Source organism: Azospirillum sp. RU38E (assembly GCF_900188385.1).
In the GTDB taxonomy this organism is placed as follows: domain Bacteria; phylum Pseudomonadota; class Alphaproteobacteria; order Azospirillales; family Azospirillaceae; genus Niveispirillum.
In genome coordinates this window covers 111,976-206,185 of record NZ_FZOI01000008.1, presented here as the reverse complement: position 1 = coordinate 206,185, position 94,210 = coordinate 111,976, and the positions used below count along the sequence as shown (strand labels likewise).

Annotated in this window: 87 protein-coding genes and 3 tRNA genes (1 of these 90 cut by a window edge); 40 read left to right on the top strand and 50 right to left on the bottom strand. The window is 65.1% G+C overall.

The genetic code is table 11. The features are described from left to right. Positions 1 to 516: 516 nt before the first annotated feature. Both CHB97_RS15360 and CHB97_RS15355 read right to left on the bottom strand, forming a co-directional pair. Positions 517 to 1,341, bottom strand: coding sequence for a class I SAM-dependent methyltransferase (locus tag CHB97_RS15360; RefSeq protein ID WP_089288854.1), 825 nt, complete (start codon positions 1,339 to 1,341; stop codon positions 517 to 519). A 128-nt stretch (positions 1,342 to 1,469) separates the two neighbouring features. Next, a tRNA-Leu gene (locus tag CHB97_RS15355) sits at positions 1,470 to 1,555 on the bottom strand. Between the two features lie 153 nt (positions 1,556 to 1,708). On the opposite strand from CHB97_RS15355, the gene CHB97_RS15350 reads away from it, so the two are divergent. From CHB97_RS15350 to CHB97_RS15340, 3 genes are all read left to right on the top strand, one after another. Next, complete coding sequence (locus CHB97_RS15350) at positions 1,709 to 2,230, top strand: disulfide bond formation protein B (RefSeq protein WP_200819960.1); 522 nt, start codon at positions 1,709 to 1,711, stop codon at positions 2,228 to 2,230. Continuing rightward, positions 2,227 to 2,862, top strand: a complete 636-nt coding sequence (locus CHB97_RS15345) for a demethoxyubiquinone hydroxylase family protein (protein ID WP_371333077.1) — start codon at positions 2,227 to 2,229, stop codon at positions 2,860 to 2,862. The genes CHB97_RS15350 and CHB97_RS15345 overlap by 4 nt, the downstream gene beginning before the upstream one ends. Before the next feature lie 340 nt (positions 2,863 to 3,202). After that, complete coding sequence (locus CHB97_RS15340) at positions 3,203 to 5,014, top strand: potassium/proton antiporter (protein WP_089288852.1); 1,812 nt, start codon at positions 3,203 to 3,205, stop codon at positions 5,012 to 5,014. Positions 5,015 to 5,110: 96 nt separating this feature from the next. On the opposite strand, the gene CHB97_RS15335 is transcribed toward CHB97_RS15340, so the two are convergent. Both CHB97_RS15335 and CHB97_RS15330 read right to left on the bottom strand, forming a co-directional pair. Continuing rightward, on the bottom strand, positions 5,111 to 5,908 hold the full coding sequence (locus CHB97_RS15335) for an arylamine N-acetyltransferase (protein ID WP_089288851.1): 798 nt from the start codon (positions 5,906 to 5,908) through the stop codon (positions 5,111 to 5,113). 26 nt (positions 5,909 to 5,934) lie between these two features. Further along, on the bottom strand, positions 5,935 to 6,378 hold the full coding sequence (locus CHB97_RS15330) for a VOC family protein (protein WP_089288850.1): 444 nt from the start codon (positions 6,376 to 6,378) through the stop codon (positions 5,935 to 5,937). Between the two features lie 180 nt (positions 6,379 to 6,558). Between CHB97_RS15330 and CHB97_RS15325 the strand changes: the two genes are divergently transcribed. From CHB97_RS15325 to CHB97_RS15310, 4 genes are all read left to right on the top strand, one after another. Next, complete coding sequence (locus CHB97_RS15325; protein WP_089288849.1) at positions 6,559 to 7,956, top strand: nitronate monooxygenase family protein; 1,398 nt, start codon at positions 6,559 to 6,561, stop codon at positions 7,954 to 7,956. 528 nt (positions 7,957 to 8,484) lie between these two features. Then, entirely contained in the window at positions 8,485 to 9,090 is a 606-nt protein-coding gene (locus CHB97_RS15320) for an RNA polymerase sigma factor (RefSeq protein ID WP_089288848.1), read from the top strand. Between the two features lie 14 nt (positions 9,091 to 9,104). Further along, positions 9,105 to 9,662, top strand: coding sequence for a hypothetical protein (locus CHB97_RS15315; RefSeq protein WP_089288847.1), 558 nt, complete (start codon positions 9,105 to 9,107; stop codon positions 9,660 to 9,662). Then, the gene (locus CHB97_RS15310) at positions 9,659 to 10,246 is read left to right on the top strand and encodes a periplasmic heavy metal sensor (protein ID WP_089288846.1); all 588 of its coding nucleotides are present in this window, start codon (positions 9,659 to 9,661) and stop codon (positions 10,244 to 10,246) included. Before CHB97_RS15315 ends, CHB97_RS15310 begins: the two co-directional genes overlap by 4 nt. A 60-nt stretch (positions 10,247 to 10,306) precedes the next feature. Here the strand turns inward: CHB97_RS15310 and CHB97_RS15305 are convergent, their stop codons facing one another. Genes CHB97_RS15305 through CHB97_RS26620 form a run of 3 tightly spaced genes read right to left on the bottom strand, consistent with a single transcriptional unit; the run spans position 10,307 to position 13,265 of the window. Then, complete coding sequence (locus CHB97_RS15305; RefSeq protein ID WP_089288845.1) at positions 10,307 to 11,317, bottom strand: site-specific tyrosine recombinase XerD; 1,011 nt, start codon at positions 11,315 to 11,317, stop codon at positions 10,307 to 10,309. Between the two features lie 3 nt (positions 11,318 to 11,320). Next, entirely contained in the window at positions 11,321 to 13,144 is a 1,824-nt protein-coding gene (locus CHB97_RS15300; RefSeq protein WP_089288844.1) for a hypothetical protein, read from the bottom strand. Continuing rightward, a complete protein-coding gene (locus CHB97_RS26620; protein WP_200819959.1) occupies positions 13,128 to 13,265 on the bottom strand; it encodes a hypothetical protein in 138 nt (45 codons plus the stop codon). The genes CHB97_RS15300 and CHB97_RS26620 overlap by 17 nt, the downstream gene beginning before the upstream one ends. Positions 13,266 to 13,524: 259 nt before the next feature. Between CHB97_RS26620 and CHB97_RS15295 the strand changes: the two genes are divergently transcribed. From CHB97_RS15295 to ugpQ, 3 genes are all read left to right on the top strand, one after another. Further along, complete coding sequence (locus CHB97_RS15295) at positions 13,525 to 14,121, top strand: shikimate kinase (protein ID WP_089288843.1); 597 nt, start codon at positions 13,525 to 13,527, stop codon at positions 14,119 to 14,121. A gap of 277 nt (positions 14,122 to 14,398) precedes the next feature. Continuing rightward, positions 14,399 to 15,529, top strand: coding sequence for a 3-dehydroquinate synthase (aroB, locus tag CHB97_RS15290; RefSeq protein ID WP_089288842.1), 1,131 nt, complete (start codon positions 14,399 to 14,401; stop codon positions 15,527 to 15,529). A gap of 7 nt (positions 15,530 to 15,536) precedes the next feature. Further along, complete coding sequence (gene ugpQ / locus CHB97_RS15285; RefSeq protein ID WP_089288841.1) at positions 15,537 to 16,292, top strand: glycerophosphodiester phosphodiesterase; 756 nt, start codon at positions 15,537 to 15,539, stop codon at positions 16,290 to 16,292. Between the two features lie 56 nt (positions 16,293 to 16,348). On the opposite strand, the gene purB is transcribed toward ugpQ, so the two are convergent. Together purB and CHB97_RS15275 are read right to left on the bottom strand one after the other, a co-directional pair. Further along, entirely contained in the window at positions 16,349 to 17,644 is a 1,296-nt protein-coding gene (gene purB / locus CHB97_RS15280; protein WP_089288840.1) for an adenylosuccinate lyase, read from the bottom strand. Between the two features lie 159 nt (positions 17,645 to 17,803). Next, positions 17,804 to 18,361, bottom strand: coding sequence for a DUF2244 domain-containing protein (locus CHB97_RS15275; RefSeq protein WP_089288839.1), 558 nt, complete (start codon positions 18,359 to 18,361; stop codon positions 17,804 to 17,806). Positions 18,362 to 18,430: 69 nt separating this feature from the next. Between CHB97_RS15275 and nth the strand changes: the two genes are divergently transcribed. Next, entirely contained in the window at positions 18,431 to 19,114 is a 684-nt protein-coding gene (gene nth / locus CHB97_RS15270; RefSeq protein WP_244559558.1) for an endonuclease III, read from the top strand. Positions 19,115 to 19,360: 246 nt separating this feature from the next. On the opposite strand, the gene CHB97_RS15265 is transcribed toward nth, so the two are convergent. Beyond that, a complete protein-coding gene (locus CHB97_RS15265; protein ID WP_160105899.1) occupies positions 19,361 to 20,053 on the bottom strand; it encodes a TorF family putative porin in 693 nt (230 codons plus the stop codon). Positions 20,054 to 20,334: 281 nt separating this feature from the next. Continuing rightward, positions 20,335 to 21,462 (bottom strand): type III PLP-dependent enzyme, encoded by a 1,128-nt coding sequence (locus tag CHB97_RS15260; RefSeq protein ID WP_089288836.1) that lies wholly within the window; start codon positions 21,460 to 21,462, stop codon positions 20,335 to 20,337. 768 nt (positions 21,463 to 22,230) lie between these two features. On the opposite strand from CHB97_RS15260, the gene ccmA reads away from it, so the two are divergent. The 4 genes from ccmA (at position 22,231) to CHB97_RS15240 (ending at position 25,899) form a co-directional block, all read left to right on the top strand. Then, positions 22,231 to 22,950, top strand: a complete 720-nt coding sequence (gene ccmA, locus CHB97_RS15255; protein WP_244559557.1) for a heme ABC exporter ATP-binding protein CcmA — start codon at positions 22,231 to 22,233, stop codon at positions 22,948 to 22,950. Beyond that, positions 22,947 to 23,612: a heme exporter protein CcmB gene (gene ccmB, locus CHB97_RS15250; protein WP_089288834.1), complete on the top strand. Its 666-nt coding sequence runs from the start codon at positions 22,947 to 22,949 to the stop codon at positions 23,610 to 23,612. The genes ccmA and ccmB overlap by 4 nt, the downstream gene beginning before the upstream one ends. A 204-nt stretch (positions 23,613 to 23,816) precedes the next feature. Further along, positions 23,817 to 25,265, top strand: coding sequence for a M23 family metallopeptidase (locus CHB97_RS15245; RefSeq protein ID WP_143270936.1), 1,449 nt, complete (start codon positions 23,817 to 23,819; stop codon positions 25,263 to 25,265). Beyond that, a complete protein-coding gene (locus tag CHB97_RS15240; protein ID WP_089288832.1) occupies positions 25,249 to 25,899 on the top strand; it encodes a polymer-forming cytoskeletal protein in 651 nt (216 codons plus the stop codon). Before CHB97_RS15245 ends, CHB97_RS15240 begins: the two co-directional genes overlap by 17 nt. Before the next feature lie 67 nt (positions 25,900 to 25,966). Here CHB97_RS15240 and CHB97_RS15235 read toward each other — a convergent pair whose 3' ends face one another. From CHB97_RS15235 to CHB97_RS15225, 3 genes are all read right to left on the bottom strand, one after another. After that, on the bottom strand, positions 25,967 to 26,752 hold the full coding sequence (locus CHB97_RS15235; protein ID WP_089288831.1) for a class III extradiol ring-cleavage dioxygenase: 786 nt from the start codon (positions 26,750 to 26,752) through the stop codon (positions 25,967 to 25,969). Positions 26,753 to 26,880: 128 nt separating this feature from the next. Next, a tRNA-Ile gene (locus CHB97_RS15230) sits at positions 26,881 to 26,956 on the bottom strand. 86 nt (positions 26,957 to 27,042) lie between these two features. After that, a tRNA-Ile gene (locus CHB97_RS15225) sits at positions 27,043 to 27,118 on the bottom strand. A 219-nt stretch (positions 27,119 to 27,337) separates the two neighbouring features. On the opposite strand from CHB97_RS15225, the gene CHB97_RS15220 reads away from it, so the two are divergent. Further along, positions 27,338 to 29,332: an ATP-binding protein gene (locus tag CHB97_RS15220; RefSeq protein WP_160105897.1), complete on the top strand. Its 1,995-nt coding sequence runs from the start codon at positions 27,338 to 27,340 to the stop codon at positions 29,330 to 29,332. A 129-nt stretch (positions 29,333 to 29,461) separates the two neighbouring features. Here the strand turns inward: CHB97_RS15220 and CHB97_RS15215 are convergent, their stop codons facing one another. Further along, positions 29,462 to 30,679, bottom strand: coding sequence for an argininosuccinate synthase (locus CHB97_RS15215; RefSeq protein ID WP_089288829.1), 1,218 nt, complete (start codon positions 30,677 to 30,679; stop codon positions 29,462 to 29,464). Between the two features lie 196 nt (positions 30,680 to 30,875). On the opposite strand from CHB97_RS15215, the gene CHB97_RS15210 reads away from it, so the two are divergent. Both CHB97_RS15210 and CHB97_RS15205 read left to right on the top strand, forming a co-directional pair. After that, a complete protein-coding gene (locus tag CHB97_RS15210; protein ID WP_200819958.1) occupies positions 30,876 to 31,163 on the top strand; it encodes a hypothetical protein in 288 nt (95 codons plus the stop codon). Positions 31,164 to 31,260: 97 nt separating this feature from the next. Continuing rightward, positions 31,261 to 32,286, top strand: a complete 1,026-nt coding sequence (locus tag CHB97_RS15205) for a sensor histidine kinase (RefSeq protein ID WP_089288828.1) — start codon at positions 31,261 to 31,263, stop codon at positions 32,284 to 32,286. Positions 32,287 to 32,438: 152 nt separating this feature from the next. Here CHB97_RS15205 and CHB97_RS15200 read toward each other — a convergent pair whose 3' ends face one another. From CHB97_RS15200 to CHB97_RS15155, 10 genes are all read right to left on the bottom strand, one after another. Continuing rightward, positions 32,439 to 33,212 carry a glycerophosphodiester phosphodiesterase gene (locus CHB97_RS15200; protein WP_200819957.1) on the bottom strand — a complete coding sequence of 258 codons (774 nt, stop codon included), beginning with the start codon at positions 33,210 to 33,212 and terminating at the stop codon, positions 32,439 to 32,441. Beyond that, positions 33,212 to 33,454, bottom strand: a complete 243-nt coding sequence (locus CHB97_RS15195; protein ID WP_089288827.1) for a hypothetical protein — start codon at positions 33,452 to 33,454, stop codon at positions 33,212 to 33,214. Before CHB97_RS15195 ends, CHB97_RS15200 begins: the two co-directional genes overlap by 1 nt. Positions 33,455 to 33,457: 3 nt before the next feature. Next, positions 33,458 to 33,742 (bottom strand): hypothetical protein, encoded by a 285-nt coding sequence (locus CHB97_RS15190; RefSeq protein WP_089288826.1) that lies wholly within the window; start codon positions 33,740 to 33,742, stop codon positions 33,458 to 33,460. 140 nt (positions 33,743 to 33,882) lie between these two features. Further along, on the bottom strand, positions 33,883 to 35,184 hold the full coding sequence (locus tag CHB97_RS15185) for a hypothetical protein (RefSeq protein WP_089288825.1): 1,302 nt from the start codon (positions 35,182 to 35,184) through the stop codon (positions 33,883 to 33,885). 352 nt (positions 35,185 to 35,536) lie between these two features. Further along, on the bottom strand, positions 35,537 to 36,418 hold the full coding sequence (gene phhA, locus CHB97_RS15180; protein ID WP_089288824.1) for a phenylalanine 4-monooxygenase: 882 nt from the start codon (positions 36,416 to 36,418) through the stop codon (positions 35,537 to 35,539). A gap of 195 nt (positions 36,419 to 36,613) precedes the next feature. After that, the gene (locus tag CHB97_RS15175) at positions 36,614 to 38,467 is read right to left on the bottom strand and encodes a DUF885 family protein (RefSeq protein ID WP_160105895.1); all 1,854 of its coding nucleotides are present in this window, start codon (positions 38,465 to 38,467) and stop codon (positions 36,614 to 36,616) included. 193 nt (positions 38,468 to 38,660) lie between these two features. Continuing rightward, positions 38,661 to 39,965, bottom strand: a complete 1,305-nt coding sequence (locus CHB97_RS15170; RefSeq protein WP_089288822.1) for a glutathionylspermidine synthase family protein — start codon at positions 39,963 to 39,965, stop codon at positions 38,661 to 38,663. A 33-nt stretch (positions 39,966 to 39,998) separates the two neighbouring features. Beyond that, complete coding sequence (locus CHB97_RS15165; RefSeq protein ID WP_089288821.1) at positions 39,999 to 40,670, bottom strand: DUF1190 domain-containing protein; 672 nt, start codon at positions 40,668 to 40,670, stop codon at positions 39,999 to 40,001. Positions 40,671 to 40,708: 38 nt separating this feature from the next. After that, entirely contained in the window at positions 40,709 to 41,575 is an 867-nt protein-coding gene (locus CHB97_RS15160; protein WP_089288820.1) for a hypothetical protein, read from the bottom strand. A gap of 121 nt (positions 41,576 to 41,696) precedes the next feature. Then, on the bottom strand, positions 41,697 to 42,089 hold the full coding sequence (locus CHB97_RS15155) for a DUF350 domain-containing protein (RefSeq protein ID WP_089288819.1): 393 nt from the start codon (positions 42,087 to 42,089) through the stop codon (positions 41,697 to 41,699). Between the two features lie 214 nt (positions 42,090 to 42,303). On the opposite strand from CHB97_RS15155, the gene CHB97_RS15150 reads away from it, so the two are divergent. Then, the gene (locus tag CHB97_RS15150; protein WP_089288818.1) at positions 42,304 to 43,869 is read left to right on the top strand and encodes a S8 family serine peptidase; all 1,566 of its coding nucleotides are present in this window, start codon (positions 42,304 to 42,306) and stop codon (positions 43,867 to 43,869) included. Positions 43,870 to 43,912: 43 nt separating this feature from the next. Next, positions 43,913 to 44,272, top strand: a complete 360-nt coding sequence (locus CHB97_RS15145) for a hypothetical protein (protein WP_089288817.1) — start codon at positions 43,913 to 43,915, stop codon at positions 44,270 to 44,272. 383 nt (positions 44,273 to 44,655) lie between these two features. On the opposite strand, the gene CHB97_RS15140 is transcribed toward CHB97_RS15145, so the two are convergent. From CHB97_RS15140 to CHB97_RS15120, 6 genes are all read right to left on the bottom strand, one after another. After that, on the bottom strand, positions 44,656 to 45,732 hold the full coding sequence (locus tag CHB97_RS15140; protein ID WP_089288816.1) for a serine hydrolase: 1,077 nt from the start codon (positions 45,730 to 45,732) through the stop codon (positions 44,656 to 44,658). A gap of 63 nt (positions 45,733 to 45,795) precedes the next feature. Continuing rightward, the gene (gene hslU / locus CHB97_RS15135; protein WP_089288815.1) at positions 45,796 to 47,118 is read right to left on the bottom strand and encodes an ATP-dependent protease ATPase subunit HslU; all 1,323 of its coding nucleotides are present in this window, start codon (positions 47,116 to 47,118) and stop codon (positions 45,796 to 45,798) included. 4 nt (positions 47,119 to 47,122) lie between these two features. Further along, positions 47,123 to 47,680: an ATP-dependent protease subunit HslV gene (gene hslV / locus CHB97_RS15130; RefSeq protein ID WP_089288814.1), complete on the bottom strand. Its 558-nt coding sequence runs from the start codon at positions 47,678 to 47,680 to the stop codon at positions 47,123 to 47,125. A 239-nt stretch (positions 47,681 to 47,919) separates the two neighbouring features. Further along, positions 47,920 to 48,078 carry a hypothetical protein gene (locus tag CHB97_RS26430; protein WP_153202703.1) on the bottom strand — a complete coding sequence of 53 codons (159 nt, stop codon included), beginning with the start codon at positions 48,076 to 48,078 and terminating at the stop codon, positions 47,920 to 47,922. A 125-nt stretch (positions 48,079 to 48,203) separates the two neighbouring features. Then, positions 48,204 to 48,626, bottom strand: coding sequence for a hypothetical protein (locus CHB97_RS15125; RefSeq protein WP_143270933.1), 423 nt, complete (start codon positions 48,624 to 48,626; stop codon positions 48,204 to 48,206). Between the two features lie 74 nt (positions 48,627 to 48,700). After that, the gene (locus tag CHB97_RS15120) at positions 48,701 to 49,081 is read right to left on the bottom strand and encodes a group III truncated hemoglobin (protein ID WP_089288812.1); all 381 of its coding nucleotides are present in this window, start codon (positions 49,079 to 49,081) and stop codon (positions 48,701 to 48,703) included. 246 nt (positions 49,082 to 49,327) lie between these two features. On the opposite strand from CHB97_RS15120, the gene CHB97_RS15115 reads away from it, so the two are divergent. Next, complete coding sequence (locus tag CHB97_RS15115) at positions 49,328 to 49,696, top strand: hypothetical protein (protein WP_089288811.1); 369 nt, start codon at positions 49,328 to 49,330, stop codon at positions 49,694 to 49,696. Positions 49,697 to 50,462: 766 nt separating this feature from the next. Then, positions 50,463 to 52,493 (top strand): TonB-dependent siderophore receptor, encoded by a 2,031-nt coding sequence (locus CHB97_RS15110; RefSeq protein ID WP_160105893.1) that lies wholly within the window; start codon positions 50,463 to 50,465, stop codon positions 52,491 to 52,493. 163 nt (positions 52,494 to 52,656) lie between these two features. Here CHB97_RS15110 and CHB97_RS15105 read toward each other — a convergent pair whose 3' ends face one another. The 3 genes from CHB97_RS15105 to CHB97_RS15095 all read right to left on the bottom strand — a co-directional run bounded on the left by CHB97_RS15105 (position 52,657) and on the right by CHB97_RS15095 (position 55,760). Next, positions 52,657 to 53,253 (bottom strand): hypothetical protein, encoded by a 597-nt coding sequence (locus CHB97_RS15105; protein WP_089288809.1) that lies wholly within the window; start codon positions 53,251 to 53,253, stop codon positions 52,657 to 52,659. Positions 53,254 to 53,350: 97 nt separating this feature from the next. Beyond that, positions 53,351 to 54,469 (bottom strand): M48 family metallopeptidase, encoded by a 1,119-nt coding sequence (locus tag CHB97_RS15100; RefSeq protein ID WP_089288808.1) that lies wholly within the window; start codon positions 54,467 to 54,469, stop codon positions 53,351 to 53,353. A gap of 13 nt (positions 54,470 to 54,482) precedes the next feature. Beyond that, positions 54,483 to 55,760, bottom strand: a complete 1,278-nt coding sequence (locus CHB97_RS15095) for a DUF898 family protein (protein ID WP_089288807.1) — start codon at positions 55,758 to 55,760, stop codon at positions 54,483 to 54,485. 340 nt (positions 55,761 to 56,100) lie between these two features. Here CHB97_RS15095 and CHB97_RS15090 point away from each other — a divergent pair, with 340 nt between their 5' ends. Next, positions 56,101 to 57,156 (top strand): Fe(3+) ABC transporter substrate-binding protein, encoded by a 1,056-nt coding sequence (locus CHB97_RS15090; protein ID WP_244559556.1) that lies wholly within the window; start codon positions 56,101 to 56,103, stop codon positions 57,154 to 57,156. Positions 57,157 to 57,306: 150 nt separating this feature from the next. Continuing rightward, the gene (locus CHB97_RS15085; protein WP_244559555.1) at positions 57,307 to 58,239 is read left to right on the top strand and encodes an alpha/beta fold hydrolase; all 933 of its coding nucleotides are present in this window, start codon (positions 57,307 to 57,309) and stop codon (positions 58,237 to 58,239) included. 159 nt (positions 58,240 to 58,398) lie between these two features. Here CHB97_RS15085 and CHB97_RS15080 read toward each other — a convergent pair whose 3' ends face one another. After that, positions 58,399 to 59,814, bottom strand: a complete 1,416-nt coding sequence (locus CHB97_RS15080) for a DegQ family serine endoprotease (protein WP_089288806.1) — start codon at positions 59,812 to 59,814, stop codon at positions 58,399 to 58,401. A gap of 68 nt (positions 59,815 to 59,882) precedes the next feature. Further along, complete coding sequence (locus tag CHB97_RS15075; RefSeq protein ID WP_089288805.1) at positions 59,883 to 60,125, bottom strand: hypothetical protein; 243 nt, start codon at positions 60,123 to 60,125, stop codon at positions 59,883 to 59,885. A 353-nt stretch (positions 60,126 to 60,478) separates the two neighbouring features. Here CHB97_RS15075 and CHB97_RS15070 point away from each other — a divergent pair, with 353 nt between their 5' ends. The 3 genes from CHB97_RS15070 (at position 60,479) to CHB97_RS15060 (ending at position 65,264) form a co-directional block, all read left to right on the top strand. Beyond that, positions 60,479 to 63,193, top strand: a complete 2,715-nt coding sequence (locus tag CHB97_RS15070; protein WP_089288804.1) for a bifunctional acetate--CoA ligase family protein/GNAT family N-acetyltransferase — start codon at positions 60,479 to 60,481, stop codon at positions 63,191 to 63,193. Positions 63,194 to 63,548: 355 nt separating this feature from the next. Continuing rightward, the gene (gene ogt / locus CHB97_RS15065) at positions 63,549 to 64,103 is read left to right on the top strand and encodes a methylated-DNA--[protein]-cysteine S-methyltransferase (RefSeq protein ID WP_089288803.1); all 555 of its coding nucleotides are present in this window, start codon (positions 63,549 to 63,551) and stop codon (positions 64,101 to 64,103) included. A 96-nt stretch (positions 64,104 to 64,199) separates the two neighbouring features. Continuing rightward, the gene (locus CHB97_RS15060; protein ID WP_089288802.1) at positions 64,200 to 65,264 is read left to right on the top strand and encodes a lysine-2,3-aminomutase-like protein; all 1,065 of its coding nucleotides are present in this window, start codon (positions 64,200 to 64,202) and stop codon (positions 65,262 to 65,264) included. A 6-nt stretch (positions 65,265 to 65,270) separates the two neighbouring features. Here the strand turns inward: CHB97_RS15060 and truA are convergent, their stop codons facing one another. The 4 genes from truA to CHB97_RS15040 all read right to left on the bottom strand — a co-directional run bounded on the left by truA (position 65,271) and on the right by CHB97_RS15040 (position 69,926). Then, entirely contained in the window at positions 65,271 to 66,029 is a 759-nt protein-coding gene (gene truA, locus CHB97_RS15055; protein ID WP_089288801.1) for a tRNA pseudouridine(38-40) synthase TruA, read from the bottom strand. Positions 66,030 to 66,037: 8 nt separating this feature from the next. Next, positions 66,038 to 66,868 carry a carbon-nitrogen hydrolase family protein gene (locus tag CHB97_RS15050; RefSeq protein ID WP_089288800.1) on the bottom strand — a complete coding sequence of 277 codons (831 nt, stop codon included), beginning with the start codon at positions 66,866 to 66,868 and terminating at the stop codon, positions 66,038 to 66,040. 14 nt (positions 66,869 to 66,882) lie between these two features. Further along, entirely contained in the window at positions 66,883 to 67,146 is a 264-nt protein-coding gene (grxC, locus tag CHB97_RS15045) for a glutaredoxin 3 (protein ID WP_089288869.1), read from the bottom strand. Between the two features lie 116 nt (positions 67,147 to 67,262). After that, entirely contained in the window at positions 67,263 to 69,926 is a 2,664-nt protein-coding gene (locus tag CHB97_RS15040) for an EAL domain-containing protein (RefSeq protein ID WP_160105891.1), read from the bottom strand. Between the two features lie 389 nt (positions 69,927 to 70,315). Here CHB97_RS15040 and CHB97_RS25980 point away from each other — a divergent pair, with 389 nt between their 5' ends. The 3 genes from CHB97_RS25980 to CHB97_RS15030 all read left to right on the top strand — a co-directional run bounded on the left by CHB97_RS25980 (position 70,316) and on the right by CHB97_RS15030 (position 72,947). After that, positions 70,316 to 70,498 (top strand): hypothetical protein, encoded by a 183-nt coding sequence (locus CHB97_RS25980; protein ID WP_143270930.1) that lies wholly within the window; start codon positions 70,316 to 70,318, stop codon positions 70,496 to 70,498. A 155-nt stretch (positions 70,499 to 70,653) separates the two neighbouring features. Beyond that, positions 70,654 to 71,541: a hypothetical protein gene (locus CHB97_RS15035; RefSeq protein ID WP_143270928.1), complete on the top strand. Its 888-nt coding sequence runs from the start codon at positions 70,654 to 70,656 to the stop codon at positions 71,539 to 71,541. Further along, positions 71,538 to 72,947, top strand: coding sequence for a hypothetical protein (locus CHB97_RS15030; protein WP_089288797.1), 1,410 nt, complete (start codon positions 71,538 to 71,540; stop codon positions 72,945 to 72,947). Before CHB97_RS15035 ends, CHB97_RS15030 begins: the two co-directional genes overlap by 4 nt. Positions 72,948 to 73,014: 67 nt before the next feature. Here the strand turns inward: CHB97_RS15030 and CHB97_RS15025 are convergent, their stop codons facing one another. After that, entirely contained in the window at positions 73,015 to 73,536 is a 522-nt protein-coding gene (locus CHB97_RS15025) for an FxsA family protein (protein WP_089288796.1), read from the bottom strand. A gap of 221 nt (positions 73,537 to 73,757) precedes the next feature. On the opposite strand from CHB97_RS15025, the gene CHB97_RS15020 reads away from it, so the two are divergent. From CHB97_RS15020 to nadC, 5 genes are all read left to right on the top strand, one after another. Beyond that, positions 73,758 to 74,447, top strand: a complete 690-nt coding sequence (locus CHB97_RS15020) for a Tim44/TimA family putative adaptor protein (RefSeq protein ID WP_371333074.1) — start codon at positions 73,758 to 73,760, stop codon at positions 74,445 to 74,447. Between the two features lie 53 nt (positions 74,448 to 74,500). Beyond that, complete coding sequence (locus CHB97_RS15015) at positions 74,501 to 75,739, top strand: murein transglycosylase A (RefSeq protein WP_089288795.1); 1,239 nt, start codon at positions 74,501 to 74,503, stop codon at positions 75,737 to 75,739. Between the two features lie 402 nt (positions 75,740 to 76,141). After that, positions 76,142 to 77,155: a quinolinate synthase NadA gene (gene nadA, locus CHB97_RS15010; RefSeq protein ID WP_089288794.1), complete on the top strand. Its 1,014-nt coding sequence runs from the start codon at positions 76,142 to 76,144 to the stop codon at positions 77,153 to 77,155. A gap of 249 nt (positions 77,156 to 77,404) precedes the next feature. After that, entirely contained in the window at positions 77,405 to 79,030 is a 1,626-nt protein-coding gene (locus CHB97_RS15005) for an L-aspartate oxidase (RefSeq protein WP_089288793.1), read from the top strand. A 24-nt stretch (positions 79,031 to 79,054) separates the two neighbouring features. Then, complete coding sequence (nadC, locus tag CHB97_RS15000; RefSeq protein ID WP_089288792.1) at positions 79,055 to 79,906, top strand: carboxylating nicotinate-nucleotide diphosphorylase; 852 nt, start codon at positions 79,055 to 79,057, stop codon at positions 79,904 to 79,906. 6 nt (positions 79,907 to 79,912) lie between these two features. Here nadC and CHB97_RS14995 read toward each other — a convergent pair whose 3' ends face one another. Then, positions 79,913 to 80,347 (bottom strand): septal ring lytic transglycosylase RlpA family protein, encoded by a 435-nt coding sequence (locus CHB97_RS14995; RefSeq protein ID WP_089288791.1) that lies wholly within the window; start codon positions 80,345 to 80,347, stop codon positions 79,913 to 79,915. 322 nt (positions 80,348 to 80,669) lie between these two features. After that, a complete protein-coding gene (locus tag CHB97_RS14990) occupies positions 80,670 to 81,395 on the bottom strand; it encodes a dihydrofolate reductase family protein (RefSeq protein ID WP_160105888.1) in 726 nt (241 codons plus the stop codon). Positions 81,396 to 81,605: 210 nt separating this feature from the next. On the opposite strand from CHB97_RS14990, the gene CHB97_RS14985 reads away from it, so the two are divergent. Both CHB97_RS14985 and CHB97_RS14980 read left to right on the top strand, forming a co-directional pair. Then, positions 81,606 to 82,283, top strand: a complete 678-nt coding sequence (locus CHB97_RS14985) for a hypothetical protein (protein ID WP_089288789.1) — start codon at positions 81,606 to 81,608, stop codon at positions 82,281 to 82,283. A gap of 116 nt (positions 82,284 to 82,399) precedes the next feature. Beyond that, the gene (locus CHB97_RS14980) at positions 82,400 to 83,209 is read left to right on the top strand and encodes an ABC transporter substrate-binding protein (RefSeq protein ID WP_089288788.1); all 810 of its coding nucleotides are present in this window, start codon (positions 82,400 to 82,402) and stop codon (positions 83,207 to 83,209) included. 47 nt (positions 83,210 to 83,256) lie between these two features. Here the strand turns inward: CHB97_RS14980 and CHB97_RS14975 are convergent, their stop codons facing one another. After that, complete coding sequence (locus CHB97_RS14975; RefSeq protein ID WP_089288787.1) at positions 83,257 to 83,919, bottom strand: sulfite oxidase-like oxidoreductase; 663 nt, start codon at positions 83,917 to 83,919, stop codon at positions 83,257 to 83,259. A gap of 284 nt (positions 83,920 to 84,203) precedes the next feature. On the opposite strand from CHB97_RS14975, the gene CHB97_RS14970 reads away from it, so the two are divergent. Together CHB97_RS14970 and CHB97_RS14965 are read left to right on the top strand one after the other, a co-directional pair. Next, on the top strand, positions 84,204 to 86,549 hold the full coding sequence (locus CHB97_RS14970) for a mechanosensitive ion channel domain-containing protein (protein ID WP_089288786.1): 2,346 nt from the start codon (positions 84,204 to 84,206) through the stop codon (positions 86,547 to 86,549). An 87-nt stretch (positions 86,550 to 86,636) separates the two neighbouring features. Further along, positions 86,637 to 89,039 (top strand): penicillin acylase family protein, encoded by a 2,403-nt coding sequence (locus CHB97_RS14965; RefSeq protein ID WP_160105886.1) that lies wholly within the window; start codon positions 86,637 to 86,639, stop codon positions 89,037 to 89,039. Between the two features lie 70 nt (positions 89,040 to 89,109). On the opposite strand, the gene CHB97_RS26425 is transcribed toward CHB97_RS14965, so the two are convergent. From CHB97_RS26425 to CHB97_RS14935, 6 genes are all read right to left on the bottom strand, one after another. Next, entirely contained in the window at positions 89,110 to 89,442 is a 333-nt protein-coding gene (locus CHB97_RS26425) for a hypothetical protein (RefSeq protein ID WP_089288784.1), read from the bottom strand. Positions 89,443 to 89,482: 40 nt separating this feature from the next. After that, complete coding sequence (locus CHB97_RS14955) at positions 89,483 to 89,968, bottom strand: hypothetical protein (RefSeq protein ID WP_143270926.1); 486 nt, start codon at positions 89,966 to 89,968, stop codon at positions 89,483 to 89,485. A gap of 204 nt (positions 89,969 to 90,172) precedes the next feature. Beyond that, on the bottom strand, positions 90,173 to 90,400 hold the full coding sequence (locus CHB97_RS14950; RefSeq protein ID WP_089288782.1) for a hypothetical protein: 228 nt from the start codon (positions 90,398 to 90,400) through the stop codon (positions 90,173 to 90,175). A 12-nt stretch (positions 90,401 to 90,412) separates the two neighbouring features. Then, positions 90,413 to 91,675, bottom strand: coding sequence for a DUF2807 domain-containing protein (locus tag CHB97_RS14945; protein ID WP_089288781.1), 1,263 nt, complete (start codon positions 91,673 to 91,675; stop codon positions 90,413 to 90,415). Positions 91,676 to 91,814: 139 nt separating this feature from the next. Next, a complete protein-coding gene (locus CHB97_RS14940; RefSeq protein WP_089288780.1) occupies positions 91,815 to 92,648 on the bottom strand; it encodes an ABC transporter permease in 834 nt (277 codons plus the stop codon). Positions 92,649 to 92,688: 40 nt separating this feature from the next. Then, positions 92,689 to 93,492, bottom strand: a complete 804-nt coding sequence (locus CHB97_RS14935) for an ABC transporter permease (protein WP_089288779.1) — start codon at positions 93,490 to 93,492, stop codon at positions 92,689 to 92,691. Between the two features lie 146 nt (positions 93,493 to 93,638). Between CHB97_RS14935 and CHB97_RS14930 the strand changes: the two genes are divergently transcribed. Further along, a protein-coding gene (locus CHB97_RS14930; RefSeq protein ID WP_244559554.1) for a regulatory protein RecX crosses the window boundary here: on the top strand, positions 93,639 to 94,210 show its 5' portion. 22 nt of this gene lie beyond the right edge of the window; 572 of the gene's 594 nt are visible here — the first part of the coding sequence; it begins with the start codon at positions 93,639 to 93,641; its stop codon lies off the right edge, out of view.

Genomic DNA, 94,210 nt, shown 5'->3' with positions numbered 1-94,210 from the left:
TGCCGCGCAGTCAACCAGCGCATCCGCCAGAGACTGCAAATCCATCGTCGGCAGCGGCGCCGCCGTCGTTGGTGGAGCGCTTTCTAAACACCTCCAACCAACCCGTCAACCGTTTTTTTCACCGCTCTGAACTTTTTTCTCCGCAGCGCCAAAGCGCTACAAAAAGCATAGAACCAATCCGGTCAACGGACCATCAAGCAATCAATCCACCAGAACCAAGTCCAGCAGACACAATGCCCAACAGCACGATAGATCATTCCACTTGTCCGAAGGCCTAAACCTTCAAAGAACCGTCGGTGATACTGGCCAAAACCACCACCACCCCGCCCCACAACTTGACAAACCAACCGGCCCGTCGTCGTGGGAGGCGCTGTATAGGCGTATGATAAAACCGATGCAACAAGTTTTTTGAAGAAAAATGAACGACCCGTTGCATCCCTGTGACCAACCCAATGTAAGCCCGAAAATCGGGCTTGGGCAGGGGGAGATGACCGCTCCCCCTGCATGGCTGACCGATCAGGCCCCCGGCTTGACGAAGCGAAGGGTCATACGGTCGCTTTCCCCGATCGCCAGATACTTATCCTTGTCCTTATCCTTCAGGGCCAGGGTCGGCGGCAGGGTCCAGACGCCCTGCGGATGATCCTTGCTGTCGCGCGGGTTGGAATTGACCTCCGACAGCGCGACCAGTTTGAAGCCGGCATCGGTGGCCAGCTTGATCACGTAATCTTGACGGACATAGCCGGCGGGGGCCTTCGGGTCTTGCGGTTGGTCATTATTGGCCCGGTGTTCCACCACGCCCAGCACGCCGCCCGGCTTCAGGGCGGCGAACATGGCCTTGAAAGCCTGTTCAGCCCAGCCGGCCGCCATCCAATTATGCACATTGCGGAAGGTCAGCACCCGGTCCACGCTGTTGGCCGGAGCGAAGGCCAGGGCATTGGGGCCGAAGGCGGCAAGCTGTGTCCCCTTATAAAGGTCGGGACGGGCGGCCAGCTTGTCCTTGAAGCGCTGCACCGACGCCTTCATGCCATCCGACGCCCCATTGGTATCCGGCGTGGCGGCAATATAGGTGCCATTGTCGCGCAGCAAGGGCCCCAGCACCTCTGAATACCAGCCGGCCCCCGGCCAGATTTCCACCACGCGCTGGCCCGGCGCCACGCCGAAGAAATCCAGCGTTTCCACCGGATGACGCCAGACATCGCGGGCGCGATTCGCCTCTGAACGATGGTCGCCGGCCAGCACGGGCGCCAAGGCCGCCGGCAGGTCGGCAGCATGGGCGGTAAGCGCTGGGGCCGCCAGCAGGGTCGCCCCCAGCAGCAATGAATGGATCAGGCGGGAAACCATGGGCTTGTCCTTCCCTCTCTTGTCATGGAGGAAAGGAAGCTATCCTTGAAGCATCCAGGCAACAAGCAGGATACGGGCGCCACCCACAGAGATGCGCAATCAACCGGATATATTTTGGGATTTTAAGGTGGTGCCCCCGGTCGGACTCGAACCAACACGCCGTTGCCGGCAACAGATTTTGAGTCTGCCGCGTCTACCATTCCGCCACGGGGGCACCGGGCTTGCTGACGCAAGGGCTCTGCATATGAACGAACTGTGGCGCGCGGTCAACCGATTTCGTGCAGAAAAATCGCTGCGGCCATCCGCCCCCGGCCCCGGCGCAAGCGGGGCCTTTCCGGATCGCGGCCGCGCCAGCTATATAAGCAGCATGATGCAGAACGACACCACACCTGCCGCCGGCCTGCTGGGCCACCGCCACCTGCCGATGCTGGGGCTGATCGCCGCCAGCATGACGGCCCTGACCATCGCCTTCGGCTCACAATATCTGGGTGGGCTGGCCCCGTGTGAGATGTGCTGGTGGCAGCGATGGGCCTATTTTGCCGCCATTGCCCTGTTGCTGCCCGGCCTGGTGCCGGGTACGCCGGCACGGGCGCGACGGCTGGTGTTGAATCTGGGCGGCACGGCCTTGCTCTGCGGGGCCGCCGTTGCTCTGTTCCATGCCGGTGTGGAACAGCATTGGTGGCAGGGCTTCACCGCCTGCACCGCCCCGATGGGCGGCAGCGGCGGGCTGGAGGATTTGCGCGCCGCCATCCTGGCCGCCCCCGTCACCCGCTGCGACCAAATCCCCTGGTCGCTGTTCGGCATTTCCATCGCCGCTTTCAATGCCATCTTCAGTGGGGCGCTGGCCCTATTCGCCTTTATCGCCGCCAGCGCGCAGAAGGGGGCATGATGAGCGATCCGCAGCAAAAGCCAACACGCGTGCCGGCCGCCTCCCTGTTGACGCCACGCCCGCTGGGGCCAAATACGGCGACACCGGTGGAGCCGGGCCGGCCCCGCCGCCTGCCCGGCGACCCGGCCCCGACGCTGGACCGGATGATCCGGGTGGACCATGCCGGGGAATATGGTGCCGTGCGCATCTATCAGGGCCAGCTGGCCGTGCTGGGCAAAGGGCCCAAGGGCGACCTGATCCGCCATATGACGGAACAGGAGCAGGTGCATAAGCAGACCTTCGACCGGCTGATCGCCGAGCAGCAGGTGCGCCCCACCGGGCTGCAGCCCTTCTGGCATGTGGCCGGCTGGGCGCTGGGGGCCGGAACGGCCCTGCTGGGGGAACGGGCGGCCATGGCCTGCACCGTGGCGGTGGAAACCGTGATCGACCAGCATTATGCCGCCCAGGCCGAAGAGCTGGGGCCGGATCAGGCCCCACTGAAGCAGACCATCGAGCAGTTCCGCGCCGAGGAACTGGAGCACCGCGATATCGGCCTGGCGCATGAGGCGGAGCTGGCGGCCGGGTATCCCGTGCTGTCCGGCCTGATCAAGGCCGGCGCGCGGGCCGCCATCTGGCTGTCGGAACGGTTCTGACGCCCATTGGCCTTGATCAGAAGCGGGGCCACGGCATCCGTCGCCAAGACCAGCGGTCAAAAGAACGATCCGCCGATGAAGGGGGCTTGCTGCTGCCACCATGCGGATCAGAGACAATAAAGGGATGCGGTGGGAAGTCCCCGCAAAATGGCACCGGTCCGCCTGGCCGACAGCGTTCCCCTTTTATAATACGCTCCCCGAGGCCAATTTTCTGCCTGCCTGTCCTTTTGCACAGGTGCCGCCCCTGTGCCGTTTCCGCCACAATCGTGATGTTTTAACCATCATCGACGCCGCGATCCGATAAGATGCGTGGGCGGGACCGGTGGAAGGGGGGACGGCAGTGGAAGCCATCAATGAGGCGATCTTCCTGGCGGGTTTGCTGCTGCTGCTGTCCATTCTGGCTGGCCGCGTTTCCTCCCGCTTAGGCGCGCCCCTGCTGCTGGTCTTCCTGGGGCTGGGGATGCTGGCAGGGGAGGATGGGCCGGGCCGCATTCAGTTCCATGATTTCCATCTGGCCTATCTGATGGGCAGCATGGCGCTGGCTGTCATCCTGTTCGATGGCGGCCTGCGCACACCGGCCGAAACGTTCAAGCTGGCGCGCGGCCCCGCCTTCAGCCTGGCCACCCTGGGCGTGCTGGTGACGGCGGTGGGCACGGGCGCGCTCGCATCCTTCCTGCTGGGTCTGGGCTGGGCGGAGGGGTTCCTGGTCGGGGCCATCATCGCATCGACCGATGCGGCGGCCGTCTTCTTCCTGCTGAACCTGCGCGGCATGGCGCTGCGCGGGCGGGTTTCCGCCACGCTGGAGGTGGAGTCCGGCCTGAACGACCCGATGGCCGTGCTGCTGACCGTGCTGGCCGTGGAAATGGTGATGACCCCCGCCGGCCTGTCGCTGCCGATGCTGGCGCTGGAATTCCTGCAGCAACTGATCGGCGGGGCGGCCCTGGGCTTGGCTGGCGGCTTTCTGCTGGTCTGGCTGGTTAACCGGCTGGATCTGGCCGATGGGCTTTATCCCATCCTGGCCGTCTCCTTCTCCCTGTTCATTTTCGGCGGCGCGCAGGCGGCGGGGGCCTCGGGCTTCCTGGCCGTCTATCTGGCCGGCTTCATCCTGGGCAATCGCCGGCACAAGGCCGACCGGCTGATCCGCCGCTTTCATGACGGGCTGGCCTGGCTGGCCCAGATCGGCCTGTTCGTCATGCTGGGCCTGCTGGTCACCCCGTCGCGGCTGGAACCCTATCTGCTGCCGGGCGGGCTGGTGGCGGTGGGGCTGATGCTGCTGGCGCGGCCGCTGGCGGTGTTCCTCTGCCTTGCCCCTTTCCGTTTCACCCTGACGGAACGGATTTATGTGTCCTGGGTGGGGCTGCGCGGGGCGGTGCCCATCGTGCTGGCCACCATTCCGGTACTGGCCGGGGTGCCGGGGGCCGATGCCTATTTCGCTGTCGCCTTTGTGGTGGTGCTGCTGTCCCTGCTGATCCAGGGCTGGACGGTGGGGCCGGCGGCCCGGCTGCTGGGCTTGCTGGCCCCACCGCAGCCCGACCCGCCCAGCCGTGCCGATGTGGACCTGCCCGATGGCAGCGGCCAGCTGGCCGTCTTCACCGTGGCGCGCGACAGCGAAGCGGCGCTGCGCGGGCGGGGCCGGCTGCTGATCCCGGAAAGCGTGCAGCTGCTGGCACTGATCCAGAATGGCCGCCCGGTGCGACCGGAAGATGCGGTGGGCCTGCAACCGGGCGACACCGTGCTGGCCATGGGCAACCAGGAGGCGCTGGCCGTGATGGACCGGCTGTTTGGCCGGCGGGCCAAGGCCCTGCAGGAACGCCCGGCCGGTGATTTCCAGATTCAGGCCGACATGCCGGCCGCCGCCGTGGGCGGCATGTATGGGTTTGAGACGGGCGGGGAAAGCAGGGACACCCTGGCCGATTATATTCGCCAGCGGCTGGGCCGCACCCCGGCCCTGGGTGACCGGGTGCGGGTGGGGGAAATTGACCTGATCGTCGCCGCCATGGAAGGCGACCATGCCAGCCTGATCGGCATCGACCTGACCCCGCCCACCGGCGGGCTGGATGCCTTGCGCGGCCGCTGGCGGGAAATACGCCGCCGCCTGCCCCGCCACCGACGCCGCCCACCGGAAAAACCCGCCGCCGACGCGGCGGAGTAACCGATGACGGAAAGGCAGCGAACCGGAGGCAGGGCGGCGGTCCCCACCGTACTCTCGGTCATTGATACTCTCGGTCATTGATGATGATTGGTGGCGCTAGGCACGGATCCCCTCTACCGGGCGCAGCAATGCATCATCCGGCAACTCAATGAAAAACCGTTCGGCCAGCAGGGCGCGGAATTCCCGCTCGTCGCTGATCTGCCGTTCCTCCACCAGCACCCCATCCAGCCGCCGCCGATACTGGCCATTCAGCAGCGTATGGCGTTCCCGCAGGGTGGTGCGCGATGCGACACGGTTCTGCACAAAACGGGAGCCGGGATGTGTGGCGGTGAAGTGATTGCCGAAGGCCAGATCGGCATCCACCACCGCCTCATCGCCGAACCAGTAAAGCCCCGACCATTCCCCGTCGCGCCGCAGTTCCAGCTCCCAGCCCGGTGACCAGTCGGACGGGCGCAGGCGCCAGAGCTCCCCGCCGCTGTCATATTCCCCCACCCGCAGCGGCAGCGGTTCGGCCAGACAGGAACCGCCAAAGCCGACATCGGTGATATAATCCTGCCCCTCCACCGCCACCAGCAGCAGCAGGTGGCTGCGCCCGCCCGGCTCCCCGCCCATGCGCACGCGCGCCAGCCGGCGGCGGGGGGCAAAGCCGATGGCGGCCAGGGCCAGGGCCAGCAGGCTGTTCTGTTCAAAGCAATAGCCACCGCGCCGCTGCCCCACCAGCTTGGCCGTGATGGCGTCGGGTTCCAGCCGGATGGGCAGGCCCATCTGGATATCCAGATTCTCAAACGGGATGTTGGCCGTATGGCCGGTATGGATGGCGTGCAGCCCGGCCAGATCGGGCAAAACCGGGCCGTCCAGCCTGATGCGGGCCAGATAGGCGGAAAGATCGAACATATGGATATTTTCCCTGTTGGTCCGGTTCAGGCGGCGGGTGCCTGCCAGGGGTCATAGGTGCCGAAATGCCAGACATGGCCTTCGGGGTCGCGGATGGTGAAGGCGCGGCTGCCATAGCTGGTCTCGGTGATGCCGCCTTCCAGCGGTTCCACCCCTGCCGCCCGCACCCGCGCCAGCAACCCATCCACATCCTGTATAATGAAGCACAGGCAGGCGGCCCCCCGCCCGTCCGGGCCGGGGGCATGGAAACCATACTGATCTTGCTTGTCCGATCCCAGCATCACCATGCCGGCCCCCAGCACCAGCTCTGAATGGATGATCTCATTCTCCGCCGCACCCGGCACCACCAGATGCGGCTGAAAGCCGACCACACGGGTCAGCCAGTCGATGGCCGCCCGGGCGTCGTGATAGCGCAGGCAGGGTGTCACCAGCCCGTCGCGCGGGCTGGGGGCGGTCAATTCCATGGGCATTGCCGGGCCTCCTTGGGCATGGGTGGCCTCCCCGCCACCTTCCCCTACGTCAGCATAATATCGTCAGACTGGCCAGCGCCCCTTTCGCTGCGATAGCTTTTCCTATATGCACGCCATGGAATCGTACCGGCCCCCGCCGGCGCGAGCGGTAAACATGCTTGGTTGGGTTGGAGGTTCAAGGTGAAGGGGCTTAAGCCGCTGCTGATATCCGGCAAGGAAGTGCTGCCGCTCGTCGAGGGTGGCAAGGGCATTGCCGTCTCCAACGGGCAAAGCTCCGGCGCCTGGGCGGCGGCGGGTGGTGTCGGCACCTTCTCCGGCGTCAATGCCGACAGCTATGATGCTGATGGCAATATCCTGGATCAGGTCTATCATTCCAAGACCCGGCGCGGCCGGCATGAAGAGCTGATTGCCTATGGCATACAGGGCGGCATCGCCCAGGCCCGCATCGCGCATGAAATGTCCAACGGCGAAGGCCGGCTGCATGTCAATGTGCTGTGGGAAATGGGCGGGGCCGAGGAAATCCTGCATGGCATCCTGGAAGGGGCGCCGGGCCTGGTGCATGGGGTGACTTGCGGCGCCGGGATGCCCTATAAGGTGGCGGAAATCGCGGCCAAGTTCGGCGTCTATTATTACCCGATCGTCAGTTCGGCCCGCGCCTTCCGCGCCCTGTGGCTGCGCGCCTTCAACAAGTTCCCCAATCTGCTGGGCGGCGTGGTCTATGAAGACCCGTGGCTGGCCGGCGGCCATAATGGCCTGTCCAACAGCGAAGACCCGCAGAAGCCGGAAGATCCCTATCCGCGTGTCGCAGCATTGCGCCAGATGATGAACAGTTTCGGCCTGACCGAAACCCCCGTCATCATGGCCGGCGGCGTCTGGTGGCTGTCGGAATGGGAACATTGGCTGGATAATCCGGAAATCGGCCCGGTGGCCTTCCAGTTCGGCACCCGCCCGCTGCTGACCCAGGAAAGCCCGATTTCGGAGGCCTGGAAGCAGCGCCTGCTGACCCTGAAGGCCGGCGACGTCTTCCTGAACCGTTTCTCCCCCACCGGCTTTTATTCGTCAGCGGTGCGCAACCCGTTCCTGGAAAACCTGCGCCAGCGCTCCGAACGGCAGATCGCGTTTTCCGTCGAACCGGTGGGCGAACTGACGGATGAGCTGGCTTTGGGGCCCCGCGGCCGCCCGGTCTATGTCACCAAGGCTGACAAGGACCATGCGGAAGGCTGGATGTCCCAGGGCTTCACCACGGGCCTGAAGACGCCGGACAATACGCTGGTCTTCGTCACGCCGGACGAATCGCGCCGCATCCTGAAGGATCAGGTGGATTGCATGGGCTGCCTGTCGGCCTGCGCCTTCTCCAACTGGTCGCAGAATGAGGAAGGCACCACCGGTCGCCGCGCCGACCCGCGTTCCTTCTGCATCCAGAAGACCCTGCAGAACATCTCCCATTCCGAAGATGTGGAAAACCAGCTGATGTTCGCTGGCCACAATGCTTATCGCTTCGCCAGCGACCCTTGGTACAAGGACGGCTTCGTACCGACGGTGAAGCAACTGGTCGACCGCATCGCCAGCGGGTACTGATACCAATCCGCCGAGGGTTTGACCCTTGGCGGATTGGAGGCCAGCGACCGCTGGCCCGCGGGTTCGTGCCCGCGCATTACCATCGCCGAGCGCACAAAAGAGGGCCCCGCCACTGGCGGGGCCCTTAGTTTTGGGGAAGAGATAATCAAGAACGAAAAGCTGAAAGGGGTCCGCCCCCGGCCCGCGCCACCCGCCAAGAGGGGCGGGGGAGGCGGGCCGGCAGGGGCCGGGGACGGTACCCTGATCGCCAAAACCGATGGCCGGACGGGTGGGCACCGTCCGCCAGCAACCCGATACCAATGGGGCGTCGTATCGGGTGGCGATATTGCTTATACGTCACACTCAAGAAAAACCTTCGCGGCTGTTGCATTTTTTTTCCGGCTTTTTTATGCAAGAGGGGAGGCCCCCGGCCGACAGCTTCCCGAATGGCGGCCCGTATAAAGCATGGGCAGCCAAACATGGCCGCACATCCAGACGGCCCTGACGGGAAGAGGTACCTGGCGGGGCACATGGAACCAAGGTGTGACGATGAAGGTTGCCGTGCCGACTCCCAAGGAAGCGGTGGAGCCGTTGCTGGATGACGACAGGCTGTTGGCCCGCATAGCCAACGGCGACAGGGCGGCGTTTGCGGTGCTGGCCAACCGGCACACGGCGCGCGCCCTGGCTGTTGCCCAGCGTATCCTGGGCAGTGCCGGGGAAGCGGACGAGGTGGTACAGGAAGCCTGGGTGCGCGTGTGGGCGCGCGCCGGGCAGTGGCAGGCGGGCGGCAGCGCCCGTTTTTCCACCTGGCTGCACCGGGTGGTGGTCAATCTCTGTATCGACCGCCGCCGCCGGCCGGGCTTCGCCCCGCTGGAGGATGCCCCGGAAATGGCCGATCCGGCACCGGGTGCGGAATCCGTGATTGCGCGGCGGGAAATGTCGGCACAAATGGCATCGGCCATGGCCGATTTGCCGGAACGGCAGAGGGCAGCCATTTCCCTGTGCTATTATGAGGAGATGAGTGCTGCCGAGGCGGGACGGGTCATGGAGCTTTCCGTCCCCGCCGTCGAGTCGCTGTTGGCACGGGCACGACGCGCCTTGCGCGGTCGGCTGGCGGCGATGGGGGTCACCGGGGTGGGAGAGAATGAAGGATGAACCGAACAGACAGGATGGCTGAACCCGAAACGGGCGCCATGGATTTGGCCGCCTTTCGGGAGATGCTGGATATGCATGGCGCAGCCATGCGCCGCTGGCCAGCCGAACAGCGCGCGGCAGCGCAATCGCTGCTGACCCGTTCCAATGCGGCGCGGGTGGCCCTGCGGGAAGCCGCCGCCCTGGATGCGCTGCTGGATGCCATGCCAGCGCCACAGGTGGATGCGGCCCGGCTGGACCGGGTGGTGTCGGGTGCGCTGGCGGCATTGCCGCTGCCGGGGCCGGCAGTCAACAGCAACCGCAAACCGCAGCGCCCGGCGCCAAGCTGGGGGCGAGGCCGGTTGCTGGCGCTGCTCTGGGGACTGCTGCCCTCCCCCGGCTGGTCACGCGCGGCCGGTCTGGCCAGCTGCACGGCCTGCGGCCTGCTGGTGGGGATGCTGGCACCGCTGCACGCCAGTTCCGCCAGCACCAAACCGGTGGGTGCCACCATGGCATCGCACGCTGTGGAGGAGACGGGCAGCAACCTGCCCGCCCTGTTCCTGGCCCCCTATTCCCTGGAAAGCCTGTTTGAATGAGCGGCCAGAACCTGTTGCGGACCGCCCTGCTGGGGTCGGTCGGCCTGAATCTTTTCCTGCTGGGCATGTTGGTGCCGGACTGGCTGGGCCATAGCCGCCAGCCGGGCCCTGGCCCTGGCGGCCCCGGTATCATCGGCGCCATGCCGGGGCCGGCGCGTGACCTGATGCTGCTTCGTCAATCACTGAACGACCTGCCCCCCGCCGACGCGGATATCCTGCGGGACCTGCTGGAGAAAGGTGGCAACCGGTTCAGGCTGGCCGGGCCGGAGGTGCGGGGCCAGTTTGAAACCATGCTGGAGCTGGTGAAGGCTGACCCGTTCGACGCCCCTGCCCTGCTGGCCGCGTTTGAACAGCTTTCCGCCAAGCGGGATGCGTTGGACCGGGCGCGCGTTGCGGAAATCGTGGAAGCCCTGGCGAAGATGTCGCCGGAGGGTCGGCGCAAACTGGCCGAGTCCCGCTTTTCCCGTCGGTTTGTCGAAGGTGGCGGGGCGGAGGGGGAACCAGGTGACGGAATGGGACCCCATCCGGGTGCCATCCCGCTGAACCGCGACCGCATGGTGAACCCGCCGCCGCCTGCGCAATGATGCCTTCCCCGCTGACGCGGGGGAGGCCGGGAAATGACAGACGGGCAGCCTCCTACCCTTCTACCCTTTCTTCGGCAACCCGCGCGCCAGCGGGTGGTGGCGCTCCACCGTCTGTTTCAGCCGTTCGCCCACCACATGGGTGTAAATCTGCGTGGTGCCGATATCGGCATGGCCCAGCATCTTCTGCACCGAGCGCAAATCCGCCCCATGGTCCAGCAGATGGGTGGCGAAGCAATGGCGCAGCACATGCGGGCTGACCTTGGACGGGGGCAGGCCCGCCTCCATCGCCAGTTCCTTTAGCAACTGGCCGAAACGCTGGCGGGTCAGCACGCCCGCCGCCGCGCGGGAGGGGAACAGGTAATGCTGCTGCTTGCCCTCCCGCCCCGGCGTCATGAAATAGGGCCGGTCGGGCAGATAGGCCGTCAGCGCCTCGCGCGCCGGCACTGAAAGTGGCACCAGCCGTTCCTTGCCGCCCTTGCCGCGCACCACTAGGGCGCGGCCATCGCGCATCAGCGCCGCCACCGGCAGCCCCACCAGTTCGGAGACGCGTAGGCCGGTGGCATAGAGGATTTCCAGCAGGGCATTCAGCCGCCGCCCCTCTGGCGCGCCCCGGCGGGATGCTGCGGCCAGCAGGGCCACCACATCCGCCTCCCCCAATATCTTGGGCAGCGGCCGGCCCTGGCGTGGGGTGTCCAGCACAGAGGCCGGGTCTTCCGCCCGCACCCCTTCCGACACCAGGAACTTATAATATTGCCGCAGGGCCGACAGCCGCCGCGCCACCGTGCGCACGGATGATTTTGCCTTCACCTGATCGGCGGCCAGATGGTCCAGATAGGCGCGCAGATCGTCGCTGCTGGCCCGATCCAGCGCCGGGCGGGCCTGGGCGGCCAGGAAGGCCGCGACATCGCCCAGATCGCGGCGATAGGCATCGCGCGTATTGGCGGAGGCGGCACGTTCCGCCACGATCATGTCAAGAAACCCATCCACCCAGGGCGGCAGCGGGGCCGGCGCCTTGCGCGGACGGCCGGGGCGCGCCTTGGCCCCGGCCGGTTTTTCCCCCGTTACCGCCATGGCTCAGCCGACCGGACGCAGCAGGCTGGCCATGGCCTCCACCGCCAAGCGTCGGGCCTGATCCTTCAAGCCGGCACGGTTGAGATTGGCGACAATCTCCGCAATGTCCGTCGCCGCCGCACCGGCCACCCCTTCCGGCCCCAGCAGCGCCACCGCATCCAGCCATGTCGCCGCCTTGGATTTGCCGCCCGCCGGGCTGCCATCGGCAAAGGGGGGAAGCGGATCGGGCGTGCGTTCCAGGGCCGACAGGATCAACAGCACCTGATCGGCCTGATCACGCGCAGCATTGCCGCCCAGATCGCGCAGCCAGCGGGTCTTGTCGATCTCCACCTCCCGCACCAGCCCATAGGCGGCGGCCAGCGGCCAGAGCCGGGCAAAGGCCCCTTCATCCTTGTTGGCGTTGTAATCATCGCGGGCCAGGGTGATCCAGGGGGCCGCCGCCTTGGGATCATCCTGCAGCAGGGCCAGCCGGGCCACCAGCGGGGCCACCACGGCAAAGCCCACCGTCAGGCGGAAATCCGCCGTCTGTTCCAGCAACAGCCGGCCATAGGTGCCCGCCTGCTGGCTGGTGCTGGCGGCCACCATGCCGGCCTTGAACAGGCCGGCCTTGGCGGCGGGGGTCGGTTCGGCACGCAGCGCCTTCACCAGTTGGGCGCGGAACAAGGGGGTGGCCTTGCGGGCCGCCGCTGCCGTCATGGCCTTGGCATCACCGCCTTCCACCTGTTCATAAAAGGCGGCCAGGGAAGTGGCCTCCATGCCGCCCAGCAGGGCGGCGCGTTCGGCAAAGCCCACCCGCTGCACGAGCGGGATTTGCTCGGCCCGCGCCAGGGCCGCCAGGGGACCGACAGCGCCCACCTTCAGATCCGGCGGGGGCAGGCGGCCGGATGCCAGCATAAGCGCCAGTTGCACCGGCGTGGGGTCCGTCACCCCCTTCACCGGGGTCTTCTGGGCGGCGGCAGCAGCCTCCGCCAGACGGAAGAAAATATCGTCCTTGTCGCCCTGTTCGCGCAGGATATCGGTGCCCAGCAGGGCCATATCGGTATTGCCGGCCGCGATCTGGCAGACCATTTGCCATTTCTGCCAGGAGGTATGGTTGAACCGGCCGAGCAATTCGCTGACACGGGTGCAGGCCCGATCGCGGTCGCCGGCCAGCCAGGTCAGTTCCGTCCAGGCCGTGGCCGTCGCCTCGTCCTTCAACGGTTCGTTGGTCATGTCCAGCAGGGCATCGGCCCCGGCCAGATTGCCAATCCGGGTCAAGGCCTCCACCCGCAGGGCGGCCAGGCTGCGCGCTGCCGGTTCCCCGGCGGGCAGGTCCGCCACGCTCAACAGCAGCCGGCGGGTGCCGTCGCGCAGGGCGGGGGAGGACAGGCCGGCCGGGATGCCGGCCAGCAGCGCTTCGGCCTCCACGCGGGAGGTGCCGGCCCACAGATCGGCGGGAAAACCGCCCTCATTGGCGCGCAGCGTGCCGACCCCATCGGGATCGGGGGCCTTCAACTCCTCCACCATCATGCCGCTGGGGGCGCGGGGGCTGGGGGCATTGGCAGCCGCATCGCCGCCCGCCCCGTCAGCCGGTGGATTGTCCAGCGGCAGGGCGCTGCGCCCGACCCCGTCGGTGACCGGGGCCGCCAGCGGATCGGGCGAGGGCCGGTCAGGTGCGGGGGTAGAGGGAACCGCTGCCGGCGGCGGATCGGCCGGCCGGGCCTGGGGGAACAGGGGCACAGGCGCCCCCGATTGCGCCAGGGAAGGGCCGGCCAGCAGGCCCAGCGCCACCCCGGCCAGCAGCAGCGCCCGCACCGGCGCCCTGCGGCGATCAGCCGAACCGGTCATTCGGTATCACCCGTTCCACCGGTTGCGAGGGTGCCGGCATGTCCCAGGTGGCCAGGAAGGCAAAACCGCCCACCCCCGTAACCAGGATCAGCAACAGCAGGATCGACAACAGCTTGCTCATGAACAACCGGTTCCAGGCGCGCCACGGAAAAGGAACGATCCCGCCCCCGGCGCGTCGTAACGGGGGCCGATCGGGCCGGTTGCCGGCCCCCCGCCACAGGGGCGGGGCCGGCCCCCCGGCCTTGGGGGATGCGGATGGCGGTCGGCCCATGCTATGGAAACCGCCGACACCGGCCAAGCCAACCCCGCCACCATACCGCCCGGTGCCGGGGCTGGCAACGCTGCCACATTCCGGCCGCCTTCATTGGATCAGAAAGCCCATGTCCGCCAAAAGCTCCGGCCCCGCCATTCCCAAGACCATCGTGCTGATCGGCCTGATGGGGGCCGGCAAGACCAGCATCGGCAAAAGGCTGGCCGCCCGGCTGGGTCTGCCCTTCGTGGATGCCGATCATGAGATCGAACGGGCCGCCGGCTGCACCATCCAGGAAATATTCGACCGGTTCGGGGAGGCGGGGTTCCGCGATGGGGAACGCCGCGTCATCGCCCGGCTGCTGGAACAGCCGCCGGTCCAGGTGCTGTCCACCGGCGGCGGTGCCTTCATGGATGCGCAGACCCGTGCCATGATCCGCGACCATGGGCTGTCGGTCTGGCTGCGCGCCGACCTGGACCTGCTGGTCCAGCGCACGGCCCGGCGCGACCATCGGCCGCTGCTGCGCCAGGGCGAACCACGGGAGGTTCTGGGCCGGCTGATGGAAATCCGCTACCCCGTCTATGCCGAGGCCGACCTGACCGTGGATAGCGATGACAGCCCGCCCGACCAGACCACCGAACGGGTGCTGGCGGCCTTGCGCGCCCATCTGGCGCTGGGGGACGGGGTTGCAGCCGATGGTGTTCCAGCGGAAGATGACGCGGATTAATATTGCGGACTGAACCCGGTTCTGATCATTTTTGACCCGGCTTTAATGCCGGCATGGCGACACCGCAGGGGGATCGATGGCACGATATTTGGCCCGGATGCTCATACCGGTCGGCTTGTTCCTCTACTTGTTCATAACCCAGATGAAACAGGGGGATGTGCCCGTCATTGTCGTGGTCGCCCTCATGTTTCCCTTCTTTATTTTGGGTTGGAACAAGGTGGTTGACCGGTTCGCCGGCGTTCCCTGATCAGCCCTACCCCCTGGAAAGTATCTTCCCATGTCGCACCCCAGCACCAACCGCTGCATCGTTCCCGTCGCCTTGGATGACCGCGCCTATGACATCCATATCGGTGCCGGCCTGCTGGCCGATGCCGGCGCGCTGATCCAGGCGGTGGTGCCGGGCCGGCCGCTGGTGGTGCTGACCGACAGCCATGTAGCCGAACGGCACCTGTCGCCGCTATTGGCCTCGCTGGCTGCCAGCGGCGCCCGGGTGCTGGAACCGGTGGTGGTGCCGGCGGGGGAGGCATCGAAGGAGATGTCCCGCCTGGGCGAGGTGATGGACGCGCTGCTGTCGCGCGGGATTGAGCGCAAGACGGTGCTGGTGGCGCTGGGCGGCGGCGTGGTGGGCGACCTGGGCGGCTTCGCCGCCGCCATCGCGCTGCGCGGGCTGGATTTCATCCAGGTGCCAACCACCCTGCTGAGTCAGGTTGACAGTTCTGTGGGCGGCAAGACCGGCATCAACAGCCGCCATGGCAAGAACCTGATCGGCGCCTTCCACCAGCCGCGTCTGGTGCTGGCCGATACCGACACGCTGGCCACCCTGCCGAAACGCGAAGTGCTGGCCGGCTATGCGGAGGTGGTGAAATACGGGCTGATCGACAATCCCGGCTTCTTCCAATGGCTGGAAGAACAGGGCCAGGCCATCGTTGATGGTGATCCCGCCCTGCTGGCAGAGGCCATCCGTGTCTCCTGTCTGGCCAAGGCCGCCATCGTGGCGCAGGACGAAAAGGAATCGGGCCTGCGCGAGCTGCTAAATCTGGGCCACACATTCGGCCATGCGCTGGAGGCGGAGGCCGGTTATGGCGACGCCCTGCTGCATGGCGAAGCCGTTGCCATCGGCATGGTGATGGCGTTTGACCTGTCGGTGCGCATGGGCCTGTGCCCGGCCGAGGATGCCGCCCGCGCCCGCGCGCATCTGGCTGCCGTCGGCCTGCCGGTGACGGCGGCGCATCTGGGCGGCGGCACCTGGACGGCGGAAAAGCTGCTGGCCCATACGGCCAAGGACAAGAAGGTGAAGGATGGCCGCGTCACCTTCATCCTGGCGCGCGGCATCGGCAAGGCCTTTCGCTGCGCCGATGTGGCGCTGGATGATGTGAAGGCGGTCTTCGCCGCCTCCCTGGCCGGGTGAAGGCGCGATGACCGCCGCCGCCCCCTCCATCCCCCGCCTGATCGGCCATCGCGGTGCCGCCCGCCATGCCCCGGAAAACACGCTCTCCGGGATGCGCACCGCCGCATTGCAGGGCGCGCTGTGGGTGGAGCTGGATGTGAAGCTGACAGCGGACGGCGTGCCCGTGCTGCTGCATGATGATGATCTGGACCGCACCACCAACGGGCATGGCCCGGCGGCGCAGATTGATTTCGTCGATCTGCGCAAACTGGATGCCGGTTCCTGGTTCAGCCCCGAATTTCGCGGCGAAAAGGTGCCGACCCTGGCGGAGGCGATCCAGGCGGCCAGCCTGCTGGATCTGGGCCTGAACCTGGAGATCAAGCCCTGCCCCGGCCGCGATGAACAGACGGCGGGCATTGCCCTGTCGCTGGCGCTGGGCCTGTGGCCGGCCAACCGGCCGCCGCCGCTGATCAGCAGCTTTTCGGTGGAAGCGCTGGAAATGGCGAAAACCGTGGCACCGCACTGGCCGCGCGGTTACCTGATGGATGAGGTGCCGGCCGATTGGGCGGAGATTGCCGACCGGCTGGACGTCACCACCATCAATATCAATGCGAAACGGGAAAGTGCGGAAAGCATCGCCGCCTACCGCGCCACCGGCCGCCCGGTGCTGGCCTATACGGTGAATGAGGTGGAAGAGGCGCGCCGCCTGTTCACCTGGGGCGTCAAAGGCCTGTTCACCGACACGCCCAAGGGCCTGCTGCAGGGGCTGACCGGCCGGGGCTGAGAGGCCACCCACACCGCAAGAAAAAAAAGGGGGGCGAATGACCGCCCCCCTTACACTTACTCCCCAAACACGCGGCGGAAAATCGTGTCCGCATGTTTGGTGTGATAGGCCAGATCGAACACATCATCGATCTGCGCTTCGCCCAGATGCTGCACCACATCGGCGTCGGATTTCAGCATGGTGCGGAAATCCTTGCCTTCCAGCCAGACCGGCATGGCATTGCGCTGCACGGCGCGATAGGCGTCCTCGCGGCTCATCCCCGCCTGGGTCAGGGCCAGCAGCACGCGCTGGGAATTATGCAGGCCACCCAGCATATCCAGGTTCTTCTGCAGATTTTCCGGGTACACGACCAGCTTTTCCACCAGACCGGTGGCGCGGGCCAGCGCGAAATCAAGTGTCACGGTGGCGTCGGGGCCGATCATGCGTTCGACGGAGGAGTGGGAGATATCCCGTTCATGCCACAGGGTCACATTCTCCAAAGCCGGGGTGACATAGCCGCGCACGATACGGCTCAGGCCCGACAGGTTTTCCGACAGCACCGGGTTGCGCTTGTGCGGCATGGCGCTGGAGCCCTTCTGGCCGGGGGAGAAATATTCCTCCGCCTCGCGCACTTCGGACCGCTGCAAATGGCGGACTTCGGTGGCCAGATTGTCCAGCGACGCGGCGATGACGCCCAGCGTGGCGAAGAACATGGCATGGCGGTCACGCGGGATCACCTGGGTGGAATGTGGCTCCACCGCCAGACCCAGCTTTTCCGCCACATATTCTTCAACGAACGGGTCGATATTGGCGAAGGTACCGACGGCACCGGAAATGGCGCAGGTGGCAATCTCGGCGCGCGCTGCTTCCAGGCGCTTGCGGTTGCGGGCAAAGGCCGCGTAATGGCCGGCCAGCTTCACGCCGAACGTCGTCGGCTCGGCATGGATGCCGTGGCTGCGGCCGATGGTGGGCGTGTATTTATGTTCCAGGGACCGGCGCTTCAGCGCGTCCAGCAGCTTGTCCAGATCGGCCAGCAGCAGGTCGGCGGCCTGGGTCAGCTGCACGGCCAGACAGGTATCCAGCACGTCGGAGCTGGTCATGCCCTGGTGGACGAAGCGCGCTTCCGGCCCGACATGTTCGGCCAGATTGGTCAAAAACGCGATGACGTCGTGCTTGGTCTCGCGCTCGATCTCGTCGATGCGGTCGATCTCCCAGGCCCCGCGCTCCCACACGGCCTTGGCGGCCTCGGCGGGGATCACCCCCAGCTTGGCCTGCGCATCGCAGGCATGGGCCTCGATTTCGAACCAGATGCGGAACCGGTTTTCCGGTTCCCAGATGCGGGTCATTTCGGGGCGGGAATAGCGGGGGATCATGGTTGTCGGCCCTGGCGCGAGAGAAGTGGCGGGAAAGGCGGGGCGGACCATAAGGGCAAGCATTCCCCCTGACCAGTGCCGGAGGGGACAGGGTGCCATGTCCCTTGGTTTTTACATTTTCCCTCAAGCACCGGGCAGACGCATCCGCGCCCTTGGCGATTATACCGACAATTCTTCCAGATGCGGATGCCGGCAGCGGTGCAGGGCGGCGCGCAGGGCGTTGGCGAAATCCTGGCGTTCCGGCGGGGACAGCGCCCGCCCCACCACCAGATGCCGCCCATGGGAAGACAGCGTGATCTGGCTGTGATGGCCCGGCGGTTCTTCCAGGCTGACGCGCAGCCAGGTGGGCTGGAAACTCCAGCGCAACCGCCGCTTGGCCTGCACCCGTTCCACCAGCAGCCGGCTGCTGGTGAGTTCCACCCGTTCATAATCGGCCGCACTGCGGTAACTGGCCTTGAAGGCCAGATAGAGCAGCAGCACATCCAGCCCCATGAAGCCGACGATTGGCCAGGCCCCACTGAGGAAAAAGGCCAGCCCCACGGCCGTGCTGGCCGCCGCCACACAGGCCATCAGGCGGCGAAACCCCTTGGGGCCGAGGCTGCGATGGGGATGGATGGTGGCATGGAAAAACACATGCTCCTCCACCGGGGTCAATGTCTCCCCGGCGCTGGCATCCCTGTCCGGTGGGCGGGAAAGATCGGGCGCTGCATCATTCATCAGGCCAAAATATAGCGGAGCGATATTCCAGGGCAACGGGGATAATTGCGGGTACCGCCGGGGCTGGCTATGGTGCCCCTCACCCCCCGTGACCGCCCCCGGATGCCAGCCTTGAAGCGCGCCGCCATCGACGAATTTTTCCGCCGCCTGTCCGCCAGCAACCCGCATCCGCAGACAGAACTGGCATATTCCAACCCCTATACGCTGCTGGTGGCGGTGGTTTTATCCGCCCAGGCCACCGATGTGGGGGTGAACAAGGCAACAAAGGCCCTGTTCGCCCTGGCCGACAACCCCGCCGCTATGGTGGCACTGGGTGAGGCCACGGTGCGCGACCATGTGAAGACCATCGGCCTGTTCAAGACCAAGGCCGCCAATGTCATCCGCCTGTCGCAGATATTGTTGGAAAAACATGGCGGGGAGGTGCCGAAGCGGCGGGAGGATCTGGAGGAATTGCCGGGTGTGGGCCGCAAGACGGCCAATGTGGTGCTGAACACCGCCTTTGGGGAGCCGACCATCGCCGTCGACACGCATATTTTCCGCGTCTCCAACCGCACCGGGCTGGCGCCGGGCAAGGATGTGGAGGCGGTGGAACAGGCCCTGCTGAAACGGGTGCCCAAGACCTATCGGCTGCACGCCCATCATTGGCTGATCCTGCATGGCCGTTACATCTGCAAGGCCCGCAAGCCGGATTGCCCCGTCTGCCCGGTGCACGACCTCTGCGATTACCCGGCCAAGACGCTGGCGAGGGAGTAGCAGCCCGCCTAAAGGTTAAGCTTTAGGCGGGTTGAAGGCCGGCGACTGCCGGCCCGCGGGCACGTGCCCGCGTAAGCCAAGGGCGCGGATGCGCCCGCCCGGCGACTGAGGGAACGCGAAATCTCCCTTGATCGTTCCGATCAAGGGAGATTGGTAGAATAGCAAACGGCCGGCCCGATAAGGGGCCGGCCGCTTCCTGGACCATTTGATGGGGGTGCCACGGCACCCTTGATAAACGACGCCCGATCAGAAGGCGTAGGTCAGGGACGCCACAAAGCGCGAATCGGCGTTCTTGTCGCCCTTCACGTCGGTGTCGATATACTTCAGATCAACGGTGAACGGCGCGAACTTCAGGGCCACACCGGCGCTCCAGTCCTTATAGTCGGTGCCGTTTTCCAGCTCGTTGAAGCCGATGGCGCTGTTGATCGAGATCATGTCGGTCACAGCAAAGCTGAAGCCCGGCGACAGGTACCAGGCATTGCCGCCCGCCGTGCCGAAGAATTTCGGCGAGTAATAGACCTTGCCGGTCAGGGTCAGCTTGTCGATGGCATAGGCCAGATCCAGACCCGCCTCGAAGTAATCATACTTCAGATCGCTGTCCGCACCCGGATAGGTGTAATAGAGGGCGGTAACCGTATAGGTCAGGTTATCCACCGTGTTGGTATAGCCGCCAAACACATCCAGTTCGACATCGGCGTCGGTGCCGAAATCGACATTGGAGCCCCAGGCGCCAACGAAGAAGCCGCTTTCATGGTTGACGGTCAGGCCGGCCTGGAAGGCAGGGTCTTCACCCGTCTGGCTGAAGCCACGGAACACGTAATCGGAGGTGATGGCCGCGGAGCCGGAGAAGGTGAACGGGGATTCAGCCTGGGCCGCGGACGCGCCGGCGAACATCAGGGCAATAACGGCCGTGGAGGCGAGCAACCGGGAGAAACGCATGAACCACTCCATTATGAGGCATTATGTTTAGGGTCCGTCCGCACATCAGCAAAAGCGATGCCACTCTGCCAGGGGCCGGACCAAGACAACCGAAATATGTAGGTTTGTTCACTGAACGGCCAGATGCCGTTATATTGCTGTGCAACAATCCCGCCGAGTGTTGCAAAATAAATACGCAGTTGCGCCAAACCTGCCTAAATTATGAACGTTTGCACATAAAAGCACAGGCCGCCTTGTGGGGCGGCCTGTGCGCGTAACCAGATCGGGTATAAGGTCCCTGATCAGATGTAGTAAGCCTTCAGCGGTGAGAAACCGTTGAAATTCACCGCACTATAGGTGGTGGTGTAGGCGCCGGTGGCCAGAATGGTCACCTTGTCGCCGATCTTCAGGCTGTCCGGCAGGTGATATTCCGCCTTTTCATAGAGCACATCGGCACTGTCGCAGGTGGGGCCGGCCAGGATCACCGGGGCGGCCGGGCCATCGCGTTCCGTCTGGATCGGATACTTGATGGCCTCATCCATGGTTTCCGCCAGGCCACCGAACTTGCCGATATCCAGATAGACCCAGCGCTTGTCGTCATTGGCCGATTTGCGGGAGATCAGCACCACTTCGGACTGGATGATGCCGGCATTGCCCACCATGCCACGACCGGGCTCGATAATGGTTTCCGGGATGCGATTGCCGAAATGGCGACGCAGGCTCTCATTGATCGCCTCGCCATAGGCCTGGCTGGTCGGCACATCCTTCAGATAACGGGTGGGGAAGCCGCCCCCCATATTGACCATCTTCAGGGCAACGCCCTTCTCTTCGCAGGCGCGGAAAATTTCCGCACAGGTGACCAGTGCGATATCCCACTGGCGCAGGTCGCGCTGCTGGCTGCCGACATGGAAGGAGACGCCATAGGGCACGACATTCATGGTCGCTGCCTGCAGCAGCAGTTCCTTGGCCATGGCGGGTTCACAGCCGAACTTGCGCGACAGCGGCCAGTCAGCCCCTTCACCAGAGGTCAGGATGCGGCAGAAGACGCGCGCCCCCGGCGCATGGTCGGCGATCTTTTCCAGCTCTTCGATGCTGTCAAAGGCGAAGAGATTGACACCCAGCTGGTGGGCGGTGCGGATATCGGCTGCCTTCTTGATGGTATTGCCGAAGGAGATGCGGTCGGCCGAGGCGCCGGCCTCCAGGCAATACTGGATTTCCGGCACCGATGCCGTGTCAAAGCAGGAACCGGACTGCGCCAGCAGGCGCAGGATTTCCGGGGCCGGATTGGCCTTCACGGCATAGAAAATCCGCGCGTCCGGCATGGCGCCGGCCAGCTTGGCATAATTGTCATGCACGACGTCGAGATCCACCACCAGGCAGGGGGTGGCGGGGGACTGTTCGGCAAAGAAACGGGCGATCTTCTCGGTCATCGCGGACTCCGAGGCCAAGCAAATTGGATGATGTCGGGTGGAAAAAACAGTGACAGCCGGACCCATCCCGGGTCCGGTTCCGCTCAAGCGTGCCGCAACGGCCGGCCCAAGCGGGTCAGATACTGGTCACAGAACCAGCAATGCCCCGCACGCCATAGGCCGGGAGCTGACTGAAAAGACGGAGAAGGGCAGGCACGGCGGGCCCACCGACAACAACAAGTACCATCGTAGCCTCCAATTCGCCGCCTTGCTTAAGGGACGGACGAGGATACGCGTTACGTCGTTGCATAACCCCACCGGGTCGACGGCTCCGTCATCCACCTTTATGTGCTTTCATCCTTGAAAGCGGGCGGCGACGGGTGTGGGGGCCATAGGCACGTGCGCTGCGAATGCGCGCTATATAGGGCCGAAGCCCGTGAGGATAAAGCGCTTTTTTGTGTCGGTTCGATTAAATTCTGCAGATCAGGGACGCAGGCGATTCAAATCAAAATTTCGCCACTTTCGCCGCCCATTTTTATCTCACGGGCCGATCAGCTCAGGTTCTGGGAAATGCCGATGCGTTTTGAGACACCCCGTCTCGGCCGCCCCCAGGTGCCCCCCTCAGCGGATCAGCCCTTGTCAAAACCGGTTCTGCCCCGAACCGGTGATATTCTCGGCCACCGCAGATGCCCCCGCGGTGGCCGTTTTCTTTGGCGGATTTCCTGGCATCCGCCCCGCCCTTTCTGGCATCGTGCGGCCCCGACCCCGCTGCCGGAGTGACCGATCATCGTGCGTGCCGCCCCTTCCCCCACTGCCGCCGCTTCACCGGGCGCCTTGCTGGAAGCGCGCGCGCTCACCTGTCTGCGCGGGGCCCGGCTGGTTTTCACCCAGCTGGAATTCAGCCTGGCCGCCGGCGGGGCGCTGCTGCTGGTCGGCCATAATGGCAGCGGCAAATCCAGCCTGCTGCGCCTGCTGGCCGGGCTGTCGCGCCCCTTTGCCGGCGGGCTTTTCTGGCAGAACAGCCCGATTGCCGAGGATATGGAGGCGCATCGCGCCCGGCTGCGCTATGCCGGCCACCAGGATGCGGTGAAGCCGGCCCTGACGGCGCTGGAAAATCTCTGCGTCTGGGCCGGGCTGGACGGGTTGCCCGATGCCACGGGCCGGGCGCAGGCCGCCCTGGCCCAGGTGGAGCTGTCGCACATCGCCGACATGCCCGGCCGCTACCTGTCGGCCGGGCAGAAGAAGCGGGTCAATCTGGCCCGGCTGGCCCTGGCCCCGGCAGCCCATGCGCCCCTGTGGTTGCTGGATGAACCGGCCACTGCCCTGGACCGCGACTCGGTGGCGCGGCTGGCCGCCCTGATGGCGCGGCACCGGGGCGATGGCGGCATGGTGGTGCTGTCCACCCACAGCGCCATCGATCTGCCGGGCGCCCAGGTGCTGGACGTCTCCCGGTTCAGCGCCGATGCGGACGATGCCGATGATGAAGCAGCCGATGGGGAAGCGGCATGAAGGCGATCTGGCATCTGCTGCGCCGGGAATTGCGGCTGGCCCTGCGCCAGGGGGCCGATGCCGCCATGGCCGTGCTGTTCTTTGTGCTGTGCGTGGTGATGTTCCCCTTCGGCATCGGGCCGGAGCCGGGCATCCTGGCCCGCATCGCGCCGGGCGTCATTCTGGTGGCGGCCCTGCTGGCCTCCCTGCTGTCGCTGGACCGGCTGTTCCAGGCTGATCATGAAGATGGCAGCCTGGAACTGCTGGCACTGTCCCCGCCGGGGCTGGAGGCGGTGGCGGTGGCCAAGCTGGCGGCCCATTGGCTGGTGACAGGTCTGCCGCTGATCCTGGCCTCCCCCCTGCTGGCCCTGTTCCTCAACCTGCCGGCGGAGGGTTTTCCCATTCTGCTGCTGGCGCTTGCCATCACCACGCCGTTGCTCAGCCTGATCGGCGGCGTGGGCGCGGCGCTGACGCTGGGGGCGCGGCGCGGGGGGGTGCTGCTGCCGCTGCTGGTGATGCCGCTATACATCCCCGCGCTGATCTTCGCCGCCGCCGCCATCGATGCCGCCCTGATGGGCCATAGCGCCCGGCCGCATCTGCTGTTGCTGGGCGGCTTGCTGGCCGGGGCGGCCACGCTGGCCCCCTTCGCCGTGGCCGCCGCCCTGCGCACGGCCCTGGATTGATGGCCCCCGTCTATATCTTTGGGATATAGTACCCCCCATTACGGCTTGCCCGAAAGGCAGGGTTCCCATAAGGTCGATTTCCCGGCCGGAACCGCCACCAAACCTGATTGCGGTGAGTTCATCTCAACAGGTTCAGCGATGACGGGGTCTGGAATAAAAGGGCCGCCATGGCTTTACCGGTCATGGCACAACAGGCCCGGCCAAATGCTGACGGGGGGTGATTTGCTGGGTTTCTTCACACGCAGCGAACAGGTCATCATTGTCGATGATGATCACGTCCGTTCCGTCACCATCGGCCCCCGCCAGCGCCTGCGCCCGGCGCTTTATGTCGGTCTGGCCCTGCTGGGCATGGTCGCCGCCCTGGGCGGCTGGATCGGTGTCAGTGTCAGCCTGGATCACAGCCGGAAAGACATCGCCAATGTGGAGCAGGGGGCCGATACCCTGGCCCGCCAGCTGGCCGAAAGCCGTGATCAGCTTTCCCGCATGGCGGAGGAGCTGGACAATGCCCGCGACGCCCTGAACACCGCCCTGGCGGAAGAGCAGGAGGCCCGCACCCGCATCGATGCCGCCTTCAATGCCCTGGCGGAAGCAGAGCAGCCGGGGGCCAAGCCGCTGCGCCAGGTGCTGCTGGCGGCGCGCGCCGAACTGGCCCCCCTGCGCATCAAAGGGGAGGAGGGCGGCAGCCATCTCAGCGCCGCCGAACAATCGCTGGCCGCCATCACAGAGGCCAGCGAGGAATTCGCCACCCGCCGCGCCCAGGCCGCCGCCGCCGCGCTGGAACTGTCCATCGGCGGGCTGTCGCAGGAAGAAGGCAATCTGCCCACCCTGCTACTGGCCAGCAGCGGCCTGTCCCGCGCCCTGGCGGAGGCGCAGGCCGATGCCCTGCGCCGTTATGGCGAAGCAGAGGCCGCCAAGGCGGAGCGCGATGCCATGGGTGTGCGGCTGGCCGCCGCCGAACAGCGCATGTCGGCCGTGGCTGCCGGTCAGGTGGCCTTGCTGTCCCGTCTGAACGGCCACGCCCAGCTGCGGGTCGGGATGCTGGAAAGCGAGCTGAAGGGCACCGGCATCAATCTGGAAAAGGTATTGTCCGCTATGACCGACCAGCCGGCCGCCAGCGGGGGCCCGCTGGTCGGTCTGCCTGCGTTGCCGGAGGCGGCCCTGCCGCCGGAAGCGGTGGCCGCGCTGCAGCAGCTGGAATCCAGCCTGGACCGGCAGGCCAAATTACGTTCCCTGGGTAATTACCTGCCCCTGACCCCGCCGGTGGATAATTTCTACACTTCCAGCGGTTTCGGCAGCCGGCGCGATCCCTTCAACAATGAATGGGCCACCCATACCGGGCTGGATCTGGTGGCCCGCGAGGGCTCCCCCGTTACCCTGCCCGCCGCCGGCAAGGTAGTGGCCGTCACCTTCGATGACGGCTATGGCCGCATGGTGGAGGTGGATCATGGTTTCGCCGTCCATACCCGCTATGCCCATCTGGGCAAAGTGCTGGTGAAGCAAGGCGACATTCTGGACCCCGGCAGCCAGATCGGCACGCTGGGTAATAGCGGCCGCAGCTCCGGCCCGCATCTGCATTACGAGGTGCTGCTGGAAGGCAAGCCCGTCGATCCCCTACGCTTCATGGAGAAAAGCCGGCATGTTTGCGAAGGTTAAGGAACGCATTGAGGCCGGCACCCGCCCCGGCAACAGCCCGTCTGGCAATGGCAGCAATGGCGGTCCGGGGGCCGCTGAACGCAAAGCCATCCCTTCCATCATCAGCCGCGACATGGTGATCACCGGCGATCTGGACACACCCGGGGAACTGCATGTGGAAGGCAGCATCCGGGGGGATGTACGCTGCGCCCGGCTGATCATCGGCGCCACCGGCAGCGTGCAGGGCCATATCTTCGCCACCACCGTGCGCATTCATGGCCGGGTGCAGGGGGAGATCAATGCAGAGGAAGTGTTCCTGCTGAACGGCTCCACCATCAGTGGTGATGTGGTGCAGACCATGCTGGAAATCGCCCCCGGTGCCAGCTTTGAAGGGGCGGTGCGCCGGCGCGGTGCCGATGCCGCCCCCCGGATGCTGGCCGCCCCGGTGGCACCACCGGAAACACGGATCGACGCTGCTGAGCCGGCGGCAGCGACCGATGCCGGAATCCCCTCCCCTGAACCTGAGGTTGCCGGGGCGTCGCTGACTGAAGCCGCGGCTGCCCTTGTCGCGGCGGACAAGGAGCCAGTGCCGGTCAAGCTGTCAGAGACCAGCGAAGGGGACCGGCCCGCCCAGCCTAATACCAATCTCCCTTGATCGTGACCGATCCAGGGAGATTTTGCGTTCCCTCAATCGCCGGGCGGCGGCATCCGGCGGGTTGGTATCAATCAAAGGCGAAGGCATCCATGGCCAGGATGACCCGATCGGTACTGCTGTGCAGCAGCCGGGCCGGGATGCCGGGCGTGCCCGCCCCCATGGCCACAAACAACGGCAGCAGATGTTCTGTCGTCGGGTGATTGCGCCGCGCCTCTGGTGCCTGGCGCAGCCAGTCCAGGGCAGCATCCTGGCGGCCTTCCAGCAGCGCGCCGCGCATCCAATCGGCAAACTGGTTGACCCAGTCCGGCACCGGCGCATCCGGGGCCTGATAGCGCATTTCCATCAGATTATGGGTGAAGCTGCCTGAGCCCAGGATCAGCACGCCCTCATCGCGCAGCGGGCGCAGGGCGGCGCCGATGCGGGCATGCCAGCCGGCATCCCGATCCGGCTGCACGGAAAGCTGCGTCACCGGGATATCGGCGGCGGGAAAGGCCAGGGTCAGCGGTGTCCAGGCACCATGATCCAGCCCCCGGTCGGCGCTGCCAAAGGCGCGGATGCCGGCCTGGGCCAGCAATTCCCCCGCCCGGTGCGCCAGGGCTGGCGCGCCGGGGGCCGGATAGCGCATGGCGAACAGGGCGGGCGGAAAGCCCCGGAAATCATGAATGGTCTCCGGCCGCTCCGCCAGGGACAGGGCTGGTTCCGACGTCTCCCAATGGGCGGAGATGGCCAGGATGGCCTGCGGCCGGGGGAACAGTGCCGCCAGACGGCAAAGGAAATGATGGGCCGGGGCGTCCTGTTCCAGCGCCAGCATGGGCGAACCGTGGGAAATGAAAATGGCGGGCAGGCTGGACATGGACGGCACGGGCCCCTTGGCTGGATCAATGATCCAGTCAGAATGACACAGATGCAGGGGCAAAGCGCTGACGACCGTCACAGCGGGAAGCGCTGAAGGGGCCTATGGGCCGGAAAAATCGGGGAGAATGGTGGGCGCGGGTGGAATCGAACCACCGACCTCTCGCTTATCAGGCGAGTGCTCTAACCCCTGAGCTACGCGCCCCCGTCCGCTGATGCAGCGGGGAAAATATGCTGCGGAAAATGGAAAAAGCCGGCAGGTGGCCGGCTTTCGCAGCACCGGAGAGGGGATGGTGGGCGCGGGTGGAATCGAACCACCGACCTCTCGCTTATCAGGCGAGTGCTCTAACCCCTGAGCTACGCGCCCCTCTCGTGGAGCGCGGTGATAGAGATATGGAGGCCACGTGTCAAGTCTATTTCAGCAGACAGCCGATTGCATGGGCCCCCTGCATCCAGGGCAGGGGGTGACGGATCGCACTGCACAATCAAGGCAAGCCCCCCAGATTGCCGCCCCCAACCCATGATGGTAAAGAAGATCAGCGGCAAGATGGCACGCAGGCGCCAGGGGCAGGCGACGGGAATCGGAATGGACGATCACGGAGCGGAACCGGGCAAGGCCGGGCATATATGGCGGGCCGCCGCCCAGGGGCTGGCCCATCTGGACCGGGTGCTGATCGCCGCCTTGGGCTTGGGCGCGCTGCTGGGTGCTATGCTGCTCTGGTGGCAGATTGATGGCCGCATCCACGCGCTGGAATCGGTGCTGGCCAACCAGATCCGTCTGCGGGCCAGTGCCATTGATGTACAGATGCAGGCCGCGCAAGGCCATCTGGAGGCCTTGCGACAACGCGCCGAACTTTTCTACGCCGAATATCCGGCCCCGGCAGAGATGCCGCAAGGCAGCCTGCTGACCGCCTTTCTGGCCAGCAATCCCGGCAATGACCCGGCTTTGCCCTATTCACTGGATCGGCTGCCCCCGCCCTATCTGACCAGCCAGATCGGCAATCTGATCGCCCTGTCGGCCGATGATGCCGCCCAGCAGCCGGAGATTTCCCGCGCTGATGCGGGGGCCTGGCGGCAGGAAGCGGCGATGTTGGTGCAGTTGCTGCCGCTGATGGCCGTGACGCAGAAGGTGGTGCCGGAGGTGCGGCGCCTGCTTTATATCTCCCGCGCCGGCATGGTGGGGCTGCACCCCTGGGTGCGCAGTGATGAAACGGACCTGCTGCTGCAATTGGCCACCACCCCGGCCTTTCGCCATGCCGGCCCGGCGCTGAACCCGCAGGGCGGCCCGGTCTGGACCCTGTCCGCCCCCGACCAGCCGGACAGGATGGTCACCCTGTCCCTGCCGCTGACCCTGGAAGGGCGGTTTCTCGGCAGCTTCGCTCTGGATGTGCCGCTGGCCGGCATCCGGGAAAAGCTGGGATCGGTGGTCCGGACCGATGCCGCCATGCTGCTGGTGGATGGCAATGGCCATATCATCGCCAGCAGCCAGGACGGCCCGGCACCCGCCTTGCTGGATGATGTGCTGCCGGGGGGCCTGGAACGGCTGGCCGGCGGGGGGCCGCTGCATGGTTTCAACCAGCCCTTCACCGTCAGTGCGGCGCTGAAATCCGCGCCCTGGCACATGGTCTATGTCACCCCACCCTTCAGCCTGCTGCTGGTGGCCATGCAGGATGTGGTGATTTCGGTGCTGGGCTTCGTCGCTTCGCTGCTGGTGATGCTGTTCATTGTCCGCCGGCTGATGCAGCGGACGCTGAAGGTGCGCGATCAGGCGGTGCAGGCCGAGCGCAATGCCCGCGCCGCCGCAGAGCGCGCCTTGACCGATCTGCGCGCCGCCCATGATGAGCTGGATTTCCTGAACCGGGAAAAGACGCGCTTCTTCTCCCTGGTCTCCCACGATCTGCGCGGGCCGTTCAACAGTATGCTGGGCATGACCCAGGAACTGGCCGACCATGCCCCGCGCATGTCGGCGGAAGATACGGCTGATTTCGCCCGCACCGTGCATGAAATGGCGCGCAAGGTCTTCGATCTGCTAGAAAATCTGCTGCAATGGTCACGGGTGCAGATGTCGGGCACGCCCTTTGCCCCCATGGTTTTCCCGGTGCGTGACGTGGTGGGCGATGCGGTGCGCGATGTCGCCTCCGCCGCCCTGGCCAAGGATATCCAGGTTCTGGATGCGGTCGGCGACCGGTGGGTGCTGGCCGACCGCACCATGGCGCTGGCCATCCTGCGCAACCTGTTGATGAACGCCGTGAAATTCAGCCATCCGGGCGGGGTGGTGCATGTCACCTCCCGCGCGCAGGGGGACCGGCTGGAAATTGCCGTGACCGACAAGGGCATTGGCATGGAGCCATCGCAGCTGCAACAGCTGCTGCGCGCCGGGCCAGGGGCCAGCCGCCCCGGCACCCAGGGCGAAACCGGCACCGGCCTGGGCCTGACCCTGGTGCGCGATCTGGCCCTGCGCCATGGCGGGGAACTGCGCCTGGAAAGCGAGCCGGGCCGGGGCACCATTGCCAGCTTCACCCTGCCCCTGTCAGCCGACCCGGCCGAAACCCGGCGACTGGCCGCGCTGAAGGCTGATTAGGGCGGATCGCGCCGGGGCGCCGACAGAACTCCCCCCAAAAACAAAACCGCCCGCCTCCGGTGACGGAAGGCGGGCGGTTTCAAGACGGCTGAACACCCCCCGCCAACCGGCAGGGGGTATGCCAACGGATCACAGATCCTTGGCGATCTTGTTCAGGCGCAGGCGGAGCGCGTTCAGCTTGATGAAGCCTTCGGCGTCCTTCTGGTTATAGACGCTGTCCGCCTCAAACGTCACATAATCCAGCCGGTACAGGCTGTTGGGGCTCTGGCGGCCGACAACGCGGGCGCTACCCTTGAACAGCTTCAGCCGGACCACGCCGTTGACGCGTTCTTGGGTCTTGTCGATCAGGGCCTGCAGGGCCTCGCGCTCCGGGCTGAACCAGAAGCCGTTATAGATCAGCTTGGCATAGCGCGGCATCACCTCGTCCTTCAGGTGCATGGCCTCGCGGTCCAGGGTGATGCTTTCCATGCCGCGATGGGCGATAGACAGCAGGGTGCCGCCCGGTGTCTCGTACACGCCACGGGACTTCATGCCGACAAAGCGGTTTTCCACCAGATCCAGGCGGCCGATGCCATGCTTGCCGGCCAGACGGTTCAGCTCCGTCAGCAGAGCTGCCGGCGACAGCTTCACGCCATTCACGGCGACGGCATCGCCCTTCACATATTCGATCTCGACATATTCCGCCTCGTCCGGGGCCTTTTCCGGGGCCACGGTGCGGGTGAACATGTCCTCGTCCGGTTCCACCCACGGGTTTTCCAGCGCCTTGCCTTCATAGGAAATGTGCAGCAGGTTGGCGTCGGTGGAATAAGGCGCCTCGCCGCGCTTGTCCTTGGCGATGGGAATCTGGTGCTTTTCGGCAAATTCCAGCAGCTGGGTGCGGCTGTTCAGATCCCATTCGCGCCAGGGCGCGATCACCGTCACATCCGGCTTCAGGGCGTAATAGCCCAGCTCAAACCGGACCTGATCATTGCCCTTGCCGGTGGCGCCGTGGGACACGGCATCGGCACCGACCTGATTGGCGATTTCAATCTGGCGCTTGGCGATCAGCGGGCGGGCGATCGAGGTGCCCAGCAGATAGGTACCTTCATACAGCGTGTTGGCCCGGAACATCGGGAACACGAAATCCCGCACGAATTCTTCGCGCAGATCGTCGATGAAGATGTTTTCCGGCTTCACGCCCAGCAGCTCGGCCTTGGCGCGGGCGGGCTCCAGCTCCTCCCCCTGGCCGAGATCGGCGGTGAAGGTGACCACCTCGCAACGGTAGGTCTCCTGCAGCCATTTCAGGATCACCGAGGTATCGAGGCCGCCGGAATAGGCGAGCACGACTTTCTTCACGCCGCTCTTCATGGGAAATATCCGCCACGGTTTTATGTTGAACCGGGCACGGACGTTAGCGACAGCCCGGCCCGCTGTCCAGTTCCGCCCCTTGGCCACAGGGTACTTGCAACCCAGCTTTTCCAAAAGGGCTGGCGAGGCGGCGGCTTCGTGATACCAAGAAGCCGATCTCGATTCGATATAATGACGACCTGGGGAGTGATGGTTGATGAGCGGTGGCGCGAAGATCGTGATTGCCTGCCTGCTGGCCTTGCTGGTGCTGGCCGTGGCCACGGGTGTGCTGGCCTGGGGGCAGGTGGATGACGGGCAGCCGATCAGCCTGCATGGCATCGTCGCCCTGGTGCTGGGCGGCCTGGGTTCCCTGGTGGTGGGGGGCGGGCTGATGGCCCTGGTCTTTTTCTCCAACCGTTCCGGCCATGATCAGGCGGTGCATGAGGAGACGCGGCGCGCCATGGGGGAAAAACCCGATACAACCGATTATATCTCCAAGACGTGATTTATCACAGCCCGCGCCTGCCCCATATTGGTATGGACAAAAAGAGGTACCCCCCTGGCTTAACCATTTTATTTGAGAAAAGGTCCGGCCCCGCCCCATGGCCCTGATCAGCAAAGCCTTAAAGCTTATCGACGAAGAACAGCGGTCGCCGCTGTACCGCTATGGCTTCGCGCTCTTCAGCGTGGTGATTGCCACGCTGTTGCGGCACTGGGCAGACCCGTTCATGCCATCGGGCTATCCGTTCCTGACCTATTTCCCCACGGTCATCCTCACCGCCCTGGTGGCGGGCCTGTGGCCGGGAATTGCTGCCTCCCTCCTCTCCGGGCTGGCCGCTTGGTATTTCTTCATGCCGCCCTTCCGGGCCTTCACCCTGGATGGGCCCAACGCCTTTGCCTTGGGCTTCTTCTTCCTGGTGGTGTCCATTGATATCGCCATCATCCATCTGATCCGGCTGGCCCTAGCCCAGCTGCGGCGCGAACGGGAACGGGCGCTGCGGGCGGAGGAGACGGCCCTGGACCATGCCCGTCAGCGGGAGGTGCTGTTTGCCGAGCTGCAGCACCGCGTTTCCAACAATCTGCAGCTTGTCTCTGCCCTGCTGGCCCTGCAACGGGCGGACATCACGGATGAGGGCGCGCGGCGGGTGCTGGCCGATGCGGCCGGGCGGCTGGCCCTGATCGGCCGCATCCACCGCCGCCTGCATGATCCCAACAGCAGCCAGAGCGATCTCCCCCTATTCCTGCGTGAACTGGCCGACGATCTGCTGGCCGCCGCCGGGGTGGAGGGCGTGAATTGTCAGGTCAGCGCGCCGTCGCTGCCGCTTTTGTCGGAAAAGATGGTGCCGCTGGCCCTGATCGTGGCCGAACTGGTCAGCAATGCCATGGAACATGGTTTCAAAGACCGGGAGGGCGGCCGGATTGATCTGGTGGTGACGCCGGCGGAGGGCGACCGGCTCTGCCTGATTATCAGCGATGATGGCGGCGGCCTGCCGCCCGGCTTCGATCTGGCCCACACGCAGAGCCTGGGGCTGCGGCTGGTGAAATTACTGGCCCAGCAGATCGACGCCCGGTTTGAAATGCGCAGCGGCCGGGGCACGGAAGCCCGGCTGGTGTTTAATCCGGGTTGAGGGGTTATCCAAGGGGCATGACCCATGCCCCTTGGAGGCCGGCGACTGCCGGCCCGCGTCCCCATGGGCGCGTAAGCCAAGCTGCCGGAGGCAGCGCCCGGCACTTGAGGGAACATAAAGAAACCAAGAGCCATGATCCATGGCTCTTGGTTTTATCCCCGCCATTGCCCCCGGCGCTGCAGCACATCGCGCAACAGGGTGGGACGGTCACTGATCAGCCCGTCCACCCCGATATCCAGCAGATATTCCATCTCCGCCGCCTCATCCACCGTCCAGACATGCACGGGCAGCCCGTGGCGATGGGCGTTGCGGATAAAGGCGGGGGTAACGATGGGCAGGCCATGATGGCGGCGGGGTACCTGCAGGCAGTCACTGCCCGGCCGCCCCAGCGGCAGGCCATGCGCGCCGAACCAGACGCGCGCCACCTGGGCCGGGCCGGCGCTGGAACAGAGGTCCGGCCCCAGCGCCCGCCGCAGCCGCGCCAGCCGCGCGCCGGAAAAGGAACCGACGCAGACCCGACCCAGCGCGCCATACCGGCGCAGCATGTCGGGCAAAGCCAGGGCGGCACGGTCGCTTTTGGGATCGATGTTCAGGTGCAGGTCCGGCCAGCGTTCCAGCACCTCTTCCAGCAGGGGGATCGGTTCCTGCCCGGCAATGCGGGCCTGGGCAATGGCGGACCAGGGCAGCGCGCCCACCCGCCCCTGCCCATCGGTCAGCCGGTCCAGCATATCATCGTGGAAGATGATCAGCCGGCCATCGCCCGTCAATTGCACATCGGTTTCGATATAGCGGAAGCCCAGATCGATGGCGCGGGCAAAGGCGGCAAGGCTGTTTTCCGGCGCTTCCAGCCCGCCGCCGCGATGGGCAAAGGCAATAGGGCCGTCATGGTCCAGATAGGGATGCCGCCCGGCCCGCCGCATCGGCATCAACCCGCCGGCGGCTTCTGGTCCAGCCGGGGCCAGCGGGCCAGCGCCATGTACCACAGGCCCGCCGTCAGCAGCGGAAACCAGAGGAAGACCACCAGGGCCCAGAGCGGGTTACGCCCGATCTTGCCCAGCGCCACCCCGGCCATGCAGATGGTCCAGGTGATGGACAGCACCACGATCAGCGTGGCCAGCCAGCCGGGCAGAAACAGGAACAGTTCCACACTGTCACCAAAAACCGGCATGGCTTATTTCCCCTTCTGGGCTGCAGCGGCGTCGCGGGCGCGGCGCAGCCTTTCACGCGGATGCAGCTTTTCCGGCCGTGGCGGCAGGGTGGGCCAGGGCTTGAAGGCCAGCAGGCTGGTGAAGATGGGCCAGCCCAGCACCGGCAGCGCCAGCCAGATCACCCAGCCGCGCGGCAGCCCGGCCCGGCCCAGCAGCCGGATCGCCGGCCAGACGGCCAGAACCGCCAGCCCGAAATGCACCAGCAGCGTCCATTGCCATCCGTTCACGCCAACCCCGCCCGCTTTCATTCAATATCCGGTTGGGGACATAGCATGTCTGCCGGGCGCGTCAACCGGGCATAAAAAAGCCCGGCCTTCAGAAAGGCCGGGCGAAGGGAGAAATCCGGTGTGGCTGTCGCAAGACCACCCCGGATTCCAGCAGAGCTTTTTCAGAACCGGACGCGGGCACCGGTCATGACAGCCAAGGCGTCGTAATAGGAGACGTTGGGGCGATCATATTGATGGTTGCGCACACCGGCATAGAGGTCGGTGGACAGGGCATCGATCACCTGCACCACATAGGCGCCATAGGCCTTGCCCTTGGCACCGCGCACGGCGAAATCATCCTGGGTGAAATAATCCACCGAGAAGGCGGTATTGCCCAGATCGTTCAACTTAGCGAGATAGCCCACCTTGCCGTACCAGAAATTGGTGTCGAACCCGGCCTTCTGTTCCCGCGTACCGGCGGCGAAGGTCACGTTGAAGCCATTTTCCAGCCGCGCGGAGACGGAGCCGTTATACTGGTTGCCGAAATCGAAGCCGGCGACATCGCGGCTGTCGGAATTGGCATAGGCGACCGCACCGGCCACCATGGTAGTGCCGATCTTGCCATTATAGCGCAGGGCCGCATCCATCGCCCCGCCCTGGGTGACGCTGGTGGACCCGACAAAGCCGCCGGCGAAGGTGGGGGTGTCATAACGCACCCGGTCTTCGCGGTGCAGACCGTCCAGATCGTTGAACAGGCTGTTGACGGTGCCGACCGTGGCCTTGGTGGTCTTGTTGCGGATGCCGATGCCGCCGAAGGTGGCGCCGACATCGGCATAGCCACCCAGATTGGCCGTGCCGGACAGATCGATTTCCGACGTGATGTTGGAAGCGGTATCGCCCTGGCCCACCCACAGGCGGCCGAAGCGCGTGCTTTCAATGAAGAATTCCAGCTTGCGTTCATTGAAGGCGAAGGCGCCGCTGTCGGTGTAAAGCCCGGTCGAACGGCTGTTGGCGGAAATCGCCTCCAGCTCAATATCGGTGCCGGCGCTCCATTCATCATTCAGCTTCGCCACGCCGGTGAAGCGGATACGGGTGGAAGCGCCGTTATTGTCAGAGAAGATGAAATCGTTGGCCACGCCATCATCGGCATAGGTCACCATGCGGTTGACCCAGCCGGTCAGCGTCAGTTTCAGCTTGCTGTTGCCTGACTGCACGATCTGCGGCGCCTTGAAGGCGCTGGCGGAGACCAGCGGCACATCCTTGGGCGCTGCGGGGGCAGCGCTGGCCGAACCGGCACCAGCAGCAGGAGCGGCGGCAGGGGCGGCCTTTTCCAGCTTTTCAATGCGGGACAGCAATTCCTTCACCTGGGCCTTCAGCGCGTCCACCTCCCCGGTTTGCTGGGCAAAGGCGGGGGAAGCGGCCGACATGGCCACCAGGGCAGCACCAGCAAACAAAGCTTTGGTGGCGGCAGACTTCAACTTCATCGTGTATCCTCCCAGGATGTTGCCCTATCTGAGCACTTCGTTTCTTACAGCAAAATGACAGTAATGTTACACGTCACAAGCATGAGATTTGTTGATTTGCCCCTTTGCAAATCACTGTGACATCACCGCAACAGAGCCGCCATTGTGCGATATATCGGGAAAATGGCTGGAGAGAGCGTTTGAATTTTTGATTATGAGATCCAGCAATGATTATTTTGAAATATCTTTAACAGTTCGATAACCCCGACCTTCGGCGGGGGCGGGGAGACAAGGGAAGGATACAAAAAAAGGGGTGCCGCACTGGGCACCCCTTGATCGGAAAGCGACGCGTAAAAGGGTGCGATGTCCGGGCCTATGGCCGCCGCACCGGTGCAAACAGCCGGTCTCCAGGCGCTGTCTCAGCCGGGTCCAGCGCCGGCAGGGCCTGCACCTTGGCGAACAGGGCCGTCAGATCGCCTGCCGTGGCGTCGAACAGCTGGTCATAGCTGTCGAGTACGAAATAGGTCTGTTGATAATCATCAATACGATAACGGGTGCGCATCACCCGTTCCAGGTTGAAACCCACCCGGTGCGGCTGCGGGCTGTCCAGGCAATAGCGGGTTTCCCCGTGGGAGGAGAGCATCCCCGCCCCATAGGCGCGCAGGCCCTGGGATGTATTGATCAGGCCGAATTCCACCATATACCAGTAAAGCCTTGCCAGCGGTTCCAGCCCCCCGGCGGCAATGGCCAGTGCCCCGTGCCGGCCATAGGCCTGCAGGTAATCGGCAAAGACCGGATGGGTCAGCAGCGGCACATGGCCGAAGAAATCATGGAACACGTCCGGTTCCACCAGATAATCCATCTCCGCCGGCTGACGCAGCCAGTTGGTGACGGGAAAGCGCCGGTTGGCCAGATGGTCGAAGAACTCCTTCTCCGGGATCAGGCCGGGCACGGCCAGCAGCCGCCAGCCGGTGGCCCGGTCCAGCAGGTCGGAGGTGCGGCGGAAATCGGGAATGGCGTCGCGCGCATCCAGCCGGGCGAGCCCGGCGGTGAATTCCGGCGCGGCATAATCGGCCAGCAGGGCCGCCTGCCGGTCATAGAGCGCCCGCCACAGCGCATGGTCGGCAGCGCTGTAATGGTCCCAGCCCTGGTCGATGCTGTAATCATCCGCCACCTGGCGGTAATCGCCGCGCAGGCGGCTGGCGGTCTTGCCGCTGGCGGCCACGGCGCTGGCAAAGTCGGTTTCGTCGCGCATGGGTTCCTCCCTTGCCCCCTCTCTGTCGGTTGGGGCCTTTGCGCAATTTTACCGCTGCCGGGCGGGCATTTCCTTGCGGATGGGGGTATATCGATATGGTATAGGGCAATATCGACACCGATTCATTGCCCGCCCGCGCCATTTCCTGCCAGGCGTTTGTACCAAGGGGCGTGGAGCATACAGCCGGGCGCAGGCTCAGCCCCGCCGTCCCTCGATCCAGCCATCCACCACCTGTTCCAGCACGCCCATCGGCACCGAGCCATTGGCCAGGATCGTATCGTGGAAGCCCCGGATATCGAAAGCGTGGCCCAGCTCCTTCTTCGCCTTTTCACGCAATTCCAGCAATTTACGCAGGCCCAGATAATAGGCGCAGGCCTGACCGGGATAGACGATATAGCGATCCACCTCCCGCGCGGCCACCTCGGCGGTGAAGGCGGAATTGCTGGTGAAATAATCGATGGCCTGCTGGCGCGACCATTTCTTCACATGGATGCCGGTATCCAGCACCAGCCGGATCGCCCGCCAGAGTTCGAAGCTGAGCCGCCCGAAATCGGCATAAGCATCTTCGTAAAAGCCCAGCTCCTTAGGCAGCCGTTCCGAATAAAGCCCCCAGCCTTCCACATAGGCCGTGTGCGTCTGATGCCGGCGGAATTCCGGCAGGCCGGTCATTTCCTGCGCCAGGGCCATCTGCATATGGTGGCCGGGCAGCCCTTCATGGAAGGCCAGCACCTCCATCTGCCAGATCGGCATTTCCTTCATGTTGGAGAGATTGACGTAATAGATGCCGGGGCGGGAGCCGTCGCTGGCCGGCGGGGAATAACGGGCGATGGTCTCGCTGCCCTCCCGGTACAGCTCAAACCGGCGCACCTCCAGGGGCGCCTTGGGTTTCAGGGTGAACTGGCCCTCCAGCGCCCCTTTCACCTTGTCCAGAATCAAGCGTGCGCCGGCCAGATAGCCGGCGCGGCCATCTTCATCATTGGGAAAATAGAACTGGGGATCGCTGCGCAGGAACTGGTTGAAGGCAACCAGATCGCCGCTGAAGCCGGCACGCGTCTTCACCGCCACCATTTCTTCCTGCAGGCGCCGCACCTCCTGCAGGCCCAGCGCATGGACCATTTCCGGTTCCAGGTCCAGGGTCGTATGGCGTTTCAGGCACCAGCGGTAGTAATCCGGCCCCTGGGGCAGCTTCCACACCCCGTCCCGGTCATCGGCCTGCTCCAACTGATGGGTCAGCGCTGCCGACAGCCGGGTCCAGGCCGGTGTGAAGCCTTCCCGCAGGGCCTGGGTGGCGGCGGTCACCAGCGTTGCCTGTTCCGCCATGGGCAGGCTGGTGCGCCCCAGCCGGTTGCGAAAGCCGGACAACAGCCCCGAGTCGACGTCACTTTCCGGCTCGAACGGGCGGCCGATCAGCACATTGCGCACCGCGTGCAGGCTCTTTTCCACCGAAAAACGCGGCGGGATGACGCCCTGTGCCGCCCGCCGCTCCAGCGTGCTGATCAGCTGATCCACCGGCTGGGCGATGCCGCGCACCCGCGCGATCCAGGCCTGGGCATCGGCCGCATCGCGCAGCGGGTGATAGGTGGAAAGAAGATCGATGATCTCCCCGTGGCGGCCATTGAAATGGTCGGCCGCATAGGCATTGCCGCGCCAGCGCGCCTCCCCCAGCCTTTCTTCGGCCTGATATTCCCATAACCGCCTGTTCAGCCGCCCGGCAGGGGACAGGCTGGCAACCGGGAAATCCCGCCGCAGCCGCGCCAGATCGTCGGCCAGCCTGGCATCCTCGGCCGCCAGGGCTACCTCTGACAGATCATCCCAACCGCTCTGATCACCGGGCAGACCCAGCCAGGTCCGCAATTCCGGCGAACGGTCGGCCTGGGCGGCGAAGGTCTCGGCAAAAAACCGGTTCAGCGCCGCATCGTCCCCGGCCGCCCGCACCGGCATCCCGCCCAGCAATCCCCAGCCCAGCAAAGCACCACCGGCCGATAACAGGGCCCGCCGCCCGATTACAGGCGGTGCGGGGGGGTGTTGCGGGCGGTGAGGCGGGTTCATGCACGACGTCCCTTGCGGCCAACATCCCGGACAGCCAGCGCCCGGCCGCCCGGCACAAACTTTAGGCACGAGGACAGCGGCGCGGCAAGTCGCACATTGGCAAAGCCTCAAACCAAAGGGCATTCGCAATGCCCCTTGGTGGCCAGCGACCGCTGGTCCGGGGGGCGCCCGGTTAAAGCAAGCTGACGCCCCCTCACTCAAACCGGTGCGGCACAAAGCGGGAGCTGTTGTGGGTGATAACGTTGGTGTCTTCGCGGATGCCGATGCCCCGGCATTCATCGCCCACCATCCAGGAACCGATCACGGCATAATGGTCCCGCATCACGCCCTTGGCATCCGGTCCCTTGGCCGAGGCCACCGGTGACCAGGCCTGATAGACATAGCCCTCGTTCCCATAGGGCCCGGCGGTTTCCAGTTCCGGCCGACCGGCCAGCGCACCGCCCGGCCCCAGGGTGGCGACGGAGATATTGGCCCCTTCGCGGCCCAGCAGCGGCTTGGCTACCACGCGGGTGCCGGGGGCAAAGGCGCGGCGGTCGAAATGCGCCTCCACCAGATAGGGGTGATAGGGGTACATTTCCCACAGGATGGCCAGCAGCCCCTTGTTGGAGAGCAGCATCTTCCAGGCCGGCTCCACCGCGCGGATCTTGTCGCGCGCCACCAGATCCAGCAGGTTGCCGCCGAAATCATCCGTCACCAGCCATTCCCAAGGCGTCAGCTTGAACAGGCTGGTGATTTCCTGGTCTTCCAGATCGGTGAAGAAGGACCGGCTGGACCGGTCCCAGGGGCTGGTCTCCGTCGTCCAGCCAATATCCGACAGGGCGATGGATTTGGTGGCCAGCCCGGCTTCGGTCGCCGTATCCTGGATGTAGCGCAGCGTGCCCTCATCCTCCGTATGCGGCATGGCGCAGGTCAGGTGCAGGGCCAGGAACTGTTCATGGGCCCCGCGCCGCCCGTCATCGGCGGCCAGCCGGCGGTCGGCGCGCAGCAGGCCGCGCCAGGCATCCACCAGCCCTTCATGGATGGAATTGAACTGGTCGCCTTCGGGGAAGACATCTTCCAGCCAGGCCCATTGCGCCACTGCCGCCTCATACAGGCCCGTCGGCGTATCGGCGTTATATTCCAGCAGCTTGGGCATCCCATCGCCGTGGCCGGCCCCGCCAAAGGCCAGATCGAACCGGCCATAGAGGGAAAATTCCCGCCCTTCCTGCCGCCGGGCCCAGGATGCCTCGATGGCGGGCACGGCACTGGCGGGGATGTTCAGCAGCGGATAGAGCTTTTCGTTGATGATGCGCTGGGCGGCGGAAATGCACATCTTGTGCAGTTCCACGCTGGCCTCATCAAGCAGATCAACCTCTGCCTCGCTGAGCAGCCAATAAGCACTTTCATCCCAATAGATGCCGGTGGGGTCTTCCGGGCTGGGGATGGTGTGGAAATCAAAGCCCAGCGCTTCCATCTTGGCGCGCCAATCGGGGCGGGGACGGATCGACATACGCTGCATGATGGGTCACATCCTGGAGAAAGGGTAGGGCGGTCAGCCGCCGCCGCTGAAACCTGAACCGCTGAAGCTGGAGGAGGATTTGCCGAAGCCGCCGCGCGTGGTGGTGCGCGACGGCGTGCCCACCTGACCGGATTTGCTGACCGTAGTGGAAACGCTGGTCGGCACCGACGACCGGCTGAAGCTTTCGCGGGAGCCGCCGGACCAGCGGCCGATATCGGCATTGCCGCTGCGCATATAGCCGTCGCGGTCCACATAGACCGGGCGGGGATAATAGTATCCCCGGCTGCCCCCGCCGATATAGCCGTAACTGGATTGCGGCTGTAAGGCGCGGGCCAGCATGAAGCCCATCAGCGCCGGCACGAAGACGTTGGAGACACTGCCATCGGGCTGGGCGACCACCGTAGCCTGACAGGCGCCTGCCCCCATCTGCGCCTCGCACGTGCTCATGTCATTGAAGCGGGGGGCATTCTGCTGGTGCAACTGACGCGATTGTTCAAACGCCGCGTTGCATTCCTCCGCGCTGAATTCCACCTCACAGGCCTGGACGGAGGGGAAAATCTTCGCCTCGGTCTTCTGGGCATCGTCATCGCCGCAGGCCGCCAGCATCACCGCCGCCGCGCTACCCACCAGCAAGGTGGAGATATAGGCGGACCGGCGACGCTTGCGCGGCGGCGGCTGGGGGGCGGGGTGCTGGCTGTCGGTCATCGCGGTGACTTCTTTCTTGGGCGGTATCGGAGACGGGCTCAGCCCTGTTTGCCGGGCCAGGGCAATGCGGCAGGATCGGCCGGGGCAGCGGCCGGTGCCGGGGCAGCCAGGGCCGCCGGCTTGCCGGACAGGCGGGCCAAACGTTCCTGAACAGAGGCACCACCGGCACCGCTGCTGTTGCCCACGGCCTTCAATGCGGCTTCGATATTGGCATCGCCCATATTTTCGCTGGTCCGGTTGGACAGGTCGGTCAGGGCCTGGGCCTTCATGCGGGCGGCTTCGGCATTGGTGCGGGCCTGCTGGGCCCGGCGCTGCATGGCGTCCACCGCCACGGTCAGCTTGGAGCCCTCACCCTCCCCGCGCAGGCCGGCCACCTGGGCGGCGCGGTTGGCGCGTTCCTTCTCCCGCTCTTCCTGGATCTTGGCACGTTCCATGTCGCGTTCGGCCTTGGTCAGGGCGGATTTGGCCTCCGTCAGCATCTTGGCCTTCTCACGGTAGGCCTGTTCGGCCTCCGCCACCAGCGCCTCGGCCTCATCGGCCTCCCGTTCCTCGATCAGCACTTCGCTTTCCAGCGTTTCCAACTGGGTCAAAAGATTGGCCAGGCTGGATTCCAGGCTGGCGCGCTTCACCTCATCGGTGGTGCCGGCCAACAGGCTGTTGAGATGTTCGGCGGCGGCCAGACGGCGGTTATAATTCTCCCGCGCTTCCAAGGCTTCCTTGCGTTCGCGCTGCAGCTCCACCCGCAGATTGGCCAGCAGCTTGCCGGCCTTGTCCAGGTCGGTTTCCATCACCCGCAACTGGGCGGTGGAGGCACTCTTGGGGTCCAGTTCGACCAGTGCATCCACGATCTGCCGGCCAACCTTCTCACCCTTGACGCCCAACAGCGTGCGGAAGAACTGCATCATTGCTGACAACTCCTGAATGAAGACGCGAATGCGGTATCGGATGGAGCAGATGTGGGAAGCCGCCAATCCGCGCAAAAGGGGTAAACCACACCAAGGTTAGTGAAAAATACCGTTGGCGGGATCACACCGAGAGCGCACCGGCATTGAGGATGCCCATGGCGATGGAGAAGGTGGCCAGCGTGATGCCATAGCCCAGCCGGTCTTCTTCGATCCCCTGGCGGAAACCGGGCAGCTTCAGGCAGACGATACCAAACACCGCCAGCTGACAGACAAGGGCCACCGCGCCCCACATCAACAGGTCCAGCACCGCATAGGTACCCGATGCGATGGAGAACAGGGCGATGGCCATGCCGATGACGGTGCCGCCCAGGCTGACCGCGGCGGCGGTATTGCCCTGGCGGATCAAGGCGATCTCCCGATAGGGGGTGATCATCATGTAGATGGTCACCGCCACCGCCAGCAGCGCCACAGAGGTGCCGAGGAAGGTGAAATAGAGGGGAAGGGTTTGCAGCATGGCAGGCAGGCTCCTGGCGCGGCGCGTTTCCGGTTCATTTGCGCTGGAGAGCGTAGCCAAACGCAGCGCGGGTGCAAGTTTGAACTGACCGGAGCGCCCTGCTTTTGAACGAATACTCTTGTAAAGAGAAAAATATGGCATGAAAACACTTTTTTGTTGACGGAAAATCAAAACTGTAAAATTCATATATAAACTCAAAATATGGAGCGGCTTGATGTCTCATTTATGGAAGGCACTCAAGAGGGTTTCGCGCGGTACTCATCCAAACTCCAATATCGAGACTGCGACATCACTTGTTGAGCAGTTGCGTACGCGCTGGGCCCGACAAGGAACCAGTACCGGTGCCCGCCGGGAACGCCGCCGCCTAATGCGACGCGCGCGCAAAGAATGGCTGCGGCGCTTTCCGCGGGATGCCTTTCCGGTTCAACCGGCCAACGCTCCCCGTGTAGCCCCCGAGGATATCTGGATTGTCATCCCGGCATTGGATAGCCGTGCCGTCGCCATGGCCGCCGCAGGCGTGGAAACGCGTTTGTTGCGCAGGAACAAGCCGGATCGAAAGTCATTGCGCGGCTTCATTCATGACGCATTGGGCCATCAGGTGCGCCTCCATCTGGCGAAGGCTGGCACCGCTGTCACGCCCGGCAAGCCACGTCCGGCAGCAGCCAACAATCCTCGCCCTCCGGTTGCGTCAATGGAGCCCCTGGAACAGGTCGGCGCGGTGTTAATGTCCGGATTGACGGACAATTTGCGCCAAAAACTGCGCGAAGCTGGAGCTTCCGTGCTGTCAAATCAGGAGGTTCATCTGATCACGCCCATCAACGGGAGGGCAGACAGACGGAGCGATGGACAAGCCGCGGGGGCGGAGAAAACCAAGTTCCTGGTAAAATATCCCCCCAAGCCATGGCACCTGGATGTCATCAATCACCCCCACGCCAAGGCGCGTGGCCTCACGGGGAAGGGCGTCAAGCTCGGGATTCTCGATACCGGCATCAATGCCCAGCATCCGGAATTTCAAGGGCGCGCGATTCGCTACCGGGAATTCGATCAACTGGGGGGAGAGCTGTCACAAATTCAGGCGCATGATCATCACGGTCATGGCTCCCATGTGGCCGCCCTGGCGGGAGGCGGTATCATTGGAGTGGCCCCAAAATCTGAACTTTTCGTCGCGGCTGTCCTGACAAAGAAAGTCGGTTCCGGTGCCAGCGGCAGTTTGGCGCAGATCCTCGCCGGGTTGAACTGGCTGATCGACGAAGATGTTCATCTCATTAATATGTCTCTGACCCTAGGAGATTATCCCCCCGGGGGGCCCGAGGCCTCGACAAAAGCCAAAATTGAAAACCTGATTCAAACAGCCGTGGAGAACTCTTCCATATTGACGATCGCGGCGAGCGGCAACGATGGGAGTGGTGTGCCGGGGTCCGTCCATAGCCCGGCCATTCTTCCGGACGTCAAGGGGGTAGGAGCAACGGACCTAGCCGATCAACCCGCTGATTTCAGCTGCTGGAATGGGGCGGGCAAACCCGGCATCTATGCCCCAGGGGTCGATATCATCAGTGCGGATGGCAGCAGCGCTTCCTACCGAAAGAGCAGCGGAACGTCAATGGCAGCACCGCTAGTTGCAGGTGCGGCGGCATTGCTTCTGGAAAAAGAATACTTGGCTAGTCAGAGTACAACCATAATCGATCCACATAGTTTGAAGTCACAGCTGAAGAATATGACGGTTCCTATTGTGAAATCGCCCAGGGGATCGTTCTATCGTCTTGACCTATCTGGTCTCTAGGGGTACTTTAGGGACTCTTTCGTGGATTCAAGTGGAGTCGGCCATGCTGACGATGCCCGCTCGCGTGGCGATCAAGAACAGCGATCCCCGTGAGGAAATCGCCCTTATCCTGTCGTGGAACGCTCAACCGGATGCGGTTCGCCTTGCGGCGGTTCGCCCTGGTCCTGAACGTCGGGCCTTGGCCAAGCAGTTTTATCGTGAAGCCAAGCAGCCGCTCTTGCAACGACTGAGCGCGACGCCTGGGGTGCGTATTGTCAATGCACTGGATGGGATGCAGGCTGCCATTCTGGCCGCGGAAGCAAAAATTTGGCAACAGATGTTGGAGACTGACAACTCTCCGCTGGAAAGCGGCGAGATTGAGGTGGTTCCTAATGGGGGCGCCGCCTCGACGCTGGTGGTCTAATATCCGTTCCTGACAAGCCCCACCTAAATTAAAGGCTTGGTGATCCTGACCGATCATCAAGCCTTTACATTTTATACTAATCTCCCTTGATCGTGACCGATCCAGGGAGATTTCGCGTTCCCTGATGCGCCGGGCGCTGCCTCCGGCAGCTTGGCTTACGCGCCCATGAGGGTGCTGAGCTGGCGGTTGCCAGCCTTCGCCCCCCATAAAGGTCAACCTTTAGGGGGAGGTATCATGAGAGCGGATCGCGGAAAAGCGGAATCGCTTTGGAGCGTGAATCCGCTCGCTGAACAAGGAATTAGAGCCGGGTGCGTTTCCGTTTAAACGCACCCGGCTCTAAATTCTGACAAGCGTATTGGGAGAAAGCCGCCCCCTATACCGGCTCAACGGGTATCCGCTACCGCCGTCATGGCCGTCATCACGCCGCGCCAATCCGCTACCAGCCGCCGCAACTGGTCCTTTACCACCAGCAGGATGGTCAGATCGCGCGGGCGGTCGATGCGGGGATAGGTGCCAAAGGCGCCGGGGCTGGAAATGATAGGGCAGGAACCATCTTCCGCCGCCGTCTCGCACCACAGGCCCACACCATAACCGGCCAGCAACGCCGCCGCATCGGGTTGGCTGAGCCGCTTGGCGCCAGCCGACAGGTTGCGCTCCATGGCGGCGAAGGCGCTTTCCGGCAGGATACGGCGCCCCGCCGGGCTCACCCCCCTGGCCATGATCAGGCACAGGATGCGTTCATAATCATCCGGCGTGGCGACCAGCCCGCCGCCGATCCCCCATTTGTCGCCCCAGCGGCAGGCTTGTGTCAGGCCCAGCGGATCGGCGATGCGGCGGCGGAACAGGCTGTTCCAATCCGCCCCGCCGGCCTGTTCCACCAGAAAGCCCGCGACCTGCATGGACAGGCCACCATAGGCGAAGACAGTGCCCGGCGTGCCGGATAGGTCCAGGCCGGGCACGGCGCGGGCGGCGTCGGCCGGCTTGGCATAGCGCCGGTCCAGCCGCCAGGGCCCGGGCGTGGGTAGGCCGGACGTATGGCTCATCAACTGAGCCAGCGTGATGGCGGCGGCCGGGGTGCCGTGCGGGGCAATGCCGGCCTCCCCCAGCGTCAGGTCCAGGCGCAGCCGGCCTTCTGTCACGAAGGACATCACCAGCAGCCCGGCCACCCATTTGCTGGCCGAGGCCACCGGCACCGGGGTGGCCGGGCCGATATTGCCGAAATAGCCACGATAGAGCGTCTGACCGTGATGCAGCGCCACGGCCGCCACCCCGTCCAGCCCATGGCGCTGCATCGCCGCCTCGATCAGGGCGGTGATATCCTGCAGGTCCACCGGCGGGGGCGCTGCGGCAGCCCGCAGGGGGCGGGGCCGCCCGGCCACCAGCAGCACGCCAAGCGCCGCCGCCTGCGCCAACAGGCGGCGGCGATCCAGCAGGCTGGATGCGATGGCTGCCTGTTCCATGAATATTCCCCCCGTATCAGGATCAAACCGCTGGCCCTGATACGGGGGAAGGCCGGGTTCCCTTTACAGAATGAACTTCGACAGGTCGGTATTCTGCGCCAGCCCGTCCAGCTGTTCGCGTACATAGGCGGCATCGATGGTGATGGTCTGGCCGCCCTTTTCGGTGGCGGAGAAGCTGATCTCCTCCAGCAGCCGTTCCAGCACCGTATGCAGCCGGCGGGCGCCGATATTTTCCACCGTGCGGTTGATCTCCGCCGCCAGCCGGGCCAGCTCGTCGATGGCCTCGTCAGCGAAGACGAGATCCACCTCCTCGGTCTTCATCAGCGCCACATATTGCTTGATCAGGCTGGCTTCCGGCTCCGTCAGGATGCGGCGGAAATCGGCCTGGGTCAGCGGGGTCAGGTTGACGCGGATGGGCAGGCGGCCCTGCAGCTCCGGCAGCAGGTCGCTGGGCTTGGCAATGTGGAAGGCGCCGGACGCGATGAACAGGATATGGTCGGTCTTCACCGGCCCATGCTTGGTGGCCACCGTCGTACCCTCGATCAGCGGCAGCAGGTCGCGCTGCACGCCTTCGCGGGAGACGTCGCCGCCGCGCGCCTCGCTGCGGGCGCAGATCTTGTCCACCTCGTCCAGGAAGACGATGCCGTTCTGTTCCACCGCATGGATGGCGTCGGCCGTCACCTTCTCATTATCCAGCAGCTTGTCGCTCTCCTCCGCCATCAGCAGATCGTAGCTTTCCGACACGCTCATCTTGCGGGTCTTGGTGCGGCCGCCGCCAAACGCCTTGCCGAAAATATCGCCCAGATTGACCATGCCCATCTGAGCGCCCGGCATCCCCGGCACCTCAAAGCTGGGCATCCCCGGCATGGCATTGTCGGCCACCTGAATCTCGATTTCCTTGTCGTTCAGGCTGCCTTCGCGCAGCATCTTGCGGAACTTGGCGCGGGTGTCGGGGGATGCGCCATTGCCCACCAGCGCATCCAGCACCCGCTCTTCCGCCGCCAGTTCGGCCTTGGCCGCCACTTCCTTGCGTAGGCGCGTGCGGGACAGGCCGATGGCAACCTCCACCAGATCGCGGACGATCTGTTCCACATCGCGGCCGACATAGCCGACCTCGGTGAATTTGGTGGCCTCGATCTTCAGGAACGGCGCATTGGCCAGCTTGGCCAGACGGCGGGCGATTTCCGTCTTGCCGACACCGGTGGGGCCGATCATCAGGATGTTCTTGGGCAGAACCTCATCCTTCAGGCCGGCATCCAGCTGCTGGCGGCGCCAGCGGTTGCGCAGCGCGATGGCGACCGCGCGCTTGGCCTCGTTCTGGCCGACAATATAGCGGTCCAGTTCGGATACGATCTCACGCGGGGAGAAGGCGGTCGTGTTGCTCATGATGTCACATCTTCTCCAGCGTGACGGAATGGTTGGTATAGACGCAGATATCGCCGGCCACCTTCATGGCGCGCCGGGCGATGGTTTCCGCGTCCAGCCCGTCAATATCGATCAGGGCGCGGGCGGCGGCCAGCGCATAAGAACCGCCGGAACCGATGCCGATAATGCCATCCTCCGGCTCCAGCACATCGCCATTGCCGGTGATGATCAGGGAAACATCCTTGTCTGCCACAGCCATCAGGGCTTCCAGCCGGCGCAGGTAACGGTCGGTGCGCCAGTCCTTGGCCATTTCCACCGCCGCACGGGTCAACTGGCCCGGATGCTGTTCCAGCTTGGCTTCCAGCCGTTCGAACAGGGCAAAGGCATCGGCGGTGGCGCCGGCAAAACCGGCCATCACCGAGCCACCGGCCAGACGGCGCACCTTGCGGGCGTTGGACTTCATCACGGTCTGGCCCATGGAAACCTGGCCATCGCCGGCAATCACCACCGTACCGCCCTTGCGGACGGAAAGAATGGTGGTGCCGTGCCACTGGATCGGATCATGGGAGGAAGATTGGCTCATCGCTTGGGTGCTGCCTGCCTGAACGAAAACGGTCCCTGCTATGTGGGCAGTGGGCGCGCCGCGTCAAGAAGGCAGAAACGCAAACCGGCGGTTGCAGGCAGCAACCGCCGGTCATTAAAGCTGTTTTCGGCTGCCCGAAAACAGCTTCGGCGGCGACTGCCGCCGCGCGCCTCGTGGCGCGCAGCCAAGCTGCGGATGCAGCGCCGGCGACTGAGGAAAGCGAAAAGTTAGACGGCTGGTTACAGGCGCTGCTGATCGCCCGTGCTGGCGAAAACGCTGTGCAGGAACCAGGCGATCAAGGTCATCAGCAACAGAAAGCCACCCCAGCGACGGTTGACACTCATCACGCCCAGGGCCGTGGCAATGGCGCCGCCATAGATGAAAAACGACTTCTTCATGGTCAAACACTTTCCCGAACAGGGGCGGCCCATGGCCACGCGCGCTCACAGGGCGCGGGGTGCAAGGTCGGTGATGGCCGCCCGATAGCGCAGGCACCCGGCCGGCGGGTGCCGATGAAGCAGGTTCAGTGGGAAAATGCCCAGGGCGGGCCGGTCGGCTGGCGGGGGCCGGTGCGGATGGAACGGCCCACCCAGCAGACGCCCAGGCCCAGCAACAGCAACCCGGCGAAGGCCGGGGGTGGCAGGGCGGGGGACGCCGGGGGCAGCATCGCGCCACCGCCGGTACCGGCAGGTGTTGGTGCCGCCTGTTCCGCCACCGTGGCAACGGCCAGCAATGCCGGGGGAACGCTGCTGCGGCTGGCACTGCTGTTGGCGCTGGTGCCTGCCCGTTCCGCCTCCGCCCCCGGCAGGCCGCCCAGCCCCAAGCCGCCAGCCAGGGCCAGCAGCAACAGCAGCAGCGCCGCCTTTGCCCGCTCCGGCCCATGGCGCAGCCACCGCGCCAGAGGCGCGGAAAGCCGGTCAGCGGCGGACGGGGCGGACAGGGTCACGATCACGGGCCTTAAGGGACAAAACGGTCAATGCGCAGGCAGGGCAAAATGCTCACCCCCAGATAATCATCCGCCTAGCCCCGCGCAAGGGCGATGCCGTTCTGCAGCGCCAAGGCCATCTTGTCGGCCTTGGCGCGGAAGGCGGCGGCGGCATCGGGGGTGAACAGCCGGTCGGCCACCATGCCGAACAGCACCAGCCAGCGGGCGAAATGGGCAGGCCCCAGCCCCTCGATCATGGCATGGGCCTGCATCGGCCGGCCATCATAGCGGGCGGTGGCCAGCATCACCGAGGACCAGAAATCATGCACCTTGCGCAGATGCAAGGCCCAGGCGGCATCCTCCTCCCCCACCATGCGCAGAAAGATCGGCCCCAGCACCGGGTCACGCCGCGCCTCCCCGTAAAATTCCACGATCAGGGCGGCGATGCTTTCATCATCGATGATGTCATAGGGCATGGGGCAGGGCCGGTGGTAAGGAGAAAGGGATCACCCCGCTGCTATACCATCCGCACCGACCGGCGCGGATGAAAAAACCCCCGGCCGCTCCTTGTGATAAGGATATGAGGGTGCTTGGCAGCGACCCTGATGGCGCCCATATACCGACGGCATGGCTTGGCCGCTGGACCTTGGCCCGATTCCATGACCATGATCTGGGGAGAGGATGAACCCTATCCTCCACCGACGGGGAGTTGTCATCGCGCCGTGTGCATCCATCGGCTGCTGATCCTGCTGCTGAGCCTGTCTGTCCTGCTGCTGGTCCCCACCAACAGCGGGGAGGCGACTGCTGCGCCCGTGATCCAGCAGATGGTGACAGCCGTCACCGCCTTTGATCCGGCGGCGCCCCCCGTTCAGGATGATGATGACGCCCTGCCCCTGGCGGCCTTGTCCGCTGCGGAGGCACCGCCCCCCACCTCCTTCAGCGATGATGCCGGCAATGATGGTCTGCCGGCGGAACCGGGCCTTAACTGCCCGCTGCGCCGCCGCATCATCGCGCTGACCATTGGCGGCGCCCCGCCGCCCAGCGCCAGCGACCTGACCACCCCCTGGCCCACCGGCCCCCCGACCGTTTAACCCGGTATCCCGTATCGCCCCCTGGCAGATGCGTGCGACCCGGCACACCCGAAATCCATCCATGTCAATCTGATGCTGCAAACAAGTCCAGCAACGGGTTTATTTTGCTTTATTGTAAGTAAAGATGGTATTTTTTCTTAAAAAAATATCGTTTTTACTGTTGACGCCCCTTAAAAATCAGCGCATTCATTTCCACGTCCTGTCATTATTTTACAGGATCCAACTGCCAAGACTTAAGGCCCGCCCTGGTTCCCAGGCGCGGGCTTTTTTTTTGGCCCCACCCTGCTGCAACAGCCAACAGCAGCGGCCCTGTTTTCACAAAAGAATCTATCGATCTGGCATGGTGTGCGCAGTGTCGCCCCTGTTTTGGCGTTTAGAGCCGGGTGCGTTTAAACGGAAACGCACCCGGCTCTAAGTCCTTGTTCAGCGAGCGGATTCACGCTCCAAAGCGATTCCGCTTTTCCGCGATCCGCTCTAATGCCGTCTGTAGGCAAAACAACGCAATTTTATGAAGCATCCAAGGCGTATGCTTTCAAAGCGCCAAAACATAAATATCATCAAATTTATTTCCGTGATGAAATAATAATAATTGGCGTATATCAAAATCAACAGGGGACCGGTAAATGAAAATACTGCAAAACACGTCCTAATGTCATCGAAATGTGTATTTTTATTTTTTCCATCTTTAAACGATTCCGCTTACGCACAAGAAAAAACGCAGGCTATTGCCCAAAAATCAGAAGATATTCTTCTGGAAGAGATCATTGTGACCGGCACCCGGCGCGACAACCGCACCGTTACCCAATCGGTCACCCCCATTGATGTTTTCACCGCAGAAGATTTGACCCGCCAGGGCTCGTCTGACACCAACGCCCTGTTCCAGAATGTCATTCCGGCCTTCAGCGTCCCGCAGGCATCGATTTCGCAGGGCTCTTCCTTCGTTCGCCCCCCCAATATGCGGGGTCTACCGCCCGATCAGACGCTTGTGCTGGTCAACAGCAAGCGGCGGCACCGCTCGTCCCTGGTGAATATCGATGTCAGCGCCCTGTCACTGTTGAGCCAGGCGGTGGATCTCTCGCAGATCCCGGCCATCGCCATTGACCGGGTGGAGGTGCTGCGCGACGGGGCCTCGGCGCAATATGGTTCCGATGCCATCGCCGGCGTGATCAATATCGCCTTGAAGAAGGCCGATTCCGGTTTTACCGGTCAGGCCCGCTATGGCCAATATTATGAAGGGGATGGCCGGGACTATCAGGTTGCCCTCAATGGCGGCTTCGCGCTGGGTGACAAGGGCTTTCTGAATGTCAGCGCCGAATATACGGACAGCGGTGAAACCAGCCGGGGCACCCAACGCCCCGGCGCCCTGCAGCTTTCCCAGGCCCGGCCCGATCTGAACATCCCCAATCCGGTGCAGAAATGGGGCAAGACGGCGATTGAGGCCAAGCGCATCTTCATCAATGGCGGCATCAATCTGGGCGATGGCGATCTTTATTTCTTCGGCAATTACGGCAACAGCGAAGGTAGCCAGAATTTCAATTATCGCCAGTCGTTCGATACCACCAACTTCGCCCGGACAGCCCTGTTCGGGGTGACCTATTATCTGGCCCAGCTGCCCAATGGCAATCGCAACGCAGCCGGCCCGACCTTCAATTATACCCAGCTGTTCCCGGCCGGCTTCACGCCGATCTTCACCGGCAAGATTGAAGATGTGTCGGAAACGGTGGGCTATCGCGGCAATGCTGGAAAACTGAGCTATGACCTGTCCGCCAGTTACGGACAGAACCAGATGCGCTATTTCCTGAAGAACACGGTCAACCCATCCTATGGGCCGGACAGCCCGACGAGCTTCTATATCGGCAAGTTGCAGCAGCGGGAGCTTACCCTGAATGCCGATGCCAGCTATCCGATGGAAATCGGGCTGGCCAGCCCGCTGAATGTCGCCGTGGGCGCAGAATATCGCCGGGATACCTATGAGGTGAGCCTGGGTGACAAGGCCGCCTGGAATGCGGGGCCCTATGCTCGCCAGGTGGTACAGCGGCCCGACAATTCGACCTTCACCGTCGTCAGCTCCGTCGGCTCCAACGGGATCACCGGGTATGGGCCGGACAATGCGGGGTCCAGTTCGCGGCGCTCCTATGCCGGCTATATTGATCTGGAAACCGAGGTGACGGAGGATTTCACCCTCGGCGCCGCCGCCCGCTACGAGGATTTCAACACGTTCGGTTCGACCACCAATGTCAAGGGATCGGCGCGCTATAACCTTTCCCCTGTCATTGCGGTGCGCGGTGCCGCCAGCACCGGCTTCCACGCCCCCACACCGGGCCAGACCAGTGTCAATAATGTGGTGCTGAGCTTTGTCGCCGGCAGCACCACCCCGGTGCAGACCGGTACCTTCGCGGTGGATAATCCGGCGGCGATCTATTATGGCGCGGTGCCGGTGAAGCCGGAAAAATCGGTCAACCTTACCGGTGGTATCGTCCTCACCCCCGGTTCAGGCGTCAACCTGACGGTTGATTATTACAACATCACCATCCGCGACCGGCTGGGCATGTCGCAGGCCTTTGTCGTCACCGACAAGGACCGGGCAGCCCTGGCGGCCCTGGGCGTGTCGAACGCCAATGAGCTTAACCGGCTGCAATATCTGACCAACGCCGTCAAGACCCGTACCCAGGGCAAGGATTTGCGCTCAATCGACCGTTTCACCGGCCTGCCCGGCAATGGCAACCAATATATCGATGCCTCGCCCTTCGGCTATAATGGTGGCTTCTGGTACGTGCGGGCCGGCTGGCATTTCTGATAGCGTCAATCTCTCTTGATCGGTCCTGATCAAGAGAGATTTTGCGTTCCCTCAGGCGCCGGGCGGGCGCATCCACGCCCTTGGCTTACGCGGGCACGGGCCCGCGGGCCGGCAGTCGCCGGCCTCCAACCCGCCTTAAGGTCAACCTTTAGGCGGGTTGGTATTACTGCACCAGCCGCAGCGGGGGCAGGGGGGAGTGTGGGCAAGCCGTGGGGGCAGGGCCCCGCAGCGGCAGGCACTGGCCGCCCATGGCGAAGCTGGTGGCCACGGCGCGCAGGGTGGCTACCAGCTCGGCCCGCATACCGGGCGTGGCCAGCCGGGCCAGCAACAGGTCGCCCAGCACCAGCCGGGGCCGCTGCAGCCCGGCCATCAGGGTCAGCAGCGCGCGTTCATCACGGCTTAATGTGCTGATACAGCCATTGCCGATTTCCGGCCGGCTGCTGGGATATTGGTGCAGCTGTTCCAGCGCATCCTCCCAGCCCAGCAGGGCATCGGCCCAGCAGCATGCCAGCAGACGCTTGAACTCTGCCTCCACCTGATCCCAGCGGAAGCGACCATGGCGCCAACGCCGCGCCGACCAGAGCAGCAGCTGTTCCGGCCGGGAGAGGGAGAAGACGGTGGTGCCGTCGATGCGGTCGGCCAGCTGGCGGGCGCGCAGCACATGGATCTCCGCCCCACTGCCGCTTTCCGCCGGACTGCCGGACCCCAACGCCGGGCCGATCGCCACAAGGTCCGGCCACCATGCCACCTGCTCATTCATCGCCTGCCTCCTCCGGATTGGCTGGTGATAATCTATTGCGAATCATTCTTAATTACAATGGGCCAAATGGGGAGGCTGGAGACAAAAAGCGGGATGGTTATTTTTCTTTCTCAGGCGTTTTGGACAGGGTGGCGCAGATGCCTTGCAGCGCCCGCCATTCCCGTGCCGTCAGTGCCGGTTCCGCCGCTGGGGGCTGTGGTTCGGGCTGGGCGCGCAGGGTGGTGATGCGTTCAGACAGCTGCGGGTGGCTGCCCAGCCAGCTTTCAAACTTGCCTTCATCGCCGATCCGGGCGCGCATCTTCTCAAACAGCATGGCCATGCTGCGGGCGCTGTAGCCATCCTGGTGCAGCAATTGCGCGGCATAGGCATCGGCCTGGCGTTCCTGGTCCTGGCTGAACCCGGCCTCCACCATCCGCCCCACGGCGACGGCCATGAAGCCGCCGCCGAAATCACCGATCACCAGCGAGACCAGGGTGGAGGTCAGGGTATAGCGCATTACCCGTTCCATGGAATGGCCATAGACGATATGGCCCAGCTCATGCCCCGTCACCGCCAAGGCCGCTTCGGGGGAGGGGGAGATTTTCAGGATGCCGTCGGTCACCACAATATGGCCGGGCACGGCAAAGGCGTTGGGCAACTCCACCTTGATGACGCGCAGGCGAAAATCCGGCACCCCGCTTTGCGGCAGCAGGGCGCGCAGCTTGTCCAGCGCCTGCTTGCCCGCCGGGTCCACACATTCCCGCGCCACGGTGGATTGGGTCAACAGCATGGTGGCCACATCCGCCACCTGATCGCCCAACCGCCGCTGCACCCCGTCGGGGATCATCGGGGCCAGGATGCTGGCTAGCATGGGCAGCACAAAAAAGGCCAGCAGCAGGGTGGATGCCGTCGCCCCGCCGATCCAGATCAGGATCGGCACCTCCCGCCGGCGGCGATGCGCCTTTCGGGAACGGCCGCCCGCCTGCTGCAACAGCGCGGTAAAGCGGGCGGCATCGGGGACCAGCAGGGCGGCATGGGCATCCACCGCCAGGGCAAAGCGGGGCCGCCCGTCCGAATCGGCGGGCAGGGCGGCCACGTCACGCGGGTTCCAGCGGTCCAGCTCCCGCCCGCCGGGCTGGGCGATGCGCAGCATCCCGCCATCCAGGCTCAGTTCCACCGGCACCAGCCGGCGGCTGACCCGATCCTCGTAAAAGGCTTCCAGCATCGCCCGTCCCATTCTGCCCAACCCGTCAGATACCGACGTCCCCCAGTGCGTCGGCCAACCCTTCGCCCCGGCGGGGGGCCGGCATCCCCCGGTTCAGGATATCCTCCGCCGCCTGGATATTGTCGATCAGCAGATAACGGGCGACCAGTTTCATATATTCCACCGTCGTCCAGACAAGGTTGACGATGCTGATGCTGGCAAAGGCCAGCAGGAAGATGATGATCGGGATCACACTCATGAACAGGGTTGTGGATACTTTGCCGGCTGCCGCCATGGCACCGGCCGCGATCAACCCCGTCAGCATACCGGCGGCAAAGAGAATGCCGATCATGATCAGCCCGGCCACCAGCGGGATCAGCAGCAGCCGCCAGGGGGAGACGGGGAAGCTGAAGCTTATCTCCCCCAGCCGGGTGGCGGCGGTGAAGCGGGCCAGCCGGGCCGCATTGTAGAAGGCATAGGCGATGGCGACCAGCGGCGTCAGCGCGATGCCCAGCCCCATGGGCAGGAACAGCGGCATCGGCTGGGGCGGGGGTGGCAGCCCGGCGGTCTGCCATTCCGGCAGGGATTTCGCCCATTCCATCACCGGCCAATAGCCATAGAAGAACAGAGCATAGGCCAGCAGGGCCAGCGCCCAGCAGAGCAGCCAGCGCAGCCACAGCCCCCGGCTGCTGGCATCGGCCGTGAAACCCTGCGTGCCATAAAAGGTGATGTTGGTCCGGTAATTATAAAGTCGCGCCTGCACCCAGGGGTTCAGCAGCCCCAATGTCGGCACCAGCAGCAGATAATAGCCGATATGCACCGCCATGAAGCGGCCCAGCCGCCCGGCCTGCCCGGCATGGATGCCGCGCCAGACCGTGCGGGTCAGCAGATAGCGCCGCGCGAAATAGAGCGCCATCACCCCCAGCACGCCCAGCACCAGGAAGACACCCCCCTGGAACAGCATCTGCGCCCCGACAGAGGTGGGAGGCACCAGCGTGCCGACCAGACCGATCAGGCCGAAGGCCGGCAGCAGGATGACCAGCGCCAGCAGAAAGCCGACAAACAGTTCCTTGGCCCGGCCGGTATAGGCCAGCGGTTGCCCCAGGATGGCGACGGAACCCCAAAGCCGGCGGCGCACATGGGTGCGGGCCCAGAACCGGTAAAAGCCGATGGTGAGGATGGTAAAAAGCAGGTTCTTCAGCGCCAGCGCGAACAGGGCGCTGCGGTTCACCGCCACCGCGATCCGCGCCGATTGCCGTACCCCGCCATCCCCCGCTGCGGGTACCGGCTCCCCCCAATCCCCGCTTTCCTGACTGATCGTCATGCAACACCCCGTTATTGCAATGGCCTGTTATGCCCTCCCAGGTGCCATGGATCATGGCGCTTGGGATTTACCTGTTCCCTCAAGTGCCGGGCGGCGGCATCCGCTGCCTTGGCCAACGCGGGGCATGGGACATACCCCTTGGTATCAAGCGGTTATTGATGCCGTGATTTTTACCGGTTGCATATTGCCCGTCCAGCTTAAACCAAGTGGCTGTATCGGATGGCACGTGGTCTGTTGGAACGGTGAGGTCGCATTTGCGAATTGGTCGCATTCCTGTCTTGACAGCGCTGCTGCATCACCCGACATATCGTTGCAGAGGATATTGTGACGCAGGAGCAAGATGATGGCATTCCAGTCCCGCCGCGCCTTCAACCGCCTGTTGGGCGGCATGATGCTGGGCAGCACGCTGCTGGCCGCCACGGCCGGCACCGCCCTGGCGCAGCAGCAGGAAGTGAACATCTATTCCTCCCGTCACTATGATGCCGACAAGCTGATCTATGCCGCGTTCGAGAAGAAGACCGGCATCCTGGTCAATGTCATCGAGGGCAAGGACGATGAGCTGATCGAGCGGCTGAAGGCCGAGGGGCGCAACAGCCCGGCCGATATCCTGCTGGCCGTCGATGCCGGTCGCCTGTGGCGGGCCCAGGATGCCGGTGTGCTGCAGCCGATCAAGAGTGCTTTGCTGGAAAAGGCAATTCCCGCCGCCTATCGGGAACCGGATGGCTACTGGTTCGGCCTCTCGGCCCGCGCCCGCGTCATCATCTATAACAAGGCGGCGGTGAAGCCGTCGGACCTGTCCAGCTATGAGGATCTGGCTGATCCGAAATGGAAGGGCCGCATCCTGGTCCGCAGTTCCACCAACGTCTATAACCAGTCGCTGACCGGTTCCATCCTGGCCGCCCATGGGCCTGAGAAGACGGAAGCCTGGGCCAAGGGGCTGGTGGCCAATTTCGCCCGCCCGCCGCAGGGTGGCGATATCGACCAGATTAAGGCCGTGCAGGCGGGGGAGGGCGATATCGCCATCTCCAACACTTATTATTTCGGCCGGCTGGTCAATTCCAGCAATCCCAAGGAACGGGAACTGGCGCAGAAGGTGGCCGTGTTCTTCCCCAACCAGGGGGATCGCGGCACGCATGTGAATATCTCCGGTGCCGGGGTGGTGAAATACGCCCCGCATAAGGAAGCGGCTGTAACGTTCCTGGAATTCCTCGCAACGCCGGAAGCCCAGAAGATTTTCGCTGAGGCCAATTATGAATATCCGGTGGTGGCCGGCATCCCGGCCCATCCGGTGGTCGCCGCCTGGGGCGATTTCAAGCGCGATGGGCTGAACGCCGCCATCTATGGCCGCAACAATGCCGAAGCACTGAAGATCATGGACCGCGCCGGCTGGAAGTAAGCGCCAGAGGTTGATGTGGAGGAGGGGCGGTGCCGCGGGTACCGCCCCTTTTTCATGGGCACATCACCAACCTGAACCATAATTCACCTTTCATCTTCGCCGCTTCACCCGTACCCTGGCGGGCAATCAGGAAAGCCATGGGGGGATGTGATGCTGGGGCGGATTTTGTTGGGTCTGCTGGCGCTGGTTCTGCTGGCGCTGGGCGGGCTGGTGGTGTGGCTCTATACGCCCGACCGGTCGCGCGGGGCGGCGGAGGCGCGGTTCAGCAGGGGGCCGCAGGATTTCGTCACCGTCGGCGATATGCGCTTTCATGTCCGCCAGGAAGGGCCGGCGGGCGCGCCGGTGCTGGTGATGATCCATGGCAACGCCTCGCAGCTGCAAAGCTGGGACGGCTGGGCGGCCGACCTGTCGCGGGATTACCGGGTCATCCGTTATGATCTGGCCGGCCATGGGCTGACCGGGCCGGACCCGGCCGGCACCTATGGGCCGGAACGCGATGCCGCCCAGTTGCTGGCCCTGCTGGATGCACTGGGCGTGCAGCGGGCCAGCCTGATCGGCAATTCGCTGGGGGGCCAGATCGCCTGGACCTTCGCCGCCGCTCATCCGGACCGGGTGGAAAAGCTGGTGCTGGTCGCCCCCGGCGGCTATCCGCTGCCCGGCATCGGTTTCGGCCAGACGGTGGAACCGCCAGCCGCCGCCAAGCTGCGGCCCTATATCCTGAACAAGCAGACGGTGCGGCTGACCCTGTCGCCGCTTTATGGCGATCCGTCCCGCTTCGGGCCGGAGGCGGTGGACCGCTATTATGAAAGCTGGCTTTCGCCCGGCGTGCGGCAGGCCGGGCTGGACCGTGTCCGCGCCTATCGCATCGAAGACCCGACCGACCGGCTGCGCAGCATCCAGGCACCCACCCTGCTGGTCTGGGGGGAAAAGGACTGGCTGGTCGCCTTCGCCACCACGCCGGCCAAATTCCAGGCCGCCCTGCCAAACAGCCGGCTGGTCAGCTTCCCCGGCTTGGGCCACATGCCGCAGGAGGAAGACCCGGCCACCACCCTGCCGGCGGTGCGGGCCTTCCTGGCGGAATAGTTACCCATCCCCCTTGATCAGAACCTGTGGTTCTGATCAAGGCATCCCTCAGCGCCGGGCGCCGCCATCCGGCGGCTTGGCTTGCGCGCACATGGGTGCGCGGGCGCTCAACGCGCCAACCAAGCAGGGGTGAGTGAAACTCACCCCTGCTTGGTATCTTTAACCACCCACTGTCGTGGTCAGCGTCTGGTCGCCGCGCCGGACGCTGATGGTCCAGCGCCGGGTCTGGCCATTCACCGCACCGGTCAGGTCACGCACGCTGTTGATGTCCTGATCATTGACCCGCAGCAGCAAGTCGCCCGGCCGCAGGCCCAGCCCGGCGGCGGCCGAACCGCGCGCCACATCCAGCACCACCACCCCGTCGGATGCGCCTTCGAAGCGGATTTCCTCCACCAGGGCCGGGTTCAGGTTGGCCACCTTGGCGCCGGCCAGCGGGTTGCGGCCGGTCACCACCGTTTCATCCCGCGCCGGGGTTTCCGGCGGGCCGATCAGGCGCAGGCTGAGGCTCTGTTCCTTGCCCTGGCGCAGCACGGTCAGGCTGGTATTGCCGCCCACCGCCAGGGTGGCAACGCGATAGCGCATGGAATCCGGATCATCCACGCCGCGGCCATTCACCGCCGTCACCACATCGCCCACCTTCAGCCCGGCCTGATCGGCCGGGCCGCCCTTGCGCACCTGATTGATCAGCACGCCGGCCGGGCGGGAAAGCCCCAGGCTGGCGGCAATATCGCTGGTGACGGCCTGCCCGCCAGCCCCGATCCAGGGCCGTACCAGCTTGCCGCCGCCGCGCACCGCATCCACCACCGTGCGCACCATATTGGCGGGGATGGCAAAGCCGATGCCGATGGAACCACCCGACCGGCTATAGATGGCGGAATTGATGCCGACCAGCTTGCCATCCATGGAGATCAGCGCCCCGCCGGAATTGCCGGGATTGATGGCCGCATCGGTCTGGATGAAGAAATTATAGTCGGAGATGCCCACGGCCGTGCGCGCCACGGCCGAAACGATGCCGCTGGTCACCGTCTGGCCGACGCCGAACGGGTTGCCGATGGCCAGCACCAGATCGCCCACCTCCAGATCGTCGCTGTCATGCATGGCCAGCACGGGCAGCTTTTCCTTGCCCGGATCGATGCGCAGCACGGCCAGATCGACCTTTTCATCCGAGGCCACGATCTTGGCCGGGAATTCCCGCCGATCGGCCAGCACCACGGTGATCTCGTCACTGCCCTGGATAACATGGGCATTGGTGACGATCAGCCCGTCGGATTCCAGAATGACGCCCGACCCCAGGGAGCTTTCCACCCGTTCACGCGGGATGCCGCGAAACGCCTCCCCGAAGAAGCGCTGGAACAGCGGGTCTTGCAGCAGCGGCGATACCTGCGTCTGCACCCGCCGCTTGGTATAGATATTCACCACGGCCGGGCTGGCCTGTTTTACCAGCGGGGCAAAGGACAGGGTGATTTCGGCCCGGTTGGCGGGCGGGGCGCGATCCTGCGCCAGCGCCGGGATGGGCAGGGACAAGGACAGGGCCAGCAGCGGCAGGGCCGCCAGACGAAGGGCTTTATGGGTCATGATGCGCGTCGAATTCCCAAAGATCCGCACCCGTGGCGACGGGGGTTAAGGGGCGGGGACAATGCCGCTCAGCAACGGGCCAGACAGGCTTGCAGCTCCGCGCTGCAGGTGGCCCCCATGCCGAAATCTGTCTTCCGGCTCTGGGCCGATTGCTGATCCATGCAGACATTGTTATCGCGGTTGCATTGCGCAATACAGGCGCGACGCGGATCGAGACCGTTGGAGACCTCCCGCTTGGCGGGGGCGGCCATGCAGCCGGCCAGCATCGACAGCGCAGCCAGCGCAGCAACGGACTTCAGCAACGCATTCATCTTTGTTTTCCCGTCAGGAAAGAAGACCCCCATCCTAGGCCCCTTGCCCATTGCCGCCAAGCGTGATGCGATGCCGGGCTGGCATCGGCGACCTTGGGGCCAATGGCCGGTCTTCCAGCGCGATGCCAACCAGGGTGCCAGGTGACAGCAGCTGATGTGCAGCGGCGGGCAGAGAGATCAAGGTCACAAAATATTCATCGACCGAACACCCGGTAGCAAAACAAACCAACCAAGGGATTGACCCATGTCATCGCCTTACCATTGGCGGGGTTTATGGTGCGGCCATGATCTGTCAGCATCACCCGCAGCGTCGTGACCAGACGATGGGTTGAGCCAGCGAGAAGGAACGCCCGATGACGATCCGCAACCTGGACCGGCTGTTCAAGCCGACCTCTGTCGCCCTGATCGGGGCCAGCCGGCGGGACCGGTCAGTGGGCAAGGTGATTGCCCGCAACCTGTTCAATGCCGGGTTCGACGGCCCTGTCATGCCGGTGAACCCGCGTGAAGCCAGCATCGAAGGCGTGCTGGCCTATAAATCCGTGTCCGACCTGCCAGTGGTGCCCGATCTGGCCGTCATCGCCACCCCGCCCGCCACCGTGCCAGGCCTGATCGCCGAGTTGGGGGCGCGCGGCACCAAGGCCGCCGTCGTCATCACCGCCGGTTTCGGGGAGATGGGGGAGGAAGGGCGCAAGCTGCAGCAGGCCGTGCTGGATGCCGCCCGCCCGCATCTGCTGCGCGTCATCGGGCCGAACTGCCTGGGCATCATGGTGCCGGGCCAGGGGCTGAATGCCAGTTTCTGCCATGTGCCGCCGCTGAAGGGGGATATCGCGCTGGTGGCCCAGTCCGGTGCCATCGTCACCTCGGTGGTGGATTGGGCCACGCCGCGCGGCATCGGCTTTTCGCACCTGATCTCGCTGGGCGCCATGTCAGACGTGGATTTCGGCGACATGTTGGATTATCTGGCCCAGGATGCCGGGGTGCGCGCCATCCTGCTCTATGTGGAAGCCATCACCAGTGCGCGTAAATTCATGTCGGCGGCGCGTGCCGCCGCCCGCTCCAAGCCGGTGATCGTCATCAAGGCCGGCCGCAGCGAGGAAGGCTCGCGCGCCGCCTCCTCGCATACCGGTGCGCTGGCCGGGGCCGATGCCGTTTATGATGCCGCCTTCCGCCGCGCCGGCATGTTGCGGGTGGGGGAGCTGGACGAGCTGTTCTCCGCCGTGGAGACGCTGGCCACCGGCGTGCATATCAAGGGCGACCGGCTGGCCATCCTGACCAATGGCGGCGGTGTCGGCGTGCTGGCCACCGATGCGCTGATCGATGGCGGCGGCAAGCTGGCGCAATTGTCGCCGGAAACGCTGGAAAAGCTGAATAAGGTGCTGCCGGCCACCTGGAGCCATGGCAACCCGGTGGACATCATCGGTGACGCCGATGGAAAACGGTACGCCGATGCGCTGAACATCCTGATGGATGATCGCGGCTGTGATGCCGTGCTGGTGCTGAACTGCCCGACGGCGGTGGCCGATGGGCGCGATGCCGCCCAGGCTGTGGTGGCCGCCGTGCAGGCGCGCAACCAGCGGGGCGGCGGCGACCGCAAGGTGCCGATCCTGACCAACTGGCTGGGCGAACAGCAGGCGGCCCCGGCCCGCAAGCTGTTCGATGTGGCGCGCATCCCCAATTACCACACGCCCAACCAGGCGGTGACGGCCTTCCTGCATCTGGTGCGCTATCAGCGCAACCAGGAACTGCTGATGGAAACGCCGACCAGCGTGCCGGAACAGTTTGATGTGGATATGGTGGCCGCCCGTGCCCCCATCGATGCCGCGCTGAAGGAAGGAAGGCCCTGGCTGTCGGAATATGAGGCGAAGGAGGTCTTGCGCGCCTATGGCATCCCCTGCGTGCAGACGGTGATCGCCACCAGCCCGGCGGAGGCGGAACGCGCCGCCAAGCGGCTGGGCGGGCGCATCGCCCTGAAAATCCTGTCGCAAGACATCACCCACAAATCCGATGTCGGCGGCGTGGCGCTGAACCTGCTGCCGGCCCAGGTCTGGGCGGAGGCAGAGGCCATGCTGGAACGGGTGCGCAGCGCCTATCCGGAGGCCCGCATCGAAGGTTTCACCGTGCAGGAAATGGCGCACCGGCCCGGTGCGCATGAACTGATCGTCGGCATGGTGGATGACAGCCTGTTTGGCCCCGTCATCCTGTTCGGTGCCGGCGGCACCTCGGTGGAGGTGGTGGGCGACAAGGCGCTGACCCTGGCGCCGCTGAACCTGAACCTGGCGCATGAGGTGATGGCCCGCACCCGCGTCTATAAGCTGTTGAAAGGCTATCGCAATCGCCCGGCGGCGGACCTGGATGCCATCGCCCTGTCGCTGACCAAGATCAGCCAGCTGGTGATCGATTTCCCGGAAATTTCAGAGCTGGATATCAACCCGCTCTTTGCCGATGAAACGGGCATTCTGGCGCTGGATGCCCGCATCCGCGTGGTGCCGGTCACCGAACAGGCCCGCCACCGGCTGGCCATCCGGGCCTATCCCAAGCGGCTGGAACATAAGGTGACGCTGCGCGACGGGCAGGAATTCCTGATCCGGCCGATCCGGCCGGAGGATGAGCCGCTGATCCATGATCAGGTCTCTCATACCAGTGTAGAGGATTTGCGCCTGCGCTTCTTCGCGCCGCTGCGCCGCCTGTCGCACCAGATGGCCGCCCGGCTGACGCAGATCGATTATGACCGTGAAATGGCCCTGGTTGCTGTGCCCACCGGCATGATGGATGCCGATGGCAAGGGCCCTGTCTATGGCGTGGTGCGCATCACCGCCGATCCCAACCATGAACGGGCCGAATATGCTGTGCTGGTGCGCAGCGACATGAAGGGCAAGGGGCTGGGATCGTTGCTGATGCGGGAAATCCTGGCCTATGCCAAGGATCGCGGCATCCATGAAGTGTTCGGGGAGGTGCTGCGGGAAAATGTCTCCATGCTGGGTCTCTGCCGTGAACTGGGCTTTACCGCCCATGACAATCCCGATGACCATGGGATTGTTGAGGTGAGCGTGAAATTGCAGGGGGTGTGAGGGGGGGTGTCTCATCGGTTCCCACCGTTCTCTCCCGTCACCCCTGCCTGCGCCTATGGGCGCTAAGTTAACCTTTTGCCCCCTCCCTGCCTCCCCCGCGCAAGCGGGGGTCCAGGGGCCAAAGGCACCGAAGCGTTGATACTGGTGGCCCCTGGATCCCCGCTTGCGCGGGGAAGGCACGTTATTCCAAGGGGTTAGGTTAGTGCCGATGAGCCTGCGCTGGGGTGACGGTTGAAAAGGCGGAAATAGTCATGAAAAGCGCTTAAGCTGGAACCTTGCGGGGAATAAACGCCCCCTCCCCCTCACCCTCCATCAATGGCATCATCCAAAGCCGTCCCGCCGGAGATGCCGTCCCATGTCGCCCCTGTACCTGCACCATTTCACCAGCCCCATCGGCACCATCCTGCTGGTGACGGATGCCGCAGGCCAGCTGCGGGCGCTCGATTTTCTGGATTACCGGGAACGGATGGATAGGCTGCTGGCCCGGCATTACGGCCCCGTCACCCTGGCCGATGCCCCCACGCCGGCCCCGCTGACCCAGGCGCTGGGTGATTATTTCGCCGGCGACCTGACAGCGCTGGACCGGGTGGCGGTGGCCACCAATGGCACGGATTTCCAGAAAGCCGTCTGGCAGGCCCTGCGAACCATCCCCGCCGGGCAGACGGTGACCTATGGCGACCTGGCCCGGCGGCTGGGCCAGCCCACGGCGATGCGGGCGGTGGGGCTGGCCAATGGGGCCAACCCGATCGGCATTGTCGTGCCCTGTCACCGGGTGGTGGGGGCCAATGGCACGCTGACCGGCTATGCCGGCGGGCTGGAACGCAAACGCTGGCTGCTGGCGCATGAATCTGCTGCGGGCCTGCCGCTGCTGGCGCAGATCGCTGAAAAGCGGCATCGCTTTGGCGCGTGAATCTGCGCGCTGAACAAGGAGCCAGAGCCGGCATGGCAGCACCCGCCCCGCTGCCCCTTGACCGGGGAACGGGCAAGCGGCACCTAATCCCCCATCATGCCGCGTGACAAGCAGACCCCGCAGAAGACCCTGCGCCACCCCGCCGATCTGGCCGATCATGGCTTGGTGGCCGCAGGTACCGACGTTGCCGCCCTGGAACGGGTGGCGGCGCAATTTGCCGTGGCGGTGACCCCCGCCATGGCCGACCGCATCGACCCGACGGACCCGGACGATCCGGTGGGCCGCCAGTTCCTGCCCGATGCGCGCGAATTGCTGGTGACGGCGGAGGAACTGGCCGATCCCATCGGCGATGAACCCTTCACCCCCGTCAAGGGCATCACCCATCGTTACCATGACCGGGTGCTGCTGAAGCCGGTCCATGCCTGCCCGGTTTATTGCCGGTTCTGCTTCCGCCGCGAAATGGTGGGGCCGGGGTCGGACGCGCTGGATGCGGGCGAACTGGATGCCGCCATCGCCTATATTCAGGATAACCCACAGATTTGGGAAGTGATCCTGACCGGCGGCGACCCGATGATCCTGTCGCCCCGCCGTATGGGCAACCTGATCGCCCGCCTGAATGAGATTCCGCATCTGGGGCTGGTCCGTATCCATAGCCGCGTGCCGGTGGTGGACCCCGACCGCATCAATGCGGAGATGGTGGCCGCCCTGAAGGGCACCCGCATTCCCACCTGGGTGATGCTGCACGCCAACCATTGGCGCGAGTTGGGGCCCGATCAGCTGGCCGCCATCGGGCGGCTGGTGGATGCTGGCATCCCCATGCTGTCGCAAAGCGTGCTGCTGCGCGGGCTGAATGATGATGTGGACACGCTGACCCGCACTTTCCGTGCGCTGATCAGCGCACGGGTGAAGCCGCATTATCTGCATCATGGCGATCTGGCCAAAGGGACCAGCCATTTCCGCACCAGCGTGGCGGAAGGCCGCGAGTTGATGCGGCAATTGCGCGGCGATGTGTCGGGCCTGTGCCAGCCCACCTATGTGCTGGATATACCCGGCGGCCATGGCAAGGTGCCGCTGACCCAGGATTATCTGACGCCGCAGGGTGACGACGGCAACTGGCTGGTGGAAGACCCACGCGGCAACCGGCATTCCTATCGGGGATAGGCGGCCCTAAAGCGCCTCATCCCCCGGATAGAAGGCATGGGTGAAATACAGCCCATCCGGCGGTGACGTTTGCCCAGCAGCGGCGCGGTTGCGGGCGGCCAGGGCGGCGGAAACGTCATCCGCCGTCCAGCGGCCTTCCCCCACCAGCTTCAGGGTGCCCACCATGTTGCGCACCTGATGGTGCAGGAAGGAACGTGCCCGCGCGATGATCTGCACTTCCTCCCCCACCCGGCGGACCGAGAGGTGGGAAAGCGTCTTCACCGGGCTCTGCGCCTGACAGAGCGAGGCGCGGAAGCTGGTGAAATCATGCTGGCCGACCAGCCGTTGTGCGGCTTCATGCATGGCCTCGGCATCCAGCGGATGCAGCACCAGCCAAGCCTTGCCGGCATCCAGCGTCAAGGGGGCACGGCGGTTGACGATGCGATAGAGATAGGCCCGGCCGATGCAGGAAAAGCGGGCATGAAAATCCCCCTCCATCGCTTCTGCCTTCAGGATGGCGATGGGGTTGGGTTTCAGGTGGAAATTCAACGCCTCGCGCAGCTTGTCGGCCGCCACGGGCTTTTCCAGATCGAAACTGGCCACCATGGCCAGGGCATGGACGCCGCTGTCGGTGCGGCCAGCGGCATGAACGGTGACGGTTTCCTGGCAGAAGCGACGGATCGCCTCCTCCAGGCAACCCTGAACGGAAGGGCCATGATCCTGCCGCTGCCAGCCGAAAAACGGCCTGCCATCAAACTCGACGGTGATTTTCCAGCGCTCTGCCATGTTACCGGTCACGGCCCTTGGAATGACCGGTCATGACCTAGGCTGGGCACCATGCGCCGCGCCTCCGCCACCTTGTCCAGGTCCAGATCGGCGATGACATGGCCCACCCCTTCCCCGGCATCGGCCAGCACCTCACCCCAGGGGCTGATGATCAGGGAATGGCCATAGGTGCCGCGCCCGCCATCATGCAGCCCCGTCTGGGCCGGGGCCAGCACGAAGCACCCCGTCTCAATGGCCCGCGCCCGCAGCAGCACATGCCAATGCGCCCGGCCCGTGGGCACGGTAAAGGCGGCGGGCACGGTGATCAGGCTGGCCCCGGCCTTGGCCAGGGCGCGGAACAGATAGGCAAAGCGCACATCATAGCAAATGGACAGGCCCAGCCCACCCCAGGGCGTGGGCGCCACCACGGCCCGTTCACCGGGCCGATAGGTAGCACTCTCGCGGTAGCTTTCACCGCCGGCCAGATCAACATCAAACATGTGGATCTTGTCATAACGGGCGACGATATCGCCATTGGGGGCCACCACGAAGGCGCGGTTGGCCACCCGCCCATCCTCCAGCAGACAGCCCAGCGTGCCCGTCATGATCCAGGCCCCGGTTTCCCGCGCCAGATCGCGGAAGAAGGGCACGCCGGGATGGCTTTCCTCCGGCTTCACCCGGGCCAGGATCTTCTCCCGCCCCTGCGCCATCAGGGAGACATTTTCCGGCAGGCAGACCAGTTGGGCCCCATCGGCCACGGCCCCGCGCACCAGGGCACCGGCCTGGACCAGATTGGCTTCGATCTCCGGCCCGGCATTGACCTGGATGACAGCGGCACGCAGCGTATTGGGGCTGGTCATAGTCGCATCACGCCTCAGCCGGCCAGGCCCAGCAGGCCATCCAGCTTGCCGGCCTTTTCCAGGGCATAGGTATCATCGCAACCGCCAATATGCTGGCCATCGATGAAGACCTGCGGCACGGAGGTACGGCCGCCCGCACGTTCCACCATTTCCGGGCGACGGCGCGGCTGGGCATCCACATCGATTTCATCATAGCTGACGCCCTTGGCATCCAGCAGCTTCTTGGCCCGCGCGCAGTAGCCGCACCAGGGGCTGGTATAAATCTCGATCTTGGGCATCGGTTTCATCCGGCAATGGCAGGTTTCATCAATATGACGCTGCCGGCAGCCGACGCAAACCCCGTTACGCTGCAAAGCACCCTTTCGCGCCGGCAAGGGCAGCGCAGCGATAAGGCTCACGCCGTTGCCGACGCCCCGGACGGCAGGCCATTGGCGCCGATGTCATATTCATAAACCATGGCGGTGGCCATATCCTGTTCCAGCGGCTTGGCATAATGATAGCCCTGGGCGCGGTCACAGCCCATTTCCCGTAACAGGCTGGCCTGGGCGGGGTTTTCCACCCCTTCGGCCACCACGCCATATTCCATGATGCCGGCGATATGCAGGATGGCGCTGACCAGGGCCAGCCCCTTCTCGCTGCCTTCCATGCGGGTAACAAAGCTGCGGTCGATCTTGATCGTATCGACCGGCAGTTCCTGCAAATAGGCAAGCGAGGAATAGCCGGTGCCAAAATCATCAATCGCCAGCGCCACCCCCAACGCCCGCAGGCTTTTCAAGGCACCCGGCGCGGCCCCGCCGCTGCCGATCAGGCCGCTTTCGGTGATTTCCAGATGCAACCATTCCGGCTTGCAGCCGGTCATTTCCAGCACGCCCTGCACCCAGCGGGCAATATCCAGGCGCGACGGGTCCAGCTGATAGGGGGAAAGGTTGACGGAAACATAGATCGGCTGCTGCCGGTCCCGGTTCCAGCGCACCACCTGCCGGCAGGCCTGCACCAGGATATGGTTGCCCAGCGGCACGATCAGGCCGGTTTCTTCCGCCACCGGCACAAAGATCGTGGGCGGAATGGGGCCGCGTTCCGGATCGGTCCAGCGGGCCAACGCCTCAAAGCCGGCCAGCTTGCCATCCGACAGGCGGATGATCGGCTGATAGACGACGCGGACCCCGTCATTGCCCTGGATGGCCTGGCGCAGCCGGTCATAAAGATCATGCCGTTCGGTCAGGCGGGCGCGCATGGCCGCATCAAAGACACGCCGCCCGCCACCGCCGGCGGCCTCTGCCTCCGCACTGGCGATTTCCGCATCGCGCAGCATTTCGGCGGCCGCTTCCTCCTTGCCGCAATGGGTGACGACACCCAGGCTGCCGGTGACGAAAATTTCCCGATCTTCCAGCGGGAAGGAGGTGCGCAGCGCATCGCGCACGGCGGCGGCCAGCGCATCGAAACGGGCGGCCCCGTCCTCCACCAGCAGCACGGCAAATTCGCCTGTATCGATGCGGGCCAGTAGATCACCAGCGGAAACCGCCCCGCGCAGACGCTGCCCCACCGCCGCCAGCAGTTGGTCGGACGCCGCCTCCCCCAGGGCTGCCTTGACATAGCGGAAACGGTCCAGACCGATCACCGCCACCGCCACTTCCATCCCCACGGCCAGCGCCTGTTCCAGCGCGCGCAGCAGATGGTCACGGTTGGGCAGGCCGGTGGTGCGGTCGAAATTGGCCAGCTTGTGCAGCTGCTGTTCGGTACGGCGGCGGTAAAGTTCCGCGTGCCGGTCGGCCAGCAGGTGGTGCAGTTCCTGCGCCACCTCCAGTTCCAGCGGCGACCAGCGGCGGCCTGCCTGGCGCAGCAGCAGCAGGTGGCTGCCATGCAGCTCAATATCCAGCACGTCGGCCATGCCGATCTCGTCCTGGTCAACCGATCCGGCGGCCCGTTCAATCCAGCGCAGCCCGTCGCGCCGGCCGGTGGCCGCCGCATCCAGCAGCCGCAGCCAATGGGCAGGCGACGGCCCGCCGCCGCTGCTCCAGCTACGGCCATCCATGCTGATGGCCATCTGGTCATGCGGCAATATCTCACCCAGCACAGTGCGGGCGGCGGCAATGCCATCGATCAGGCTGGCATGTTCGCGCAGCAGGCGGCCCATCCGGGCCAGCCCGCGATTGGCCGCACTGCGCAGCACCGTGATGGTGCGTTCCTCCAGCGCGCCGATCTGGGCAGCGGCAATCTCCCCCAGCCCTTCGAACAGGGCGCGCACATGCAGCCCCACCGGGTGCGGCCGCCGGCTTTCGCACCAGAGATAGCCCCAGAGCCGGCCGCCACAGAGGATGGAGACGATCAGCACGGTGCGCACACCGCGCGCCCTTGCATGGGCTTCGAACAGCCGGGTGGCGGGGCGCAGGGCCGCCCGCGACAGGTTGATCGGCTGACCGGTCACGGGGTTGAGGACGGGCAACACCGGCACTGGCGGGGCATGGATATCCAGCAGCAGCCGCACCCGGTTCAGTTCCAGCAGCGCCAGGATGGAGGGCGGCAGCGGCTGGAACGGGGGGCCATCCTCCACCGCGGCGCTGGCACAGGACACGGCCACCACTTCCGGCGGGGCGGCACCGGCCAGCCGCACCATCAGGGCGCGGTCAAAACCGGTCAGCAGCCGGGCGTCATGGGTGATGGCGGCGGACAGCGCCGCCACATCGCTGATATGGCGATACCGCCGGATGGCCGTGCCGAAACCGTTGATGGCGCCATTGGCGGCATTGCCCATCGACAGCGGTTCCAGCTCCAGCACGAATCCACCGGCATCCCAATGGCCCTGCATGGCCACCCGATGCCGTCCCCGGCCGCTGACCACCGTGACCGGCAGCGGACCCAGCCCGTCCGGTTCCGCCTTGGACAGGGCACGGCCCAGCAGATTGGCCGCGGCGCGCCCGATCACCGCCCGCACCGGTTGCCCCAGAATCGCCGCCAGGGGCTGGCCGGCCAGCAGTTCCACATTGGCGCTGGCCTGGATGATGCGCAGATCATCCCCCTGCAGCACCAGAAGCCAGCCATGCGGCTGTATATGATCCATCAGCCCCGGCCAGGAGCTGGCAGCCGGTTGACCATCGGACAGGGAAACAGGATCAGGTGGGGTCACCATCGGCTGAGGGGCCTTCATCTTCAACGCGTGGAGATCACAAAATCCTGCCCGACAGGATATAGGGCAATTTCATATATCGAAACGCTACCCAACGGAGGTTAAGAAATGATTGGGGATAAAAAGGTTTCCTCATCATAACCACACGTCGGACCATGAATAGAGTGCACAGGCGTGCCGTTTCGCGGCTGACAAGAATGCGATGTTTCCCCCCGGCACTGCAACATCTTCTCGAAGGGATGCCTATACCGAAGGATAATCGGTACAGGGAGAGGTAGCGAAATTGCATAGGCAGGGCCGCCCGTGCTAACGATAACGGCAAAATGATGTTCTGGTTGGAGTGCGCCCCAACAATGTGGATCGACAGTTTGGAGCCGACCAGCGGACCGGCCGCCTGCGCGGATATCGGCGGCAAGAAGTTCGGCCGGCGAGACCCGCATGATCAGGGGCACATCGCCGATATCATCGCCGCTTTGTCGACTATTCTGATCGGGGGACGGCCATGATGAGCTTTTTGCGTCGCCTGACCGGGCAAAAGGCAGAAACGCCTGCGCCCGCCGCACCGGCGTCCAGGCCGGAAATACCCCCCCCTCCCAGTGAGGCGGAGAAGGAGCCCGCGGCCAGCAGCGCGCCGTCACCCTCCCCCTTGGCAGCGCCCCCGATGGCAGCGCCCCCTGTGCCCCCCCCGCCGGCTTCATCCGGTCTGGGGGAGCCGCCGGGGCCCGTCTTCTCCTCTCGCGCGGTGCGCGATGCCACGGTTGTCACCGGTGCCATTGAGACACTGGGGCGGTTCGTGGCCGGACAGGATGTCATTGGCGACCTGATTCACCGGCTGGAAACGCTGACCCCGGATCAGGTGAATTTTCTGCAGCTGTCGGCCGAACCCGGCCTGATCCAGCGCGCCCTGCAACGGGCGGAAGTGCAGAAGGGCACCAAGGCGGCCGCCCTGCGCAAGCTGCTGGGCGATCTGGCTGGTGGCGCCATCCCGGAAACGGACAGGAATGATCCGCTGCTGATGCCCAAGGGGCCGATCCTGCCGCCCCTGGCTTCCTTGAAGCACAAGCAGCCGGCCGGTGCGGAGCCCGCGGCCGCCGCGGCGGCCCCCCCGGCACCGCCACTGCCCCCTCCCCCCCGGCCGGCCCCCCTGGGCCCGCCACCGGTCATGCCGGGGGCGACGGCCGCCACCCCGGCGGCCTCTGTTGCGGCGGTGGTGGCGGCCGCCCCCCTGCCGCCGCGTCCACGCTCCGGCCCGGCCCCCGGCATCCCGGCACGGGTGGAGCCAAAGGCAAAGGGCAGGGAGGAGGTTGCAAAGGCCCCCCCTGCTATTGACAATGCACCGGCCCCAGCACCGGTAACGGTGGAGCTGTCGCCCCTGGTCGCGGACACCACGCCGGATGCCCCACCCCCGGTGCCCGCGCCACCGCCCAGCGTGCCGGCGACAGAATCCGCCAGCCTGCCCCGCCTGGCCCGCGCCGATGCGGAAAGCCGGCGCGCCCGCCTGATGGCCGCTCTCACCGATCACCTTTCCGCCAAAGAGGCCGCCCCATGAGCATCCCTTCCAGCGACGTCAATGATGCGGCCCACCAGCAGAAGGGCGGCGATGGCGCCAGGGGCGCGCTGACCACCAGTGTTGTTCCCGAACCGGTGGCGGCGGATACGGTCGATCCCTTCGATTATGCGGAAACCATCGTGCGCGATCTGGCGCTGCATGTCGGTTCCCGCCTGCGGGATTTCCGTTCCGATCTGGCGGCCATGCATTCGGCCGTGGTGCAGCTGCCGGAAACCATGCGCATCAACAGCCTGGGCCAGTCCATCCAGGATCTGCGCGAACGGTTGGCCCATCTGACCGGCGTGGTCAGCCAGCAGGTCTCCCGCTATCCGGAGGAACTGGAGCGGGTGTCGCGCATGGCGACCGACACGCTGAACCGGCTGGCCGGGCTGGAATCCTGGGTGGCCGCCGCCCGCCAGACCGTGGCGCAGGGCGGCGACGCCCCGGTGCTGCCGGTGCCCACCGGCGGCTTTGTCGGCCAGGATCAGCTGAACGCCATCATCGGCCAGATGCATGAAAATATCGTGCGGCTGGCCACGGCCGCGCGGGAATTGCAGCTGGATGTGCGCGACCTGCGGTCCGACCTGAAGAGCGTCAGTGCAGGCCAGCCCCTGCCGGTGGAAGCGGCAGAGGTATCGCCGCCCCCCATCGCCCCGGATTATGCCCCGGCGCTGTCCGACCTGGACCGCCGGTTGAGCACGCTGGAAAACGCCCCGCGCGTGATGGCGGGAACACCCGGCCCCGACCATGGCCCGGCCCTGGCCGATCTGGAGCGGCGCCTGCGCGCTGTGGAGACGGCCCCCGCTGCGGTCCCGGTGCCGGCCCCCGTGGCCGACGGTACGGCGGCCCCCGATCTGGCGGGGCTGCTGTTCGGTGCCTGGAACCGGCTGGCCCAGCCCGCCGGGGCGGAAGCCCTGGCCCAGGCGGTGGACAGCGTGCTGAACGCCCTGCGCCCGCGGCTGGAACGGATGTCCGGCCCGGTGACCCTGGCCAAGGGGTCCGGGCTGGTAGCGGTTGGCCAGGGGGCCGGCGGTCTGGTCGCCCTGGTGGCGACGGAGGATCTGTGCGGCCATCGCTGGGTGCTGGAGGCACAGGGGGCGGAAATGCGCACCCTGGACCCGGCCGACCGGCCGGCCCTGCGCTCCCCCTGCTGGCGGGCGCTGCTGGGGGCGGCGGCCATGGCGGTACGCAGCGATCCGGCCGCCCGTGTGCTGCCGCTGCTGATCTATGGCAATGGCCAGATCGATAGCCTGCCCTCGCGGGAACAGGTGCTGTCCTATGGACGGCAGATTGGCGCGGTGGCGGCGGCCGAACAATTGCTGATGATCGGTGCGGCGGACCTGTCCCTGCCAGGTCTGGCCCGCCCGCAGGAAGCCCTGAACGCCCTGCTGGCGCTGGCCGCTTAAGCCTGCTGTCCGTTCGCCCAAACACGGGCCGCCCGTCGGCGGCCCGTGGGTTTCAGCATCCCTGATCTCAACCCTGGTTGCCCGGTGGGCGCCAGCGGCTGTCGGGCGGCGGCAGATCGGCCGTATTGTCCCCGGCGGCGGGGCCAGGGCGCTGCACCTCCACATAATCGGCATCGATCACCGTGGTGGTGCGGCGGGTGCCCTGGGCATTGGTGGCGCTGGCCGACATATGCATTTTGCCTTCCTGCATCAACTTGCCCATACGCCGGAACATGGCCTGACGCACCGGCGGCAGGAACAGCAGCAGGGCCAGGATGTCGGTCAGAAAGCCGGGGATCAGCAGCAGGATACCGGCCAGCGCCAGGCAAAGCCCGTCAAACGCCTCCTGCAGGGGCGGCTGGCCTTGCTGCAGGCGCCCCTGGGCCTTGCGCAGGGCCCCCAGACCCTGGCGCTGCAACAGCAGGATGCCCAGCACGCCGGACAGCAGCACCAGCAACACTGTGTTCAAGGCGCCGATCTGGCTGCCCACCCAGGCGAATCCAGCGATCTCAATCAGGGGAAGCAGCAACAGGGGTAACAGGAAACGCATGGGCTCCTTGCTCTTTCCGGGGTCAAGGCCTATCTACAGTACTAACATCTGTGACAGGCACCCCGTTTGACCGGGTTATGGACGCAAAACATCCTTGATGGGTTGTCCGCGTCCGACAAGGTTTAAGTAAGGGGCCGACCCGTCCGATTGAAGGCCTGTTGTGAAATGGACCCGATCTGGATGACAGGCGTTATGGCATTGGTACTTGAAATGGATGGTTCATGATGGGCGGAGGAAGCGTCTTGCTGGAAATTGTGATTTTCGCGGCGGTCGCGGCCTTCTTCATCTATCGGCTGCGCAGCGTGCTGGGCCGCCGCCATGGGGAGGAGCGGGAACGCCCCAACCCCTATGTGCAGCGCCCGGGCGACAGCGTGCCGGTGGCAGAGGCTGACAATGTCATCCCCCTGCCGGATCGCCGCGTGGCAGAACCGGTTAGCTTCCCCGATGATGGCCCGATTTCCGTGGCCGACGGGGTGCGCCAGATTCAGTCCGCCGATGCCAATTTCAGCGAAAAGGGCTTCCTGACCGGCGCACGCGCCGCGTTTGAGATGATTGTCGGCGCCTTTGCCGCCGGCGATACGCCCACCCTGCGCCCGCTGCTGGCCGATGACATCTATGACCAGTTCGCCGCCGCCATCCGCCAGCGCCAGCAGGCGGGTGAGGTGCTGGAAAGCCGCATCCACAAGATTGAAAGCGTGGACCTGACAGAGGCCCGGCTGGATGGCCGTACCGCCATCTGCACCGTCGCCATCACCAGCTATCAGACCCATGTGACCCGCGATTCCGCCGGCACCATCGTGGAAGGCAATCCCGCCACCCAGGAAGAGGTGGTGGATATCTGGACCTTCCAGCGCAATACCCGCGCCAGCACCCCCAACTGGCTGTTGGTGGAAACCCGCACCCCCGGCTGAGCCACCCGCAGCCGTTCGCCTGTTTCCATGCCTGATCTCGCCGGGGTTTGCTGATGCGTCGTCCGTCCCGTCTGTCGCTGGCCGGCATCGCCGTTGCCGTGTCCGTCGCCCTGCTGTCTGGTTGCGCCCAGACGCCGCAACAGCCGCCCAAGCCGGGAACCGCCCCCGCTGGCACCACCGCCCCGGAGGCACCGCCGGCCAAGCTGACGCTGAAGCCGGCGCGCTTTGCTGATCTGCCTGGCTGGGCGCAGGACCGGCAGGCCGATGCCATCCCCGCCATGGTGAAAAGCTGTGACAGGCTGGTGCGCCAGCCGGCCGACCGGGCGCTGGGGCCGGACGGGATGCTGGGCCGCATTGCCGATTGGCAGGCCCCCTGCGCTGCCCTGTCCAAGCTGAAACCGGGCGACCATGCGGCCGCCCGCGCCTGGGTGGAACGCTGGTTCCAACCCTTTGTCGCCAGCAATAATGGCGACAGCCAGGGCCTGTTCACCGGCTATTATGAAAGCGCCCTGCGCGGCAGCCTGAAGCGCCAGGGGCCGTACCAGACCCCGCTTTACAAGCGTCCGGCCGATCTGGTGATGGTCGATCTGGGTGAATTCCGCCCCAACCTGAAGGGCGAGCGCATCGCCGGCCGGGTGCAGAACGGCCAGTTGAAACCCTATGATGACCGCAAGGCCATTGATGCCGGATCGCTGACCGGCAAGGGGCTGGAACTGCTTTATGTCGATAATGCCATCGATGCCTTCTTCCTGGCCATTCAGGGATCAGGCCGGGTGACCCTGCCCGACGGGCGGGAAATCCGCGTCGGCTATGATGGGCAGAACGGCCATCCCTATGTCGCCATCGGGCGGGAGCTGGTGGCGCGCGGGGCGCTGACCAAGGATCAGGTCTCCATGCAGACCATCCGCGCCTGGCTGGATGCCAATCCCACCCAGGCCCTGGCTCTGATGCAGACCAACCCATCCTATGTCTTTTTCCGCCAATTGGACGGGGAAGGCCCCGTTGGCGCGCAGGGTGTGGCCTTGACCCCCGGCCGTTCCTTGGCGGTGGATCGCAGCTTCGTTGCCTATGGCGTGCCGCTATGGCTGGAAGCGGAAGACCCGCTGAACAGCAGCACCAGCATCCGCCGCCTGATGGTGGCCCAGGATACCGGCGGCGCCATCCGTGGCCCCGTGCGGGGTGACGTCTTCTGGGGCCATGGCAAGGATGCCGAAACCCGCGCCGGCCTGATGAAGAGCAAGGGCCGTTACTGGCTGCTGCTGCCGCGCAGTGTGACCGTACCGGTTAGCTGAAGCGGGTAATACTAATCTCCCTTGATCGTGACCGATCCAGGGAGATTTTGCGTTCCCTTATGCGCCGGGCGCTGCCTCCGGCAGCTTGGCTTACGCCGCACGTGCGGCGGGCTGGCGGTCGTCGGCCTCCAATCCGCCAAGAGTCAAACCCTCGGCGGATTGTTATAACAATGTTGCGCTGCACATATGCATGTCGGTTCTGTCCGCACTGTGACAGGCGCGTGACAGGGTGGGTGCTGGGGCTTGACACCCCTTATACTCTGGGCGAGCATAAGGGGGAGTAATGCTCAATTCGAGCATAAGGGATGCCGCCCGGTATCCTGCATGTTCGCGGCGAGCGTCCGGTTCGTCACAAAGCGCCTCCCGACCGCTTCAACGGGATGGCCCGTTGGAGTTGGGTTGATGCACGCTGTTGCCGATCTGGCCTATACACCTGAGATCGCCGAGGCCACGCGGCCGATCTATGATCGGGTGCGCGATGTCATTCCGGCTGTGGAATGGCCCTTCCATGCTCCCCTGGTCCACGCCATCAACAAGCTGAAGCGCGAACGCAACGCCGTGGTGCTGGCGCATAATTATCAGGCGCCGGAAATCTTCCACACGGTGGCGGACATCGTGGGCGACAGTTTGCTGCTGGCCCGCAAGGCGGCAGAGACGGATGCCGATGTCATCGTGCTGGCCGGCGTTCATTTCATGGCCGAAACAGCCAAGATTCTCTCCCCTGAAAAGGTGGTGCTGATGCCGGCCATGGATGCCGGCTGTTCGCTGGCCGACAGTATCACGGCAGCCGATGTGCGGCTGCTGCGCGAACGTTACCCAGGCGTTCCGATCGCGACATATGTCAACACCTCGGCGGCGGTGAAGGCGGAAAGCGATGTCTGCATCACATCCGGCAATGCGGTGGAGGTGATCAACTCCCTGCCCGGTGATGAGGTGCTGTGCATCCCCGATGAATATCTGGCCAAGTGGGTGGCGACCCAGACCACCAAGAAGGTGATCGCCTGGAAGGGCCATTGCGAGGTGCATGAACGCTTCACCGGCGACCAGCTGAAGGCGTACCGTACCCAGTTCAAGGGTGACATTACCATCATTGCGCACCCGGAATGTCCGCCGGATGTGCTGGCGGAGGCGGATTTCGTCGGCTCCACCGCCAAGATGCAGGATTATGTGGAAGGCCAGCAGCCCAAGCGGGTGCTGCTGATCACCGAATGTTCGATGGCCGACAATCTGGCGGCCACCAATCCGGCGGTGGAATTTGTCCGCCCCTGCAACCTGTGCCCGCACATGCGCCGCATCACTCTGTCCAATATTCTGGAGAGCCTGCAGACGATGCAGCCCCAGGTGCATGTCGACCCCGCCATCGCCGGCCGCGCCCGGCTGGCGGTGGAACGGATGCTGGCGGTGGGGAAGAAGTAGGCCGAAGAGTTTGTCGTCTGACTTAAGGTGCCTCCCCCGCGAAAGCGGGGGTCCAGGGACCAAAAGCACTGAGCATTTTCTCCTGGCCCTGGACCCCCGCTTTCGCGGGGGAGGCACGGAAGGGGTGGGAGGCCAAGTCAGCCCCACATGTCAAGGCGGCAATGGCGTGGGGCAGAATGATCCAGGCAGCCGCCCTTCAGCCCTGTGCAAACCCTCACCCGGCACCCATTCATAAGGAACAGCACCATCATGGAGATGCGGCAGAGCGATGTGATTGTCATCGGGTCCGGGATGGCCGGGCTGGTGGCGGCGCTGCGTCTGGCGCCGCGCCGGGTGACGCTGTTGACCAAGACGGGCGATCTGCCGGGCGGGTCCAGCCATTGGGCGCAGGGCGGGGTGGCGGCGGCGGTCGATCCCGCCGATAACCCCACCGACCATGCGGCCGACACGGTGGTGGCCGGGGCCGGGCTGACCGATGCCGATATGGCCGATCTGCTGGCCCGGGAAGGGGCGAGCCGGTTAAGCCGCTGGATCGCCGAGGGGATGCCGTTTGACCGTACCCCCGCCGGCAAGCTCTGCCTGGGGCGGGAGGCGGCGCATGGCGTGGCCCGCGTGCTGCACGCCGGCGGCGATGCCACTGGCCGCACCCTGGTGGCCGATCTGGCGGCCCGCGTGCGGGGGGCGGCGCATATTGATGTGCAGGTCGATGCCTTTGCCTGGGATCTGGTGCTGGATCGCAAGGGGGCGCTGGCGGGCGTGCTGGCCCATCATGGCGATGCCGGCTGGGTGTTCCACCGCGCGCCCGCCCTGCTGCTGGCCAGCGGCGGCATCGGCCAGCTTTACCGCCACACCACCAACCCGGCGGAAGCCACGGGCGATGGTCAGGCCATGGCGGCGCGTGCCGGGGCCGTGCTGGCCGATATGGAATTTGTGCAGTTCCACCCCACGGCGCTGGCCGCCGGCACTAGCGGACAGGTGCCCCTGCTGACAGAGGCGCTGCGCGGCGCCGGGGCGCATCTGCTGGATGGGGCGGGCCGCCGCTTCATGCGCGATGAGCATGTGGGGGCCGAACTGGCCCCGCGTGATGTGGTGGCCAAGGCCATTGGCCGGCGCATCGCCGCCGGGCAGCCTGTGTTCCTGGACCTGCGGGCCATCTGGGCGCGCGGCGGGGCGGCGCAGTTCCCCACCGTGGCCGGCATTTGCGCGGCGGCGGGGATTGATCCGGCCAGCACGCCGGTCCCGGTGGCCCCGGCGGCGCATTACCATATGGGCGGCGTGCTGACCGATGCCGATGGCCGCACCAGCATCCCCGGCCTTTACGCGGCGGGCGAAGTGGCCTGCACCGGGGTGCATGGCGCCAACCGGCTGGCCAGCAATTCCCTGCTGGAGGCGCTGGTTTTCGCCGAACGCGCGGCGGAGGCGATTTTGGCCAGCCCCACCAGCCCGGCCCTGCCGGTGGCCCTGCCCGATGTGCCCGCCATCGCCCCCGGTCCCGCCGCCGCAAAGGAAGCCATGGCCGATGCGGCCAGCCTGATGGCGGAAGGGGCGGGGCTGTTGCGTGATGCCGCCGGCCTTGCCCGTACCCAGCAAGGGCTGGATGCGCTGGAAGCCCGCATCGCCGCCATCCCCATCGCCAGCACGGGGCATGACACGGTGATGCAGGCCGGCGCCCTGCGCAACCAGTTGCTGGTGTCGCGGCTGGTGCTGCGCGGTGCGCTGGCCCGGCAGGAAAGCCGGGGTGCCCACCAGCGGGCCGACTGGCCCGATACGCGGGCCGACTGGCGCCGCCGCCTGCGCCAAACCGTGGCAGGATTGCTGGATGATGCCGCCAAGCAAGGCCGGCAGAACCAGAACAGCCATCTGCCCCATCCCTGACCCTTCCTGACAACCGGTGTTGTGATGAGCCTGCCGCTTTACCCGCTGATGTATGACGCCCTGATCCGCAACGCGCTGACGGAGGATCTGGGGCTGGCGGGCGATCTGACGACGGATGCCTGTGTGCCGGCCGAGGCGCAGGCCAAGGCCCTGTTCCGCGCCCGGCATGATGGGGTGGTGGCGGGGCTGGATGCCGCCTTGCACGCCTTCACCGTGCTGGACCCCAGCCTGCGCATCACCCGCCACGCGGCGGATGGCCAGCGCATCGGCCCCGGCACGGTACTGGCGGTGGTGGAAGGGGCGGCGCGACCCATCCTGTCGGCGGAACGGGTTGCCCTGAACCTGCTGGGCCGGCTCTGCGGTATCGCCAGCGAGACGCGGCGGCTGGTGGACAAGGTGGAAGGGACCGGCGCGCAGATCGTCTGCACCCGCAAAACCACCCCCGGCCTGCGCGGGCTGGAGAAATATGCTGTGCGGGTGGGCGGCGGCGGCAATCACCGCTTCGCCCTCTATGATGCCGTGCTGATCAAGGATAACCATCTCGTGGCCGCCGGCGGCCTGCGCGCGGCGGTGGAACGCGCCCGCGCCCGCGTCGGCCATATGGTGAAGATTGAGGTGGAGGTGGATAATCTGGACCAGTTGGCCGAGCTGATCGACCTGAAGGTTGATGCCGTGCTGCTGGACAATATGGATGTGCCCACCCTGAAACGCGCCGTTGCCATGGTGGATGGCCGCATGATCACCGAGGCATCGGGCGGGGTGACGCCAGACACCATCCGCGCCATCGCCGAGACGGGCGTTACCCTGATCTCCTTGGGCTGGCTGACCCATTCGGTGAAGAATTTCGATATCGGCCTGGATTTCGTGCCGGTTTGATCCGCCTCACCGCGCCAGCCTGTTTTCCCCGCCACAGGGGCGCTGCGCGGGACAGATGGGGGTGGGGCCGGCCAGGGCCAGCCGCACCCGGCCCACCCCGCGCCGCGTCAGCCCCAGCTGCCGGGCGGCGGCTTCCGACAGGTCGATATCGCGTCCGGCCCGAAACGGCCCCCGGTCATTGATGCGAACCTGCACGCTGCGCCCGGTTTCAACCGCCACCACCGTCAACAGGGTGCCAAAGGGCAGACAGCGATGGGCGGCGGTCAGGGCAGTCCGGTCAAAAATCTCCCCGCTGGCGGTGGGGCGGCCATGATGGCCCGGCCCATACCAGGAAGCAGTGACGCCCTGGCCTGCCTCTGCCCGGCAAGGTGCCGCCGCCTGGGTCAGCGGAGCCCACAGGACCGACAGACCGGCAACGACCCCACATAACAGGGACCGCATGATGATACTCCGTCCAGAAATAACGGCGTTTCATCTACGCCAGCATCGACAAGATGCCAAATAAAAATCCATTTATACTTGATTATTGGCGCTGATTTGCAAAAAATAAGGATATTTTTATACGGATATATTGATTTCCATATTGAATATTTATGTTATACCAACCCACCTAAAGGTTGACCTTTAGGTGGGTTGGAGGCCGGCGACTGCCGGCCCGCGCCACATGGCGTGCAAGCCAAGCTGCCGGATGGCAGCGCCCGGCGTCTGAGGGAACGCAAAATCTCCCTGGATCGGTCACGATCAAAGGAGATTGGTATAAGCGTTACAGCATCGGCGTTTCGTTCAGCAGATCCAGCACCGCCACATTGCCCAGATTGCGGGTGGACAGAAGACGAAGGCGCCGGTCCGGCCCATGCAGGAAATCAGCCGGCCCGGCCAGCCGGGGGGCTGTGGGCTGGCCCAGCAGAAAGGGGGCGATGGCCAGCCGCAGCTGATGGAAGGCACCCGCCGCCAGAAACTGGGTCAGCACCTGGCTGCCCCCTTCCACGAACAGCCGGCGGATGCCGCAGGCCCGCAGGGCGGCCAGGATGGCGGAGACGGTTTCATCGGCCACCCCCACCACTTCCGCCCGTTCCCCCAGCCTTTGCCGCAGCGCTGCCAGCTTTTCCGGCGGGCACAGCACCAGCTTGCGGCCGCCATTGTGGAAAAAGCCGGCATCGGGGTCGATATCACAGGATCGAGTCAGCACCACCTTGGCCGGCTGATCCGGCATCCCGGCGGCGCGGCGTTGGGCCAGCAGTTCCGGATAGCGCACGGTCAGCCGGGGATCATCCCGCCGCAATGTGCCGGCGCCGACCAGAATGGCATCACAGGCGGCGCGGGCGCCATGCATGTCGTGGCAATCCTCCGCACTGGACAGCACCAGCCTGTCGCCATCGGCAGCATCAATATGGCCATCCAGTGACATGGCGACGGAGAGCTGTACCCATTCCATGCCGATATTCCGCCCCTTGTCATTATTCACCCGATCAAGGGTGGTGCTTGCCACCCCACCTGTCCAGTGCAACGCCAGAAAAAGCCCCCTTGATCCATGGCCGCATAGTCTTTGCCGCATCGGGCCATCGACGATTGAGCCAGGGCAGAAGGGCCACAGCGCCCTGTTGCAGGAAGGGAAGTGGGCTGTTAATGAAGGGATCAGCAGAATATTTCCTGTTTTTCCATTTCCCGAGGCCCCTTGATCCAACATTGCGGGACCATCATGCGCCTTGTCATGGGCGTTTTTCTGGCGTTTTGTCTTGGCGCCGTGGCGATGGCCGCCGAAACGCCGGTCAGCCGCCGCCAGGGGGAAGTAGCGGCTGGGATCGTTTTTTCCTCCAGCGGCATCGGGGTGGAGGGGCAATGGCAGACCCTGGAAAATCTGGCGCTGCGGCTGGATGGGGTGTTGTTCTTTGTCGATAAGGATTTCGGCATTGCCAATGTCTCCTATGATGGCGATGCCACGCTGGCTTCAAGCGGGCTGACGCTGGATTATTTCCCCTGGGAAAACCGGGGCTGGCGGGCCAGCATCGGCGTGCGGGCCAATTTCAGCGAACTGCGCGCCGAAGGAACGGCGCGCGGGGCAGTGCATATTGCCCAGGTGCTGTTGACACCTGAACAGCTGGGCACGGTCCGCGGTACAGCCCATTTTCCCCGCATGGCGCCTTATGCCGGCATCGGTTTCACCGGGCCGGTCGGGCGGGACGGTTTGCTGGCGGTGATGGATCTGGGGCTGCTTTATTATGGCAATCCCCGGGTGCGGATTACGGCAGATGGCACCCTGGCGGGCCATCCCACCTTCATCGCCGTTACCCGCAATGAAGAGGCGCGGCTGGCACGGGAACTGAAATCGCTGGCCTTTTACCCGGCGGTGAAGCTGGGGCTGCTGTATCGTTTCTGATTTGGCAAGCCGGAACCGTCCCCTTTATAAACAAAAGGCGTAGGATACCGGGATTGACAGCAGGGCTCTCTTGAACTAACCGCACCGGGTGCTTGTTCCGGTCGGGGGCTTTTCTGATGGCTATTTCGCGTTTTTTTACCGTTTTGTGCAAACTGGCCTTGCGGCGTGTTGCGCCGCTGCTCGCGGCGCTGGCCTTGGGGACCGCTGGTGCCGCCGCCGCTGATGTGGCGCTGCGGGCCGATGCCTGGTGCCCCTATAATTGCGAAGCGGGTGCGCGACCCGGTTATCTGGTGGAAATTGCCAAGGCGGCTTTGGAACCGGCCGGCCACAAGGTCAGTTACGCCATGATGCCCTGGACCAAGGTACTGGCGGCGGTCAAGACCGGCGAGGTTACCGGCGCCCTGGGGGCTGTTCAGACCGAGGCGCCGGAACTGATCTATCCGAAATCCCCCTTGGGCCTGTCCCGGCCGACCCTGGTCATCCGGCGCGGCAAGGAACTGGCGGGGCTCAGCGATAAGAACCTGGACCCGCTGAAAAGCGTGCGTTTCGGTTCCATCACCGATTATTTCTACAGCGAAGCGGTGAACGCCTTCATCGATGCCAACAAGTCCCTGCCCAACATGGTGCGGGTGTCGGGTGACAATGTCACCGAGGATCTGGTGAACATGCTGATCGAAGGCAAGATCGACGCCATGGTCGAAGACAGCAACGTCATCGATTATCTGCTGGAATCCAAGGGCTATCGCAACCTGTTCAGCTATGTGCCACTGGGGGAACCCAGCGATGTGTCCATCGGCTTTTCGCCCAAGGATCCCAATGCCAAGGCCTATGCCGAGCTGATCGACGCCAAGCTGGCGGAAATGCGCAAAAATGGTCAGCTGGCGCAGTTGCTGAGCCGCTATGGCATGCGTGACTGGGTGCGCTGAGATACCCCCCGCCCCGACCGGGTACACCGGCCGGGGCGGGGTGGTAATCAGCCATAGCGCTGTTCGGTCCAGGGATCGCCTTCATTATGATAGCCACGTTCCTCCCAGAAACCGGGGCGGTCGTCGGCGACGAACTCAATCCGCTTGATCCATTTCGCGGACTTCCAGAAATAGAATTTCGGCACGATGGCGCGCACCGGCCCGCCATGTTCCACGCTCAGCGGCTTGCCTTCCCAGCTATGGGCCAGCAACACGTCAGCATCGTCGAACACCGACAAGGCGACGTTGGTGGTATAGCCATCATAGGAATGGAAGATCACATGCCGGGCCTCGGCCAGCGGCCGCACAAGGGCCAGGATATGCCGGGCCGACACGCCTTCCCACTGATTGTCATAGCGTGACCAGGCAGTGACGCAGTGGATGTCCGATACATCGGTGAAGGGCGGCTGGGTGCGGAAATCGGTCCAGCCCCAGGTCAGCGGATTTTCCACCAGCCCGTCGATGGTCAGTTCCCATTGTTCCAGCGGCACTTCCGGCTGAATTCCCAGATCCAGCACCGGCCAGTTCTTCACCAGCCGCTGGCCAGGCGGCAGCCGGTCACTGCGCGGGGCGGCCGTGCCGGTCATCAGCCGGCCCTCGGCGGCCCATTGCTGCTTGCTCTGCACCAGCTTGGCGTTGGGTACGCCGGCCGGTCCCTCTTCCTGTGCCATGTTTTTACGTCCGCAGTTGGATAGCTTGGTATTTAACAGCGCCCTCAAACGCCGGGCGCTGCTTCTGGCAGCTTGTGGCCTACAAAGGTCATGAGACATGACCCTTGGTACAAGATAGCGAGGCACCGCACCCAGGGCGAGGGGGGCCATGGGCAAATGCCCCATGCGCCGCCATCGGTATAGGCCGAATGGCCAGCCCTACACCGCACGGCAGGTTGGCAGTATGAAACAGCCTGTCTAATGTGTCGCCCAAATGATTGCCGCCCGCCGGAGACGCCGTTCCCATGTCCCGCCTTATTCGCCTGCTGTTGCTCAGCCTGTTCTGCCTGTTCATCGTTGCCGGCCCGGCGCCGGCGCAAAGCCAAGCCCCCGCCGCTGACCCGGCGGTGGATGCCAAACAGGTCAATGCCCTGATCCAGACGCTGGAAGACCCGGCCAAGCGTGATGCGCTGCTGGCCCAGTTGAAGGCGCTGCAGGCGGTTGAGCAAAAGCGCCAGGGGGCCGAAGCCCCGGCCAGCAGCCTGGGCAGCCGCTTCCTGTCCACCCTGTCCGACCGGGTGGAGGAGGTGAGCCAGCAGATTGCCGAGGCCGGGCGGGCGGTGATCGACACGCCCCATGCCCTGCGCTGGCTAAACCAGCAGGTGGCCGATCCGGTGAAGCGGGATAACTGGCTGCGGCTGGCCCTGCATCTGGCGGCCATCATCGGTGCCGGCTATGCCGCGCGCTGGATCGCCATCTGGCTGCTGCGCCGCCCGCGCAACGCCTTGGGGGCCCGCAACGGTATCCATTGGTGGACCAAGCTGCCGCTGCTGACGGTGCGGCTGCTGATCGATCTGCTGCCCATGGCCGCCTTCGCCCTGGCCGGGTTCGGCGTGCTGTCGGCCAGCGAGGCGCCGCGCGCCGTGCGGCTGGCCTCGCTCACCATCCTTAATGCCAGCCTGATCGTGCAGGGCACCCTGGTCATCACCCGGTTCCTGCTGTCGCCCAGCACAGCCAATCTGCGGCTGGTGCCGGTCAGTGACGAGACGGCGCATTATCTGCTGATCTGGGTCCGGCGCATCGTCATCATCGGCGTTTATGGCTATTTCATCGCCCAGGCGGCCCTGGTGCTGGGCCTGCCGGCCAAGCCCTATGCCGCCGGGTTGAAGCTGGTGGGGCTGCTGGTGACGGTGATGCTGATCATCCTGATCCTGCAGAACCGCCAGTCGGTGGCGGCCTGGGTGCGAGGCGACCATCTGCGCCCCGATCCGGACCATCCGGAAACCGACCCGGCCGATGCCGCCCTGCAGGCCGTGGTGGCCGGGGAAAGCGGGGGCAGCGACGCCGAACTGGGCGCCCCTGCTGCCCCTTCTGCAGGCCAGCCTGCGGAGGCAGCCGTCGTCAGCCATACGGTCCATCGCGGCCGGGCCGTGAAGGCGGTGCGCCGCCGGCTGGCCGATGTCTGGCATATCCTGGCCATCCTTTATCTGTCGGCCATCTATTTCATCTGGGTGCTGGAGATTGCCGGCGGTTTTGAATTCGTGCTGCGGGCCACGCTGGTGACCGGCGCCATCCTGATCGGCTCCCGCCTGCTGGCCGAGGGGCTGGACCGCACCATGCGGCGCGGCTTCGCCATTTCGCCAGAGCTGCAGGCCCAGTTCCCCGGCCTTGAAAACCGTGCCAACCGCTATCTGCCCGTCCTGCACAGGCTGTTGAAAGGGTTGTTGTGGTTTTTCACCCTGGTGCTGCTACTGCAGGCCTGGGGGGCCAATGCGCTGGGCTGGTTCGACACCAATTTCGGCCAGCGCATCACCGCATCGGCCGTCACTATCTTCCTGGTGCTGACCCTGGCGCTGATCGCCTGGGAGATGGTTGCGGGTGCCATCCACCGCTATCTGAATGCCACCGATGACAGCGGCACCGCCATTCAGCGGTCGGCCCGGATGCGCACCCTGCTGCCGCTGGCCCGCAACGCCCTGATGATCTTGATGATCACCATGGTGGGGCTGATCGTGCTGGCGGAACTGGGCGTCAATATCGCCCCGCTGCTGGCCGGTGCCGGGGTGGTGGGTCTGGCCATCGGCTTTGGTGCCCAGACCCTGGTGAAGGATGTCATCACCGGCCTGTTCATGCTGATCGAGGATACGTTGTCGGTGGGGGATGTGGTGAATGTCGGCGGCAAGGGCGGGTCGGTGGAGGCCATCACCATCCGTACCATCCGCCTGCGCGATTATGACGGATCGGTCCATACCATCCCGTTCAGTTCCATCACCACCGCCACCAACATGACCAAGGATTTCAGCTTCTATGTGCTGAATGTCTCCATCGATTATAAGGAGGATACGGACCGGGTGGTCGCCGTGCTGCGCGACATTGCCGAGCAGATGCGCGCCGAGCCCGCCTATGCCGCCGCCATGCTGGCGCCGCTGGATGTGGCGGGCGTGGATGCATTCCAGGACAGTGCCGTTGTTATCAAGGCGCGGTTGAAGACACGGCCGATCCAGCAATGGAGCGTGGGGCGCGAATTCAACCGGCGTATGCGCATCCGCTTTGCCGAAGAAGGCATCACCATTCCCTTTCCGCAGCGCACACTGCATCTGGGGGATGGGGCAACGCTGATCGGCCCGGCACAAAAGGCGGGGGAGGGCTGAGGCAACCGGCCCCACATCCCCGCCTTGCATCCCGGCCCGGTTTTCCACCACACTGCCGCCGGTCTTGATCCTGAACAGGGGGCGATCTTGGGTGGCAGGCGTGGGGTGGCCCGGCGATTGGGCCGGGTTCTGGGTTATGGGCTGGCCGGTATTGCCGGCATTGTCGCCCTGGCCGCCGGCGGTGTCGGCTGGACACTCTATGCCTCCCGCCCGGCGCTGGACGGGACAAGGCCGGTCCCCGGCCTGGATGGCCCCGTCTCCATCGCCCGCGACAGCCAGGGTGTGCCGCTGGTGGAGGCGCGCAGCCGCGCCGATCTGGCCCGCGCCCTGGGGTTCCTGCATGGGCAGGAACGGTTTTTCCAGATGGATCTGATCCGCCGCGCCTCGGCCGGGGAATTATCCGCGCTGCTGGGCCCGATCGGTCCGGTGGTGGAGATTGACAAGGCCCGCCGCCTGCACCGGTTCCGCCACCGTGCCGGGCAGATCATCGCCAGCATGGATGCGGATGAACGCGCCCTGCTGGAAGCCTATGCCGAAGGGGTGAATGCCGGACTGGACGCACTGGGTGCGCGGCCCTTTGAATATGCGCTGCTGCTGGCCAGCCCCCAGCCCTGGAAGGCCGAAGACAGCATCCTGGCCGCCTTTGCCATGTATCTGGATTTGCAGGATGGCGGCACCGCTGGGCAGGACCGCGCGCTGGCCGCCGCACAGGATCGGCTGGGGCCGGAACTGACGGATTTCCTGTTCCCGCGCGGCACCCCCCTGGACAGCGCGCTGGATGGCAGCCAATTGCCGGAACCGCCCATGCCAGCCGCCCTGCCGCCGGGGCTGGCCACGGCCCCGGCGGCCAAGGCCGCCCTGCTGGCCCCGCTGCTGACCCCCGGATCGGCCTTTGGCAGCAATGGCTGGGCCGTGGGCGGCGGTTTGACGGGCACGGGGGCCGGGCTGCTGGCCAACGATATGCATCTGGGCCTGTCGGTGCCCGGCACCTGGTACCGCGCCCGGCTGAAAATGGCCGGCGGTACGGAGCCGGATCTGGATGTCACCGGTGCCACCCTGCCGGGCACGCCGCTGGTGGTGGCCGGCAGCAATGGGCGCATCGCCTGGGGCTATACCAATTCCTATATCGATACGGCCGATCTGGTGGTGCTGGACCCGGTGGAGGGGGCCGCCGATCAGTACCAGACGCCCGATGGTCCCCGCGCCCTTACCCGGGTGACGGAACAGATTTGTCCCGCCTGGGCCGATTGCCAGACGCTGGAGGTGGAAGAGAGCATCTGGGGCCCGGTGGTGGGCCGCGATGGGCAGGGGCGGCGGCTTTCCGTGCGCTGGACGGCGCATGACCCCGACGCCATCAACCTGCATGGCTTGCTGGGGCTGGAACGGGCGCGCAGCGTGGCCGACGCGATCAATATCGCCCATACCGCCCGCCAGCCGCAGCAGAATCTGGTGGTGACGGACAGCGCCGGCAACGTGGCCTGGACGGTGATCGGCGCTGTGCCGCACCGGTTCGGCCAGGATGGGCGGCTGCCCACCAGTTGGGCCGATGGCCGGCGGGGCTGGGTCGGCATGGTCTCGCCCGATCAGATACCCACCACCCTGAACCCGGATGATCAACGGATCTGGACGGCCAATGCCCGCATCGTCGGCGGGGCCGCCTATGCGCTGCTGGGCGATGGCGGCTATGATATGGGGGCCCGGCAGGGGCAAATCCGCGATGCGCTGCTGGCTCGCCAACAGTTCGCGCCCAAGGATATGCTGGCCATCCAATTGGATGACCGGGGCGGGGTGCTGGATTTCTGGCAGGGCCAGATGCTGGCGGCACTCGGCCGGCATAAGGACGATCCGGCCCTGGCCGCCCTGGTCGGCCCGGTGCAAAACTGGGGCGGGCGGGCCGTGCCGGACAGTGTGGGGTACCGGCTGGTGCGGGAATTCCGGCAGGGCGTGGCGCAGCGGCTTTATGGTGCCTATCTGGGGCTGACGGAAAAGCCCGGCCGGCGGGAGATGGCCCGCCAGATGGAAGCCCCCCTGCGCCGCCTGCTGGAACAGCGCCCCGCTGCCTTGGTGCCGCCCGGTTATGCCGATTGGGATGCGCTGCTGGCCGCCGTGCTGACCGACCTTGCCGGTAACATCAATCAGGCCGGCGGTGTGGACGCCTATACATGGGGTGCCCGCAACAAGGCCGGTGTCGGCCACCCGCTGGCCCGCATCCTGCCGCCGCTGGCCTGGCTGACCGATCCGCCAGATGTGCCGTTGCCGGGCGACGCGCTGCAGCCCCGCGCGCAAGCGCCGGGGTTTGGCGCCAGCGAACGGTTCAGCGTCTCGCCCGGTCGGGAGAAGGAAGGCTATTTCCACATGCCGGGCAGTCAGAGCGGCAACCCGCTCTCCCCCTATTATCTGGCGGGTCATCAGGATTGGGTGGCGGGCAACCCCACGCCCTTCCTGCCCGGTGCCGCCCGCTGGACGCTGACCCTGCGGCCGGAGAATTGATCAGCAGCCTGTTCCACATGAAAAACCCCGGCGGAAGGGGCCGCCGGGGCGTTTCGTCTTCTTGATGGTGTTACTTGGGCGTCGCCGCCGGGGCGTCCGGCTTGGCAGCCTCCGTCTTGGCCTTATCCGTCTTGTGCTTGCCCTTGTGGTGCTTGGCGCTTTCGGCGGTCTGATGGGTGTTGTGTTCCACCTTGCCGGCGGTTTCAGCCTTGGCTTCGGGCTTTGCCTCGGTCTTGGCGGCCGGGGCCGGGGTGGTGGCCGCCGGGGTTGCCGGGGTCGCGGTGCTGGTCACCGGGGTGCTGGGGCTGGCCGGGGTGGCAGCGGGGGTGGCGGTCTGGGCCTGGGCGGCACCGGCAAACAGGGCGGCGGTCAGACCGGCGATCAGCATCATGGAACGGGACATGTGATCTCTCCTGAATATCGTCAGAATGAAGGGGGATGGGTTACTTCGGCGTCGCAGTCTTGGCGTCGGTCTTGGCTTCCGCCTTCACCTCCGTCTTCACATCGGCCTTGGCGGCCGGCGTGGCGGTGCTGGTGCTGGCGGTGGTGCCAACCGTCGCCGCCGGGGCGGCCGGGGTGGGCGTGACAGCGGCTTCGGTCTTCGCGGCGGCACCACCGGTCACGGCAGCCGCTTCCTTGGCCTCGGTCTTGGCCTTGTCCACGATGTGCTTGCCCTGGTGCTCGGCCTTGTCGCCGGCCTTCTCCACCTTGCCACCCGCCGTGTGGGCGGTGTGCTCGGTCTTCTTGACAGCGCTGCCGACGGTTTCCGTAACCGGGCTGGTGACCTGTGCGCCGGTGCTGGCGCTGGCGGTCAGGCCCTGGGAAGCGGCACCCACGGCGCCGGTGGCATTTCCGACCAGCTGGGCCTGGGCGGTGCCGGCCAGCAGGGCGGCGGTCAAACCAGCCATCAGCAACATGGAGCTACGCATTTTATTCCTCCGAACTTCGTTCGTCTGTCGGCGTTGCGCGGGGTGCGCTCTGTTGCCCGACAGCTATATAAAGCCAGGGGAAGATGGTGGCGGATTGGCCGCTCCCGGGCGGCTTGCGGGAATTGCTGCGCTATTCCCGTGTCGGGATTGCAGCGGATTTGCCTTAATTGGGGGTAGCTCTGTTTTTTTCAGGGCAATCCGGCGCTATTCCCCGCGCAGCATCCGGCGGATGGCCTGGGCCAGCAGCTGATAGGGATCATCGCCGCGCGCCTTGGCGGCCTCCTGCAGCTTTTCGCGCAGCCGGCTGTCGGTCGCCTGCCGGCGCAGCCGTTCCAGCTCCGCCGCCTTCAACCGGTCGTCAAAAGCCCCGCCACCGTTTTCGGTGGCGGGGCTGGAAGAGCGGGGCGGGCGGGGTGGCGGCTTTTTAATCATGTCGGGGAAGGCTCATTCCCCGACATGGATGCTGCCGCTGCCACTGCTGTTGAACTGGGTATTGCCTTCCTTGCGGGCGATATGGACGGAGCCGGAGCCGCTGGCATTGATGCGCGGGTTGACGGCGGTCCCATCGAACCGCACCTCACCCGCACCGCTGAGATTGACATCCAGCGGTTCCGCCCGGCCTTCGGTAATCCCCAGCTTGCCAGCACCGGAGAAATCCACCTTCACCGGACCGTTGACCCGGTTGATATTCACGTCGGCATAGCCGGGAACGCTGATCTTGGTGGCATCATTCACCCGGTCCACCGACACTTCGCCATGGCCATTGACCTCCAGCGCCAGCGTTTCGACCCGGCCGATGGCAAGGGAACCAGACCCCTGGATGGCGGCCTTCAGCGGCCCATCCACCCGGTCGATGGAAACCGATCCGGTTTCCAGCAAGGTGATTTCGGCGGGGCCGACCCGGTCGGCGGAAACATCGCCCCGCCGCATCCGCAGCTTCACCGGCGCGTTGGTCCGGCCATCGATGCTGATATCACCGACATGATCCATCACGCTGATGGCGGCGGATTCTGGCAGGGTCAGGTGGATGCTGCCCGGCGTGCCATTGCCCTGGCTGATGGTCAGCAGACCATCCTTCAGGTTGGTGCGCACACCCTGGGCGCCGTCCTCCACCTCCAGGTTGATCTTGTCGTTGCGGTTGGAGATGGTGATCGTCACATCGCCGGTCAGATTGACCAGGGAAATCCCCTGGGGCGCATCGAAGCTGGCCTTGCTGACCCCATCCTGGGCGCTGCCGGCGGTGGCTGCCGTGGCGGCGGCGATCTTGGCATCGATGCGGGCTTCGGCGGCCCGCAGCCCCTTGTCCACGGCATCCGGGATATTGCCGCTGGCACTGCGCATACTTTCACGCGCCGCGGCCAAGCCCTGGCGGGCGGCGTGCAAGGCTTCCAGCTGGGTGGCATTGCGGTCAATTTCCCGCTGCGCCCGTTCCACCGCCCGTTCAACGGCGCGCTGATCGAAATGCGGCATGGGGGGCATGGGTGCGGCGGGGGCCGCTGGCGCTGCGGGTGGCACCGGCGCTTCCGGACCATCATCATTGATGGTGATCTTGTAGCTTTTGTGCTCCCCCCCGTCCTCTTTACGGCTGTCGCCGGCGGCCAGGCCCCAGCCGATAATGCCAAGGGCGATAAGCACGGCGGCAATACCGCCGGCAGGAATGCCAGGGGTCAGGCGCGGGCGGGCAATGGTGGAGGGGGAGCCATCCATGGGACGTATCCTGCGTGTCATCGGTTCGCTGTCTTCCCTTCGACTATGCGGCCCGCCGCCGCCCCTGTCCGCCGCGTTTGCACCGGCGTTACAATTTTCAGCATCCCGTTTACACAGGCGCCAGCCTGTTACAAGCGGGTCAATTCTTCATATGCCAGCCGATGGCATAAAGCCGCCCAGCCAGGGCATAGAGTAACGCCGTCACGCCCGTGACCACCAGTGCCGAGAGGGCGGGATCCTGATGGCTGGTCCCCATCATGGCGTAACGGAACCCGTCCATCGCATAGAAGATCGGGTTGGACTGTACCAGATGGGCGAAGAAGGGCGGCATCCCCGCCACCGGGGCGAACACGCCCGACAGAAAGGACAGCGGCGTGAACAGGAAGGTGAAGTAAGCCGCCATATGGTCCCACTTGGTGGAAGCCAGCCCCGTCAACAGCCCGCAGGCCGCCATCAGCAGCCCGGCCAAGGCGGCAAACAGCACGGCCAACCCCGGATGGGCCACCGGCTGCGGCCAGATCAGCAGCGATCCGAACCAGACGAACAGGCCACTGACCAACCCCGCCGACATGCCGGTGATGGCATAGGCGGGCACCACCTCCCGCGCGCCGATCGGGGCCATCAACTGGTCCAGCACATGGCCTTCGATCTTGGCATAAAGCAGGGAGAAACCGGTATTTTCCGCCGCCCGCATCAGGATGGACAGCATCACCAGACCGGGCACCAGAAAGGACAGCACGGCGTCACCTTCCGGCGTGCCGCGCTGCGGCCCCAGCCCGAACAGGAAACAGACGAAATAGATCACCGCCATCAGCGCCGGGGCGACGATGATCATCGCCGCCATCTTCCACACCCGCCGCATCTCCTTGCCCAGCAGGGTCAGGAAGGCGCGGGTATGGAAGGCCGGCACCATGCGGTTGATGGCGGCGTTGAAGGCACCAGCCGGCCGGCTGGCAATGCTGTCCAGCGACATGGGGCTCGTCTCCGTCAGGTTACCGGATGGGGTCAGGCGATCAGGCTTTCAGCTTGTAACCACGGGCAATCATCCGCCAGGCGATGAAGCCCAGGGCCAGATTGATGCCCAGCATCACCAGAATGCCGGTTCCCAACGTACCGTCGGTCTGGCCGATGAAGCCATAGCGGAACCCATCGATGAAATAGAAGAACGGGTTCAGATGGGCGATGAAATGGAAGGTCGGCGGCAGGCTGTCTACCGAATAGAAGGTACCCGACAGAAAAGACAGTGGCGTGACGATGAAATTCGTCACCGCCGCCATATGGTCGAACTTCTCCGCCCAGATGCCGCCGATCAGCCCCAACAGGGCCAGCAGGCTGGCCGCCGCCACACCATGGAACAGGATATAGAACGGGTGGGCCAAGCCCACTGGCACAAACAGCGAGATGGCCAGGGCGGTGACAAGGCCCACCAGCGCGCCCCGCACCACCCCGCCGATAATATAGGCCAAGGTCAGTTCCAGGGCAGAGATGGGCGGCATCAGCACATCGACGATATTGCCCTGCACCTTGGCCACCAGCACGGAGGAGGAGGAATTGGCAAAGGCATTCTGGGCAATGGCCATCATGATCAGGCCGGGCGCCAGGAATTCCAGGAAGGGCACATCGCCCACCCTGCGCACCACCCCGCCCAGAGCCAGGGCGAAAACGGCATAGAACAGCAGGGTGGTCACCACCGGTGCCGCGATGGTCTGCACCCAGACCTTCAGGAAGCGGCGGATTTCCTTATGGATCAGCGTGGACAGGCCGATCCAGTTGACGGCGCCCATCTGGCGGGGCATGGGAAAGCTCGGCTGCGTCATGGCGCGGAAGGGCCTTTTGGGCGTGGGGAACCAGGGCGGCCTGGGGGCCGCAGGCTTTGAATTGGTGGCCACACTACCCCCATGCCGGGGGCGGGGCAATTACGGCCGTCACACCGGTGGACAAAAGCGCGCGGGAAAGTTTGGCAATGATGGATGAAGGTAGGGCCGCCCCGGCGGCACAGGGGCGCAAGGTGAAGCGGGTGACGCCGGAATATCTGGATCGGGCGGCCCTGCATTATCTGGAACGGTTCGCCAGTTCCAGCGCCAACCTGCGCCGGCTGCTGCTGCGCCGGGTGACGGCGTCGGCCCAGGCGCATGGCACCGATCCGGCGCAGGGGGCCGAATGGGTCGAGGCGCTGATCGCCCGCTATCTGCGCAGCGGCCTGCTGAATGACGGGCTTTATGCGGAAATGAAGGCGCGGGGGCTGCAGCGCCGCGGCGGCTCCACCCGCGCCATCCGCCAGAAACTGCGCGCCAAAGGGCTGGAGGATGCCGAGGTCGATGCCGCCATGGGCGAGCTGGAGGGGGCAGAGACGGGTGAGGCCGATCTGGCCGCCGCCATCGCCTATGCCCGCCGCCGCCGGCTGGGCGGCTTCCGCCCTGATCGCGGGCTGGATGCCGATGCCGCCCGTGCGCGGCGGGACAAGGATATCGCCGCCCTGGCGCGGGCGGGATTTGACCTGGAGACCGCCCGCCGGGTCATCGATGCCGATGATCC

Bases quoted from the DNA above. Each gene is read 5' to 3' on its own strand.
- CHB97_RS15360 (WP_089288854.1), bottom strand. From the start codon at position 1,341: ATGGTTTCCCGCCTGATCCATTCATTGCTGCTGGGGGCGACCCTGCTG.
- CHB97_RS15350 (WP_200819960.1), top strand. From the start codon at position 1,709: ATGATGCAGAACGACACCACACCTGCCGCCGGCCTGCTGGGCCACCGC.
- CHB97_RS15345 (WP_371333077.1), top strand. From the start codon at position 2,227: ATGATGAGCGATCCGCAGCAAAAGCCAACACGCGTGCCGGCCGCCTCC.
- CHB97_RS15335 (WP_089288851.1), bottom strand. From the start codon at position 5,908: ATGTTCGATCTTTCCGCCTATCTGGCCCGCATCAGGCTGGACGGCCCG.
- CHB97_RS15330 (WP_089288850.1), bottom strand. From the start codon at position 6,378: ATGCCCATGGAATTGACCGCCCCCAGCCCGCGCGACGGGCTGGTGACA.
- CHB97_RS15320 (WP_089288848.1), top strand. From the start codon at position 8,485: ATGAAGGTTGCCGTGCCGACTCCCAAGGAAGCGGTGGAGCCGTTGCTG.
- CHB97_RS15315 (WP_089288847.1), top strand. From the start codon at position 9,105: ATGGCTGAACCCGAAACGGGCGCCATGGATTTGGCCGCCTTTCGGGAG.
- CHB97_RS15310 (WP_089288846.1), top strand. From the start codon at position 9,659: ATGAGCGGCCAGAACCTGTTGCGGACCGCCCTGCTGGGGTCGGTCGGC.
- CHB97_RS15305 (WP_089288845.1), bottom strand. From the start codon at position 11,317: ATGGCGGTAACGGGGGAAAAACCGGCCGGGGCCAAGGCGCGCCCCGGC.
- CHB97_RS15300 (WP_089288844.1), bottom strand. From the start codon at position 13,144: ATGACCGGTTCGGCTGATCGCCGCAGGGCGCCGGTGCGGGCGCTGCTG.
- CHB97_RS26620 (WP_200819959.1), bottom strand. From the start codon at position 13,265: ATGAGCAAGCTGTTGTCGATCCTGCTGTTGCTGATCCTGGTTACGGGG.
- CHB97_RS15295 (WP_089288843.1), top strand. From the start codon at position 13,525: ATGTCCGCCAAAAGCTCCGGCCCCGCCATTCCCAAGACCATCGTGCTG.
- aroB (WP_089288842.1), top strand. From the start codon at position 14,399: ATGTCGCACCCCAGCACCAACCGCTGCATCGTTCCCGTCGCCTTGGAT.
- ugpQ (WP_089288841.1), top strand. From the start codon at position 15,537: ATGACCGCCGCCGCCCCCTCCATCCCCCGCCTGATCGGCCATCGCGGT.
- purB (WP_089288840.1), bottom strand. From the start codon at position 17,644: ATGATCCCCCGCTATTCCCGCCCCGAAATGACCCGCATCTGGGAACCG.
- CHB97_RS15275 (WP_089288839.1), bottom strand. From the start codon at position 18,361: ATGAATGATGCAGCGCCCGATCTTTCCCGCCCACCGGACAGGGATGCC.
- nth (WP_244559558.1), top strand. From the start codon at position 18,431: ATGGTGCCCCTCACCCCCCGTGACCGCCCCCGGATGCCAGCCTTGAAG.
- CHB97_RS15265 (WP_160105899.1), bottom strand. From the start codon at position 20,053: ATGCGTTTCTCCCGGTTGCTCGCCTCCACGGCCGTTATTGCCCTGATG.
- CHB97_RS15260 (WP_089288836.1), bottom strand. From the start codon at position 21,462: ATGACCGAGAAGATCGCCCGTTTCTTTGCCGAACAGTCCCCCGCCACC.
- ccmB (WP_089288834.1), top strand. From the start codon at position 22,947: ATGAAGGCGATCTGGCATCTGCTGCGCCGGGAATTGCGGCTGGCCCTG.
- CHB97_RS15245 (WP_143270936.1), top strand. From the start codon at position 23,817: ATGCTGACGGGGGGTGATTTGCTGGGTTTCTTCACACGCAGCGAACAG.
- CHB97_RS15240 (WP_089288832.1), top strand. From the start codon at position 25,249: ATGTTTGCGAAGGTTAAGGAACGCATTGAGGCCGGCACCCGCCCCGGC.
- CHB97_RS15235 (WP_089288831.1), bottom strand. From the start codon at position 26,752: ATGTCCAGCCTGCCCGCCATTTTCATTTCCCACGGTTCGCCCATGCTG.
- CHB97_RS15220 (WP_160105897.1), top strand. From the start codon at position 27,338: ATGGACGATCACGGAGCGGAACCGGGCAAGGCCGGGCATATATGGCGG.
- CHB97_RS15215 (WP_089288829.1), bottom strand. From the start codon at position 30,679: ATGAAGAGCGGCGTGAAGAAAGTCGTGCTCGCCTATTCCGGCGGCCTC.
- CHB97_RS15210 (WP_200819958.1), top strand. From the start codon at position 30,876: ATGAGCGGTGGCGCGAAGATCGTGATTGCCTGCCTGCTGGCCTTGCTG.
- CHB97_RS15205 (WP_089288828.1), top strand. From the start codon at position 31,261: ATGGCCCTGATCAGCAAAGCCTTAAAGCTTATCGACGAAGAACAGCGG.
- CHB97_RS15200 (WP_200819957.1), bottom strand. From the start codon at position 33,212: ATGCCGATGCGGCGGGCCGGGCGGCATCCCTATCTGGACCATGACGGC.
- CHB97_RS15195 (WP_089288827.1), bottom strand. From the start codon at position 33,454: ATGCCGGTTTTTGGTGACAGTGTGGAACTGTTCCTGTTTCTGCCCGGC.
- CHB97_RS15190 (WP_089288826.1), bottom strand. From the start codon at position 33,742: ATGAAAGCGGGCGGGGTTGGCGTGAACGGATGGCAATGGACGCTGCTG.
- CHB97_RS15185 (WP_089288825.1), bottom strand. From the start codon at position 35,184: ATGAAGTTGAAGTCTGCCGCCACCAAAGCTTTGTTTGCTGGTGCTGCC.
- phhA (WP_089288824.1), bottom strand. From the start codon at position 36,418: ATGCGCGACGAAACCGACTTTGCCAGCGCCGTGGCCGCCAGCGGCAAG.
- CHB97_RS15175 (WP_160105895.1), bottom strand. From the start codon at position 38,467: ATGAACCCGCCTCACCGCCCGCAACACCCCCCCGCACCGCCTGTAATC.
- CHB97_RS15170 (WP_089288822.1), bottom strand. From the start codon at position 39,965: ATGCAGCGTATGTCGATCCGTCCCCGCCCCGATTGGCGCGCCAAGATG.
- CHB97_RS15165 (WP_089288821.1), bottom strand. From the start codon at position 40,670: ATGACCGACAGCCAGCACCCCGCCCCCCAGCCGCCGCCGCGCAAGCGT.
- CHB97_RS15160 (WP_089288820.1), bottom strand. From the start codon at position 41,575: ATGATGCAGTTCTTCCGCACGCTGTTGGGCGTCAAGGGTGAGAAGGTT.
- CHB97_RS15155 (WP_089288819.1), bottom strand. From the start codon at position 42,089: ATGCTGCAAACCCTTCCCCTCTATTTCACCTTCCTCGGCACCTCTGTG.
- CHB97_RS15150 (WP_089288818.1), top strand. From the start codon at position 42,304: ATGTCTCATTTATGGAAGGCACTCAAGAGGGTTTCGCGCGGTACTCAT.
- CHB97_RS15145 (WP_089288817.1), top strand. From the start codon at position 43,913: ATGCTGACGATGCCCGCTCGCGTGGCGATCAAGAACAGCGATCCCCGT.
- CHB97_RS15140 (WP_089288816.1), bottom strand. From the start codon at position 45,732: ATGGAACAGGCAGCCATCGCATCCAGCCTGCTGGATCGCCGCCGCCTG.
- hslU (WP_089288815.1), bottom strand. From the start codon at position 47,118: ATGAGCAACACGACCGCCTTCTCCCCGCGTGAGATCGTATCCGAACTG.
- hslV (WP_089288814.1), bottom strand. From the start codon at position 47,680: ATGAGCCAATCTTCCTCCCATGATCCGATCCAGTGGCACGGCACCACC.
- CHB97_RS26430 (WP_153202703.1), bottom strand. From the start codon at position 48,078: ATGAAGAAGTCGTTTTTCATCTATGGCGGCGCCATTGCCACGGCCCTG.
- CHB97_RS15120 (WP_089288812.1), bottom strand. From the start codon at position 49,081: ATGCCCTATGACATCATCGATGATGAAAGCATCGCCGCCCTGATCGTG.
- CHB97_RS15105 (WP_089288809.1), bottom strand. From the start codon at position 53,253: ATGAATGAGCAGGTGGCATGGTGGCCGGACCTTGTGGCGATCGGCCCG.
- CHB97_RS15100 (WP_089288808.1), bottom strand. From the start codon at position 54,469: ATGGGACGGGCGATGCTGGAAGCCTTTTACGAGGATCGGGTCAGCCGC.
- CHB97_RS15095 (WP_089288807.1), bottom strand. From the start codon at position 55,760: ATGACGATCAGTCAGGAAAGCGGGGATTGGGGGGAGCCGGTACCCGCA.
- CHB97_RS15090 (WP_244559556.1), top strand. From the start codon at position 56,101: ATGATGGCATTCCAGTCCCGCCGCGCCTTCAACCGCCTGTTGGGCGGC.
- CHB97_RS15085 (WP_244559555.1), top strand. From the start codon at position 57,307: ATGCTGGGGCGGATTTTGTTGGGTCTGCTGGCGCTGGTTCTGCTGGCG.
- CHB97_RS15080 (WP_089288806.1), bottom strand. From the start codon at position 59,814: ATGACCCATAAAGCCCTTCGTCTGGCGGCCCTGCCGCTGCTGGCCCTG.
- CHB97_RS15075 (WP_089288805.1), bottom strand. From the start codon at position 60,125: ATGAATGCGTTGCTGAAGTCCGTTGCTGCGCTGGCTGCGCTGTCGATG.
- CHB97_RS15070 (WP_089288804.1), top strand. From the start codon at position 60,479: ATGACGATCCGCAACCTGGACCGGCTGTTCAAGCCGACCTCTGTCGCC.
- ogt (WP_089288803.1), top strand. From the start codon at position 63,549: ATGTCGCCCCTGTACCTGCACCATTTCACCAGCCCCATCGGCACCATC.
- CHB97_RS15060 (WP_089288802.1), top strand. From the start codon at position 64,200: ATGCCGCGTGACAAGCAGACCCCGCAGAAGACCCTGCGCCACCCCGCC.
- truA (WP_089288801.1), bottom strand. From the start codon at position 66,029: ATGGCAGAGCGCTGGAAAATCACCGTCGAGTTTGATGGCAGGCCGTTT.
- CHB97_RS15050 (WP_089288800.1), bottom strand. From the start codon at position 66,868: ATGACCAGCCCCAATACGCTGCGTGCCGCTGTCATCCAGGTCAATGCC.
- grxC (WP_089288869.1), bottom strand. From the start codon at position 67,146: ATGCCCAAGATCGAGATTTATACCAGCCCCTGGTGCGGCTACTGCGCG.
- CHB97_RS15040 (WP_160105891.1), bottom strand. From the start codon at position 69,926: ATGGATCATATACAGCCGCATGGCTGGCTTCTGGTGCTGCAGGGGGAT.
- CHB97_RS25980 (WP_143270930.1), top strand. From the start codon at position 70,316: ATGATGTTCTGGTTGGAGTGCGCCCCAACAATGTGGATCGACAGTTTG.
- CHB97_RS15035 (WP_143270928.1), top strand. From the start codon at position 70,654: ATGGCAGCGCCCCCTGTGCCCCCCCCGCCGGCTTCATCCGGTCTGGGG.
- CHB97_RS15030 (WP_089288797.1), top strand. From the start codon at position 71,538: ATGAGCATCCCTTCCAGCGACGTCAATGATGCGGCCCACCAGCAGAAG.
- CHB97_RS15025 (WP_089288796.1), bottom strand. From the start codon at position 73,536: ATGCGTTTCCTGTTACCCCTGTTGCTGCTTCCCCTGATTGAGATCGCT.
- CHB97_RS15020 (WP_371333074.1), top strand. From the start codon at position 73,758: ATGATGGGCGGAGGAAGCGTCTTGCTGGAAATTGTGATTTTCGCGGCG.
- CHB97_RS15015 (WP_089288795.1), top strand. From the start codon at position 74,501: ATGCGTCGTCCGTCCCGTCTGTCGCTGGCCGGCATCGCCGTTGCCGTG.
- nadA (WP_089288794.1), top strand. From the start codon at position 76,142: ATGCACGCTGTTGCCGATCTGGCCTATACACCTGAGATCGCCGAGGCC.
- CHB97_RS15005 (WP_089288793.1), top strand. From the start codon at position 77,405: ATGGAGATGCGGCAGAGCGATGTGATTGTCATCGGGTCCGGGATGGCC.
- nadC (WP_089288792.1), top strand. From the start codon at position 79,055: ATGAGCCTGCCGCTTTACCCGCTGATGTATGACGCCCTGATCCGCAAC.
- CHB97_RS14995 (WP_089288791.1), bottom strand. From the start codon at position 80,347: ATGCGGTCCCTGTTATGTGGGGTCGTTGCCGGTCTGTCGGTCCTGTGG.
- CHB97_RS14985 (WP_089288789.1), top strand. From the start codon at position 81,606: ATGCGCCTTGTCATGGGCGTTTTTCTGGCGTTTTGTCTTGGCGCCGTG.
- CHB97_RS14980 (WP_089288788.1), top strand. From the start codon at position 82,400: ATGGCTATTTCGCGTTTTTTTACCGTTTTGTGCAAACTGGCCTTGCGG.
- CHB97_RS14975 (WP_089288787.1), bottom strand. From the start codon at position 83,919: ATGGCACAGGAAGAGGGACCGGCCGGCGTACCCAACGCCAAGCTGGTG.
- CHB97_RS14970 (WP_089288786.1), top strand. From the start codon at position 84,204: ATGTCCCGCCTTATTCGCCTGCTGTTGCTCAGCCTGTTCTGCCTGTTC.
- CHB97_RS26425 (WP_089288784.1), bottom strand. From the start codon at position 89,442: ATGTCCCGTTCCATGATGCTGATCGCCGGTCTGACCGCCGCCCTGTTT.
- CHB97_RS14955 (WP_143270926.1), bottom strand. From the start codon at position 89,968: ATGCGTAGCTCCATGTTGCTGATGGCTGGTTTGACCGCCGCCCTGCTG.
- CHB97_RS14950 (WP_089288782.1), bottom strand. From the start codon at position 90,400: ATGATTAAAAAGCCGCCACCCCGCCCGCCCCGCTCTTCCAGCCCCGCC.
- CHB97_RS14945 (WP_089288781.1), bottom strand. From the start codon at position 91,675: ATGGATGGCTCCCCCTCCACCATTGCCCGCCCGCGCCTGACCCCTGGC.
- CHB97_RS14940 (WP_089288780.1), bottom strand. From the start codon at position 92,648: ATGTCGCTGGACAGCATTGCCAGCCGGCCGGCTGGTGCCTTCAACGCC.
- CHB97_RS14935 (WP_089288779.1), bottom strand. From the start codon at position 93,492: ATGACGCAGCCGAGCTTTCCCATGCCCCGCCAGATGGGCGCCGTCAAC.